The organism is Methanoculleus methanifontis (genome assembly GCF_030464365.1).
GTDB lineage: Archaea > Halobacteriota > Methanomicrobia > Methanomicrobiales > Methanoculleaceae > Methanoculleus > Methanoculleus methanifontis.
In genome coordinates, this window is the sequence record NZ_VCYI01000013.1 from 1 (window position 1) to 91,224 (window position 91,224).

Sequence of the window (91,224 nt, forward strand, 5' to 3'; positions counted from 1 at the left end):
AACTTGGGAGGAATTAGCGGTTACTGAACAAATTTCCGCATTGCCAATGCCAACGTCAGAACCAACCCGCGTCACGGCACGGTCGTGTTGGTTCCCCATCAACAGGAAAACAATGTTTATTTTACAAGTATTTAGACATATGCTTCCTGTATCAGATCCGAGAACGAGTCTCGGATCGTCATATCCTCGAATGCAAGGAACTCCGGCCGGATACAGCCGGAGGGAAACCCCTGCGCAGGAAATAATGTTTGTATGTTATCGCATATAAACATTGGGTTCCCGCTTGAATCCTCCAAGCGAAAATCCCCGAGGAACTTTCGCCGAATCACGGATTTCAGGCGAAATATACTTCGCCCGCGTGAGATACAACGTTGATCCCGAGGACATATAAACATTCCCTCTGACCCTGGGGACCAGCACCCGGATATCCGGGCCGGATAATAGAACATAGAGAGCTCTCTTTTTTTAACTTCACGCGCCAGATGCCCCGGAATGCCAACCGGCCGCCGCAGCCGCGGATTCTGCACATGATATGGCACACACCAGAAATCACCTCTACAAACCCGATCTAGAGGCCGCGCTACCGCCAGGGCGCGCGCGGCCTGCGCCGCCAGGACAGGGCGCTGCTCCCCCGGGCCACAAGCACACACCCCTCGAAGGGTTCCCGGTCGGCCCCTATTATCATGCAAAACCCAAAAGAATCGACTGATAACAAGTGTTTTCCCACGACCGCACAAACAGAGAGCTACAACAGGAAGTCATCCAAAACACCCGAGTTCATCCATGCCACGCTTCAATCTCAGCCCGTCGCTCATCGGCCGGTTCTTCTACCACGACTGCGAACGCTACCTCCGCTACCACGCGACCCCAGAGCAGGAACGCGCCGGAGCAGGCATCCCGGCTGCCGCAATCGATACGAGCCCGGTGACGCGCGCCCTCCTGGATGCCGGCATCCAGTGGGAGGAAGAGGTGATCCGGACGAAACTCGCGGGCAGGGTACGGCTCCCGGACGGTGCGGGGCCCATCTCCGAGCGGTCGTTCTCCATCGAGGAGAGTTTCGACCTTCTCCCCCAGCTCTCCCCGGGCGAGGCGATCTACCAGACGACCATTCCGGTCTCAGTTCACTTCTTGCAGAGTTACGGCCTCGACCCCGAGGTGCACCGGTTCTCCCCCTGCCGCCCCGATCTCATCAGGGCCGATGAAGAAGGACGCCTGCAGATCATCGACATCAAGGCAAGCGAAGACCTCAGCATCAGCCACCGGGTTCAGGCGACACTATACGTCCTGATCCTCGATCACGCCCTTGATCTGCTTGAGATCGACCGCCAGGTCGACCGGAACCGCGCAGGGATCTGGCTCTACGGGGAAGACGAACCGGAACCCTTCGGCCTCTCCCTCAACACTCGGGTGATCGAGGACTTCTTCCGCCACCGCCTCCCGGGCATCCTCACCACCCCTCCGGAGGACGTGCCCTGGCACCTCACGTCACGATGCGAGTCCTGCGAGTTTTACGCCCACTGCCGCGCCGAGGCAGAAGCCACCTCCTCGGTATCGCAGATCCCGGGGCTCTCGCCAACCGGGCGGCGCTACCTGCGGGAAGCACCATGGGTCGGCGGGATCTCGATCAACACGCTCTCCGACCTCATCGGGTTCCTCCGTGACCCGGAGAACGAGGGCTACCTCGACAACTGCGGGTCGCTCGCCGGCCAGGGCGACCGCCTGCGGGCGACCGTCCGGGCGCTCACTACGGGGGAAGTCGTTTCGCTCGACGCGACCTCGCTCGCGCTCCCCGTCTACGAGGATATCGCCGTCACCCTGACACTCCAGAAAGACCCGGTTTCCAGCCGGACATACGCGCTCGGGTTCCGGCGGAGCAGGGGCAAAGCCGTCTACGGGACGTCCTCGCACGAAGAAATCTTCGTCGCGGCGGACCCCGGCGACTGCACCCGGGTGCGCCGGGAGTTTATCCGGGCGCTCGCCGCGGAACTCGCGGCTGTCCATGATTACAACCGGGGCCGCGATTGGGCCGAACAGGAGTCAGTGCAGACCTACGTCTACGACACCTACGAGAAGGAACTCTTCACCCGGCTGCTCGAAGAGGCGCTCGACGATCCCGTAACGGCCGAGGACGCTCTCCGGCTGCGGTTCTACTACCAGGATCCCGGCATCGCTCTCGGGTCAAGCCATCCAAGCGTGTCCGTCCCCTTCCCGATCGTTGTCCTGACAGGAGAGATCCGGCGGCTGCTCGCGCTCCCCGTCCCGTTCACGCTCCGCCTGCCCGAGGTTCTCGCGGCAATCCCCTCCTCCCGGTTCGCGTACCGGCTCGACTCGAGTTCCCTTTTCTGGAGCGAGCACGGCAACGCCATGAAGAGCGACGCCATCATCATGGCGTGGCACGGGAACCGGCCGGAGGCTGCAGACTGGATCAGGCAGGAAGTCTCGCGCCGCCTGCTTGCCACAGGGAGCGTCCTCGACGGGCTCCGCGAACGGACGAAGGAGTGGCTTGTGCGGTGGGCGGAGAAGTTCCGGTTCCCGGGCTCGTGGGACACCGCGACGCCCGAGATCTCGCGCCTCCTCTTCATCGCGGAGTACGAATCAACCATGGGCACGCGCCGGGTGCAGGAACTGCGGAGCGGGCCGCGGCAGGCAAGGGTCCGGGACGCCGTCAGCATCCCCCTCGAGAAGAGCGAGGGGAACTTCTGGAAAATGCTCAGCCCCCTGGATCTTACGCTCTTTGAGCAGTCGCGGGCGTTCAGTTACCTCCTCGTGCCGGACGGCGAGGCGGGCGAGGAGGCGGAGCGGGCGTTCGACGATCTCCGCTACCGGAGCAGCCCGAACCCCGGGAACAGCGGGGTCTGCTTTGCGAGGGTCCGCGACACCATCGTCGACCGGACGGCCGGGGAGGTCAGGGGTCTCGTGCTGGAGGTGGCCTACCCCCGCGATCACGCGCCTTTTGCCGAGGGCGATCTCGCGGTGCTGCACCCCCGGTTCACGGATTTCACCGTCCCGCGCTACGTCGACCGCCTCCTTGCTCTCGACGAACAGCCGGAGAACGACTTCATTCGCCTCCTCCGCGACCCGCGCACGTTCGCCGCGCCGGCCCCTGAGCCCGGAGAGGTCGCCACCGACGCCGAACGGCTCGCCCGCGATGCCGGGTTCACGAGAAGCCAGAACCGGGCGTTCTCCCACGTGACGGAGAACCGCCTGACCCTGGTCTGGGGGCCGCCCGGAACCGGGAAGACGCACTTCCTCGCGACGGCGATCCTCTCGCTCGTCAAAGCCCGGCGGGCACACGGGGAGCGGATCCGGGTGGGGGTCGCGGCGTTCACCCACGCGGCCGTCGAGAACCTGCTCGTCAAGGTACAGGCCTCGGTTGACGAGTTCGGCCTTTCTGCGGGCCTTCCGATCTACAAACTGAGGGATATCCAGACGCCCGGCGGGGAACGGAGCCTCGAAGTGCTGCCTCATGACCGGGCCGAGACCGTCGTCGGCTACCCGGCCCTCCTCCTCGGCGGGACGGTCCACGGGTTCGCGAAACTTGAGAAGTCCCTTCCATCCCTCGATCTCCTGATCGTCGACGAAGCGTCGCAAATGCGGGCGGCTGAACTCGCTATGGTGCTCCCGATGCTGGGAGAGGGCGGACGGCTCGTTCTCGCGGGGGACGACCTCCAGCTCCCGCCGGTCGTCCAGGGAGCGTATCCGGCGCCGGATGACGGCCTCCCCGGACTCGAGGACTCCGTCTTCGCCTACCTCCGGCACCGCGACGACTCCACCCGCCCCGTCTACACCTGCCAGCTCCAGGAGAACTGGCGGATGAACCATACCCTCTCGCGGTTCCCGGCGGAGACGCTCTACGGCACCGGGTACGCCCCCGCAACCGACACGATCAGGGAACAGCAGATCGTCCTTCCCCCCGGTTTGCCGGGGGGGGAGTGGATGGAGTGGATCCTCGATCCGGCATACCCGCTCGTGCTCTGCGTCCTCGAGGGGATCCGGACGACAGTGGAGAACCGGGTCGAGGCGACGCTGGTCGCGCGACTGGCCGGAACGCTCCGGGAGAGGCTCCGCGACCCCCGCTCAGGGAGCCCTTATCCGGCGACGGAGGACGGCGATTACCGGTTCTGGCGGCACGGGCTCTTCATCGTCAGCCCGCACCATGCCCAGATAGGCGCCATCAAAAGCAGTCTCGCCGGGGTGCGGGCCTGGAAGTACCCGCCGTTCGTGGACACCGTCGACAAGATGCAGGGGCAGGAGGCGGAGAGCGCGATCATCAGTTACGGCGTGAGCGATGTCGAGACCGCCCTTCGCGAGGCCGAGTTCATCTACAGCAGAAACCGCCTGAACGTATCGCTGACCCGGAGCCGGGCGAAGTGCGTGGTCTTCTTGCCCCGGCCGCTCCTCGAACCGCCGCTTGAATTGGTGCAGAACGAGAAGGCGGCGGAGGGGCTCCAGCACATGCTCGACCTCCAGGAGTTCTGCCGGGCGCACGGGGAGGAGCGGGCGTTCGACCTCGACGGTGAGACAGGCGTCCGGCTCACGGTGATGCGGGCGCGGGTGGAGTGAAGGGTTCGTCGGATCGCGTTGTGAGAACAAGAGCGTTCTAACGGCTTCCTGCCCGAAAGGATAACTCTTCGCATCGGTAGGCGTTTAAATCCTGAGCTTGATCAATGAAATTGGTGTTGAGTCTGTAGAAAATCCATACACGGCTTTCCACCTGATATCGCCATTGGGGGAGGGGCTGACGGGGAGGGGGGAGCATCCCCCCTCCCCTGTCCCCACCCCCTCACGGCGATATCCCCACGGTCCAGCGTACCGGGACAACTGGGGAATGTCAGGATAACCAGAAAAGATTGCAACCAGGCTGTCATCTTACAGACCATAGGCCCAACCTATTTTCCCCCTACCAGACAGATAACATACCGTGATCGGCAGCCTCGACCCCGACCAGAACGAGCGCGAACACCGGCTCCTCGACGCTATCCGGGCGCAGGGGGCGACGCCGGAGACCATAAGCCTCTTCCGGGACCTCATCCTCTCCTACTTTCGGGGCCACGGCCGTGACCTCCCCTGGCGGCACACCACCGATCCCTACCAGATCCTGGTCTCCGAGATCATGCTCCAGCAGACGCAGGTCGAGCGGGTCGCCGTGAAATACCGTGAGTTCCTCGACCGGTTCCCGGACTTCGAGAGCCTTGCCCGTGCCCCCAGGAGCGAGGTGCTCCTCGCCTGGCAGGGAATGGGCTACAACCGCCGGGCAATCGCGCTCCAGGAGACCGCACGGCGCGTCGTGGAGGAATTCGGCGGCGACCTCCCCGCCGACGCCGAGACGCTCGCGACCTTCCCCGGCATCGGGAACGCGACCGCGTCGGCCATCTGCGCGTACGCGTTCAACATGCCGGTCGTTTATGTCGAGACGAACATCCGACGGATCTTCATCCACTTCTTCTTCCAGGGCCAGGAGGGCGTCCGGGACGACGAGATCCTCCCGCTCGTGGAGAGGACGCTGTACCGCGAGAACCCGCGGGAGTGGTATAGCGCGATGATGGATTACGGTACGGTCTTAAAGAAACGAACAGCGAACCCGAACCGGAGGAGCGCGTCCTACTCCCGGCAGAGCCGGTTCGAGGGATCCGACCGCCAGATCAGGGGACGGATCCTCGCACTCGTCCTTGAGGAGGGGACGGTCACGGAGAAGGAGGTGATCCTCCGGCTCTGCGAAGAGCCCGGACGGGTGAAGCGGATCCTCGGCGACCTCGCACAGGAGGGGTTCGTCGCCGAGAGCGAAGGCACGTATACCTGCAGGTAAGGTTGATGCCTGTACGGGATCACCCGTGAGAGCCATGAAGATCGGCTACCCGTGCATCAACCGGAGCATCGGCTGCTCCTCGGGCCGCACGTTTCGGCTCTCCTCCTACTCCGACGAACGACTGGAGGAGACCGTCCGGGAAAACCTCCGCTGTCTTGATGAGATCCTCCGTTTCAATCTCAAAGAGTGCATCCTCTTCTTCCGGATCGGCTCCGGCCTCGTGCCGTTTGCATCGCACCCGGTCTGCACCGCCCCGTGGGAGGAGACCTTCGCGAAGACGTTGCAGGAGATCGGCCGGTTCGTTCGCGAGCATGAGATGCGGATCTCCATGCACCCCGACCAGTTCGTCGTTATCAACGCAAAAGACCCCGGTATCATCGAGCGAAGCGTCGCGGAACTCCGCTACCACGCCGCCCTTCTCGATGCCATACACCTCGATGAGACCGCGAAGATCCAGATCCACGTCGGCGGGGTCTACGGCGACCCGGAATCCGCCATGAAACGATTCTGCACGGAATATTCCCGGCTCGACGAGAGCATCCTCCGCCGGCTGGTCGTCGAGAACGATGACTCGCGTTACACTCTGGCCGACTGCCTCCGCATCCACGAAGAGATCGGCATCCCGGTGCTCTTCGACGTCTTCCACCACACCGTCAACCCCTCCGGCGCCGGGGTGGCCGAAGCGGTCGAACTGGCCGGCGCGACCTGGCAGCCTCGCGACGGCACCCCGATGATCGACTACAGCACCCCGATGCCCGGCGGGCGGAAGGGGCGGCACGCGGAGAGCCTTGATAATGCCGATTTCGAGCGGTTCCTCACCGAGACCGCACCGTCCGATATGGACATCATGCTTGAGATCAAGGATAAGGAGAAGAGCGCTCTTGCCGCCGTCGGGATCGCCCGTCGGGACGGGCGATTCCTCCTGCCGCGAGAGCGGTAGCCCGGTCAGGGCGTAACGATCTCCAGCGTCGGCGGGACGAGCGCCGCGCTGATGGCGTGGCAGATCCCGTTGGTGCAGAACGCATCGGACTCGACTATGGGAACACTGTTGACGGTTATCCCCCGATCGGACGACCGTATGACGAGATCCGTCCCAAGGCTCGACCTGACGGCGGAGATGCTCCGGAGATCCTCTGAGGTCAACTGCCCCGGCACGACGTGATAACTCGCGATGAGAAGGAGTTTGTCCGCATCCTGCCGGATCTCGTCCATCCTGTCCCTGGGAACCCTTGAAAACGCCTCGTCCGTCGGGACGAAGACCGTGTACGGCCCCCTCTCGCGGAGCATCGGTTCCATGCCGGCAATCCGGATCAGATCGAGAAACACGCTGAGGTTCTCGGAGTCCTCCAGGGTATCGATGATATTCTTCATGCTGCTCTCTCCACGCGCACCACTACACGCACCAGATTATTTATACGTTTGGCTATCCGTGTACGGCGACAGTTCTCTCAACGAGAGGCAGGAGCAATGCGGAGACCGCGTGGCAGATCCCGTTGGTGCACCACGCATCGGACTCCACGACCGCCACGTCGTTGACAAGCACCCCTTCCGCCGCAACCTCCACGGTCAGGTCTTCTCCCTGAAGCGACCGGAGCGTCCGTATGCCGAGCAGATCGATCATGGAGTGTACTCCGGGGACGATGTGGTAGTCAAGGGTATCACCGAGCCGGTCGGCGTTCCGGCGGATCGCTTCGAGTTCTGACCGGGGAACCTTATGGAACGCATCGTCGTCCGGTACAAAGAGGGTGTACGGCCCTTCGGTGCTCAACCGCTCCTCCATTCCGGCCGCCCGTACGAGGTCAAGAAAGACGTCAAACGATCCCGAATCACGCAAAGTCGCGAGGATACTCTTCATGCGAACCAGCTCCCGCCGGGAGATGGAGGGGCGTGAGTATATAATATTACGGGTAATCCCGCCGGTTCTCGCCGCCGGATGTCACCCGGGCCAGAACCTACTTCTTCACTCGCGCCTCGACCGCCCGCGGCAGGAGCACCCTGTCGATGACGTGGTAGATGCCGTTCGTACACTCAACGTCGGGCTGGATAACGGCGGCATCGTTCAGCCGTATCGCGGAAGGGGGCCCTGCGATATCCAGGTGATCCCCCTGTAGCGTCCTGATCGCCTCCATCTGCGCGAGTTCGTGCGCGGTGAGTTTGCCCTGGATCACGTGGTACATGATCATGCCTGTGAGCCGCTCCCGGTCAGTCGTGACGGCGTCCAGCACCTCCCGGGAAAACCCAGAGTACGCCTCGTTCGTTGGGAACAATGCCGTATACTCCCCCCTTCCCCGGAGCGTCTCCGCCATCCCTCCGGCCTGCAGCATCGCAACGGAGGTGCTCAACCGTTCATCTTCCAGGGCCGTCTCAAAAATACTCTTCATGGGTAACCACCGGATCATTTTGCTAGATATATAAAATTACGGACATGATGCCCGGGGCCCAGGGAGAGGGTATCAGGTCAGATGAGCATCGTATCCTGTCACCGTCTCCTGCGGGGCGCGGAGCGCTCGCCATCTCTCTCAGGCGGGGAATCAAAAAAGGGTTTCCGGCCGGACGGGGCGCCACGGGCTCAATCGCTCACTGCCATGTAGGCTTCATAAGCCTCCGAGAGCGTCGTGAAGGGAACGCTGTCGAGGGCATGGATGATGCCGTTCTCCGCCTCGATGTCCCCCTCGACCACGAGGGCCTCGTCTACCTGCGTGCCCCGGTCGGTATTCCTGACCATGATGGTGTTCCCTTCGACGGTCTGCACGACATTCTTTGAGAGGAGCGATTCAAGCGTACATTTATGACTGCCGATCGTGAAGAAGTCGATCAGGTGCGAGAGCATCTGCTTGTCGTTTAAGATCATCGACCGGTTCGGTTCGGGGATCGCGTCCCATGCCGAGTCGACCGGAGCAAAGAACGTCATCGGCCCCTCGCCCTGCAGCATCTCATCCTCGCCGAGGGTCTGGATGATCTCGACGAGCCGGCCGAACCTACCATCGTTCTGCAGCGTATCAACGATTTTCGCCATTACCAGGTACCTCCCTGTGGGGCGGTTCGTGGTATGTCCTGATATATAGCAATTATTATAATGGGCACGTCATGGAAATGCAGCGAAGGGACACGCGCCTCCCGGGAAGTACAGGCAACCCCGTCCCGGCAACCAAGAAATACTCTCACTCGCGGGTCAGGTCGGCGATATACCGCTCAAAGAGTTCGAGCGCCTCCCACTCCCGGGAGCCGCCGCACTTCCGGGCAAGGCCGCTGTGGTGCTTGATAAGCCGCCCAAGCCACGGGTCGCGGTTCCTGACGTATCGGGTGGCATGGACGGTAGCCTCCACGATGCTCGCAAACCCCCGGTTCACCGGGTGGAGACGGAGACCGAGCACCTCCTCTTTCAAGGGAGTGAGCCGCACAACGATCGTCTCGCCACCCGACCGCTCCACGTCGGCGGCAAACGCGGCCCAGGCCTCCACGTCGCGGAGGCGGCAGACGACCATTCCGTTGATCTCTTCGGAGACGAAGGCGTCCTCGGGGAGGTCGTCGAACGCGGTCCGGACGTAGATCACGGGGTCGAAGACGAAGTTCGCGACCACCCAGCGGTCCCGGGCGATGTTCCTCGCCGTATGGCTCCCCCGGAAGAGAACCATGTGCAGGGAGCCGTTCCGGTTGATGATACCCATGGGGGCGGCGTTGTGGTCGGTGGTCGCGATGACCTCGTTGATCCCCTCGGTCAGCAGTCCCACTGCCATCCCTCCCCGAGCGCCACGTATATCCCGGCGATGGTGATGTCGGCAATCGAGCCCGGGTTGATCCCGGCAGAGACACATTCGGCATCGAAGGCGGCAAGGTCGCGCCTTCCGTCGAGCACCTCCGCCGCAGAATGCATTGTCCTCTCCGCCACGGGCTCCCCGTGCTTCTTCGCGATAAAGGTGTCCGGCTCCGTCGCAAGGAGATCGAGGAACGCCGCGGCGACCGACCCCCTGCCGCACCCGTGCGCATGAAGCAGGTCGGCGCACCGGCGGGTCAGGGCAAATCCGTTCGTCCACTCCGCTGCGACCATGTCCCTGGGCGCCGAGTAGGCCATAACGTCGGCAAGCGTCATGCCGCGCTCCCGGATGGCGGCGACCGAGGCCGGGTTGTTCACGTCAAGGTCGTCGTTCTCGGCCATCCGGACGCTCGTGAGGCCGAACGCCGCGTAAAAATCGACTGCGTCCTCGACGTCGGTTGCGGCGACGACCCGCCGTGCCCCGTCGATATCTCCCCCGAGGACGAGGGGGATGAGGAGGATGAACGCCCCGAAGTGGGTATTCCCCCCGGAGTGGCCGTTCGTCGCGAGAACCGCCTCCCGGATGAGGCTCCCGACCTGGCCGCCGATCTTCTCGGCCGCATCAAAGACCGGGCGGGCGAGGATTGTCGAAGCGAGGAAGTGCTCGAGACGGGTATCCGAATAGTCGTGGCACCGATCCACGTTCCCGGGTTTCGGGTAGGCGCAGACCTCGAGCATCATCGCCATCTGCGCACGTTCAGCTCGATTCATCGGCAGATTCTTCTTCATCGAATATTCTGTGCATGATCTTCTCGGAGAGGTGATGCTTGCACCGCATGTACTCGCGCGCAGAGAGGCCCTTCTTCTCAAGCGTCATGTTGCGGAACATGCAGGGAGAACTGATCTTGCAGCACCAGGCGAGGCTCCCGAAACAGGTGCTCTTCCCGTCTTCGAGCGGGGTACCCTTCACCGCCTCCTGCTTGAGGTTCAGGTAATCGTCGCGGGAGAGCCCGACCTTATCGAGGGCAGGGAGGAGCGGGCAGGCCTTCACCGGCATGCAGCAGAAGGCAAGCGCCCTGATATCTCCGCCGCGGCAGAGCTGTTTCGGGGCGTTGTACCAGCCGCCCTCCTCGGCCGACCGCGTGATGGCGGCATCGAGGCCGGCGAGCGTCCAGGTATCGGACTGCCGGGCGAGCGAAACGAGATCCGCCCCGTGGGAGAAGGCGTCCATCGCCTTGTCGAAGGTGGTGATGGAGTTGTTCGCGATCAGCGTCAGGGGAGAGGCATTACGGATCTGGCGGACCTTGTTGTGCCCGAAGTCCATCAAGTCGACGTGGAGGATATCCGCGCCCGCCTTCCAGACGGTGCGGGCGAGGTCAGCGTCGTTCGCCGCGACACCGGCCCGGATCTTCACCGAGACGGTCACGTCCTCGGCCTTCAGCGCCAGGATGATCTCGACGAGTTTCGCCGGGTGCTGGAGGAGATACTCGCCGCAGCCTGCCTCAAGCATCGCCGGCTGCCTGCAGTGGGCATCGATCTCGTAGATCACCACGTCCTCGAACGCCTGGGCGACCCCGGCGTAGGAGGCAGGCGTGCTCCCGCGGAGGTTGATACCCGTGACAACGTCACTCTGTTTCAGGGCGTCGATCTCCCGGCCCAGCGCTTCGAGGGGATCGTCGTACAAAAATTCTTTACGGCCTTCCTCGGCCATCCGCCGGCTCGCTTCAAGAGTGGGAGCGTCGATGGAGTAGCCCCCGATGAAAGCCGCCCCGACGTGATCGGCCCGCTCAATAACATATGCCGCATCCACGATCCCGGCCATGGATGCTATTGCCACCGGTGTTTTTACGATTCGATCGTTTATGAGGAGCTCAAAACGATCATATGCTTCCATCATACTTCTACATCAGTTGGCGGTGAGAGAGGATATTGGTTTGTGTCAAGTCCCGGCAGGTCGTACTCTTCACCGGAGCGGTCGAGGGCACAGCAGAGCCGGAAATCGTCTATCGAGATGCCGGGGACGTTGCCGTAGTAGCCGAGAACTGTATCCCAGGGCATGAGGTATGCCTCCTTTGCTCTCCCCGCACCGAACCGGAACTCGACGGCGAGGAACCCACGGCGACCCGTCCTCTTGATGAAGTCGGCGATCGCATCGACCTGGTGGACGTTGTTCTTGTCGAAATGGAAGTGCTGGGAGAAGTAGAGTTTCTTGCCCGATATCGACTTGCACTCGATGGCCAGGTAGTAGCGTGGGTCGAGAGAGTCCACGAGGACATCGACATACTGGGTATTGAATTTGCTCTGCTTGAGCCGGTAGGCGAACCCGTGGATCTGCCGGTGCGTGAAGAATCGGTTGATGCAGTAGGTGATCTCCCGTTCGAAGTTTGCCATCACATAGATCTTGAACCGGGCCCTTAAAAACAATCGGTAATTATTTTAATAGGGTATCGTATTACCTTGTATTATATGACTGGCAAAGGCATGTTACTGGTTGGGCACGGGAGCAAGCTTCCCTACAACAAGGAACTCACCGAGACCACCGCGAAATTCATCGCTGAAAAGACGGATGAATACATCGTCAAATCCGGATTCATGAGCCTCAACACCCCGACGGTGGAGGAGCAACTCGAGGCGTTCCGGAGCGAGGACATCGATATGCTGGTCGTTGTGCCGCTGTTCCTTGCGAAGGGTGTTCATATCAACAAAGACATACCGGAGATTCTTGGCCTTCCTGAAGGGCAACGGCGCGGCACGTTCCAGCTGAACGGGAAGTCTGTACCGCTCGTCTACGCCAACCCCATCGGTAGCGACCCGCTCCTCGCCGAACTGATGCTGAAGAACGCGTCCGACGCGATTGCCGAACTGAAACCCTGAACGACATGCGAATCCTGGTGCTGGATACCATCCACGGCGGGGCGGAACTCGCCGGGGCACTCCGTGGTGCCGGCCACCAGGTGGACGAGGTGGACGTCTACCGCGGACAGGCCGGTATCCCCATCGAAGAGGCACTCGGCCGGACCTACGACCTCGTCACCGCCCCGGTTCACCTCGATCCCGATCACCCGCTTCTGCGGCGCCACGGCCCTGCAGTCTCGCACCACGAGATGGTGAAACGGATTTTCGACGATGGCCGGCTCCCGCATCCTTTCATCGAGATCACCGGGACACGCGGGAAGACCACGACCGCCCACGCCCTCGCCTCGCTGCTGCCGGGTCCCGGCATCCTGCACACCTCGACCGGAACCTACCGCTACCCGGAGCGGGAGGTGCTCTGGAAGAAGAGCATCACACCCGCTTCCCTGATTGCGGCGGCACGTGAGGCGGAACGGATCGGCGGCTGGCTGGTCGCCGAGGAGTCTCTCGGGGTCACCGCCGCCGGGGACGTGGTGGTGCTGACCTCGCCGGAGGACTACCCGGTCGCGGCTGGGAAGAAGCGCGCGATCGCGGAGAAGTGCCGGCTGCTCGCCCGGGCGCGGACGGTCGTGCTCCCGCCGGGGATCGACCTCCCCGGAGCGGTCGCGGCCGACAGTATGGTATCCTTCGAGGGGCAGACCTGCCGCTACTCCGGGAACGGAATCAGCGGATCGTTTGAGAACCCGCTCTGCACTCTACCAGGCTACTGGACGCCGCTCGCGCTCGCGGCCGCGACCGCCTGCGTGCTCGGGGTCGACCCTTCCCCTCTCAGACGGTTCGCCGCCCTGCCCGGACGGATGGCGGCCCGCCGGGAGGGGGAGATCCTGATCATCGACAACGCGAACAGCGGGACGAACATGATGACCACCGTTGAGGCCGCCCGCTACGCGAGGGAACTCTCCGGCGACGCACCCCTGACCCTCGTCATCGGCGAGGAGGCACAGGCGATCTGCGAGGGGTTCTCCAGGAACGATATCCTGCGGACGGTTTCGACCATCGCTCCTGCGGAGACGATCTACGTCGGGGAGGGGCATCCGGCGGCGACGCTCGAGGAGGGGCTCAAGGCCGCTAAAAAGATCACCCCGGCGGGCGCAATCGTCCTCGCGGTAAAGACGTGGAGATAAGTATGGACTACATTCAACCAAGACCGAGTTCTATCGTCGCGGCGCTGTATACCGCCCGCGACCTGGGGGTGGACGTGGCAATCCTCCACGGCCCGTCGGGCTGCTCGTTCAAGCACGCCCGTCTCCTCGAAGAGGACGGCATGCGGGTCCTGACGACATCGCTTGCCGACAACGAGTTTATCTTCGGCGGGCACGAGCCGCTGATGCGGGTTCTCCGTCACGCGGAGGAGACATTTCGCCCCCATCGGATGGCGGTCGTCGGAACGTGCGTTGCGATGATCATCGGCGAAGACCTCCAGTCTGCGATCCACGACGCCGGGGTAGCGACCCCGGCGATCGCCGTGGACATCCATGCCGGGTTCCGGGAGAACATCGACGGAGTGCTCGCGACGCTTGAGCCCGCGGCCGATGCCGGGTGGATCAGCGCCGACGAACTTGAACGCCAGCGCTACCTCCTCGGGAAGGCAAACGAGGTGGAGCGGCTGCGGGGAGCGGCTTCGCGGACCTACATCGAGCCCTCCCGCGGCGACCTCAAGCACGTCGCGGCAGAGCGGCTCGTCGAACTCGCCGGCTCCGGTGCTACGGGGGTCGCGGTCATGAACGCGAAGAAAGAGACCGCCTACATGTTCGCCGACGAGCTCATCGCGCTTCACGACGCATGTCCGGACGCCGCCGTTACCTACGTCGCGAACCTCGAGGACCGCGGCCTCCCGAAGGTCAGGGAGGACGCTGCCCGTATCCTCGCCGGTATGTGGGAGCGCGGGGTCGACCTCGAACTCCTCGGGGCGCTCGACGAGTACGGGGCGAACGGCCCCGCGGTCGGGGAGCGGATCCGGGAGCTCAACCCCGACTTCGCCCTGATGGTCGGGGTTCCGCACGCCGTCCCGCCGGAGTACACAGACGGTATCGAGGTCTTCTCGGTCACGAACGGCCCCCGGCAGGTGGAGCCGCTCCGGGAGATGGGGCACCGGCACGTCATGGTCGAGATCGACCTGCATCCGAAGACCCTCGGCGTCCGGGATATCGTCGCAAGCGAGTTCGGGGCGGTTCTCCGGAGCATGCGATGAAGTCCTTCCTTGTTGCCGGCGACCGTTCCGGGAGCGGGAAGACGAGCATCACCCTGGCGCTCTCGGCCCTCCTCTCTGCCGACCGGGCCGTCCAGACCTTCAAGGTGGGGATGGACTACATCGACCCTTCCTACCTTGCCGGGGTGACCGGGCGGCCCTGCCGGAACCTGGACGGTTACGTGATGAGCCCGGACGAGGTCCGGGCGGTCTTTGCCCACGGGTGCCGGGGAGCGGACGTGGCGGTCGTCGAGGGAGTGCGTGGGCTCTTTGAGGGCGCGGAGGCGCTCACCGACCTCGGGAGCACGGCCGCGATCGCGAAACAACTCGATCTCCCGGTCATCCTGGTCGTCAACGCCCGGAGCATCACCCGGAGCGCGGCGGCGATCGTGAAGGGCTTTTTGGCCTTCGACCCCGACGTCGATATCCGGGGAGTCATCTTGAACAACGTCACCGGAACCCGCCACCGGGAGAAAGCGGTCCGTGCGATCGAGCACTACTGCGGTATCCCCGTCGTCGGTGTAATCCCCCGCACGGCGGAGATGGAACTCGGCATGCGCCACCTCGGCCTCGTTCCCTACCGGGAGGGGCAGGAGCACGGGGAGTTCCTCGCCCGGATCGAGACGGTGAAGCAGATGATCGCCGACCACATCGACCTGGACGCCCTGCTCTCCCTCGCACGAGAATCCGAGCCGCCGGCGGAGGAGAGTTCCGTCTACGAAGCGGCCGAGCCGGACGTCCGGATCGGCGTCGCGCACGACGAGGCGTTCAACTTCTACTACGCCGATCTCTTCGACGTGCTCTCTTCGTGCGGGGCGGAGGCGATTCCGTTCTCCCCGATTCACGATCGGCTGCCGGAGGCCGACGGCTACGTCCTCGGCGGCGGCTACCCGGAGCTCTTCGGCGCGGAACTCGAGGCGAACACCGCGATGCGGGAGGGGCTCCGGGAGGTCTCCCGGAACGGCACACCGATCTATGCGGAGTGCGGGGGGCTGATCTACCTCACCGACCGGATGGTGCTTGCCCCGGGGTTCGCGGGGTCGGGAGAGAAGGAGACCTACGAACTCGCCGGGGTCTTTAAGGGCGCAACGAGGATGCCAGCCCGCCGGATGCTCGGCTACGTCGTCGGGACGAGCGCGGCGGGAAGCCCCGTGGGCGAGGCGGCGTTCCGCGGCCATGAGTTCCACTACAGCAGCGTCGACCTCGCGCCGGAGACGCGCTTCGCCTACCGGCTGAGCCGGGGAAGCGGGATCCAGGACGGTTTCGACGGCGCGGTCCGGGACCGGACGATCGGGAGTTACATCCACCTCCACCCGGTGGCGAGCAGAGGGATGCTCGCGCACTTCGTGGACTGCTGCCGGGGCTGACGGGGGCGCAGGCGATATTTTTTTGAGACGTCGCGTGGGCGGGCAGTAGAGAATGGGAATAGAGCCTCACGCGAAGAGCGCGAAGCCGCGAAGTGCGACCTCCCCCGCGGGGAGGGAGCATGAGCACCGTCAGGTGCGAAGGGGAGTTGCTCTCAGATAAACCGATCTTCGCGTTCTTCGCGGCTTCGCGTGAACTAACGGGTGCGGATAGCGATGCAGTCGCACACGAAGTGCAACGTTCCATAGGAACAGAGTTCACGGGACATCACGCTTCCGGCCGTCCCGTCCGCCATCGGGCGGCGCACGAAACGCAAAACATACAAGCGAATCGATACCACACTACTGCCATGATAATTTATCTCGACGGCAAATACATCCCCGAAGAGGAGGCGAAGGTCTCGGTCTTCGACCACGGGCTCCTCTACGGCGACGGCGTTTTCGAGGGGATACGGGCCTACAACGGCAGGGTCTTCCGTCTCGACGAGCACATCGCACGGCTCTACGACTCGGCGAAGGCAATCGACCTTGCCGTCCCGATCACGAGGGAGGAGATGGCCGAAGCGATCAAGGAGACCCTGCGGAAGAACAACCTGCGGGACGCCTACATCCGCCCGATCGTGACGAGAGGCATCGGCGACCTCGGCCTCGACCCCCGGAAGTGCGAGAAACCGACCGTCATCGTCATCGCCGTCACCTGGGGCGCGATGTACGGCGACCTCTACGAGAAGGGGCTCCGGGCGGTCTGCGTCTCGGTCCGGCGCACCCCGCCGGAGTCGATGCCGCCGAATGTCAAGAGTTTGAACTACCTGAATAACATCCTCGCGAAGATCGAGGCGAACTACCGCGGCGTCGATGAGGCGATCTTCTTCGACACCAAGGGCTACATCGCCGAGGGGTCGGGAGACAACCTCTTCGTCGTCAAGGACGGCGCCATCATCACCCCGCCGACCTTAAACAACCTGCGCGGCATCACCCGGGCGGTCGTGCTCGAACTCGCGGAGTCGATGGGCATCACCCTCCTCGAGCGCAACCTCGGCTACTTCGACCTCTACACAGCCGACGAGGTATTCGTCACCGGAACCGCAGCGGAGGTCGGCCCGATCCGCGAGATCGACGGCCGCGTCATCGGGAACGGCAAGCCCGGCCCCATCACCCGGCAGCTGATGGCGGCCTTCAAGACCGTCACCCAGAAGGAAGGAAGCCCGATCGACGGGTAAGGAGAACCGGGCCGACCTGGATACTCCAGGCATAACTTTTTTATCCGCACACGCCGAAGTTGTATGGCACTTCGGTGCAAAGATTCGCTGCTATAGTGTAGGGGCCAATCATGTCGGCCTTTCACGCCGACGACTGGGGTTCGAATCCCCATAGCAGCATCCGTTTTAATTGACATCAGTTCTACAATGCATTCCTTCTTCAGACGCCCGTTATGATAGATGGCTAGAGTCCACCGGCCACCTGCTGATAATCCCTTTCCGGCACACCGCCGGTTTCTTCGAGTGATGGACTGCGAGCAGGCACCACTGCTGGGGTTTGTGCGGGAGGCGGCGCGGTTTCTCGACAAGCGCTTCCGTCCCGACGGTTACAGCATCGGCGTGAACGTCGGCGAGGCTGCCGGGCGGGCAGACGCTGGTGCACCTGCACGTGCACGTGATCCCGCAGTATGCCGGGGATATGGCGAGTGACTGTCTATCATCAAAGGAACATCAGGCTATTCTAAAAGCAGTTCTTCCGGACAACGTTTTTTGACTTCTTGTTCATACCGTGCGTTCACTTGAGATAGAAGATCGGCAACTGATCCGTAACCTTTCCGATATACAATATCTTGTGCAATTTGTGCCAGTTTATGGCCGTTAATCAAGAGAATGGGATACTCGTCCTCAATTATTTCTCGTTGCACGGCTACTGAAAAGTAACTCGTCGCTACATAAACTCCTAGCCACCCTCTCTTCAACCTTGCAACGGTCCTCGCAACATCTTTGCCCGATGTCGGCGAAGTAATTGTTTCACATTTCGCCTGCCCAAGAACAATTGTTTTCGCAGTTCCAAACCCTCTTCCAATTTGAAGGACCTTCAGCACCGGGCCGATCGTGCAATCACTCAATTCTGCCCGGTTCATTTCGTGCTTCCTTTACAACGGACTGTATGAATGCCGCCTTTCCCTGTGTATAGGCCTCGCGGTCGAACTGATACTCTTCTTTGAGACGGCGTTTCAGTTTGCTATATTCCTCCGCAACATCAGGATGGAGAATAAGATAATCCCGGAAATACAGCTCATCCCAGTCGCCGCCATAGCGGACGTGGATATGGTAGGTCTGTCCCACAAACCCTTCCGGCGTATACCCCTTCATGAGCATCATGTGAGGCGGCGGATCGCGTGGCTGGGGGTTGTAGAGGTACCCGATGTCCACCAAATTGCGAATCAACTCCTCATTGTCGCAATCATCGCTCACTTCGAGCAGGATATCGATTGTCGGCTTTGCGATTATCCCGGGGATGGAGGTGCTGCCGTAATGCGAGATCCGTTTGATGTGGTCCTTGCCGACAGCGTGTTCGATAAGTTCCTTTTCAGAGGCATATATCGCCGGCCAATCCGGATTATACTCCGACAGGATGATAGGGAAAAGTCGTCCCAGTTCTTCAAGACTCATTTCATTCAGCGGTTTTACCACGTTTATCACCCGAGTATTGCAATCTAACGAGGCATACGCGGTAAGGCACCATGGAATCTGTGCTTACGGTAGTTTTTCCCGACAATGTCGGAAAAACGTTTCGTTAAATCAATCCGGACTGCTTTGCTCGTGGTTGAGAATGAAAGAGAAAACTCAGCGTGTTCTCCAGTGTGCGGCAGGTTCCCCGATGACAGTGAGTCGGGTATATCCTGGATATCGACCGTTTTACAGGCGATGCGGATAGTGTCAAAACAGTATAAATTCAGCCCGCCTTGCACCACCTGAAGTTCGCACACCTTCAGTCCCCGGTTCATGGACTGAGCCTACGCCGGTCCATTCACCGAAAAAGGAGCGAGGAATCTTCACCCCGCACCGGGATCGATCGTCGCATCGATCGACGTCCCGGGGGAACCATGGGGAAGACATCCCCCTCTCACTCGATCCTGAAATGACGAGATATGGGCCGAGAATCCCCCTACGCCCCGGCTTTCATCCGCGCAGGCCCGTAGTCTCCGAACGACTAATGCATTGTGTCATCTTATTTTAGAAACTTTTGTCGCATGTTGGGACGGGCACTCTGGTCTCACGCGGGAGTGCGCGAAGGTCGATATAATCCCCTGAAACGTCCCTTCGCGCTCTTCGCGGCTTCGCGTGAGGGGTAATGGAGAGTAGCGAAGTCTCACGCGAAGCCGCGAAGGTCGCGAAGAGGGATGGGAGATCTTTAAAGTTAAGATAACAACAAGCACTAAGTTCCCTGCCCGTCGTCCTCTCCTTCAGGATACTAACCGGGTGCCAAAGCCGGTACGGACGGCAGCGACCGCCGGGAGCACGCCCTGTTCTGTCACCGGGGTGTCGTGGCATTCCGAAGGTGCCGCCACGACCTTTGACAACCCACCATCCGACCTCTATTAACCTGCAATTTTGAAATTTGCCCCAAAAAAAGACGGCATTATAAAAAAAGGCAAATGGAAAAATTTATAATAAAGATAGGCCTAAGTGTTGTTGGCCTGTTGGTACGGTGTTCGCTGTTAGACTGACTAATGTCCATTAACATTCTCATCGCGATCCTTCAGGCGATCGTTATAAAACTACTAACAATATCAGATTACGTCTCATTCCAACACAGGACTGGTGTCCGATTACCAATTTGGTTTTATCCACATCGTCATTTTTTTTCAGGAGCGAAGGGGATGGAGCAGGATGCCACCGTCTCCAGGACGGGGGATGGCGTGGAAACTTCCAGTGGAAGTTTCCCGACAGGAAGATGCGAAGCATCTTCCGTGTCCTGGAGGCCGGTCATCTACACTCCTCTGTGGTACGGTGCGACAGTTCATACCCCAGTTGCGGAGCCCCAGCGCCAGGACGCCTCACCTCCCGCGATAGAGGGAGAAGCGTCCGCCGGGGTTATGCCGGAACCGGCGCAGCCTCTATCGCCACCGATTCCGCCACCCGTACGAGTTCATCTTTGCCGAGCATACCGCCCGTGAGGTGGTAGGAGTATTCGCCGTCATGCCAGCGGAGCTGATCCCTCCCATCGGCAGAGACATACCCCGCCTCCCGGCCCCCAGAGAGGAGCACCACATCAGGCGTCCCGGGAAGAACCGCTTCCTCCCGGTAGGGGTCGTGCAGCCGTTTCACGACCTCCAGGTCATTGCTGCTATCAGTGAACCGGAGCATCGTATAGCCGCCGGGGAGGTGCACCCCGTCAGCGAAGGCATACCCTTCCGGGAGATAGGACGGCATCTCCACACCATAGCGCCGGGCTTCCTCGATGCTTGAGAGGAAGAGCGGCGTGATCGCGGCCGTCGGCATCGGCCGGACCTCGACGCCTACCGGCGGGTCGAAGGCGAAGATGTCGTCCGGGAGCCCGGTGTTCGCCAAAGGATCGGTGTATTCGGCAGAGAGGATCAGGTTCCCCTCGTTGCCGTACATCTCCACGCCGAGGAGGAGCCAGGTTTCGGCATCGATCCATACCCTGAAGCGGTGAACCGCCTCCCTGTAGCGGGTGGGCGCCTCGAAGGTCTTCGAGTCACCCGTGACTTCAAGGATATAGGCGGTGCGACCGCCTATGGTCTCGCTGCCCAGGTAGGAGGCGTTCTGCTCGGAAAGCGCTCCGGCGACCGTCTCCGCATACCCCCGGACTCCCTCCGCCCAGCCGGGGTAGGGAGGTTCGGAGAAGGCGGCCTGTATATACGGCCCCGCGACCGTCAGCGCCGTCCGGGTCGCCGGGTCGTAGCGCCACTTCCGGGTGCCGTTCGAGACGACGACCGTCCCCGCGAGGTCCGCGGGCTCGAGGAACTCCAGCCGGTAACTTTCAGGGGCTTTCCGGAGCAGCCTGACGGTGACGTTCTCGGAACCGGCCGTTACCGCCACGGTGGCGGTGAAGTCCGTCGCCTGCTCCTCTGCCGCGATGAACCGGGCGGCAATCTCGTCCGCCGGCGGCGGATCCGCAGCGGTGTCGAGGCACCCGGCGGCGCAGGCGAGGAGGAGGAGAGCGAGTGCTAAATGCTTCATTTACAGGCCGCCCCCGTCACGATGAAGAGCAGTCCGACGAGCGGCATGAGGAGAAGAGTATACAGGACCATGGCAATCGCCATGAAACCCGGCACAGGTGTCCCGGGAACAAGGGCGCAGAACGCGTTAGCGGCCAGGATGAGAGACAGGACGCTGACAAGGGCGGAGACGGCGATCGGCATCATTACCCCGTTCCGGCAGTCATCCGGGAAAGAGTAGAAGAACAATGCTGCCGCCGGAGGAAGCAGGAATAGGAATACATGGTTCCCGATATCAGGAACCGTCACGACCCACCTGGTGATTCCCGTCCAGAACGCAAGAGCGGTGCAGACGGCCGCGAACGGGATGCCCCAGAACCACCGGGGCGACTCGTGCCGCATCGCCCGCAGGAACTGAACCGACCCGGCGAGCGAGACGAGCGAGAGCAGGATGATCACACTCCCGGTACCGATGGAGCCATGGGATGCGAGCGTCACCGGCATGACTGCCCAGAGGAAGAAGAAGACCGCGCTCGCGGCGATGAGCGGGGCGAGTTTCATCCCCGCCTCACCCCCCGGCGCAGGAGCGCGATACCGCAGGCGGCCGTCGCCGCGAGCGCCCCGAACCCCGGAGCGCGGGCGGGCGCCGTCCACCCGTTCTCCCCGAACGACCGGGTCGTCCCGGCAAGGACGTAACCGCCGTCGGCCGTCGCAGCGAGGGCCGAGATATCGTCGGTCGCATCGCCGCCGAAGGAACGGGCGGCGGTGACGTCACCCCTATGGTCCACGAGCACCAGCCACCCATCGTGCGGCCCCCCGGCGTAGACCGTGCCGGTGAAGGCATACTCCCCCGGAGACGGTGCGACCGCCGACGTGATCGGGAAGACGCCGGGAATCTCGGGCGTCACGGCCCAGGCGACATCCCCGGTCCCGCCGAGTCTGGTGAGACAGGGGCCGGGGAGATCGCTTCCGGGGCAGAACGCCCCGCCGGCGACGAGGTAACCGACGGCACCTCCGCCGGGCACTTCGAGAAGAACCGCGCCGGTGCCGCCGTCCATCTCATCAAGCGTCTTCGTCCAGAGTACCTCCCCCGTCGGATCGGTCTTGAACAGTCGGATGGGCGCGGCGGTTCCGGAACGTGCCGCTTCCCAGGGGTTCCTCACCGCGGCGAGGTAGCCCCCGTCGACCGGGGTCGATATGACGCTGTCCATAATCCCGGAGTCGTTGCCGCCGATGGTTCGGTTCCACTCCTCGAACCCGTCCCGGTCGACCCTGACCAGCCATGCATCATCGGTCCCGGCATTCCTATTCCCGCCAAGGATGAACCCGCCGTCACCGGTCAGATCGACCGTCGTGAAGAGTCCGTCCCCCGGAAACGTCCGGCTCCAGACCTCCCGGCCGTCCGGCGCGACCTTGAAGAGCCAGGCACTCCGCGTATTCTTCTCCGGCGTCCAGCCGGTGCTCCCGGCGACGACGTAGTTGCCATCACCGGTCGCGACCACGGCACGCACGGTATCCCAGTCCGGCCCGCCGTAGGTCTTCCTCCAGACCTCGTTGCCGTCGGCGTCCGTCCTGAGCAGCAGGGCGTCCCGGAACCCGGTGTTTCCGGCGATCAGGTATCCCCCGTCGTCCGCCTGGAGCACTGACGCGACGTCCGCACTATCCCCGCCGGGGTAGGTCCGGTTCCAGGCCTCGTTCCCCTGCCCGTCCGTCTTGACGAGCCAGATGGAGAGGTCGTACCAGGTTGCCTGCGTGCCCGTGGGCGGGGTGGAAAATGCCTCCGCCATCGCCCGGGAGATATCAGCGAGGACGGCGTTCTCCTCGTCGGTCAGGACCGGGTTCTCCCCCGCCGCCGGGGCGAACGCGATCCGGGTCACCGCACCCTCGGTCTCGTGCACCACCGGATACTTCCGCCAGATCTCACGGAGGGACTCCTTTAATGCCTTCTTCTCTTCGTTGGAGCGGGGAGAGCGGTCGATGTAGCCGAGCAGGTTTTCCTGCTCGTCATCGGTTCCGACGAGCATGACGTAGTGGGGCGACGCCTGCTTCACCGCATCGTCGATCTCAAGCCGATCGACGGGCGCCTCCACCGGGCTCTCGGCCGGGCGGGGGGTTTCGGCAGCCGCCGGGAGGATGAGCAGGCAGAGGATGAGAATAACACGAAGATACTTCATGGGATCAACTCCGGCCTCCCGATTTCGCCAAACATCGGTCCGGCACGTCTGCCGGCAGAACGGAAGGCCTATTAATGAGCGATTGGGGAGGGGGGTTTATATCCTTTCTGTGCCGTTCGTCTCCGCGTATGCAACCCTCTCCGCCAGGGCGATCTCCCGCGGGGCAAAAATGACCAGCGCCCGGGGATCCTCGTCGATGGCGGTCGGCGTCCGGTTTTCGTCCGGCGGGTCAAGAAGGTAGATCTCAATGGTGTTCCAGACCTCCGTGGTGGCAAAGGAGATGAACTTCAGCGGGCGGAGCGTGCCGTTCTCGACGGCGTAGATGTTTCTGTAGGTGTCGTCGTAGGTCCGGTTCTGCTCGTGGTAAAAGATCTTCAGACTCGTTCCCCCTTTGCCGTAGGAGATCTCGTCGAACGGGATGTCGTCGGCAGCGGCGAGGGTTCCGAGCGGGTGGGCATGGGGAGGGCGGTAATCGAGCCGCTGGGACGAGAGGTAGGCGCTCCCGTTCTGAAGGACAAAGGCGGAGTGGACCCAGGGTTCATCCTCCATATCGGCAAAGAAACCGAACTGGATATAGGTGAACGAGCCGTTCGCATCGAAATCCATGACAAGCAGCGACGACTTCGCCGTCCGGTTGTCGAACGGGATCTGCTCTTCCATCGCCTCCCAGATCTCGAGGAGCGGGGGGTTGTGCTGTTCCGCCGGAAGGACGGGGACGGTTTCGTACTTGATCGTCTCGTAGCCGGGCGGGACGTAGAAGGCTCGCCAGAGGACGAAGACCACCACGATAACGATGCCGAGGATAAGCCACCGGTCTCTCATGCGTTCGTGCTCCCGGCGATGAGGTAGCCGCCGTCCGCCGTGCCGCTTGAGACGGCGACGATTCGCCGCCGTCCTGTTACAGACGGTTGCTCCTCCACCATAGTGGGAGTTGGGACGCGAGATTATATACGATTTCTGTGCCGACCGTCTACTCGCGAGCCCCGGTTTCCCTGAAGCCGGGTAGGAAAGGCTGCCGACAAAGCGCAAAGGTCAAGAGCCCGCACCCCTATTCCTGTAGCATGCGACGCCGGACGGCTGCCGTACTCCTGATCATCCTTCTCACCGCTCTCCCCGCCTCTGCGGCCGCAACGGGGTATACGGTCAGCCCTGCCGGGAACTACGTACCCGACGGCCCGCCACAGGATATGACGCCCATCGAGTGGTGGCAGGTCCCGCCCCAGATTCTGATTACCAGCCTGCTCATCGGAACCGCCCCCGAACTCCTGGTCGTCGTCAACATCCTGTTTCTCTTAAACGTCTGGCTCTTCTTCGGCTACCGCCGGATTGCAAAACGCGCCGCACTCGAACACGAGACCCGGACGGCGATCTACGACCACATTTGCGCCCACCCGGGCATCCGGCTCGGCACCCTCGCCGAGGACCTCGGGATAAACCGGGGAACGTTGCGATACCACCTCGGGAAACTGCAGGAGTTCGGGATGATCGCCAGCACCGCCGTCGGAGGACAGACGGGATACTTCGAGAACCGGCAGAAGTACTCCCCCCTCGAAGAGAAGGTGCTCATCCACCTCAAAAACCCGAACACCCGGGAGATCCTCTTCACGCTGCTGGAGAGCCCGGGGGCGTCGCGGCCGGAACTTGCCGAACGGCTCGGGATAACCGCATCGTCGGTCTCGTGGCACCTCCGAAGGCTGAAGGGCGACGGCGTCGTGCTCCGGGAGAAGGAGAGAGGAGACGTCCGGTATACCCTCTCGGGAGAGGCTGCGGCGTTTTTCGGGGAGCGGAAGGGCGCCGGGGCGGCGAAGTCCGGGGATTGCCGGGACACCAGGCATGAGGGAGCGGGTGCCGGGAGCGGTGGATGAAGGACGGAGAGAACTGTTTTCTTCCGCGTATGCTGCCGCCTTATTTTTAATCAAAACACATTCATGGCAGTGACCCCGATGAACCCCCACCGCATCCGCACCGAACGCCTCGACCTGATCCCGGGCACGCTCGAGATCCTCGAGGCCAACCGGGACGACCGTCAAAAACTCGCCCGCCTCCTCTCCGCCGCCGTCCCGGGTTCGTGGCCGCCGCCGCTGCTCGACGACGAGACACTCGGGGAGTTCATCCAGATGATCTCCGGGGAAGACGACCCGCTCTTCGGCGCCTGGTACTGGGTGCTGGACGACCCCGCAGCTGGAGAGCGGACCCTCATCGGCACCGGGGGGACCGCCACGTCGCCCACGGCGGAGGACGCGGTGCTCATCGGCTACTCGGTGCTCGACGAGTTCCAGAGCAGGGGCTACGCAACCGAGGCGATCCGGCACCTCATCCCCGCGCTCTTCTCCCTCCCGGGCATCCGGCAGATCGAGGCGGCGATCTATCCGGATCTTGGCGCACCCATCCGGGTGCTGGAAAAGAACGGATTCACCCGGGCAGGTGAGGGATTCGAGGAAGGAACAGTCAGGTACGTGCTGAAGAAACCCGACGGTTCGGCCTGAGCCGGGGTGCCGGGGACGGCACCGGTAATGCGCACCGCACCGGGTTCGGGCGCACCCTAAAAAACCGCTTTTTACGGCCCTGGAACCCGTAGCGTCACCTGCATGAACCCACCTTTCATGTATCAAGGCTGACCCGGGGGCTGCCGGAACGAACCCGGTCCCCCCCACCGCGCCTTACTCCCCTGTGCAGCGCATCGGCCGGCATAATTCCGGTGCACACCACAGAGCCAAACACAGGGAAAAACCCGTCACTCCGGCAGGGCGGAGCCCCGCACAGGAACCTATATGATGTGCTCGCACCCTGTGAGCCTGCCGATATCGACAAAGGATTGAGGCAGGATGTAGGAATCATGGCATGGAGAAGACCGTCGCGCGAGATCTGGGGCGAATTCGACCAGATGATAGGGGATATGCAGAAACAGTTCTCCGAGGTGATGGAGCGGCTCTCGGGAGCCGCACAGCAGGTGCCCACGCTCGGAGGAACCGGGACGGTGGTCGATGTCCTGGAACATGACACGGACGTCATGGTCGTTGCCGACCTCCCCGGCGTCGATAGAGAGGGGATATCCGTCCGGCTCCTTGATGCGAGGACGCTCAGGATCACCGCCCGGAGGCAGGAGGCGAAGGAGGAACGGCAGGCCGGATACCACATGCGGGAGCGGAGGTTCGGCGCGATCTCCCGGACGGTCTCCCTCCCCACCGACGTCCGCGACGAAGGAGCGACCGCCACGTTCAAGAACGGCGTCCTCGAGGTACGGCTGAAGAAGGTGGCCGAGACCCGTGGAAAAGAGATCTCGGTGAGCGAAGAGGCCGCCGAGCAGCACAGAGAGCAGGTGGAGGAAGGATACCGCGAGGCACGGGAGAGGATGGAGCCGTCCGGGTACCCGCGCTCCCAGGACGTGATGAGAGCGGCGGAGGAGATCGAGCTCGAGGAGCGGGGGAGTCCCGAGGAGCAGGAGACGGCCGCGAGGCTCCGCGAGCAGAAGGAGAAACTCTACGAGGAGGGGAAGAGGAAACTTTCGGGGTAACCCCGTCATCCCACAAGATTCCGGAGGGTCTCGAACCCCGACTCGATCGAGGCCAGGTACCGCCGGTTGCGTCCGCCCGGGTAGGGCAGGCAGAGAAGCCGGCTCTCCTCGAAGATCGCCTCCCGGGAGAGCCCGGTGATCGACCCGGCACCAGAGAGAACGCTCGCGTAGGGTTCGATGTGCCGAAGCCCGGTGAGCGCCGTATTCCCGAGGGCGACGACGTATTCCGGGGCGAGGGCGCCAATATCGGGTGCAAGGGTCTTTTTGGCGCTCATCCAGACAAGATCGGCCGGGATGGCCGGTTTGCGGTTCTTCCGAAAGACGCACCGAACCGTATCAACGAGATAGAGACCCTTCTCGGCGAAGAGGTCGAGGTTCTCCCGGCGCGACACGCCGTCGAGCCCGAGCAGACAAAAGAGGTTCTCCGCGAGCCCGCGGGAGAGGGGCGCGGCGCCGGGACGGCACGGCGCGTCGTAGCGGTCGTTCCAGAAGTAGGGGTAGCCGGGACTCCGGCAGTCGGCCGGTTCCACGACCTCGCGCCGCCCGGCGACCCAGGGCGGGGACTCGGCGACGAAGAGCACCTTCACGCGGTCGGGCCTCCAGGAAGCGGCATCGCAGGCATCGTGTGGCAGGAGCCCGGGCAGGAGAATGCCGTCGAGGTCGGGGCGTTCAAGCGCGTAGCGGTGGTAGGCCTCCCGCATCGCCGGTAAAGAGTCCCGCGGATCCATCACTGCAGGTTCGTCGCCATACCGGATATCTTCATGGGCGGATCCCGGGTGTGAGATGCGACATATAAAGAGGTCTCAGAACCAAGAAGTGGGAGAATGGAGAAAAATATTACCTTCCAGGAACTTAATATCTCGCCAAAGACACTCCGCGCAATAGAAGATATGGGCTTTGAAGAGCCCACGCCCATCCAGGTCAGCACCATACCGGCGCTACTCGACGGACGCGACGTGACCGGCCAGGCACAGACTGGAACGGGGAAGACGGCGGCGTTCGGCGTTCCGGCGATCGAGCGCGTCGATCCCGGCAGCCGGGAGGCACAGGTTCTCGTCCTCTCCCCCACCCGGGAACTCGCCATCCAGACCGCCGAAGAGTTTTCCCGCCTCGCGAAACACCACCGGGGCATCAGCATCCTCCCGATCTACGGCGGCCAGCCGATCGACCGGCAGTTCCGGGCGCTGGAACGCGGGGTCCAGATCGTCGTCGGGACGCCCGGCCGGGTGCTCGACCACCTCGACCGCGGAACGCTCTCGTTTGGCGCGGTAAAGGTCGTCGTCCTCGACGAGGCCGACCAGATGCTTGACATGGGATTCCGGGAAGACATCGAGAAGATCCTCGACGACACCCCGTGTGACCGCCAGACGATCCTCTTCTCGGCCACCCTGCCAAAACCCATCCTCGATATCTCGAGGAAGTTCCAGAAGAACCCCGAGTTCATCTCGGTCGCACGCCGGGAAGTGACCGTCCCGCAGATCGAGCAGCTCTACCTCGAGGTGCGCAACCGCGACAAACTCGAGGTTCTCACCCGGCTGCTCGACATGTACGACCCCGACCTGACCCTGGTCTTCTCGAACACCAAGAGGGGTGTCGACGACCTGACCACGCACCTCCAGGCCCGCGGCTACTTCGCCGAGGGGCTCCACGGGGACATGAAGCAGACCCTGCGTGACCGGGTGATGGCGAAGTTCCGGGCGGGATCGATCGATATCCTGGTCGCGACAGACGTCGCCGCCCGGGGGATCGATGTCGAAGACGTCGACCTGGTCATCAACTACGACGTCCCGCAGGATATCGATTACTACATCCACCGCATCGGCAGAACGGCGCGGGCCGGACGCGCCGGGCGGGCCGTCACGTTCGTGGGCCAGAAAGAATACTTCAAACTGCGGACGATCCAGAACTACACGAAGATCAAGATCGCCCGGATCCCGCTCCCGACGCAGGGGGACGTTGAGGAAAGCCGGACGCGCAAACTCGTCGACCGGGTGCAGCAGATCATCGAGGAAGGCGATCTTGACAAGTACGCGAATCTCGTCGAGCAGATCATCACCGAGGACTACACCTCGCTCGAGGTCGCTGCCGCCCTCCTGAAACTGGAACTCGGCGGGGTCGACCAGGGCCAGCCGCATGAGCTCAGGCCGGCCCAGGGGCTGGCTCTGCTCAGGATCCCGGTCGGAAGGGAACACCAGATCAGGCCGAAGGATATTGTCGGAGCGCTTGCAGGCGAGACCGGGATTCCCGGCAGCGCCATCGGCGCGATCAACATCTACGACACCTACTCCACCGTCGACGTGCCCCTCGATGCCACTGAACAGGTCATCGAAGGGATGAAAGGAAAGACCATCGCACGGGTCAAGCTGCCCCGGCCGATCGAGATCGTCGAGACGGGCGGCAGGCGGTAAGGGCTGGCGGATCCGGCCCCTGAAAAATCCTTTTTTGCGGGCGGTGCAGCACACCGACGTGCTCGAACCGCACTGGAAAGGCTGCAGGGCAGAACGGTCATCGACCCGGAACGGTTTTCCCGGAACGGGAGCACCATCCGGTATGAACCAGCGCGATCACCGCATGGCAACCCGGAGGTGCGGGGGGATTCTCCGGGGTAGCGGCACCGGTCTCATCCAGGGAAACATATATATACGCTGGCGCATATTCTACACCGTCTGGGGGGTGGTGGCGTCAATAGGTTATGGTACAATCTTATCTTCCGGAGTCTCATCGCCATCGAAAAAATCGAGAATTATCTGCCCTAAGACCCGCATATTCGGAATAGTATATTTGCAAGATGGTGTCCTGCAAACTCCTGCCCGGGTTTGACCAGCCATCTCTGCCACCTGCCCTGCATCAGGGGGCGCGACGGGGCAATCCAGCCCGTCGCGCCCTCCTCAAAAAAAACCGGATCCCCGGAGAAACTCCGCACGAATCTGCCGGATGGCGGCGACCATGAAACCGCTTTCACGGCCCCGCCCGCCTGTAGGTGTATCAGGGCTGTACACTTTTTTTGCGTTCTTCTGCCTTCAGGTATTCAGAACGCCGAGCTCCGTGTTCAGCATGTCCAGGTAGTCCGAGAGGAGGCGGGTGATCAGGAAGTTCTGCCGGACGTGCTCCTTGCCGGCCCGGCCGAGCCGCTCCCCGATCTCCGGGTTCTCGAGAACCTGTCGGATCCTCCAGGCGAACCCGTCGATGTCGGTCGGATCGAGGAGGAAACCGGTCTCGCCGTCCTCGATCTGGAGCGATATTCCCCCGACCCGGGACGCGATGACCGGCCTGCCCTTCCAGAGCCCTTCGGTGACGGTCAGCCCAAATCCTTCGCGGAGCGACTTCTGGAGGATGACGCACGAGACCCGCTGCAGGGCGTTGACCAGCAGGTGATCTTCGGCGGTGATCAGAATGACGTCGCCGGCCTCGATGAACTCCCGTGCCTTCTCCTCGACGCGACGGTAGATCGCCCAGCCTTCGGGGTCGTCGGGGGCCATGCTCCCGCAGAGCACCAGTCTGCAGTCGACGTGCTCGCGCACCTGAAGAAAGACGTCGACGACCCCTTCGGGGTCCTTCCACTTGTCGAACCGCGAAATCTGGGTGATCAGCGGCTTGTCAATCGGCACGCCGTACTTCTCAAGAAGGCCTGCGATCTCCGCGTCGGTGAGATCGCGGTTCTTCTCCGAGAGGGGATCGATCGCCGGACGGCAGATCCACTGCTCCATCGACATCCCGCGGCGCCGGTACTCCTCGTGCGAGATGACCATCCGGTCATAGTCCAGGACAAAGTCCTTGAGGAACTCCCAGAGGTCTGTATCAGGGTTCGAGAGATCGACGTGGCACCGCCAGACCCAGGGCTGGGCCTTTTCGTAGAACCGGATCAGGGGAAGAGGCTGCGGGTCGTGGATGACCACCAGGTCGTGGTCGATCTTCATCTGCCCGGAGAAGCATTCGTTCGTCCGGAGATAGAGCCCCATCTCATCGTCCGAGAACGATATCGCCTGCCCCTGCAGCGCGTTGTGGAAGTTCTTGGTGATGGTGAAGAAATCACCCTCGCCATTCAGGATATTCCACTGCGTCCTGACCCCGACATCGTTCATGAGCGGAACGAGCGAGAGGATCATCTCCGCTACGCCGCCGCTCTGGTAGGTTGAGTTCACGTGAAGGACCCGCTTCCCCTGGAGGGCCTCCGCCTTGCGGTAGATCCCGGAGATGACAGCGTCGCCAACGATGGGCCGGTGGTCCTCGAGCGTCCGGCCGTTGTCGCAGATGCAGGTTATTCCGTCCATATAGGCCATCGCAAATTTCCCCCTCAAAGACAGTCTAGAGACTTACTGCACAGAGCATCTATGCCCACGAATTAATAAATATATGCATATAGAAATAATCCATTTAATGCCGGATTTTAATCACAGCACATATTCTATCGACATAATATGGATTTGCACGATGTATAACAGTGACGGCCAGGACAAAAAAGGTTAATATGGTGACAAAATTCGGAGCCCCGGAACGATGCCGATCCGAAGAGCGCGGGAGGTCGGATGGATCGGCGCGCCACCAAAAAGAAGGAGAAATGCCCATATAGGGCGGATTCACAACATAATACGGTGCCATGTATCGAAAGAACGCCGGGAACACGCCCCTCTTCACCACCTCCGACGGTGTAATCTTCAGGAGGATGCCGGCGGGGGCCGACGCCGTCTACGTCGTCGGCGAGTACCGCTTCGATGACATCCGGCCCGACGACGTCGTCCTGGATCTCGGGGCCAACGTAGGTGCCTTCTGCATTCGGGCCGCCCGCAGTTCAAGGCACGTACTGGCCGTCGAACCCATCCTCACCGAGGCGCTCCGGGAGAACGTCGAGAGAAACGGTGGAGGTGTCGACGTGGTGGACGGAGCGCTCGGCACGGGGGAGAGCGTCCGGATCGCCTGGGGCGAGAAGACGCTCACCGTGACGACCCGCACCCTCGGTGAACTCGCCGCCATGGCCGGGGGATGCGACTTCCTGAAGTGCGACTGCGAGGGGGCGGAGTGGTTCATCAGGCCACAACACCTTGATGGGGTGCGCCGGATCGAGATGGAACTCCATATACCCCCGATCGGGGGTCCGGTGAACAGGGCGCTTCTCGACTACATCGGGGAGCACTACAATTTTGAGATAGAGCGAACACCCGGTTACGATGTGAAGGGTGTGATAGGGGTTCTGCACGCCATCCGGAAGAACGGCAGGTGAACTTCCGGCAGCCTTCATGGGACGGGGAGGTTCTGGAAATCCCGGTCGGGATAAAAAAGCCGATGAATTCCCCGAGATCCGGCTAACCGCGACCCACCGGTATGCATAAATAGAGCTCGGCAACAACGCTCCCGGTGGTGATGTAGTATGGCGCAGGCAAAAGAAGGCGACACCGTAAAGGTGCATTACACCGGAAAACTGGAAGACGGAACGGTTTTCGACACATCAGCAGAACGAACGCCTCTCGAGTTCACCATCGGCAGCGGCCAGATCATCCCGGGGTTCGAGCGCGCCGTGGTCGGCATGGAGCCGGGAGAGACGAAGACAATGACGGTCCAGCCGGAAGAGGCATACGGCCCCCATCGCGAGGAGATGACCATTACGGTTGAGCGGGAGCAGTTCCCCGGGGACATCAACCCTGAACCGGGTCAGCAACTCCAGGTGCAGCAGCCGGACGGCAGAGCGGCCATCGTCGTCGTCAGCGACGTCTCAGAGTCGACCGTGACACTGGACGCGAACCACCCGCTGGCCGGACAGCCCCTGACCTTCGATATCGAACTCGTGGATATCGTCGGCGTCAGACAGGAGCAGGCAGCCGGATAATCCTTACAATCGTAAAACCCCTTTTAACTCCGAAAGCGGGCGAGTGTTGACGATATCGCCGGCCGTCAGCCATCCCCGGCGGGCGGTCGCAACACCCATCTCCATGTACCGGAGATTCTCACGGCGATGCGCGTCTGAGGCGATCGAGAACCGGACGCCCGCCCTGCGGGCCGCACGGGCATTGACGTCAGCAAGGTCGAGCCTCCCGGGGAACGCGTTGATCTCCATAACAACACCGAGCGCTGCCGCGGCATCGAAGACCGCGGCGAGGTCGATCCGGTAGGGTTCGCGGGAGAGGAGTATCCGTCCCGTCGGGTGGCCGATGATGTCGACGTGATCGTTGTGCATCGCCGTGAGCACCCGTTCGGTCATCTCTTTCTCGGACTGCTTGAACCCGGAGTGGACGCTCGCCACCACAACGTTGAGGTCGGCGAGGACGCTGTCCGGGAGATCGATCGAGCCGTCCATGCCGATGTTGCACTCGGTGCCGGTAAGAAGGGTGAACTTGCCGTCGCTCTCCCGGTTGATCCGCTCGATCTCCCGCATCTGGTCGGCAAGATGTGCGGGGGAGAGGCCGCGGGCGATACGGAGTCCCTCCGCATGGTCGCAGATGGCGATGTACTCGTAGCCGAGCGCCCGGGCAGTTTTTGCCATCTCCTCGATGGGATGAGCGCCCTCGCTCCAGGTGGTGTGGACATGGAGGTCGCCCTTGATCGCGTCGTAGCCGACGAGGTCGGGCAGGGTTCCGGCCCGGGCGGCCTCGATCTCACCCCGGCCCTCCCGGAGTTCCGGCTCGATCCAGGCGAGACCGAGAGCCCGGTAGATCCCGGCCTCGTCCTCCCCCGCGACCGCCCGGCCGGTTGTAAGATCGACAAGCCCGTACTCGTTCAACCGCCAGTTCCTCGCGATCGCGAGTTTGCGCATGACGATGTTGTGCTCTTTTGAACCCGTGAAGTACTGGAGAGCGGCCCCGAAATGCCCTTCCTCCACCACCCGCAGATCGACCTGGATGCCGGTCGAGAGCACCACCGAGGTCTTGGTCGTTCCCCGGACGAGGACACGCTCGACCCCGGGGAGGGTGGCGAAGACCTCCATCACCTCCTCGGGACGCGTCGAGGTCGCGAGGATGTCGACGTCCCCGATCGTCTCTTTTCTCCGGCGGATCGACCCGGCGAGGCTCACCTGGCGGACAGTCGGGATCGAGGCAAGCCGCCGTTCGATATCCCGGGCGACGGGGAGGATCTTCCCGAGGAGGCGACGCTCCTTTGCCGTCCGGCTCAATTGGATGCTCGCGAGGATGTTCGCTTCGGTTTTCTCCCCAAACCCCGGCAGATCGCGGATCCGGCCGGCTAACGCCGCCGCCTCCAGGTCGTCGACGGTCCGGACGCCGAGTTCCCGAGAGAGGGCGATCGCTTTCTTCGGCCCGATCCCCTCGAGCCGGGTAAAGTACTGCACACCTTCCGGGAGTTCCTCGCGGAGAGAGGAGAGGTATCCAAGACTGCCGGTCTCGATGACCTCGCGGATCTTTTCGGCGATGTTCCTGCCCACCCCGGGGATCTCGTCGAGACCACCTCTCCGTGCGACGTCGGCGACATTCTCCGGCAGGGTCTCGATCGCCAGCGCCGCCCGCCGGTATGCCTGCGGTTTGAACCGGACACCCTTGAGTTCCAGGAGATCGCCGACCTCATAGAGGATTGCCGCGACCTCGACATTCGTCACCCTTGAGTGATTTTCCATGATACTGCACCACCGGGAACCGGAAGACAGAGGAAATACGACCTGCGATTCCAGATTCATTCATCGCCGGCGCCTACTTGATGGTTGTGGTCTTCCGGCGGCGGCCGGTAACTCCATATGATCGGAACGTCTCTCAATCTTCGGGAAGGATCGCATGAACGAACGCAAGAAGGAGTCGGTCGCCGAAGTCCTGGCCTCAAGAGTTATCGGGATCGTCGTCTTCCTGATCGTGCTCGGCATCTTAAACGTCCTCGCGGACGCCTACGTCCAGATACCCATCTTCCTTCAGGTCGTCGAGTTCCTCAACGCCAACCTCGGGCTGCTCATCCTGATATCGGTCATCTTCCTCGTCGGCGACCTCTTCGGGGCCCTTCCACTCCCCCTGAACCTGCCCGGCCCGATCTTCGGCGCATTCGGCGCCGTGCTCCTGGTCATCTTCATCGCCAGGTTCTTTCTGCTCTTCGCCGAGATCACCGGCGTCGGATTCTTCTTCATCTTCGAGAAGGCGCTTTCACTCTCGGTCTACCTGCTCGTCTTCATCATCGCGCTCATCGCGGGGTACATCGGGCTCTTCACGGGCCGGGCATGACCCGAGACTACTCGAACCCCTCCGCCTCCTCAAAGGTGCTCACCGCGTAGTCACGCAGCCTCCCGGTTTCCGGGTCGATATGAACCAACACAAAGAGTTCGTGTTCGCCGTTCTCCCAGAGCGCAAGGGCGGGCCGGTCCTCCTTCGCCCGAAACCCGAGCGCCCCAAGGGCTTCCCGGATCTCGTCGTAGGTGAGGTTTTCGGCAAGCGTCTCCCTGACCCGGGCCTTCATGGCCTCCTGCGCATCCCGGTCGATGGGTACCTGTTCCGGCATACGCCAACCATACCCCATACGCCCGGATAAATCTGACCCGGCAGGGGCGATCGAAAAGTGAACCTGCCGCGGGTCTCGAAGGGAGAGAGCCGTTACCAGGCGTTGAGCCCGGCAGACTCTCCTCGCACCTAACGGTGCTCAAGTTCCTGTCATTCTGGCAGTCGCACTTCGTGGTCTTCCAGGTTATCGTAGGCAGCCACCCGGTAGCCCGCGTACCCGCCCCCGAGATTCATCTGCAGGAGGACGAAGATCCCGAGATCGGGCTGCACCCATACCGCGACGTCGGCATCGTCCTGCTCCGGGATGAAGTTGCGCGAACGGAGCGCCTCCCTGACATCGGCGTAATTGGGTGTCGACTGGATGATCTCCTCGACCTCCACCATCACGGCCCGCCGCTGCAGGGTCTCGATATCTCCAAGCATGCCGCCCCCGATGGCCCCCCTCGTATAAAATATGATCCGGGCCACGGCCGCACACCGGACAGCGTCGATAGGAGCGTGCCGGCACGGTTCATCGGCCGTTGAGGTGCACAACCTTCATCAGAGACCTCGTTAAAACATACAGCAACGGAGCCCCGCACGAGAGCCTATGACTGACGATGACTCAAGGACACTCATCCTCGATGCAGACAACGACGACCTGCAGGAACTCTCCGAATACCTGGACGTGCTGAGCAGCAGCACGCGTTTGAAGATCCTGAAAGCCATCGAACGAAGGCCGAAAGACGTCCGGCAGATATCGTACGAGATCGAGACGAGCTACGAGAATACAAAGAAGCACCTCGATAAATTGATGAGCATCGGGGTTGTCCGCAAAGAGGCCGGTCTCTCGCGTCCAACCGCCAAGGGGATCCATCCGGTCTGGAAATACTCGGTCGTGCCCGGCGGACTCGAAGCGATCACGAGAAGCCTCGGGCTCTTCTCGAACCTGAGACTGACCCTCACGGACGCCGTGCTCGCAAAGAAACTTGCCGGTGTCCGGGGGACGCTCTCGGGAGAGTTCGCGGGGCAACCACCGGCCGTCATCCTCCTCGGCGGGGCGGAGGACGGTAAAGTCTTCCCGCTCGGGCACGACAGCATTGACATAGGGCGGGCGGACCCGGACGCGCCCGGCCGATCCGGGCAGGGGATCACCCTCGGCGAAGACTACGCGGCGGTCACCCGCGTATCGAGACCGCACGCCAGGCTCACCCGCCGCCGGGCGGACGGCACCTGGCTCATCGAGGACTGCGGCAGCACGGGCGGCACCTTCGTGAACGGCACGCTGCTTGAGCCGGGCACGCGGCGGGAACTTCACGACGGGGACCTCATCGAACTCGCGAAAGGCGCGCCGGGGGCAACCTTCGTCTTCGTCGTTCCCGGGGGGGTGCCGGTGCCGGATGCCGCCTGACCGGGTCGGGCGGGCTGCCGTCCTGCTCCTCGTCGCCGCGCTCCTTCTCGCAGCCATCGCCCCTATCGTATCAGGCGCCGGAGGGCCGCCCGAGCACGCAAACGCCTCCCCACAGGGGATCGAATCCGCCGGAAAGAACCCGGACGAGGATAAGGATGGCGGCCCAGGTCAGAACAAGGGCAAGGCTACGCCGGAAGAGACCGCCACGCCCGAAAATACCCCGACGGTGGCGACGCCGGGTGCAACGGCAACCCCGACCGCCGGGGCTGTGCCCGAAGAGAACAACGCGACCGACACCGACCCGTCCCCCTGGGCCATCCTGGTTCTCGCCCTCCTCGCAGGGGCCGTCGTTTTCGGCGCCCGGTACCTGACGGGACCGCCCAGAAAGGAGGCGGAGCCCGCCGCGACCATCCTTGCCGATGCATACCAGACAGTGCTCTCCCGGCCGGCAGGGTTCCCACCCGAACTTGCGGAGCGCTACGACCGGATTGTCTTCGTCGGGAGAGGAGGGCTCGGCCAGGTCTTCTCGGCGGTCAGGCGCGATGACCGTCGAACCGTAGCGGTGAAGATCCCGGCCGCCTACGACGAGGCGACGGGGAAGACCTTCATGAAAGAGATGCGGTTCTGGGAAGATCTGGCTCACCCAAACATCGTGGCGGTGCACTCGGTCAACATCCTCCCGGTACCGTTCGTCGAGATGGAGTTTCTGCCCCGGACGCTGGAAGACCTTGAAAAACCCCTCCCGGTGGAGACCGGCGCCCGCATTGCTGCAGGCATCGCCGCCGGGATCGCTTACGCCCACGAAAAGGGCGTGATTCACCGGGACATCAAGCCGAGGAACATCCTTCTGGACGACGACCTGACACCGAAGATCACCGACTGGGGGATGAGCACGACGGTGGCGGCGAGCCGCGATACCACCATCGCCGGGTTCACCCTCGCCTACGCGGCCCCGGAACAGATCGCTCCGGAACGGTTCGGCAGGGCCGACGGACGGACGGACATCTACCAGCTCGGCGCCGTCTTCTACGAACTGGTGACGGGGAAACCCCCAAATGCCTGTGAAAGCCTCGCCGGGCTGGCCGAAGCAGTCCTCCACGAGCAGCCCGCCCCTCCCTCAGAGATCGACCCAAACCTTGCAGGACTCGACCCGATCATCCTCCGGTGCCTTGCCAAGGACCCCGCCGACCGCTACCAATCCGCCGCCGAACTCCTTGAAGCGATCGAGGCATTGACAGGCGATGCAGGAGCGGGGAGGCCGTGAAGAGCCTCCTTTCCCGGTACCTCGCCCGCGCCAGGGCGATGCAGTTCCACTACCTGCTCGCGTCGCTCGTCCTCCTGCTCGCCGTCTACCCTTACGTGAGCGCAGGGCCGAGCGGGCCAGCCGCCCTGAAAGTGCTCACGTCCTTCATCCTGATCACCGGCGTCTACGCCGTGAGCAACCGGCGACGCCAGGTCGTGATCGCCGCCCTCCTCGCGGTGCCCGCCTTCGGCCTCGGCTGGCTCCACGTCATCACGGCGGATCCTGCTACCGGCGCCGTCGAAAGCGTCTTCACGCTCCTCTTCTACGCCTTCACCGCGCTTGTCGGCCTCTCAAGGGTGCTCGGAACACGCCGGATTACCACCGACACCATCTACGGCGCGGTCTCCGTCTACCTCCTCATGGGCCTCACCTGGGCGACGGCCTACGATCTCGTTGAGGGCATCAGCCCCGGATCGTTCTCGGCCGGGTCGGGAGAGGGTGCTCTCACCTTTCCTGCGTTCGTCTACTTCAGTTTCGTCACCCTTGCGACGCTCGGCTACGGCGACATCACGCCGATCACCGACCAGGCCCGGTCGCTCGCCGTGCTTGAGATGGTAAGCGGGACGCTCTACATTGCCGTCCTGATCGCCCGCCTGGTGGCGGCGGCCGGATGGCGAACCGATGCCGGTGACGGGTGAACCGTACATCAATTCCAGAGAGAAATGACGGGTTTCCCGATCCGTCCAATTTAAACTACGAAAAATCTCGTAACTAAAGCAAGATATTTATTTTGACCGATTCAAGAGATGATTGATACCAATGCGAGGAAAAGCAGCACTTCTGGGGATCGCCCTGATGGTCCTCTGCGCCGCGGTGATCGGCAACGTCACCGCACAGTTGCCGGAGGAATCCAGGGATAAACTGATCCACGTCTCCGGGACGGGCAAAGTCACCACCACGCCCGACCAGGCCGTCGTCGTCTTCGCGGTCGAGACCGAGAACACCGACGTCAAGGCAGCACAGCAGCAAAACGCAGAACGGATGGATGCCGTGGTCAACGCCCTGAAGGGGGCCGGTATTCCGGAGAAGGACATCAGGACCGCCGGCTACAACATCATCCCGGTGACCGAGAACGACAACCGGGGCCTGACAACGTCGAAGGTCAAGTACTACCGGGTCATCAACAGCCTCGAAGTCACGCTGAACGATGTGAACCGCGCCGGCGAGATCGTCGACCTCGCGGTGGAGAACGGTGCAAACAAGGTCAACCGGTTCTCGTTCACCTTAAGCGACGCAAGGCAGCAGGAGTTCCGGTCGCAGGCGCTGACCGCCGCGGTTGCGCAGGCACGGGGCGACGCTGATGCCGTCGCCGCGGCCATCGGCAAGACCATCGTCGACGTCAAAGAGGTCAACGTCGGGAACAACTACATCCCCCTGGTTTACGATACCCGCTACGACAGCATGGAGAAGGCGGCGAGCGGAGCGGCCTCGACACCGCTCGAAGTCGGCGAGATCGACGTGACCGCCACCGTCTCCATCTCCTACATCATCTCCTGACCGCACCTCAACCACCTCTTTTCGTCTGTAGGCCCGGGCTCCGATCTCCGGGCCATTCCCCCATCTCACGGCCTGCCCCATCGGGAAGCATAATCGTTTGCGAGGAGAGACCGGGTCTATCGATGTTCACGATAACCGAAGTCTACAACAACATCCCCTGCCGGGAGGGGCTCACGGCGGACTGGGGGTTCTCCTGCCAGATAGCGGAGGCGGCGCTGCTCTTTGACACCGGAGCGAAAAGAGACGTGCTCGTATCCAATATGAAGGCGCTCGGCATCAACCCCGGAAAACTCCGTTACCTGGTGCTCTCCCACGACCACTGGGACCATATCGGCGGCATCGAAGCGGTTCTTGCCGAAAACCCGTCGGTAGAGGTCTATGTTCACGACGCCTTCTCGGAGAAGACGCTTTCGCTGATCCGGGAGCACACCGAACCGCGGATTGTCCGGGAGTGGACGGAGATCGCGGACGGTATCGCCGTGACCGGCCCGCTCGGGACCGATATCCGGGAGCAGTCACTCGCGGTCGCCGTGTCGGGCGGCTACCTGGTCGTCACCGGGTGCGCACATCCCCACATCGCCCGGATCGTCGCGAGGGTCTCGGAGGTCGGGCCAGTCCTGGGCGTCATCGGCGGGTTCCATAGTGTCTCCGGCGAGGACATCGAAGCACTCGCGGGGGTGGCGTACCTCTCGGCGTCGCACTGCACCGATAAGATAGCGGAACTCAAAGAGTGCTACCCGGGCTCGTTCCAGCCGGGGGGTGTGGGGAAGGTGCACCGGTTCTGAAAAAAGGGCGCGTTGGAACCCCACTGCTTGTTCCAGATGGCCGCACTCCGGGGTACGGCTTTCCACCGGGTTCGCACCTTCGCACCTCCGGTGCTTAAACTCCGTTCCCGAAACCCTTCCGGGTTTCTCCAGCTCCGATTCTGACGAACCGTCGCATCCTGAAGGAACGTCGTTCTTCGGTGCTCTAGCTCAGGTTCTCCGAACCATCGCTTATCGCCATGACTGCCCCCGCCCGCAGGAAGGGGGAGGAGCGCGAAACGCGGGCGGGGTGGGGCCTGAGATATGCGGTTCTTCGCGCGAGACAGGGGAGGGGGAGACCCCCTCGCACCTATTGGTGCTCATGCTCCGTTCCTATCGGAACATCGCACTCCCCGTCAGCCCCTCCCCTGGGGCGATATCCCCTCGGAATCCGCGTCTGGGACGCAATTTAAAGTCACGCGTGCGCACCGCAGGCGAGAATCGCAACGGTTCGTGAGTGCGACTGGCGTCCCGGCAGGAGTTTGTGCACCGAAGAACGACGTTCCGACAGGAACGACGCTCTGCAGGAACGGAGTTCGAGCACTGGAGGTGCGAAGGTGCGAGAACCGGAGCGCGGCCGGGAGAGGCCTCCAACAAGGTTAAAAAAGTTATTCGTTCTTTTCTCCGGATCCGCCCTTCACCTCAAGCCCGTCCGCAAACCAGACGGTGCGCTGCGGGAAGGGCACCTCGATGCCGTTCTCTTCGAGCGCAACCTTGATCTTCCAGAGGAGATCCGTCCGGACCTCCCACCAGTTCCGGGCCGGCGCCCAGATGTAGGCGGTCAGGTTCACGCTGTAGTCTCCCAGGTTATCGACGAAGACCGACGGCGCCGGGTTCTTGAGCGCGAAGGGGTGGGTCTCGATGACCTCCTTTGCGATCCGGATCGCCTCGTTCGCGTCGTCCTGATGCCGGATACGGATCTCGTATGTGAACCTCCGGGCCGCGTTGTGGACGTAGTTCGCGATGTTCGAGGTGAAGACCTTCTCGTTCGGGATCCGGATGTAGATCCCGTCGTAGGTCTTGATGACGGTCGAGAGGACACGGATATCCTCGACACTGCCGGCGACATCGGCGACATTGATGTAGTCGCCGATCCTGATCGGGTGCTCGAACATCAGGAAGAGACCGGAGATCAGGTTGGAAACGACACTCTGGCTCGCGAAACCGATGACGATACCGGCGACACCCCCGGCCACCAGAAGGCCGGAGAGGTCGAATTCGAGCTGCGGGAGAGCGACGACGAACGCCCAGATGATGATGCCGTAGTAGACCAGTTTCGCGAGCAGTTCGCGCTCGTTCACGGGCAGCCGCTCGGCGAGAACCCTCCGGACGTTTATCGACGCAATTCTTGCGATTAGGACGCCGACCGTGATGATGGCGACGAAATACAGGAGGCGCTCGACGGTGATATCGCCGACGCCGATCGGGATCTCCAGAACCTCCGTCACGTTGAACGTCATGAAAAGCCCCACTCCATCAGGTATCCGCGGTCGATAGCCGGGATCTTGCGAGTTGCATACAGCTCGACGGACTTCACCATCCCGGGCCGGAGCGGCGCGTCGACGAAGTCCGTCTCCGCCATAGTCTTGGTGAGAATTTTCATCGTGGCGGTGGCCGCCACGAAGTCGCCGTAGTAGATCTTCATGTCGGTACTCTCAAAGACGACCCGGGAAACCTCCACCCACTCGCGACATATATTCTGGATGGAGAGTTCCATCACCCCCTCGTGGAAGGGCTCGACCGGAGGGATCTCCGGACAGACCGCGCTCTCGTAATACCGGGCGATGATCCCGTTCGTCGGCGAGCCGTAGAGCGTGTACTTCTGGGTGCTGGGAGCAAAGACGTCCAGCACCTCGATGTCTCGCGCAGACTCCACGAAGACGCCGATCTCGACGGGGAACTTCAGGTAGACCGTCCGGGTGGCGCCGGGCTCGATCATCATCGGGGAGAACTCGATCTGCAAGAAATCCGTGATATCTTTTGGGAGGTTGACCGGTTCAACCGGATTGATGATCACCTCACCGGTATTCGAGACCAGGATCCGCTCGAACGTCTGCCTCTCACACCTGCGCCGATAGGTCAGAAGACCGTCGACGCTCTCGGCTTCAACCAGGATATCGCCGCATTCACGGCGAAAATTGCCCCTGTAACGCCCGAACATCATCTATGATCTGCAAATACTCAAATATTAACCTACGCGATAGACGCGATCCGCCGGGGTCGCGTCCCGGCACCTGATCCCGGCAGACAGATCAATACAGGCATTTATGCGACTACTCAAGCAAAATAGAGTATTTGTGGGAAGCCCGCCCTATCCAAATGGAGACAAACTCGGAAGATATAAATACTGAAACTTTCCAGCAGCAGGTGTCACAGACGATAGATGAACACTCTTTTAACCGGCTGCTCCAGACACTTTTCCTGCGCGTTTGCTCCAAACAATAATAACCAGAGGGCGCCATATCGGCCGGCACGGAGGACTCACCCGGAGAACCGGGTAAGAAGACCTTCTCGCGGCATTGCGGGACGAGAACTGTTCCCGGGTGATGCGTTTGAAGACAGAACAGAAAAGAGTCAGAGAATCAATGAATCGCAGCCAAATACCCGTGAGTATCTTCGACCATCTCCAGCAGCCGGCGCTTGTCCTCGACTGCGAAGGGCGGGTGATCGTCTGGAACGACAGCATGGAGCGGTACACCGGCGTTCCGGCAGAAGAGATCGTTGGAAAAGGGGATTACGCTCATGGAAAAGCGTTATTCGGCGAGGTGTGCCCTACACTGGCAAACTGCATCCTGACTCACGGCGAAGCCGGGAGCGGCCACTACTGCCTGCTGCATCACGAAGGCGAAGAGTTGCTTGCCGAGTCGCAGATCCCCGCACGACCCGGGAGAGTGGTCGTCTGTATGGCCGCTCCCCTCTACGACACCGGCGGGCGGCAGATCGGTGCGGTCGAGACCATCCGCGAGGGGCCACAGGATAAGGCGGTCGACGAGTCCCGCGGCGCACCGGAAGAACAGGTGCGGATCCTGGCAAGCACTCTGCCCGACATGATCTTCACGCTCAACAGGGACGGCATCTTCACCCAGTTCTTCTGGACCGGCGGCTGGAACCAGGGCGTGAACCCCGAAGACGTCGTGGGCAGGACACCTCACGCCCTGTTCCCACCGGAGGAGGCCGATTACCTGGCCGGGGCAGCGCACTGGGCTATCGAGACAGGGGAGGCCGTATCGGAGACCCGATCGTTTCCGTGGCGCGGGGAAGTGCGGTCGTTCCAGGTCGCCATCCACCCCCTGCACAACGCTTCCGGGGAGACCGTGGCCGCGACCGGGGTAAGCCGGGAGATCACCCGGGAGATCGCCGGCGAACAGGCCAGCCGGCTCTCCAGCCTCTACCTCGACCTGCTCGGCACCGATATCTACAACACCAACATGGTTGCGGCAACGGTCATCGAGATGCTCCGCGACCGGCTCTCCGGCGAGGAGGCAGAACTCGCCCAGAGGGTCAAGATCTCGATCGAGCAGGGGATCAACGTCATCAAGAACGTCGAACTCATGACCGCGCTCGACAAACACAGCATCCGCCTGGAACCGGTCGACCTCTCCGCCGCCATCCACGATCAGATGCAGCGGTACGCGGGCATCGATATCAGGTATGAAGGCGGAACCTGCATGGTCTGGGCAAATCCGCTTATCGAGCACATCATATCCAACCTGATCAGCAACAGCATCAAGTTCGGCGGCATGAAGGTCCGGATCGAGGTATCCGTCATGGAGACCGCAGACACCGTGGTGCTCTCCATCGCCGATACCGGTATCGGCATACCGGATCACCTAAAGCCGAACATCTTTGATCGCTTCAGTCGGGAGGGGAGCAAAAACCCCTCCGGAGGCAGGGGTCTCGGGCTTCACATCGTCAAGACCCTGGCGAACCGCTACGGCGGACGCGTCTGGGCAGCCGACCGGGTTCCCGGGAAACCGGAGGAAGGAGCGGCAATAAAACTCATCCTGCAGAAGTGCTAGGCTCCCCCTCCCCGACACCCGCGAGGTACTCAGGTATATATCCCGCGAGCGACTATATCATACCGCATCATTCCCATTGGGGACTGCTTCAATGATACGAACCATATGCTTTAAAGAACGAAGATATATCGAAGAGTTGCGAATACTGACCCGGGCGACCGCACTGGACTGCATCATCGACGAGCGTTTCGACCGCATAGTATACCTCATAAGAGAAGGAGACATGGGTCTCGCCATCGGTCGAAAGGGAAGCAATATCCGGAAGATGCAGAGAGTTCTCGGAAAACGCATCGAGATGGTCGAATATTCCCCCCAGATCGAGCAGTTCACGAAGAACGTCTTCAAGCCTGCCAGCGTCGTCGGCGTCGCGAAAGGAGATGACAGGAAACTCTCGGTGTATATCAGCCAAAACGACCTCGGCATCGCCATAGGAAAAGGCGGGTGCACCATCGAGAAGGCACGGCTCCTGCTTGCCCGGTACTTCGATACCGAACTCGGTGAAGTGCTCGCAGGAGGTGACGCCCATGAATGATTGGAACATCCTCGAAGAGGTCTGGCAGGTTATCCAGGACCGCGCGGAGCATCCGTCTGCTGAAAGCTACGTCAGTTCCGTCCTGACCCACCGGAAAGGAATCGACAAATCCCTCGAAAAGGTCGGCGAAGAAGCGGTCGAGTTCATCCTTGCCGCAAAAAACCAGGTTCCAGAGAGAACGGTCTCTGAAGCGGCCGATCTCCTCTTCCACCTGCTGGTGGCGCTCCGGGCGTCGGGCACCGACGTCAGTGACGTGCTCGACGAACTCGCAGCGCGCCGGAAGTAATCAGAGATACTCCTTCAGGTCGACCATCCTCGGGAGATCGTCCTTCTTTACCGCCGCCGTCTCCACGACCGTATCCTCGATCATGATCGGCGCCCGGTAGCGCAGAGCAATGGCTATCCCGTCGCTCGGCCGGCAGTCCATGATCTCGGTTCGCGATCCCTGCCGGAGAAGGAGTTTGGCGTAGAAGACCCCCTCTTCCAGGGAATCGATGTGCAGGGCATCGAGACCGATCTCAAAGTTCCGAAACACCTCGACGATGAGATCGTGGGTGATGGGGCGGGGGAGCATCTCGCTGTTGAGCGCGTTGCTGATCGAGATCGCTTCCCAGAGTCCGACGTAAATGGGTATCGTGCTGTCGCCCCCGGCATCCAGGACAACCGTCGGCGCTGCTCCCATCTCGCTCACCGACATGAACACACCCTGCACCCTGCAACTTTGAGTCGTCATGTGATCACCTGACATCAGTCTTCTGATGTTTAAACCTTGGGGTCAATTATCGCTGTTTTTTGGCACGGGCAAGAAACTCGCGCCGGACAATGACAAGGCTCGAAAGGAGACCGAGAAGGATGTTCAGGTAGTAGAGGATCAGCCGCCAGAGGAGGACGAAGACACCCACAATCGCTGACGGGACGAAGAGGCTGTAGAGCGATGTGGCGCTGATTTCCGCAACGCCCGAACCCCCGGGCGTGAGCGGGATCATCATGATGATGGCGATGACGAGCTGGACGACGAACGACTCGATGAGATACGGGGGCTGCCCGAGACCCACAAGAAGCAGCGACGCGATGACGAACTCCGAAAACCAGAAGAGCATGGTGAAGAACATCCCCCATACGAGACCGCTCTTGCCGTGGTTCACAAACTTGACGAGCCCCTGGTTGAAGTTGTCCACCTCGCGGTCGATCGTCTCCAGCAGGTTTTCGAGCCGTTTTAGGTGCCAGCGCCGGTCAATCCACCGCGAGATCCCTTTGAGCGCCCGTTTGAGGTAATCCGGGTTCTTGACGGAGTAGACGAAGATCAGCACGAAGAGGGTGACGAAGATCCAGGCGACGTACATCGTGACGCTCAGCCCGCTGAACCCCGAGGTGAGACTGCTCCAGTAACTACCGAGGAAGAGCATGGCGAAGGCCCCGAGTGCCCCGAGAACGATACCGTCAAGGATCCGCTCCATGATGACGATGGCAGTGGCGTCCCCGACCGGAACGCCCGCCCGGTAGAGTTCATGCACCCTGACCGGTTCTCCGCCCGCCTGGGACGGGGTTACCGCCGCAACGAGCATATTGGCCAGCACCAGGTTCAGGCAGTGCGTGAGGTGTACCCGGTGCCCGAGCGACGCCGACATCTTCTGGATGCGGAGCGACCAGAACCCGAGCGAGAGGATGTGAACGAGGACGGCGAGAACCAGGAACAATGGGTTTATCCGGCTGAGGTGCTCGATCGTCGACTCGTCGACGGTGAAGTACAGAACGCCCGCCATGACAAGAGCGCTGAAACTGAACGAGACGAACAGCCACTTCCACTGAGACTTCTTCATCCTCCACGCTCCCGGGCACGGGGACGGCACCCGTAACGACCGTCCCCCTCACCCCCTCTTGCGCCCTGCAGCCGTTTGCGAACGCTCGGGCAGCACAGGGGGAAATACCCGAATTTTTATTACTAGAAATATCGTGCGGCTACTATTTAACGATGGTTTATCGAAAAATCGATAGAGCCGGGAATCTGTGGGATAAGAGGCAAAAGGAGCAGGATAACCCGATCCTAGACAGTGAAGAGGTGCCGCTCCCCGGTTATCCGAAACAGCCCCACGCGGATACCGGCATCGAGCCAGGCATAACCGTAGCTGAACCGGGCGAGGGCGGCAGCGCGGTCGCCGGCATCGAGGTATGCTACACCCTGCGCATACCAGGCGCGTGCCGCCGAGTAAAACTCCCCGGCCCCTGCGTGAAGCGGGCTCGCCTCGTCCGCCGCCGTCTCGACCGCTCCGAGAGCCGCATCAAGCATCCACCGGTAGCGGTGCGTCTTCTCCTCGAGGTGCGCATCCTGCGATTCCGGTATGGACGCATCCACCGTCTCCGGGGGATGGGCAATGGAAGGTTCCAGCAGCCCGAGGCGCAAGCCGGCGTCAAGCCAGCCGAGCCCATAGGCAAACGCGGCGAGGGCGTTCACCCGGTCACCCCCCCGGAGAAACGCGAACCCGTCGCTTTGGTAGGCCACAGCCATCTCGAGCACCTCCCCGGCCGCCCGGCAGAGAAGGGTATCCTCCGGGACGGCGATCCCAGCCAGGGAAAGGACCTCTCCATAGAGAGCGCCGTAGTCGTCGAGGTTCATAGGCCGGCGAAGGTCTCCAGGTACTCGCGCTCCATGGGGTGGAGGTCCGCCGGCACCGCGAGGATATGGAGCGGAGGGCCGAAATCCGTCTCCTTGAGTTTCGCACCGGTTCCAGCGGCAACCACCGGGTGTTCCGACCCCGCCCGGGCGATCCCCACGTAGAGCGCGGGCGGTTCGATGCCGCGCTTCTGTGCCATCTCCTCGAGAACGGCGATCGCCTCCGGGACGCTCATGTAACGGTCGTTCTGGATATCCAGGTAGACGAGCGTATGGAGGTTCTGCGCAAGGTTCGCCGCGACCGTCTCGATGGGAGCCGTCGGGAACCAGCCCTTCGCGGGGAACGGCACCGAGCAGGACTTCCCGAACCGGTAGTTCTGCAGGCCCGAGAGGCCCGAGACCGCGCTCGATATGGACGAAGCGTGGATGATGGAGGTCTCAACCCCCGCGGCGGCCGCCCGCATCCGGAGGTCGGCGTGCGTCGTCGAGACCATGGGGTCACCCCCGGTCAGGAACGCTGCCCGGCCGGCGGCGGCGCAATCGAGGATCTCGCGGGGGTTCTGCTCGACGTCCTCCCGGCCGAGCACCCGGATTTCCTTGCCAAAGAACGCTTCCATCGCGGCGACGTCCGTCCCCATCAGCCGCGAGGTATACGCCTCTAAAAAGACGGTATCAGCGTTCCGGACACACTCGAGGCCTTTGACCGATATGTCCCCGAGGTCGTAGAGCCCGAGGCCCACAAACGTCAGCATCGACACCACACCCCTAGAACTGGGGGCGCAACCCAGCCGGGATGCGGCTGCATGGAATCCGTCATCATTCCTCAATCGTCAGTGTTCCATCGTCGTAGAAGTAACGGATCCAGGGGGTCGTCCTCCCGTGGATGCCGATGATGCGGAACTCCCGCTCCACCGGGTCGCTCCCATCATCAGTCCTCACCTCGATGACCGTATTCATCAACTGCTTGATCGTGGCGACGGTTCGCCTGTCGAACGACTGGCTGTTGAGGGTGTAGATCCCGATCCCTTCCAGTTTCTTCACCCGGTTGGTGATCACGTGGAGGAACTTGTAGGTCACCTCCAGCTGCGCATACATAAGAAGCGTCGAGACCGAGTGGAGGGAGAGCCGGATCGGCGGAGGCATCGGGCCCGGAGGCATCGGGCCCGGAGGATCGGCCATCACCCCTTTTTTCCACATATCCTCCACCATCCGGGAGAGCTTGATCCCCATGCTGGTCAGGCCGAGAGGGCTCGTGACGAACTTTGCCCTTGCCGTGTCCCGCAGGGTGGGTACCGAACTCTTCGTGACCGCGTCGATGATCCCAACCCGATTCCTGGCCGCCCCATACCTGCGGAGCGCATCGACAGCGTCGGAGGCGCGCTCGTCGGTCGAGATGGCAACAGTCCATTCCCCGGCACGGGGAGAGGCTACCCGGTACGCCAGGAGCTCCGCGTAGGAGAGAGGGGGCGCCAGCAGGAGAACGTTTGTGGCGGCCCACAGGCCTTAGTACTCCCTGTCAATCATCGGGATGCCGGTTTCGTAGGTGTACATATTGTTATACCAGTTATGACAGGAGAAAGTGGATAAGGCTCCCGATCAGGAGCCCGAGGGCGACCGTGTAGACCGTGATCGCGACCGTGATCCGTGAGCCGACCTCGCGCAGGAGAACCGTGATCGTCGCAAGGCAGGGGACGAAGAGGACGGTCACGACTGCAAAGATGTAGAGCTGGAGCGACGAGAGCACCGCCCCGAGGTCAGCGGTGCCCGCGAGGATCGCAAGGGTCTCGAACGCCATCTCTTTTCGAAGGATCCCGAAGATGAGCGCCGTCGCCGAGTAGCCGGGGAGGCCGAGGAGAGCCATGGTGTACGGCTCCACAAGCCCCTGGAAGAACGCCATAACGCCGAAGAACTCGAGCAGCCCGAGGACGACGCTTCCCACGAGGAGCAGGGGCATCGCGATGAAGAGGAACTCCGAGAGGCGCGACCAGGCCTTCTTCACCACCAGTTTCGGGTTGGGCCAGCGGAGCGGAACCATCTCCATGATCATCCCGAACCGCTCGCCGGGTGTCACCTGGGAGAGGACGAGCCCGGTCGCGAGGATCAGGACAAAGACGATGGCGTATACGCTGAACGCCGCCGCGATGCCGACGAAACTGGCAACGATCCCGGCGATGATGACCGTTCTGGCCGAGCAGGGGACCATCGTGACCAGGAACGAAGCGATGATCCGCTCACGCCGGGAGCGCAGGAGCCGGATGCTCATGATGGCCGGCACGTTGCACCCGAACGCCAGGGTGAGGGGGATGACCGCCCCGCCGTGCATCCCGACCCGGTGCATCGCGTTGTCGGCAAGGAACGCCGCCCGGGTCATGTACCCGGAGTCTTCGAGGATGGAGATGATGATGTAGAAGAGGAAGACGTACGGGAACGCTATCCCGAGACCCGCCTGGAGCGCGAGCAGGATGGATACGCCCAGTTCTTCGGCGAGCGGCGGCAGCCCGAGCGCGACGAACGGTTGCATCGCGTAGACCTCAAAGAACTCCACGATCAGTTCTTCAAGGAACGATCCCGTGACGAAGACGAAGAGGAGCATCCCGATGAGGATGCAGAGGAGGATCGGCATCCCGGGGATGAGCCGCGTCAGAATGCTGTCCGGGTCGGTCTGGGGGAGTTCTGCCTCCTCCTTGATGGTGAGGTCGGCAATCCGGCGGGCGAAGTTGTGCCGGTTTGCCGCGATGATCTGGGCGACCGTCATCCGGTGCCGGGACTCGATCTCGTCGGAGATCGTCCGCGCCGCTTCGAGCAGTTCCGGGTTATCGCCGAACCCGAGAAGCGCACGGACGCTCTCCTTGCGGTCGGCACCGAACATCTTCTCGAGGCTCCGGACGGCCGCCTCGATGTGGTGGTCGTAGGGGATCTCGACCATCGACGGGCTCGAGGCGGCGAGGGCCGCCGGGACGATCAGGTCGATGTTCTTCCCCAGCGACGCCGCCGTCTGAACCACTTCGACGCCAAGAAGGTCGCGGATCGGCGCGGGATCGATCTCGAGCCCCTGTTTTGCGGCTTCGTCGGCCATGTTCAGCACGACGACCATCGGGAGGCCATATTCCGCCACCTGGAGGAGAAGGTAGAGATTGCGCTCGAGACGGGTGACGTTTGTCACCACGATGACAGCATCGACGTCCTGCTGCTCAAGGAACCGGCGAACCAGACCTTCTTCGTCCGAATTTCCTTCCAGCGAGTAGACCCCGGGCAGGTCTACGAGTTCGACAATCTCGCGCTGGAAACAGGTGTTGCCGCGCTGCAGCTCGATGGTGGTTCCGGGGTAGTTGCTCACCTCAACCCCGAGGCCGGTGAGCTGGTTGAAGATCAGGGATTTACCGACGCTGGGGTTGCCGATCAGCGCGAACCTCATGGTGGACACGACTCCACGACGATCGATCTCGCGATCTCGGGGCTGATGGCGATATCGCAGCCTTTCACCCGGACTACGACGGACTCGTTCGGGAGTTTGCGCCGGATCTGCACGATTTCACCGGGGAAGATGCCGAGATCAAGCAGCCTCCGGTGCCGCCGCTGACCGCGCGTCATCGCCACCCGGACGGTATCGCCTTCCTTGCAGTCGAGCAGCGTGCAGTCCTGCCCCCGGCACCGTCCAAACCGTCCCGGCGGAGACTGGGCGCCGTCCATGTAGGAGGAAAGCCGCTCGATGGTATCGTCGGATATCCCGTGCTCGAGGGTGCAGGCCTCCTTGCTCGCAGCATCCTCATCGACGCCGAGCATCTCCGTCAGGAAACACTGGAGAACGCGGTGCTTCCGCGTCACCTTCGCTGCCACCGAGGAACCTTTCCCGGTAAGCCTGACGGCGTCGGCGTCCGCCCGCTCCAGGTATCCTTCCTCGACCAGTGAGGCGACGGTCGTCCCGGCGGTCTCCTTCCCGGTATTGAGGGCCGCCGCTATCTCGTCAAGCGTCGCCGCCCGGCCGCCGTTTTCCGTGAGCGTGAGGATCGCTTCGAGATAATCCTCAAACGTGGAAGGAAGCATGCTACAAATTCTTTTACTTCTACAAGTTTATGGATTTGGGTAGTGCCCCGGGAATCGGGGCACGATACGGGGAGAGGGTGTGCTGTGTCGTGGCAGGGGTTGAGATCTCTGCCGGAGTCGCGATCGACGGGTATCCTGCAGGTGCGCCCGGAGAGCATCAACGGCTATATGGTTTTGAGGAGGAACAGTGATCATGGGATCCCCGAAGGGGCAGGTCACGAACAGGGATGTTGCCGAACGGCTCGCGTTCATGGCCCGCCTGCTCGGGATCGCGGGGGATGACCGGTACCGGATCGCCGCCTACGAACGGGCGGCGCGACAGATCGACCGTCTCTCCTTCCCGGTCGCCGGACTCGATGAGGAAAAACTCACCCATATCCCGGGGATAGGAGACAGGATTGCCGGGCAGGTCCAGGAGATCGCCGCCACCGGAACGTTCGGGGAACTAAAAGACCTGCAGGCGGCCATACCCGGATCGGTCGTTGAACTGCTCGGCGTTACCGGGGTGGGGCCGAAGACGCTCCACATCCTCTATAAGAAGCTCGGGATCCGGACCCTGGACGACCTGGAGCGGGCAGTGAAGGGGCACCGGCTCAGGGCGCTCTCCGGGTTCGGAGCAAAGACGGAGGAGACAATCCGGAGAGGTATCGAACAGTTCCAGAAGAGGTCGAACCGGATGAGCCGCCCGCAGGCCGACGCGGTGCTCGCGGGCGTGGCGGAGGCCCTGCCGGACGGCCGGTACACGGTTGCGGGGAGTTACCGGCGGGGCGCGAGCACTGTAGCCAGACTCGCGATCGTCGTTGCCGGTGACCGGAGCGAAGCCGCAGGCCGCATACCCACCGATGCCGGGGTAGACATCCGGTTCACCGAGCCCGGCCGGTACGGCACGGCGCTCCTCTGCGCCACCGGCTCGGCCGGGTTCCTGGAGAGGCTCGGGCAGTTAGCGACCGAACAGGGCTACCGGCTCGCGCCCGAAGGGCTCGTGGACTCTGCGAGCGGGCGGCTGCAGGAGTTCGCAAGCGAGGAGGAGGTCTTTTCGTTCCTCGGGATGGAGACGATTCCGCCGGAACTCCGGGAGAACCGGGGCGAGATCGAACTCGCTCTCCGGCACGCCCTCCCCGACCTCGTCGATCTCTCCGATGTGCGGGGCGACCTCCACGCCCACACCACATGGAGCGACGGCCGCCAATCGCTCGAAGACGTGGCGGAGGCGGGGGACAGAAGGGGCTACGAGTACATCGTGATCACCGACCATTCCTCAAGGGTGCGGCCCGAAGCCCTTGCAAAACAGCAGGCCGAGATCGAGCGTATCAACCGGCGGCACGACTGCCGGCTTCTCGCCGGGAGCGAAGTGGACATCAAAAGCGACGGCACGCTCGGATACGAGAACAGGGTTCTCGCCGGCCTCGACCTGGTGATCGCCTCCGTCCACTCGGGGTTCTCCCAGGACCAGGACGTCCTGACCCGGCGTATCCTCACCGCAATGGAAAACGAGCACGTCGATATCATCGGCCATCCCACCGGCCGCCTGATCGGCCGCAGACCGGCGTATGCCGTCGACCTCGAACGTGTCATGAAACACGCGACGGCGACGGGGACGGCCCTCGAGATCAACGCGTCGCCCCACAGGCTCGACCTTGAGGATATTTATATCTGGCATGCCAAGAAGGAAGGAGTGAAACTGGCTGCAGGAACGGATGCCCATAGAAACGGCGAGTTTACAAATATGCGATACGGTATAACTCTAGCGCGCCGGGGCTGGTGCACCCCGGACGACGTCTTGAACACCCTCTCTCTATCCGCGCTGCTGGAGTGGACGGCATGATCTACCGGTTCTACGAGAAGATCCTCCTCCGCGATCTCAGGACGCTCCCCGAGCACATCTGCTTCATGATCACCGAGCAGGATATGCTCGATGCGCCCGGCAACCTCTACCTTGCCGCCGGGTGGTGCCGCGACCTCGGGGTCGGAAGCGTCATGTTCCACATCAGCACCGCCGACCCCGCCCGGCTGGAACAGTGCCTCCCGCGGATTCGCGAGGTATCCTCGATCGCGCGCCTGACCCTGCACTACCGCGACGAAACGGAGGTCGGCGGCGAAGGCATGAATGTGACGGTGGCGATCGGCAAGAGCGGCAGGGAGGAGATCGCCGGCTGCGTGAGAAGGATGGCCGAAGACGGGGTGGACCCGGCATCGGTCGACGAAGACCTGCTGGAGTCGTATCTCACCTTCAAGTATGAGCCCGATCTCGTCATCAAGACCGGCGGCGACCACCTGACCGATTTTCTCATCTGGCAGTCGGTCTACTCCGAACTCTTCTTCCTCGATGTCAACTGGGCGCTGCTCAGGAAAGTGGATTTCCTCCGGGCGCTTCGTGACTTCCAGTCCAGAGCCCGGCGGTTCGGGAAGTAAGCCGACAGTAGAGGCCAGTAACAATGTCTCACGCGAAGTGCGACTTCCCCGCAGGAAGTTGCTATACCTACATCCCGGACTTCGCGGCTTCGCGCTCTTCGCGTGAGACTTTGTCATTATCCTTGTATGTTGCCTCACGCGAAGCCGCGAAGGACGCGAAGATCGGTCATCCGAGAGGAGCTCTCCTTCGCACCTAGCGGTGCTCATGCTCCCTCCCCGCGGAGGAGGTCGCACTTCGAAACCCTTCGGGTTTCTCAAACTCCGTTCCTACGGAACATCGCACTTCGCACCTAGCGGTGCTCATGCTCCTGCCCTTCGGCCAGTCGCACTTCGCACCTAGCGGTGCTCATGCTCCTGCCCTTCGGCCAGTCGCACTTCGCACCTAGCGGTGCTCATGCTCCTGCCCTTCGGCCAGTCGCACTTCGCGGCTTCGTGCACTTCGCGTGAAGCCACGCCGGCGTTGAGGTAACCCTCACGCCCGCCCGGCCACGCGCTCTTTCAGGCGCATGCGCTGGTCGTAGACCCGCATCGCCCGCAACAGATCGATCTTCCTGAACGCCGGCCAGAAGGGGGCGCAGAAGTAGACGGCCGACTCGTGACCGTTCGCGAGCCAGGGGAGGAAGTTCGAGGTCCGGCAATCGTTGCCGGTACGGATGATCAGGTCGACGGGAGGGATGGGCGCTCCCCGGTTAAGGTGGCCCTCAACGGTCGCGGGGTCGATGACCGCCGGGTCGATGGCGCCCTCCCTGACCTCGCCGAGGATCGCCTGGGCGGCGTGCACGATCTCGTTCCGGCCGCCGTAGGCGAGCGCGATGTTGATGAAGTAATCACTGTAGTGCCGGGTCGCTTCCTCCGCCGCATCGATGGTCGCGAGGAGGTCGGCGGGGAGGAGAGACCGATCCCCGATCATCCGCACCCGGATGTGGTTTCTGCGCACCCGCTCGTCTTTCAGGATCGCGGTGAATTTCTCCTGGAAGAGGCGAAAGAGCGCCGCAAGCTCGGCGCTATCCCTCCGGAAGTTCTCGGTGGAGAAGGTGTAGAGCGTGATGTGCTGCACGCCGAGTTCGCAAGCCCAGTCGAGAACCTGCTCCGTCGCGTCCGCCCCGAGCCGGTGGCCGACCGCCGTATCGAGCCCCTGCTCCCGGGCATACCGGCGGTTTCCATCCTGGATCACCGCAACGTGCCGGGGAACGTGTTTCACCTGCCACTTCAGGTAACGCTCGTAGAGAGGCTCAATTCCCGATCGCAGCATCAGAGCGGCGTCACCTCGACCACCATGCCGCCGTTCGGGTAACGCTCGACAACGTACTTCCTGCCCGGCAGCCCGGCACCGTGCTCGGCAAGAACCCACCACGCCATCTCGATCCGTCCCTCACAGACTGCATACTCATCGTCATCAAACTCCTCCAGGAAACCGTCGACGGCACTTTCCGGCTCGAACAACCCGTATACGACGGTTCCGTCATCCGTCACCTCCTCGAACGGACGCGCAGTATTGGCAGCGATCCGCTTTAACCGTTCCCGTAACTGGACAGAGTCCTTGAAGACCGATGAGCAGAAGTGGACTTTCGGGTCGCCGACGAGTTTCTCCGCCCACTGGCGGGCACCCTTCACGGCGTTGTGCAGCCCGTCATCGAGCTCGAACCCGCGTTCGCGCATGGCAGCGGCGCAGGTCTCGCCCCACTCCAGCTCGTTGATGTTGAGGAAATCGAGGAGGGGGAGCGCGGCGGCAAGGTCCTCGATCCCCGGGAGCGCCGGCACCTCGATGCCGATGAGGAAGCCCATCTCCCGGGCGAGAGCGGCTGACCCGGCAAAATCGGTCTCGAGGATCTTCGGCCAGACCTCATGAGGCGGGTGCAGCCGGATCTCGTCGACCAGCCCCTGCAGGCGCCGGAGCATGGCTTCGTCCGGCGCGAGCCCGGTGTAGAGATGGATCTGGTGATCCGGGCCGAAGTGCTCCTTGAGAGCCCGGCAGTACTCCACCACCCGGTCGAGTTCAATCAGCGGTTCGCCGCCGGTGACACCGGTCCCGAGAGCGCTCATGCTCTCCGCAACCTCGATTGCTTCAGACGGCGACGAGACCTGCCGTTCGTTTGCAAACACCACGTCCCGGCCTTTTCGCTCACGTGAGAGCGGGCAGTACCAGCAGGTGCGGTGACACCGGCCGGTCACGAAGAGGACCATCTTCGCTCCCTGGTGGCAGAGGACGCACCCCGGCGAGAGAAACTGCCCAACGGGAGGTACTCCCGATTCCTGTGCCATAGCTGTAGCATTAATGGGGCGGCGGACGTGAAAAGGTTTGACGGTACAGAGAGTGAGGCAGGGGAGAGGCAGGCAGGCCGGTAAGTGGCTGTATCGGAGATGGTTTCCGGTTTCCCCATCGATACACGCAGGGTGCCGAACAATAGAGACATATAGGCTCCATACAGAGAATTACCTTGACAATGCCACCCCGCGCGCGCGATGACGGCCTCTCCGAGGTCGTCGGTTTCGTCCTGATTCTCGCTCTGATCATCGTAGCACTCTCGCTCTATCAGGTCTACGGGGTTCCTGCGGCCGGGAGAGAGAACGAGATTGCGCACATGAACCAGGTGAAGGACCGGTTTGTCGATTACAAGAGTGCCCTCGACTCGCTCTGGGTGAACGAACGCAACGGGGTTCTCCTCCGACCCGGTGGGGCCAGGGGTGATACCAGGAATGACAGCGACCCCGACCCCAACGCCTGAGAGTATCGTGACCATCGATCTTCCAGAAGAAATACCAGCGAAAGATGCAGAAATCTTTGCAACGATCACATCGAACCAGACAGAGCATGTCCACATGATCCTCTATAACTATGATGTGTTATCGAATAACGAGGGGATAAAAAATGCCAAATTAGAGGGGCTTGTCATGACACAGACCGATATTGAGAACATCTTCACCTCAGGAGAGTTAAAAATTGGGAATCTCGGAACTCCAGGCGGCACCATTGCAGTGGTGGTTATCGCTTACGATGAAAATAACACTCCCATTGCATCGATAACAAAGATGGGAACCCTGCAGGGGTAATTGAAATGTCCGGCGACACCGCCGTCTCTGACCTCATCGGTGTCATGGCACTCATCGCCGTCTTCGTGACGGCGGCGGCGATCCTCGGGGTGACGCTCCTCTCCAGCCCGCCCGGCGACGCAGCGCCCGCGATGCTCGCCCGCAATGTGACAGTGGACGGGAACCTCTCCATCGCCCACGACGGCGGCGACCCGCTCGTGCGGGGGCATTTCGCGATCCTCATCGACGGCGTCGACCGGACGGATGACTTCAGCCTCGCCGATGCTCCAGGAGACGAACACGACACCTGGACGTCGTGGGAGACCGGGCAGGTCCTCGTCCTCAACGACGATATGCCCGAGAACGCCCACATCCAGATCGTCGCCGAGGGCGTGGGCCGCACCGGCAGCGACTGGCTCCTCCACGATATAGGAGAGGGTATGCCGGCGCCGACGACACCCACGGCGACACAGACAGTAACGCCCACGCCAACACTGACCCCAACGCCTACACCGACACAGACGGCAACACCCACACCAATCCCCCCTGTCGCAAACTTCACCGCCAACGTCACCATCGGTACCGCTCCTCTCGCGGTCCAGTTCACTGACGAGAGTACCGGCAACGTGACCGCCTGGCTCTGGGACTTCGGCGACGGCAGCACGTCAACCGTGCAGAACCCGCCCCACACCTACGTGACCGCCGGCAACTACTCCGTGACGTTGACCGCAAGCAACGCCTACGGGACGAGCACCCTTACGAAACCGGACTACATCCGGGTTACGAAGTCCTTCATCAACTTCATCATCGACGAGAACGTCGTCATCTACGGCAACGCACTCCAGTTCAAAGGAAAAACGGTCAACGGCACCGGCGCAACCATCGTCATCACCGGAGGGCTGGACACAGACGACTTCAACGAAGGTGCCTCTATCGCCGTATCGGACATCTACATCGACGGTGATACCACCCTCGACGAAGGGAGCGCCGGCCTCGGGTCGCCAGAAGTTCCCGGAACCATCTATGTCAGCGGCGATCTTGCGCTCGAAGACGGAAAAAGACACATCTACGGCAATGTATATGTCGCCGGTGATTTCCGCCTGAAGGACGCGAGGATCCACGGTGATGTCTACGTCGATGGAAACCTCACGCTGGACTGGACCCCCTGGATAGCGCCGGATGCACACATCTACTACACCGGGAAGATCACGACCCCCTCCAATTACGACAACAGCGATGCAACCAGCATCCTTGCAAAATGCATCCACCGGGCAACGGTGCCGGGATTCACCATGCCGGACCAGGAGATGCCCCCCACGAAACCCGCTGACTGGTATGCGGCAAGAGAGTATGTCTCAGGCGGAGAACTGACGAGCGGTATGAAGATATTTACTGACAGTTACTCCTCCACCGTCTGGAGGCCCACAGCAACCAATGTCGTCATCATCGCACGCACCGGCGATATAACCATAACAGGAATGGGAGGAAGCTCGGTAACCGGCGTCTTCTTCGCCCCCAACGGGAAGGTGACGTTTAGCGGTAACTCCTTCGAAGGAGTCGTGATCACCCGCGACGGATTCTGCGTCGAGAGCGGCGGGACGACAGTTGTCTTCAGGAACCTTGAGGAGTATATCGCCGATCCTGCGGATTACCCCTTCTGAGGGATGGCGACAGGCCCAATCCCCCCACCCGGGTATCCGTCCGGGAACCGCGTGATCGTACGCAGTCGCGTCGTGGGAGAGATTGTCAGGGCGAGCACCGGTTCAGATTCTTTAGCGGCAACGACCCCAAAAGGGGCGGACATGGACAGAAGAGAAAGATGGGAGCAAGACACTCCGCGGCCGCCTACCTACACCACGTTTTGCGGCTCCCTCACCCTTCCTTCGTCCACCAGTTCCGTGTAGTCGTCAAACCAGTAGGCGTCCGGGTTGCTCTTATAGACCATGAACCGGCCGAGATCCGCCGGGTCGGCCGCCTGGTTGTACTTGAAGTAGGTGTGGTTGTCCGTCTTTCCGAGAACCTCAATCTTCCCCGTCGCGTGGGATATCACGAACCGGGCCCGCTTCGCAAGACCCGAACAGATCGTCCGGGCCTGCTCGAATATCCGGTACGACTCCTCCACCGGCACCGCGAACGTCCGGTTGCCGATTGACGGACGGCACTGGAAGACGTAGTAGGGATTCGCGCCGATGAACGAGAGTTTGTCGAAAAGCGCGGCAAGCACCTCCGGGTCGTCGTTGATGCCGCGGATGAGCGGCGTCTGGTTCATCACGACCGCTCCGGCATCCTGCAGGAGCGCCACCGCCCGGCATGCGGCATCGGTCAGTTCCCTCGGGTGGTTAAACTGCGCCATGATGTAGATACGCTTGTCGTCCATGCTGTAGTCCCGGATCATGTCGAGCAGCGCCGGATCGTTGATGATCCGGAAAGGATTGTACGCGGGCATCTTCGTGCCGATCCGGATGATCCCGACATGATCAATCTCGCGAACCTGCCGGACGATATCAAGCAGCCGACCGGTCTCGAGGATCAGGGGATCGCCCCCGGTGAGCAGGACGTTCGTGATCTCCGGATGGTCGCGGATGTAAGCAAGCCCTGCGGAGATGTCCTTATTCACCTCACGCGCCTCCTCGATAAAGAGGCGCTTACGGAAACAGTAGCGGCAGAGACCGCCACAGAGGTCGCTGACCAGCAGGAGAGCAGTCTCCCGGTACTTGTGCTGCAACCCCGGAACCCGGGTATACCGGTGCTCCGACGACGGGTCGAGATGCCCCCAGGGCTCGAGTTCCTCGACGCTCGGCACGATCAGCCGGCGGATAGGGTCAGCCGGGTCGTCCCAGTCGATCAGCGAGAGGTAGTAGTCATTCGCACGGAACGCGAAGAGGTCGGTCACCTCTGCGAGACGGACACGCTCGGCCGGACTGATACCGGAGACTGAATCGAGCGATGAGACATAAATCGGGTTTTTGGTGCTCCCAATTGTGTTCCTGATATTGTATGTCGTGTTCATGGAGTACCTCCCAGCCGACACTCTCAGTGCAGGATACGATCCGCTATCAGTCGGGGACAGGTGCATGGAAGCAGAGATCGAGAGTCAGGTCTGATCTACGCAAAGGATTCATGAGAGCTTCATGTTCTCATGCAGGAAACCGTCGCTCCGACATGCGTTATCAAGTGTCGGATTACGTGTTGTACCTCAAAAGGGTTTTTAGAATATTTATATTTTCGGTTGGGGAACCAATGCTGCAAAAGCAGCGTTTGCCCCCCTATTTAATGTAATGGATATCGTATCACTTCTTTTTCTTGGCCATGGAGAGGATATCCACAACGTATTTTCCTTCCTTCTCCAGTCCGACGACGACCTCGTCCGACCGGGCCAGCTTCTCGATATTTAATTCGTACGAACCCGGACCAAGGATGCGGATACTCTCGATGCGCTCGAAGACCTCGATCTCATCTTTTTTTGTTCGTTCCTGCTTGACTTCAAGCACTTCCTCGCCCGTCTCCCGGACGATCTCATCGATGGTCTTCTCCTTCAGCACGTCGTCGTGCCGTTCGGCCTCACGGATGTAGAGAAACTTCTTGCCGCCGCAACTCGGGCACCCTTTCAGTATCTTTGTCGAACCGTCTTCGAACTCTCTACCGCATTGCGTACACTTGTGAGGCATAAATCACCATTTGATATCCGTTCATCTCGAAGAAGAAACCCATGCACTGATGAGATCCTTCTCCTTCTTGAGCGTCCTGAGCTGGTTGGCGGGCCCGATCACAGTCAACCGGGTCTCGGAACGTTTCCCGCCGAGGAGTTTCGCCAGAAACCCATTCTGGGCATCCTTGATCGGATAGGTCTCCATCTCGATCCCGGAGAACCCGTCCGGCGCGATCTCCCGCATCGTGATCTCAATGAGTTTGCTCTGCTCGTCCGGTGCGAGCCCCTTCTCCAGGATAACAATGTTTCCTTCCATAACGTCATCGAGGATCAGGCGGATCTTCTCCATTGCGGTGAGCCGGTCCAGGCGTTCCGCAGAAATCAGGTCTATCTGTACACCCTGTATCATCTCCATCACCCGAAATATGACGTCATCTGCTCGTACAACTCTTCCACGTTGTTTCCTTCAAGGCCGGATATGGCAATCACGGGATGCTGGGGAAACGCACTCTTGATCCGCGCGGGAGACGCATCGGGAAGATCGTTTTTGTTTGCAACGATCAGGACCGGGAGTTTCCGGCTCTCGATGATCCCGACAAGCATGATGTTCACCTGCTGAAACGGGTCCAGCGTGGAGTCGAGCATGTAGACGACGCCGTCGATATCCTCGCGGAGCCAGTGCATCGCCTCGGCAACACCCTCCGTCGCCTCCCGGGCCCGCTTGACCGCTTCCTCCTTATCGATACCGTACTCGACAAACTCATTGTAATCAATCTTGGTCGTCACGCCCGGCGTATCGACGATGTCGATGGTGATCGAATTGCCGTTCTGGCCCGTGATGGTGATATCCTCTTTGCGTCGGACGCGGCGGGTTTCGTGAGGCACTTCGCTGACCGGGCCGACCGCATCACCGACCCAATCCCGCACAATCCGGTTCGCAAGCGTCGTCTTGCCGGCATTAGGAGGGCCGTAGATCCCGATGCGGCAGGTTCGCTTCTTAAAGAGCGCCTTCAATAACCCTGAGATCTTTCTTTTCGTACGAACTAAGAACGTCATTAAGCTCCCTCAGATAGACAGATTTGCCTATACGTAAGTGAGTTGTGGCACTCACAAATAAATATAATTATATGTTCTGTCCGGCGCATTCTTCTCATTTTGCAGACAAACAACATTCCCGGGGTGAGAGAATTCTTTTATACTGTTGAAACCTAGATAGACTTGCACCTGGAGAATTGGCCTTAATTGCGGCCAGATTAGGAGAATCCCATGATGAATAATAGCGACACCATCCGCTTCGAGACACGCATACCAGTCAGGGAGGTCATGCAAAGCCATCCGACAACCATCGATGTTGGTGAAACTGTCGCCCGAGCGGCGCAGATCATGTGCCGCGACGAGGTCGGGAGTTGTATTGTGCTGCAGAACAACCTGCCCACCGGGATCGTCACGGAGGAGGATATCAACTGCAAAGTCGTGGCTAAAGATTTGAAACCGGGTGATATTCATGTCAGCGACATCATGAGCACGCCCCTGATCACGATCGGTGCCGACAAGCTGGTCGGGGACGCTGCGGCAATGATGGTGAAAAACCGTGTTCGCAGGCTCCCCGTCGTCGAAGACCAGATGGTCATCGGGATCGTGACGGTCAGGGACATCCTCACCGTCGCGGCTGAAGTGAACGAACTCCTGGCGGATCTCATCGAGATCAACCGCGAAGAGGAGTACGCCATGGGGGTATGCGACCGGTGCGGGAATATCTCCGACGACTTATCAAGAGTCGACAACCTTATGCTCTGCCCCGCCTGTCGGGAGGAGGAGCAGTTGTTATGAAGGTGGCCTCAGACCTGATGGTGAAGATCCCCACCCTGCAGTACGACGATTACGTCACAAAAGCACGGAGCGTTCTTCGGGACGACGTCTTTCGCGAACTCTATATCGTGGACGAGAGGAACCGCCTGAGAGGATATCTCGACATCTCCGATGTTCTGCGAGTCATGGACACGAAATCGAACGTCACGATCAACGGGTTCGTCCGGGAAGCAGCCCGGATCTCACGGGATACCCCTCTTGCGGAGGTAGGCGTCGCTATATTAAATGCCCGTGCTAACAGCGCTGCGGTAGTCAACGGAGACGATGTATACGAGGGAGGGGTGCTCTTCTCCGAACTCTTCCCCGTCCTGATCTCCCGTCGCACGATCCCCGGCAGGATCGAGGATGTCATGTCGCGAGAGCCCGTCACCTGCACGCCGGAAGAACCCATACACCGCATCTACAGCCTGATCGTCGCAAGCGGGTTTACCGCGTTTCCAGTGGTGCAGAAGAGAGAGACTATCGGCATAGTCTCCCGCCGGGATCTCCTGCGCGCCGGGAGTGTCCGCACATCGGTGAAGAACCAGGCGGACACCACCGTCGAGCGGGTGATGACGACACCCGTCATCTCGGTGACGCCGGACGACACGATAGCAACGGCGAGCCGATTGATGGTCGAACACGACATCAGCATGCTCCCGGTCATCGACGAGAGAAAGCATCTCGTCGGCGTTATCGACCGTCATGACGTCCTTAGCGGCCGTTTAGCCTGAGGACGGTTCCGGATACCACAATTCCAGAGGAGTGATAGGATGCAACCCAACTCGAATAACTCGGATAAGAAACCAGCCGACAGACTCCTGAAGATGCCCGGCAGACGCGAACGCGGGCCGGTCGACTTCAAGACAAAGATCGCCGGGCACGAAGGCGAGATCATGGCGATCGCCACGAGAGACGTTATTGTGGCGCAACAGACGACCACAATCATCCAGGCAGTCGAGATCATGACCAGGGAAGGGTTCCGCAGGCTGCCGGTCGTCGATCCCGGAACGCACCATCTCCGGGGGATCGTGACGGTCGGCGATATCATCAACTTCATGGGAGGCGGCGACAAGTTCAATCTCGTTCAGGTGAAGCATGGCGGGAACTTCCTCGCGGGCGTCAACGAGGGGGTCCGCGAGATCATGACGCCGCACCTGGTCACCATGCCGGTGACGGGAGCCATCGCCGACGCGGTCGATATCATCGTCAACAAGAATATCGGCGGAATCCCCATCACCGACGCGGAAGGGGGACTGAAGGGCATCGTGACCGAGCGCGACGTGATGAAGGTGCTCACCACCGAGCACTCGGGCCGCAAGGCGGAGGATATCATGAAATCTTCGGTACGCGTCACCGGCCCCGACACGCCGATCCGTAACGTCTGCCGGGAGATGGTGAAGTGCCGATTCAGGCGCCTCCCGGTCGTTGCCGACGACGTCCTCTGCGGGATCGTCACTGCCACCGATATCATGAGTTATCTCGGGAAAGGTAAAGCATTCGAGCAGCTGACGACCGGGGACTCCGCCGAGGTCATGGGAGCGCCGGTGCGCTCGCTCCTCTCCGGGGAACTGCACACCATCACGCCCGACCGGAACATCCACGAGATCGCCCTCGAGATGGTCCGGCAACGTGTCGGGGCGCTCCCGGTCATAGAAGACTCGCACCTTGTCGGTCTTGTGACGGAATACGACCTTGTGAAAGCGTTTTCTGAGGAGTGATGCGAAGATGCGTGCCATTGATGTGATGGCGTCTCCGGTGTACGTCGTTGCACCGGGGGATAACGTCGCCTATGCGCGAAACCTCATGCTCAAACACCGGGTGTCGAGGCTGCCCGTCATGGAAGAGGACGAACTCCAGGGCATCCTCACCAAGAAGGATATTGCTTACCGGCTCAGGCAGACGGAACCAATGTGGCGACGGCGCCCGATTGACCGGATTCCGGTCAGTCTCCTGATGGCGCCGGAACCGATCACGGTAGCGCCGGAGACCAGCATCCGCGATATCGCGGCTATCATGCTCGATCGGGATATCTCCGGGCTCCCCGTGGTCGACGACGGCAGGGTGGCCGGTATCGTCACCAAACTGGATCTGATGCGTTCGGCCCATGTCCGCGGGCTTACTGCCCGGGCCGACGGGATCATGGAGGATGCGGCCACGGTCAACCGGTATCACTCGCTCGACCACGTCATCGACACGATAAAAGGAAAAAACGATAAACTTATTGTCGTTAACGACAATGGAAGTCTTGCCGGCATAATTACGGAGAGTAACCTCGCATTTTACGAGTATCTGGACGAGCGGATGAACCTGCCCAAAAAGGATGTTACTCACCTCAGAAAAGAGGGGCCGGCAGGGCAGAAACGCTTCAGATACGTCGTCGAGGTATCGGCAGTTGCGGAAGACATCATGAGCCGCCCGGTCATCACCGTGTCCCCCGATGCATCCCTCCAGGATGCCGTCGGGTTGATGCTGGAGCACCAGATCAACAGCCTCGTCGTCGTGGAGAACGGTGATATCCGCGGTATGCTCAAGAGAGATGATATCATCAAGGAAGTGGCAAAATGAGCGACAGATTTCAGGTACTCGTCAAAGACGTGATGGTAAAACCGATCACCATCGCGAAGTCCGCCTTTGTCAGCGAAGCGCTCGATAAGATGCTTGGCGAAGGCGTCGATCCGCTTATCGTGACCAACAACGGCACGGTCATCGGAACGACGTCCCGCGCGGCAATCGCCGAGACGCTCGGGAGCAGGAAGACCCAGGCGCTGAAGGCCACATCCATTCATGTCGCGAACACGGTCAAGGAAGACTTCACCTCCGCGTATCCCGACCAGAGCATCGACATTCTGGTGCCGCTGCTCCAGCACTACAAGCTGGTCGTGGTCTTCGATGCCGAGCACCGCCTGATTGGGCAGGTGACGGCGGGGGACATCTTGAAGGTGCTCCGGCCGGCGGGAGGCATCCTCGACGTCATGGAACCGGCGCACACCATCCAGGGTGAGGAACGCGCCGTCCACCTCCGCCGCAGGATGCTCGATGGCGAGATCGACCGGTTCATCGTCGAGGACGGCGACAAAATCCTCGGCATCGTCACGGAGACCGATGTCGCAAAGGCGCTCCATGCGTTCAAGGATCTCGTGGAGGAGGCCCACCAGGACTACCGGATCAGGAACCTCCTCGTGCGCGACATCATGACCGCGCCCCTGATCTCGATGGACGCGGATGTGGACGTCTCCGACGTCATCGACCTGATGCTCAAGAAAAACATCAGTTCCGTCCCGATCAAGCAGAACGGCAGGATAACGGGCGTCGCGACCCGGAACTCACTCATCCAGGCCCTGTGAAGGGGTCGGATAATACTACCTTTTTTTGCGAATTGGAGCTGCGCTCCGGATTCTGAACGGCTATTGCCGGTGTGCCACGGTACGTTGAAGAGTCACCGGCCTGTCAGGTGTGATTTGCAACGGGCAAGGTTGAGATTCCCACTCAGTCGCACGCCGTGATTTTCCAGATTAGCCTTCCTCAGATTGTATAAACCCGTCGACCGATTTCCATAGGCTATCACCACGCACTGCCCCCGCTCCCAAGGGGGGCGGGGGAGGAGCGCGAAGCGCGGGTGGGGTGGGGGTTACTGGCATTGTTGTATCTGGTAGAGACAGGGGAGGGGGACAAGCCTCCCTTCCCACCTGACGGTGCTCGAGCTCCGGGCATTCCGCCCATCGCACTCCGCACCCTTCAGGTGCTCGAGCTCCGGGCATTCCGCCCATCGCACTCCCCGTCAGCCCCTCCCCAATGGCGATATCTCCACGGTTCACTGCCCGGGGTTTTGTCCTCGCATCTTGAGCATCCCTGTTTCTACAAGGCCAGAGCCACTCCTCGACCCGGCCCCTGGAACAATCACCCCCTCGCATCCCTACCGCGACCCACCCCTTCGGACCCCCATAATGATAACACCAAAGCCTCCATCCGCCTCGCTCGCAGCCTCTCGTTGCTCAAACCTCCACCCCTCAGGGAAGGTCGTCCCCCCGGTGCCAATTATTAATACCCCATAGCCAGAAACGGTATCTCGATATTTCCATGAAACCAACGCAGCCAGTTAAACCGAACAGCAATATAACGGCCCTCCTCGAGTCCATGAGCCAGACCGGCTTTCAGGGGAGAAAACTCGGCGAGTCGCTCGGCATCTGGACCAGGATGGTTGCGGATCCGGACTGCACGATATTCATGGGACTCTCGGGCGCGATGATCCCGGCGGGTATGCAGAACGTGCTCATCGAACTCGTCAAACACCGTTACGTCGACGTCATCGTCTCGACGGGCGCGAACATCTTCCACGACACCTGCGAGCACCTCGGCGTCCGGCACTACCTCGGCCACCACCACGCGAACGATGAAGCACTCTTCGCGGAGGGAATCGACCGGATCTACGACGTCTTCGCATACGAGGAGGAGTTCCGCAGCATCGACGCGGAGATCGCCCGGTTCGCCGACACCATAGCGCCGTTCCGGGGTTCGTCGCGGGAGTTCATCCGGCTCCTCGGGGACTGGCTCCGTGAGCAGAAGCCACAAGGACAGTCGCTCATCGCCACCTGCGCCGAACACGACGTCCCAATCTTCATCCCCGCGCTCTGCGACTCGTCGATCGGGATCGGCCTCGTGATGGCCCGGCGGCGCGGGGTCGCCGTCGATGTCGACCAGCTCGCCGATACCGACGAGATCACCCGTATGGTCGAGGAAGCGAGGAAGACCGGTGTCATCTACGTCGGCGGCGGCGTCCCGAAGAACTTTATCCAGCAGACCCAGGTCATCGCATCGATCCACGACCAGAACCTCGGCGGGCACGCCTACGCCATCCAGTACACCACCGACGCCCCCCACTGGGGCGGCCTCTCCGGATGCACGTTTGAAGAGGCGATCAGCTGGGGCAAAGAGGCGCCTGCGTGCCCGCGCGTCCAGTGCTTCTGCGACGCGACGATCGCGCTCCCCATCGTCGCATCGGGGCTGATCGGGAGCGGGGTCGAGCGCACCCGCCGGTCTCCCTGACAACCACAATCATTATTAATCAACGGAGCCAAAATTAGTAGGCACAAGTCATAGAATGCTGTGTCTGGAGCAGCACCATTGCGTGTTGCGAGTATCGAAAGATGCGAAGTTCTATGTTGAGGTAGCCAAGCCTGGTATGGCGCAGGTTTGCTAAACCTGTGTCCCCCTGGGACTCGAGGGTTCAAATCCCTCCCTCAGCGCTTTCACCGACAATGTCGATGATGAGGCGATCACATGGATGATGAAGAGATAAAGTACTTTGTTCGAATCAGGAACACTGATCTCGACGGCACCAAGGCAGTGCACATCGCACTGACCGGGATCAAGGGTATTGGTCCGCACACGTCGCGCACCATCACCGCCCTTGCCGACGTAGATCCCCGTGCCGTGCTCGGCAAACTCGACGACGAATCGGTCGAGCGGATCGCAAACGCCGTCGACACCTACACCGAACAGGTGCCCGACTGGATGGTCAACCGCCCGAAAGACGTCTACACCGGAGAGCTCCGCCACCTTCTCGGCGCCGACCTCTCCATGATGAACGACGACGACGTCAACCGCATGAGGAAGATGCGGAGTTACCGCGGCATCAGGCACGAGACCGGGCAGAAGGCCCGCGGTCAGCGCACCAAGTCTACCGGCAGAACCGGCACGACCGTCGGCGTCAAGAGGAAGAAAGACTGAACGGTGATTGAATGGGATATCCTGGAAAAAGCTATAAGCAGTACGCGACGCCCAAGCGGCGGTTCGAGAAGACCCGTCTCGAAGACGAAAAGCGGCTCATTATCGATTACGGCCTGCGGAACAAGCGCGAACTCTGGAAGGCCCAGAGTGTGCTGCGGAAGTACCGTGCCGCTGCCCGTGAACTGGTGGCACTCCGGTCAGGAGGCATCAGCACCGAGGACTACCAGAAGAAGAGAGACCAGCTCGTCAACCACCTGTACCGCTACGGTCTCGTCGGTGAGAACGCCGATGTCGGTGACGTCCTCGCGCTCAAAGTCGAGCAGCAGCTCGACCGTCGGCTCCAGACGCTGGTTCTCCGCAGGGGGTTCGCACGATCCCCCAAGCAGGCGCGCCAGTTCATCACCCACGGCCACATCGCGATCAACGGTCGCCGCGTGACCATCCCGGGTTACCGTGTCGAGAGAGCCGAAGAGGCCGAGATCAGTTACTACGGCCCCTCCCCGTTCACGAACGAGGTTCATCCCGAGAGAAGCCGCATCGCCCACGCAGGAGTGAGGTAACACCATGGCAGAAGAGAAATGGGGCATCGCGCACATCTTTGCCTCCTTTAACAACACCATCATCACCGTCACCGACCTCTCCGGAGCGGAGACGGTCACCAAGAGCAGCGGCGGCATGGTCGTGAAACAGGACAGGAACGAGAGCTCGCCGTACGCAGCCATGCAGATGGCGATCCAGGTCGCGCAGAACGCACGGGACAAGGGGATCACCGGCGTCCACGTGAAGGTTCGCGCACCCGGCCGGGGCAAACAGCGGAGCCCGGGGCCCGGCGCCCAGGCAGCGATCCGCGCCCTTGCCCGTGCAGGGATGAGGATCGGTCGCATCGAAGACGTCACTCCTGTGCCCCATGACGGCATCACTGGCAAAGGCGGCCGGAGAGGAAGGAGAGTGTAATGGAGATAGCGTTTTCTCGACTGGACGAGAGAGTCGCCAAATTCACCCTGAGCGGCGTTTCGACGTCGTTCGTCAACATGCTTCGGCGGGCGATGATCAGCGAAGTGCCGACGCTCGCCATCGAAGATGTCCGCATCTACGACAACACAAGCGTTCTCTTCGACGAAATGTTGACGCACCGCCTGGGGCTCATACCACTCCGAACCGACCTGAAACGTTACAAACCGCGCAGCGAGTGCTCCTGTGAAGACGCAGGATGCCCGGTCTGCACTGCGACCTATACGCTCTCCGTCGAGGGGCCCAAGATCGTCTCCTCAAGCGACCTGATACCGCAGGATCCCGACGCCGCACCGGCGGAGGAGAATATCCCCATCATCGAGCTCACGAAAGACCAGAAGGTCGTGCTCGAAGCGCAGGCAATCGTCGGCACCGGAAAAGAACATGCCAAGTGGCAGGCGACAACCGCCTGCGGTTACAAGAACTACCCGGTGATCACCGTCGATGAACGGTGCGACGGGTGCGGCATGTGCATCGACGAATGTCCAAGGAGCGTGCTTGAGGCGGCACAAGGCAAAATCCGGGTCATCGAAGGGCGGCAGGAACTCTGTTCCCTCTGCAGGCTCTGCGAGCGGGCATGCCTTGCCGGTGGAATCGGCACCGAGCCGGCCATCCATATCGGCACCGATGCGGAGAGATTCGTCTTCGTGGTGGAGAGCGACGGCTCGATGCCCGTCCGCGAGATCATCGAGAGAGCGCTACAGTATATCCAGAAATCATCAGACAACCTGGTAGACGTGATGAACGAGATTACGGGAGAGGGGACTGAATGAAGAAAATAACCGAGAACAAATCGAACCCCCGGCTGACCGCCCTCATCGTGACGCTTAAAGACGCGTCACGCGCACATGAGGCGAACATCTGGCGCGAGATTGCAAAGAGGCTGGATGCGCCCCGGAAGAACTACGCCGAGGTGAACCTCAGCAAGATCAACCGGTACGCGAACGAAGGCGAGACGATCCTGGTGCCGGGCAAGGTGCTCGGCAGCGGCGTGCTCAGCCTGCCGGTGAAGATCGCCGCACTGGACTTCTCCGAGGCGGCGGTGAGCAAGATCACCGGCGCAAACGGGACGTGCATGACTATCGAGGACCTCGTTCGGGACAACCCGAAGGGGAGCAGGGTACGGATCCTCAGGTGAGACGAATGGTTACAGTTATCGACGCAGACGGATTACTGCTCGGAAGGATGGCCAGCATCGTCGCGCAGCGTGCGCTTGCCGGCGAAGAGATCGCCATCGTGAATGCGGAAAAAACGATCGTCTCCGGCAACAAGGCACAGGTGCTCGCGAACTACACGACAAAGCGCGAGCGCGGATCCCGCGAGGGCGGCCCGTTCTTCCCGCGCAGGCCCGACCATATCGTCAAGCGCACCATCCGCGGGATGCTCCCCTACAAGCGCGAACGCGGCGTCGCGGCGTTCAAGCGGATCAAGACCTACGTCGGCGTTCCGATGGAGTTCACCGGGATGGAGACGGAGACGCTTGAGGCGGCCCACATCAACCGGCTGAGCAGCACGAGATACGTAACGATCGGGACGATAAGCAACAACCTCGGAGCAAAATACTAAATGAGGTGATGAAGTGGCAAAGATCATCAATTCAAGTGGTAAGAGAAAGACGGCAGTCGCCCGCGCAACCTTAAAGCCCGGTAACGGCCGGGTCCGCATCAACTCCGTACCCCTGGAGATTTACGGGACCGAGTTGATCCGCATGAAGATCGCCGAGCCGTTGCTGCTGGTTCCGAACGCGATCGACGGTGTCGACGCGGCGATCGACGTCTCCGGCGGGGGTACGATGGGCCAGGCCGAAGCAGTTCGGACGGCGCTTGCGCGCGGCATTGTTGAGTGGCACAACGATCCTGCGATCAAGGATGCATTTCTTGCATACGACCGGACGCTGCTCGTAAACGACTCGCGCCAGAAAGAGAGCAAGAAACCGCACGGCCCCGGCGCACGGGCGAAGTTCCAGAAGTCCTACCGGTGAGCAAAAGAGATATAAGGGATGCTGGACCATTATTATGATACCCGTACGATGTTTTACATGCGGTAAGGTCGTCTCTACAGCCTGGAAAGAGTTCAAGGAGCGGCGGGATGCAGGCGAGGATCCAAAACGGATCCTCGACGATCTCGGTCTGGAGCGTTACTGCTGCAGACGGATGCTGCTGACGCACAAGGAAACTGTGGAGGATCTGAATCCGTACCAATGAGGGGTCGTGGGGTAGCCTGGCCATCCTATGGCGTTCGGGATGCTGTGACCTGAGTTCAAATCTCAGCGACCCCATTTTATCATGAATCATTTTGAGGCTGCACGATGGAATCATATACCCGGTATGAACGGGCGCGAATTATAGGGGCTCGTGCTCTCCAGATCTCGATGGGTGCACCTGTTCTGGTCAAAACACCAAACACGGAGCCGCTCGAGATCGCACTTGAAGAGTACGATCAAGACATGATCCCTATAACGGTGAAGAGAAAGTAGTGATCAGATGACGACCATCGAACAGATTGTCCTGAGAACGATCCTGGATAGCCGCGGAAACGAGACCGTCGAGGCTGAAATCTACACGGATTGCGGCTTCGGGCGGGCTGCGGCACCCAGTGGTGCCAGCACCGGGACGTATGAAGCAAAGGTGCGGCCGCCGCGCGAAGCTGTCGAGGACGCGCGGAAAAACCTGATTCCATCGCTTATCGGTGAAGACACCCGTGATCAGATCACGTTCGACGCACTCCTCAGGGAGAACGACGGAACGGCCAACTTCAGCTCGATCGGCGCAAATGTCGCCGTAGCACTCTCACTTGCGTGTGCAAAGGCAGCTGCGTCGTCTCTCGACCTTGAACTCTTCCGCTACCTCGGGGGCACGTTCGCCGCCGAGACGCCCCTGCCGCTCGGCAACGTCATCGGCGGAGGCGCGCATGCCCCCAACGCAACGTCCATCCAGGAATTCCTGGTGGTTCCCACCGGGGCTTGTGGCGCGACGGAAGGCGTCTTCGTGAACGCTGCCGTTCACAGGACAGTGAAGAAGATGCTGCAGGAGCAGGGCAAACTCTCCGGGAAAGGGGATGAAGGCGCCTGGGCACCTGCCATAACCGATATCGAGGCGTTCGATATCATCAGTGACGCGATCAACGTCGTCTCCGATGAGACGAACGTCGAGGTCAGGATGGGAATCGACGTAGCGGCAAGCGAACTCTGGAACGGCGAACAGTACCGCTACAAGGACGCGGCAAGGAGCCGGGAGGACCAGGTCGCCTACATGGCGGATCTCGTCGACCGTTACAACCTCATCTACATCGAAGACCCCCTCTTCGAGGAGGACTTCGAGGCATTCGCCGACCTGACTGAACAGGTCGGAGACCGGTGTCTGATCTGCGGCGACGACCTCTTCGTGACCAACGTCGAGCGGATTACGAAGGGCACCGAGACGGGCGCGGCAAACTGCGTCCTGATCAAACCAAACCAGATCGGAACGCTCACCGATACCTTCGAGGCGATACGCCTCGCGCAGGAGAACGGTATGGAGACCGTCATGAGCCACCGTTCCGGGGAGACGACCGACGCGACGATAGCACACCTTGCAACCGCGTTCGGGTGCATCTTCCTCAAGACCGGCGTGGTCGGCGGTGAACGGATAGCCAAACTGAATGAACTGATTCGCATAGAGGAGCTGATCTAACTTGACAGGAAACGAACTTGAGATTGAACTGAAAGAACCGCTGTTGCCCGTTGAGGAATACCTCGCGGCAGGTGTGCACATCGGCACCCAGCAGAAGAGCAAGGACATGATGAAGTTCATCTACCGCGTGCGTGGAGATGGACTTTATATCCTGGACATCCAGGCCACCGACGAACGGATCAAGACTGCTGCGAAGTTCCTTTCGCAGTACGAGCCTTCGAAGATCCTGGTCGTCACGTCTCGGCAGTACGGCCAGCACCCGGCGAAGAAGTTCGCCGATGCAATCGGCGGCATAGCGGTCATCGGCCGCTTCATCCCCGGGATGCTCACCAACCAGCGCTTACATGGCTTACATAAGTACATCGAGCCAGACGTAGTCGTGGTGACCGACCCCATCGGCGACTCCCAGACGATCGCCGAGGCTGTCCAGGTGGGTATCCCGATCGTCGCTCTCTGTGACACCAACAACATGACGAAGTACGTCGATGTGGTCATCCCGACGAACAACAAGGGGCGGAAGGCGCTCTCGGTGATCTACTACCTCCTGACAAAGGAACTGCTCCGCCTGCGCGGCGTGGTCACATCGCTCACACCCGAAGACTTTGAGACAGAGTTATAAGATCCGAAGCACAAGAGCTCAACCTTGATGGATATGCGCCCATGCAGTGTAGCGGGAATGTTCTATCCTGCCGAGCCCAGGCATCTGGAGCAACTGCTGGAGACCTTTTTCCGGAAAAGGGCCCTGGGGATAACATCCCGGGGGATCGTCTCTCCCCACGCAGGATACGTCTACTCGGGGGAGACCGGAGCCTGTGCATTCTCTACCATACCACCTGATTTTGACGGCACGTTTCTGGTCATCGGTCCGAGTCACCGTGGGTACATGACCTGTGCCTCTGCCGTACCGTGGGAGACGCCGCTCGGGGTCATCGATGTCGATACGGAGTTCATCGACGCGATGGATATCGAGATAGACGAGGCATCGCACCGGAGCGAGCACTCCATCGAGGTGCAGATGCCGTTCATAAAATACCGGTTCCCGAGAGCAAGGGTCGCACCCGTTCTCATGGGAGAGCAGACCTACGAGGCGGCAGAGAGCCTCGCGGAGCACCTGCTCCAGGCAATCGAGCACACGAAACGGGACGTGCGGATCGTCGCTTCGAGCGACTTCTCTCATTACGTCCCGGAAGAGATGGCCCGACAGCAGGACCTCTACGTGATCGACGCGCTCAAAACCCTGGACGTGCCCGAGTTTTACCGGCGGCTCCAGGAGACACGCGCTACGGTCTGCGGCTACGGCCCGATCGCGACGATGTGCCTTGCATGCCGGTCGCTCGGTGCGACGAGAGGGGAACTCTTGCGGTATACAACCAGCGGCGATGTGACGGAGGATTACAATCAGGTAGTGGGGTATGCGGCAATAGCGGTGGTCTGATTGGCAACGTGGAGCGCGCCGGGCAAGGTGTTCCTGTTCGGCGAGCATGCAGTGGTCTACGGAAAACCGGGGGTCGCGATGGCGATCAAACCCCGTGTCTTCGTCACGGTGAGGAAATCGCGCAACCCGACCCGCCCGAAGTCACCCTACATCGACGAATGTTTCAGGATGATGGGGGTCCGGGGCAGCGTCTACGTCCATTCGCAACTGCAGAGTTCATCCGGGCTCGGGTCGTCGGCCGCGGTGACGGTGGCGACGCTCTCTGCGATTAACGATGAGTTCAACCTCGGGCACACCCGCGAGTACATCGCCGAGACGGCGTTCACCATCGAAAAGAAGGTTCAGAAAGGGCGGGCAAGCCCCACCGACACCTACGTCAGCGCAAACGGCGGCATGGTGCTCATCACAGGGAACTCCAAGCGGAGGCTGCCGCCCGAGAACCTGCAGGTCGTCGTGGGGAACACCCTGGTGTCGCACAGCACCGCGAAGATGGTGGAACAGGTCGGGAACCTGCGACGGAAACATCCCGAAGTCGCGAACCCGATCCTGGATGCCATCGGGGCTCTGACGCTTGCCGCCCTCCATAACATCAGTAACCCCAAGGAACTCGGGCAGTATATGGACATGAACCACGCCCTCCTGGAGGCGCTCGGCGTGGGACACCCGGTGAGCAGCAAACTCGTGCTTGCAGCACGGGCAAGCGGCGCCTACGGCGCAAAGATCACGGGAGCCGGCGGTGGCGGGTGCGTCATCGCCCTCTGCCCCCGCCGTGCAAAGAGCCGGGTTGCCGGGGCCATCGAGGCCTGCGAAGGAAAAGCAATCATCACATCGATCGATACGGACGGCGCGAGAAAAGAGAAGCATGACTGAGACCGTGGTACTGAAACTGGGGGGGAGCGTGATCACCGACAAGTCGGGAGAATGCGCCATCGATCACGCCCGCCTGCGCGAGATTGCGAAAGAACTCGCTGCACAGAGAGAGACCGCTCTCGTGCTCGTCCACGGTGCGGGGTCGTGCGGGCATCCCGAGGCCCGGCGTTACCGGATCAACGACGGCCTCATTGACGATAACATTCCCGGCGTCTACGAAACGCATACCGCCGTCTCAAGCCTGAACGCGGCGGTCGTCGACGCCCTGCGGGACGCGGGGGTCGAGGCGATCGGCATCCACCCCCTCGACCTCGGCCTTGCCGAAGACGGACGTCTGGTCTCGTTCGAGACCCGCCACATCGCCGAAATGACGGAACACGGCATTGTGCCCGTGCTGCACGGCGACGTAGTGATGGACCGTCTCCGGGGCTCCTGCATCGTCTCGGGCGACCAGCTGGTGACCCGTCTTGCCGCCGCTCTCGCGAGTCGGCGCGTGGGGCTCGCAACGGATGTGGCCGGGGTGCTGCAGAACGGCGCAGTCGTCCCCCGCATCGACCGCAGCACGGTAGAGTCGCTTGATATCGGCGGGTCGGGAAACACCGACGTGACCGGGGGCATGCGAGGCAAACTCGCGGAACTCCTGGCGCTGGCCGATGCCGGCATCGATTCACACATCTTCCATGTCTCGAAGATCGGCCGGTTCCTGGACGGCACCGACCACAGCGGAACAATGATAACCGCAAAGGAGTAAACCATGAAGAAAGAGACCGCCACATCCTCAAGAAAACGGGATCACCTGCAAATATGCTGCGAACAGCCCATCGAGGCCGGTGATGCCGGATTCGGGGACGTGCGCCTGGTTCATAACGCTCTTCCCGAGTGCGATATGGACGCGATCGAGACAAAGACGCGGTTCCTCGGTAAAGCACTCGGCTCCCCTCTCTTCATTGCAGCGATGACCGGAGGACACCTGGACACCCTCGAGGTGAACCGGCGGCTCGCACGGGCCGCCGAACGGTATAACCTCGGCATGGGTGTCGGTTCTCAGCGAGCGGCACTGGAAAAGCCCGAACTGGAGGGGAGTTTCACCGTCGTGCGGGAGGAAGCGCCACACGCGTTCCTCTGCGCGAACCTGGGAATCATCCAGCTCCGCGACCACGGTATCGAGTGGGCGGAACGGGCAATCGAGATGATCGATGCACAGGCGATCGCCATCCACGTCAATTCGCTCCAGGAAGCGATTCAGCCGGAGGGCGATCACAACGCAGAGGAGTGCATCGAAGCGCTGCGCAACCTCTGCAACGAGTTCTCCTACCCCGTCATCGTGAAGGAGACAGGTTCCGGCATATCGGCCGGAACCGCAAGAATTATCCGGGGTGCTGGAGCAAGCGCCATCGATATCGGCGGCTACGGGGGCACGTCATGGGCGAGAGTTGAACGCCTGCGGGCGAGCAGCCCCGAACTCGCCGAACTCGGAGAGGCATTCCTCTCGTGGGGCATACCGACAGTGGTGAGCCTCTGTGAGGTGCGGACGGCAGGAGGCCCGATCATCGCGACGGGCGGACTGCGTTCGGGCGTCGATATCGCGAAGGCCGTTGCTCTCGGGGCTGACCTCGGGGGCATGGCGCTTCCGCTCTTAAGACCGGCCATGGAGAGCGACGATGCGCTCTTCAGGGCCGTCGAGGCGATGCACCGCGAGCTCCGCATGGCGATGTTCCTGACGGGATCCCGGTCTGTAACGGATCTCCGGCACACCAGGACGTATATAACCGGCCTGACCCGGCAAATGATTGAAACTACCGATTAACAACACAACTCTACAAGGAGGCCTACATGGATATTGAGATCATAGCAGTGGGCGGATATAACGAAGTCGGCAGAAATATGACTGCCGTCCGCTGCGGAAAAGAGATTGTCATCTTTGACATGGGTCTTAGGCTCGACCAGGTGATGATCCACGAGGATGCTGATATCGAGAATATGCATTCCCTGGACCTGATCGAGATGAAGGCCATTCCTGATGACACCATCATGAATGCGGTCGAGGGGAGCGTCAAGGCTATCGTCTGTTCGCACGGACACCTTGACCATATCGGTGCGATCCCGAAACTGGCGCACCGCTACAACGCCCCGATCATCAGCACGCCCTATACTACGGAACTGATCCGGCAGCAGATTGCCGGCGAACAGAAGTTCGGGGTGAACAACAAGCTCTTTGCCCTGAAAGCCGGGCAGCGCTACACCATCTCCCCGCACCTGACGCTCGAGTTCGTGCGTGCCCAGCACTCGATCATCGACACCGTCTTTCCGGTCTTGCACACGCCGCGGGGTGCGGTCGTTTACGCAAACGACTTCAAACTCGACCGAACGCCGGTGCTCGGTGAGCCGCCGGACTTTGCCCGGCTGCGCCAGATCGGGAAGGAGGGCGTCATCGCTCTCATCACGGAGAGCGTCAACATCGCCGACAAGGGCCGCTGCCCGAGCGAGCGGGTCGCGCGGGATCTGGTGCGGGACACCATCACGAGTTACGAGGACGACAAGAGCGCTATATTCGTCTCGACGTTCTCGTCGCACATCTCCCGCGTGAAGACGATCGCCGAATGCGCTCACGAGATCGGCAGAAAACCGGTGCTGCTCGGGCGCTCGATGGAGCGCTACAGCTCGGCGGCCGAACAGCTCAAACTGGTCGGGTTCCCCGAGTCGCTCTCGATGTTCGGCAACCGCCGGACCGTTGACCGGACGCTGCGGCGGATCATGAAGACCGGGAAGGACAAGTTCCTCCCAATCGTCACCGGCCACCAGGGAGAGACGGGCGCCATCCTAACAAGGATCGTGATGGGGGATACTCCCTACAAACTCGAGAAGGGCGACAAGGTCCTCTTCTCGGCGAAGGTGATCCCGAACCCGATGAACTACGGGCAGCGCTACCTGGTCGAGGCCCGTGCGAAGATGGCGGGCGTGCGGATCTTCGATGAACTGCACGTCTCGGGCCACGCGTACAAAGAGGACCACTACGAGTTCCTCCACCTCTTAAACCCGCAACATGTCATCCCGTCGCACGGCGATGTCGGGATGACCGGCGAGTACGCGAAGTTCGCGGAGGAGATCGGGTATACGCTCGGCAACGACCTCCACCTCATGAGGAACGGGAAGAGTATCCTGATTAAGTAGGAGAGAATGTATGACGACGCTTGGAGACTACCTGGAGATAAATGCTGAGCGGATAGACAAGGCGCTTCACCGTTACTTCGGAGACGTCCACGGCGACCTCTTTCGGGCGAGCGCCCACCTGCTGCTTTCGGGCGGCAAACGCCTCCGCCCGGCGGTCGTCATCCTCGCTGCGGATGCGGTGAGGAAGGGCAGTTCCGACGACCTGATCCCGGCGGCCCTTTCGCTCGAACTGACCCACAACTTCACCCTCATCCACGATGATATCATGGATGGCGACGCCGCCCGGCGCGGTGTGGCGACGGTGCATACGGTCTGGGACGAGCCGACGGCGATCCTTGCCGGGGATGTCCTGTACGCGAAGGCGTTCGAGTTCATCTGCTTCTCGGAAGCCGCGGACGCCGCCAAGATCCGGGCGGTGAAGATGCTTGCCCGGACGTGCACCGATATCTGCGACGGGCAGAGCATGGACATGGCGTTCGAGAAGCGCGACGACGTCCTCGAGGTGGAGTACCTGGAGATGGTCAGCAAGAAGACCGGCGTGCTCTACGGGGCATCCGCCGCAATCGGCGGGATCCTCGCCGGAGCGAACCCCGTCCAGGCGGACGCCCTCTACCAGTACGGGGTGAACAGCGGTATCGCGTTCCAGATCCAGGACGATCTCATCGATCTCCTTGTGAGCAGCGAAGCGAGCGGCAAGGACCGGGCGTCGGATATCCGGGAAGGGAAGCAGACCCTGATCGCTATCCGGGCACGTGAGAAGGGGATCGATCTCGCCCCGTACCGGAGGGAACTCTCCGGTGCCGAGATCGACGACCTGATCGCCCGGCTCCGGGAGGCCGGCGTCATCGACGATGTCAGGGCGATTGCCGTCGAGCGGGCCGCCGTCGCGAAGCAGGCGCTCTCGGTTCTCCCGGACTCAGAGGAGAAACATCTTCTTACGGAGATTGCTGATTTCTTCGTCGCCCGGGGCAACTGATACCATGGAGAACGATATCGAGCGCCTGCTCTTTATCTACGCTCTGCAGAACGCGGTGAAGCACAATAGCGCCCCGAAGAGCGGGACGGTCATCGGCACGGTGCTCGGCAAGCACCCCGAGTTCCGGAGCCGGGCACGCGAGATCGGGCCGCTCGCGGGGAAGGCGGTCGCACAGGTGGCGAAGATGAGCGCGGCGGAGAGGAAGAGCCGGCTCGAAGAGATCGCGCCCGAACTCCTTGCGGAACTCACCGAGACGCACGAACACGTCCGGGAACTCCCGGCCCTCGAGGGTGCGGAGAACGGCGTGGTGATGCGGTTTGCGCCGAACCCGAGTGGGCCGCTGCACCTCGGGCATGCCCGCGCCTCCATCTTGAACGACTACTACGTCAAGCGCTACGGCGGGCGATACGTCCTCCGTGTCGAGGATACCGATCCAAAACGGGTCGATCCCGAGGCATACGGGATGGTGCTCGAGGACGTCGAGTGGCTGGGGCTCGGGATCACCGATATCGTCTACCAGAGCGACCGGCTCGAGATCTACTACGATCTCTGCAGGAAACTGATCGAACTCGGCGGCGCCTACGTCTGCGTCTGCGATTCCGAACGGTTCCGCGAACTCAAACTCAAGGGGAAGCCGTGTCCCTGCCGGGAGCTGGAGGTGGAGGAGAACCTGGAACTCTGGCAGCAGATGCTCGACGGGGAGTTCTACGAGGGCGACGTGACCGTCCGGGTGAAGACGGATCTCGCCCACCCCGACCCGGCGATGCGGGACTACTCCGCGATGCGGATCGTGAACGCGCCGCTCCACCCGCGGGTGGACGCCACGGTCTTTCCGCTGATGAACTTCTCGGTCGCGGTGGACGACCACCTGCTCGGGATCACTCACGTCATCCGCGGCAAGGACCATATCGCGAACACGCGACGCCAGCGCTACATCTTCGACTACTTCAACTGGAAGCCGCCGGTTTACCGCCACTACGGCCGGATGGGGATATCGGGCGTCGTCCTCTCGACGTCGGGGATGCGCGAGGGGATCAACAGCGGTCTCTACACCGGCTGGGACGATATCCACCTCGGGACAATGCGGGCGATCGCGCGCCGGGGCATCGAGCCGGAGGCCGTCCGGAACGCCATGATCGATATCGGGATCGGGGAGACAGACATATCGTTCTCGTGGGAAAACCTCTACTCCCGGAACAAGGAACTCGTCGATCCAAGGGCGAACCGCTACTTCTTCGTCCCCGACCCAGTCGAGGTGACGGTGGAGGGCGCCCCCCGCCACGAGGCGCACGCGGCCCTGCACCCGAACGATCCCTCCCGGGGGGTCCGCACCCTTATCGCCGAGGGAGCGATCCTCCTCCCGCGGGCGGATATCGAAGGGCGGAGTATGGTCCGGTTAAAAGACCTCTACAACATCAGGATCGCGTGGGACGGCGATACGCCGCGGGTATCCTACGCGGGCGACTCGCTCGAGGAGGCCCGGAGCGAGAAGGCGCCGATCATCCAGTGGCTGCCGGCGGACGCGAAACTCCCGTGCACGCTTCTGCGGCAGGACGAGAACCTCGAAGGATTCTGCGAACCGCCGGTTGCCGGGGAGACCGGCAACGTCGTCCAGTTCGAGCGGATCGGGTTTGCCCGGGTAGACTCGGTCGAGGGCGGCCGGGTGAGCGCGTATTTCGCGCATAGGTGAAGTGGGTTTGCAGTGGGGCCGGACCCCTTCATCACACTATTTTTAAGGCGTCCGGCCGTTTCAGTGTCCCTGTACTGTATCCCTCCCGCAGAGTTCGAGATCCCGGGAGATCGGAGCATAAGCGCCGTCAGGTGCCGAGAGCTGCGGGGGAATTGTTCTTAAATAAATCAGTCTTCGCGTTCTTCGCGGCTTCGCGTGAACTAATAGGTGTAGATAACGATGCAACCTCACGCGAAGAACGCGAAGCCGCGAAGGGAAGTTACACCCTGACAACCGATCTTCGCGTTCTTCACGAATCGCACCTTTATTGCACAACCCCCGCCTCATACGAGCCTGTGCCTTACGCAAGATAGAGGTCATCCCAAAGGGATCTCCGAGCCTCCGGTATAACCTGATCGGAGCCCTGAATTCTCAGACATCCGCCATCTGAGCCACATCCTGAGTCAGGGGGGGTGAACGGCTTTCCGTTGGATATGCGCCCGGGCGGGGGAGGGTCCGGGAGGGGGACACCCCCTCCCGGCAACAGCGTTTTGGGATGACCTCAATAATAGACGCCAGGGAAGACCGCCCGCGCTCACCCCCGCTGGATCGCCGCCCTCTCCACACGGCGGGCCAGTTCCCGGAGCACCGTTCGCGCGAGATCCACGTTGCGGTAGTCCCGTTCCTCGGCCACGTCGCGGATGCAGGCCGGCACCTCAATGACCCGCTCGGCCTCCCGGATCTCAGACGCGAGCGCCGCGAGATCCCGTCTCTCCCGCATCCGGTCCCGGTGCCAGGCCGCCGACCCCCGTTCCGGGTCGATCGAGAGAACCGCCTCGTAGCATTCTGTCGCCTCGTCGTAACGGCACATCACCCCGAGCACCCAGCCCCGGCTCTGCCAGGCGAGGACATGCTCCGGGTCAAGCCTGAGCGCTTTATCGCAGCAGGCGACCGCACCTTCGTGCTCCCCGAGGTGCGCGAGAGCGTAACCCTTCCGCTGCCAGGCCGTCGCGTCGTCGGGATCTATGGCGAGCGCCTTATCAAAACAGGCGGCTGCCTCGTCGTAGCGGCCGGTCTTGATGAGAGCAAACCCCTTCCGTCTCCAGAGGACGGGATCGTTCGGAGAGAGTTCAAGTGCCTTATCGTAACAGACGACCGCTTTGCTGTAGTCCCTGGTGGTGCAGAGAGCCTGACCTCTGTGATACCATCGCCCGGCAACCTCATCTCTAGTCGCCATCGAACCTGAAAGGGGAGCCAATCCATAAGAAGATAACCCGACCCGGAACGAATAAGACCAGTCGAACGAGAAATAACTGCTTATGGCAGACAGGATTCTTGTTGCCTACGCCACTCGCTACGGCTCGACCGCGGAAGTGGCGGAGGCGATCGGCGATGAACTCCGGAAAGTCGGCGCAGAAGTCGATGTAAGGCCGGTGGACGAAATTCAGGATCTCTCCCCGTACCGGGCCGCCGTCATCGGGAGCCCGATATACATGGGGAAATGGCTTCCGGGACCGCAGGTCTTCATCGAGAAGAACCAGCAGCACCTGCGCACCATTCCGGTCGCCTACTTCGCCGTGGGGCTCACGGTCACGGACAGAAACCCCGAGATCCTCAAGAAGGCGGAAGCATCGATGGACGCGGTCAGGCTGCTCGTCAACCCGGTGGAGGTCGGCATCTTTCCGGGCAGGCTGGAGAGCAGCGGCCTCTCCTTCACTGACCGCACCATCGTCAAGATGATCCGGGCAAAGACCGGAGACTTCCGCAACTGGGGGGCCGTCCGCGCCTGGGCGCAGGCGGTGAACCAGAAGATCGCAGCGGCGTGACCTGCCGCCGTCCCATTTTTGATCGAACGAACGGGCACTTCTTCCCGCGAAACGAGAGCCGTTGCGGCAACCCCCGGAGAACAGACGAGGATGTCGACAACAGAGTATGAATGAAAACGGCATGAAATCTGGTGCCGCTCATGAGATACCATTAAATAGCACTATTTCATATCACTGCACACCATGACCCTGATAAGGGCCTATCCAGGCCCTATATTTAAAAATAGTCACCTAAACCGTTCAAAAACGTCAGGGCGCCGGGAGATCGGGAAGATCCTGGTGTGCCTCATCACGCTCTGCCTCATCACCGGGATGGGGCAGGCGCACAATCTGGACAACGCCACCGGTACGTCGCAGGACGCAGTGCAGGTCGGGACAAAACTCTATCTTCACGCCGGAGACGGGGGAGGAACAACATCAGCGGGCGGATCCGGCGGTGGAGGTTCTTGCAACGCCGTCCTGCTCTGGACCGCTACGCTCCCTGACACCGTAACGGCGGTTGATATGCGGCCCGACGGGGCCGTTGTGGTGGCCGGAACCGCCGACGGGAACGTCACCCTCTTTAACAGCAGCGGCACCACGCTCTGGGCGGTGCCGTCCGGAGGTCCAGTCAGTGCGGTCGGGATCGCCGACGACGGGAACAGCATCGTGGCGGGAACCGGGGACCGGCTCATGATGCTTGATGCGGCCGGCCGCATCGTCTGGACGGTGGACGCCAGGAGCAGGGTGCTGGGAGCCGGGATATCCCCGGACGGAGACCGTTGCGCCGCAGGGACCGTCGCGGGAGACCTCCTCGTCACCGACAACCGGGGAGGAATCCTCCAGGAGATTCCGTTCGGGAGCGCGGTCAACACCGTCGCGGCAGGTTCTGACGGCGCGCTTATTGCGGCCGGAACCGAGAACGGCACGATCCGTCTCCTGGACGCCGAAGGCGACGTGCTCTGGACGCACGATGCAGGAAGCCCCGTACTGAGCGTCTCGATGACCGGCGACGGAATCGTCATCGGTGCCGGAACCGGCGACGGCGCGGTCGTCATGCTGGACGGCGAAGGGCAGGGAGACCCCGTATGGACGGCAGCGAGCGCGGCGAACACGGTTCACCTCGATGCCGACGGCTCCGCGCTCGGCGCCGGGACAGGTGGCGGGTACGCATACCTGATGGACGGCACCGGGATCAAGACCTGGCAGTACGGCAGGATGAAGACCCTTGATGGGGAGAACCGCGCTGTCACCGGGATTGCGCTCTCATCGTCGGCCGACTACCTGGTGATCGGCTCCGATAACCGGAACGTCTACTACTTCGCGTTCACCTCCCGGCTCCCGCCGACCGTGATGAAAGAGACAGAACCGGTCAACCCGTCCTCTGCAGAAGCGGCGCCCGCTGTCACGAGAACGAGTCCCGCGTCCGTCGGTGCCGTCGCCGAGGCCCTGACGCCGCAGGAGGCGCCCGGGTTCTGCGTCGCCGCCTGTCTCGGGGCCGTAGCGATCGCCGCTGCCTCGCGGCGCAAAGGCCGGTAACGCGATCGCAAGCAGATCGCAGAACCTCCCATTCTTCTTTTATCGATCCGGTTCCTGCAGGCCGCACGAAAAAGTGCTTATAGGACGGCCGCGCACCTATAAAAACCATAAGGTGAACCGGGTGAACAAATACTCTTTCGTAGCCAGAATGCCCGACAAACCGGGCGCGCTGCACCGCGCGGCCGAGATCGTCAAGTCGTATACGGGCAACATCATCCGTATCCAGTACGACCGCCGGATCGATCCTGCCACGGTCTTTTTTGAGGTGACCGCCACACCGGAGAGTTACTCCCGGATGAAGGAAGACCTCCATGCAATCGGCTACCTTCAGGAATCCCTGCCCACGCTCGGGTTCCTCAAATTCTCCGTATACCTCCCCCACGAACCCGGCTCCCTCTTCGACCTCCTCACCTACATCACCGGGACGGGGGCAAACATCGCTTACATCGACTTCGATGACCGAAGGTCTGACCCAGGGAGAGTCACCATCAGTTTAAACGTCAACGAGACCGCGATCGTCGAGAGCCTGCTCGACCGGCTGAAATCCCGTTACCGGCTCGAGATCCTGGAATACGACACCACCGGCGAGAAACTCGACGACACCGTCTTCTACGTCCGGTTCGCCCAGGCGGTGCGGGGGCTGATCGGGACGGCGGAGGACGAGTTCCTGCTCTCGCTCCTGCAAGACGTCAACCACATCGTCCAGGAACTCAACAGCCTCGGCCAGGACCCAAAGGAGGTCTTCGAGTGGATTCTGTGCACGGGAAGGACGCTCCGGAATACAACGGGAGAGGGGTTCTACGCGGACGTCCAGCGCATCAGCCTCGCCGACGACGTCGAGGTCTTCTGCTTCCAGATGCCGGGCGGCGGGAACATCTTTCTGCTCCGCGCTCCGGACGAGACCGTGATGATCGATACCGGGTACGGGATATACCACGAGGACGCCGTGCGGATGTTCCAGCACTACGGGCTCGGGGATCCGGGGAAGATCCGGAGGATCTACATCACCCACGCCGATGCCGACCACTGCGGGGCGGGCGGGTTTTTTGAAGCGAAAGCGTATACGCACACCGGGTCGCTCGAGATCATCCGCCGGGCGAACCGGGCATACGGGTCGCGCAGCGAGTCCTCGATCCTCGAAGAGGTCTACACGACCGTCATCAACCTCTTCTCACACTTCACGCCGCCCGAGGACCCTGAAGTCTTCGCGCCGGAGAGGACCGGGATGCGCTCGATCTTTCCCGTCATTGCACGCTTTACCGTCCACGACCTCGAGTTCGAGGTGCTGGAATCTCTCGGCGGGCACATGCACGGCCAGGTCTACCTCTTCTGCCCCACGCACGGGATCATCTTCACCGCCGACACGCTGATCAACTTCGCGAGCCTCGATGAGGCGCGGAAACGCTACAACTCGCTCGCCGACTTCCTGGTGACCTCGGTCAACGTCGACAGCGATTGCGCCAAAAGAGAGAGGAAGGCGCTGCTCGAACTGATCCGGGACATGGACGAAGAACTCACCCCGGCCGGACGGCGATGCCTGGTCGCGTGCGGTCACGGCGCCGTCTCAGTCCTCGAAGATGGGAGACTGGAAGCGATCGGGCCCGTCGAGCGCTACCGGGCAAAAGAGGCAGAAGGTTAGGCGGCGGCCGACCGCCGCTCCCCGACCAGGGCGATCGCCGCACCGACAACGACCACGATCCCGCCGACGAGCAGCACCAGGAGTTCCAGCTGGGCGAGGAGGAGGAACGTCGAGGCGATACCGAGGACCGGGATGACCGGGAGCCTGCCGATGCTGCCCGGTATCCGGAACGGCCGGTCGGCATCCGGCGCACGGTAGCGGAGCAGGATAACGGCTGCATTGATGACGACGAACGTCACGAAGAGCGTGAAGTTCGTGACGTTCGCGACGAAGTCGATCTCGCCGGCGAAGAGGAACGCGACGGAGGCAAGCAGAACGGCAACGATGGCCGTCCAGGGCGTCCGTGTCCGGGGGTGCACCCGGGCGAGAATCGGCGGGAGCGAGAAGGAGGATGCCATCCCGTAGATGATCCGGGACGACGCCATCATCATCAGGAGAGCGGTGTTCGCCGTGGCGAAGAGGGCGATGACTGAGATGAGGGTGAACGCCGCGGGGCCGAGGGCGACGGCGGCGACGTCGGCAAACGGTGCCCGTGAGGCGGCGAGCTGCTCCCACCCGACGACCGAGACGGCGGCGAGGGAGACCAGGATGTAGAGGAGGACGGAGACGGCGAGCGCGATCACCAGGGCGATGGGGATGGTTCGTTCCGGGTTTCTGGTCTCCTCCGAGAGTTTGACCATCTCCTCAAACCCCATGTAGGCGAAGAAGACGAGGGCGGAGGCCTGCAGGAGGCCCGAAACCCCGAGCGGCATCTCGAAATAGTCCACCCGCCCGAGGTGCGGGAGGCCGATCAGGATGACCATGACGATACCGCCTACCTCGATGAGGGTCATGGCGATGGCGGCCCGGGCGGTCTCCTTGATGCCGTAGAAGAGGATCCCGGCAAGGACGAGGAGGATCAGGATGGCGGAGGGGACGCGCGGGAAACCGACGAGATCCGAGAAGTAGCCGGCAAACCCGAGCGAGACGGTTGCGGCCCCGAGGATGCCGGAGAAGATGATCAACCACCCGACGACGAACGCAAGTCTCCTCCCGAAGGCGTTTCGGACGTACTCGAACTCAGCGCTCGCACGGGGGTACATCGACGAGAGTTCGGCGTAACCGAGTGCGCTGAACGCGGCGATGGTGGCGGCGACGGCGAAGGTCAGCCAGACGGCGTTTCCGGCCATGCCGGCCGCTTCCCCGAGCAGGGCGTAGATCCCGGCCCCGAGGATGATCCCGATGCCCGAGAGGGTGACCGCAGGCAGCCCGAGCTCGCGCCGGAGTTTCGTTCCGGGAGCCGGGGCGCCCCGATCCTCGTTCGGCATATACAATCCTATGCACCTGTAGCATTTATGGATATCCGGCAACGATTACCGGGTATCGGCACGATATGCCGTAAAACCGGATGCATTGTTGCCGGGAAGCAAGGAGAGGCAGCGGGACGGGGCTCCACATAACGTATATATACCTGTCTTGCCCCTCATGGCTTTCCTGCAAGAGCAGGGGGAAGTGAATCGATGGCACAGAGCGTTATCGACATCCTGAAACAGGAGCACGAAATGGTGCTCTCGCAACTCTCGGAACTTTCGAGCAAGGGCACGAGCAACCGGGAGCAGAAGTACAACACCTTAAAGGAGAACCTCATACCGCACATGATCGGAGAAGAGCAGGCCGTATACCCGAAACTGATGGAGTCGGGGATGCAGAAGATGGCCCTCGAGTCGATCGAGGAGCATAACGCGGTCAAGACGCTGCTATCCCAGCTCGACAGCGCGTCCACGTCAAAAGAGGATGTCTGGGTGGCGAAGATAACGGTGATCCAGGAGAACGTGGAACACCACATCAGCGAGGAGGAGGAGCATATCTTCCCCGAGATGCAGCAGAAGATGAGCAGCAACGATCTCTCGAGTCTCGGCAGCAGTTACGAAGAGGCAAAGAAGAGCGCGCTCCCTGTTGCGGCACGCTGAGCACTCCGGGCGAGGGCGCTGACACCTCTCTTTTTTTTGCCGGGATCGTCCGGGCGAAATCGTTAAGTTCCTCATCCGCTATTCTCTCCCAGACGGAGAACGTGTATGCCGCAGATTCTTGAACTGATCCGGGAGGATCACGATCTCATCAGGGGGCTCTTCGACGAACTCGAGAGCAACCCCGAGACCCGGGACGTCCGGTGCATCACGCTGCGGCGGGAACTGCCCGGCCACATGTACGCGGAGGAGGCTACCCTCTATACGCATCTCCGGGACAGGGTTCCGGGGGAGATACGGCAGTCGCTCGACGAGCATACCGGGGTCAAGGAGACACTTACGCGGTTCGAGAAGATTCCCTTGAGGGACGACGCCTGGATGCCGGCGCTCGTCGATCTCCGGGAGCGGGTCGAGGCCCACTTCGCCTCGGAAGAGGGCGAGGTCTTCGCCCTGGCGGAGGAGCACCTCGACAGGGGTGATCTGTTCGCGCTCAGCGAGAGGTTTGAGCGGGAGAAGGTGGCGGCGGCACGGTACGTTACGGTGTGATGCACACTGTCCGCATTACCGGGGTACCCGGCACCCCTTTTGTTCCCACAAATGCCGCCCACCACATAAAATAAACCCCCTTGATTTTTACCATCAGTAAACATGAGGACGTAAACATTATCGGTGCGGAAGTCAGACAGACCATTAATGAACGTTCTCATCACGAGCGGGAGGACAATCGCCCAGGGCAGGCAACTCTACTACAAAGACATGCCCGGATATTCCTATGAAACGGCACGCTGTTTCGTCAACTCGTTCGATCTCCTGGAACTCGGGGCCGCGTCAGGCGACTACCTCCTCCTCTCGACCAGCACGGCGGAGGAGGTGTTTGTCGCCACCCCCTGCGACGATCTCGTCTCCGGAACCGTGTTCATCCCCTGCGGGCCGCACGCGAATGCAATCCTGCACGCGACCACGCGGGGAACCGGTGCACCGGACTACAAGTGGCTGAAAGGGACAGTGACGCGAACCGATCTGCCCCCGCGCTCGGGCTGGGATATCCTCGTCGAGGAAGGCGGTGCCGTCTGTCCTTCGGTGCCAGCGCCCTCCGAAGAAGACGGTGGTGAAGTCGTGACCATCTGCGATGTTGCCTGCCCGCTCTGCGGGTGTCTCTGCGACGACCTGGTCGTGAGGGTCGAGGGCGGGTCGATCCGGTCGGTCGATAACGCATGCTCGCTGGGCTCGGAGAAGTTCCTCTCGCAGAGCCGTCTCATGCGCCCGATCGCGAACGATGGAGGGTCCTGGAGAACGGTCGAGTTCGGGGAGGCGATCAGGTATGCCGTAGAGGTGCTCGCCGACGCCGAGCGACCGCTTCTCTTTGGGTGGAGTGGGACATCCGCGGAGGCGCAGTGCACCGGCATCCAGATCGCTGAGACGATCGGGGGTGTGATCGACAACTGCTCGTCGATCTGTCACGGCCCCTCGATCATGGGCATCCAGGAGGCGGGCCACCCGGGGTGCACGCTCGGTGCGGTGAAGAACCGGGCCGACGTCGTGATCTACTGGGGCTCGAACCCTATCGAGTCGCACCCGCGCCACCTCTCCCGGTATACGACGTTCGTCAACGGAAAGTACCGGGACAACGGGCACCATGACCGGACTCTTGTCGTCGTGGATATCCGGGAGACCGATACCGCGAAGATTGCCGACGAGTTCATACGGGTCAGGCCGGGCGGGGATTACGCTGTCTTTTCAGCCCTGCGGGCAATCCTCAAGGGCCACGCGGATGCGCTTCACACAACCGTCGCAGGCATTCCCCGCGAGAGGCTGGTCTGGCTGGCGGATCTCTGTAAGAACGCTCGGTTCGGAGCGCTCTTCACGGGGATAGGCCTGACGCAGTCGCGGGGCAGGTACAAGAACGTCAAAAACGCCATCCAACTCGTCGACGAACTCAACCGGCACACGAAGTTCACCCTGACGCCCATGCGCGGGCACTGGAACGTTAACGGCACCAACCAGACGTTTTCGTTCCTGACGGGCTACCCCTACGGCGTCGATTTCTCACGCGGCACGCCGTATTACAACCCCGGCGAGACGACGGCGATCGACCTGCTCCGCCGGGGCGAGGCTGATGCATGCCTCATCATCGGCGCCGACCCCGGGGCGCATCTGCCGAGGAGGTGTAACGAACACCTCGCGACGATCCCTACGATCGTCATCGATCCGTTTGTCTCGCTCAGCACCTCCTTTGCGGATCTCCACATCCCGGTTGCATGCGTGGGAATCGACTGCGCGGGTACGGGCTACCGAATGGACTCCGTCCCGATCCGGATGAAGAAGGTCATCGACCTGGGTCTCCCGACCGACGAGGAGGTGTTGTCACAGATCCTGGCCCAGGTGCAGAAACGGTGCCGGCATTACGCTGTAACCATCCCCCGAGCACCATACCCGGAGACACCGCCGGCGTCATAATGCGCGTCGCAAGTAAATGCAATAAACTCGACCTAGAACAAAAGTTAAATAAATATCACCGTCAACCCATAAGATGGTGCCACCGCAGTGGCGGCGCATCATTGAGATCCAAATCGATAAAACCTCAATTCCATCAACGTAAACCGCGGAACACCCGCAACTTCAGGGGATGGGGAAGAGCCGACCCGGGCATCGTGCCGGATGGCCCGGGAGGCGCTGTACAGGGATCGTTCCCTCTCTTCTCCATCCTGGTTTTCAGTTTTGTGGATTATTAAGTATGTGCGCTACGCAGAAGAACAGTCAGCGATACATTACTGGCGCTCGCGCAGAAGAAACAGCGTTAGAACTCAAGAAGAACAGTTTCAGAGTAAAGGGAGGTAATAGCAGCGAGTTGGGCTTCCCGAGGGCTCGCGCACCTCAGTACCACACATCACGTGAAAGGGCTTAACTGCTGGGTTCGGAATGGGTCCAGGTGTTTCCCCTCTGCTATGGCCGCTATTACCAGTTACGACCGGATATGATGCGTTTGGATGGAGTCGAAAATCCTTACGGATTTTCTCCCCGCCCAGCCGCTTCGCGCCCGGTCGGAAGCCAAGGCCCGGACTTGAACCGGGGTGTAGTTGATCTGCAGTCAACCGCGTGGCCGCTCCGCCACCTTGGCAAGCTGTGTTACCTCTATAGTTTAGCATTCCTTATTATTTAAGGATTACCCCCTAGAGGTGTTTTACGGTGCGTACTCCGGATTTCGTCTGAGTTCAGCGGACGGCATTGGACGTTAGTATCCGCGGACTGAACACGTCGTTGCCTTCGTGCTTACATCCCGGACCTATCAAACGAGTCTTCTACTCGTGTCCTCAGCGGAGTCTC

95 protein-coding genes, 4 tRNA genes and 2 rRNA genes are annotated in these 91,224 nt (G+C 61.6%); 62 read left to right on the forward strand and 39 right to left on the reverse strand.

The features are described 5' to 3' along the window. The first annotated feature begins 783 nt into the window (after positions 1 to 783). The 3 genes from FGW20_RS09855 (at position 784) to uvsE (ending at position 6,746) form a co-directional block, all read left to right on the forward strand. The gene (locus FGW20_RS09855; RefSeq protein ID WP_301677919.1) at positions 784 to 4,563 is read left to right on the forward strand and encodes a bifunctional RecB family nuclease/DEAD/DEAH box helicase; all 3,780 of its coding nucleotides are present in this window, start codon (positions 784 to 786) and stop codon (positions 4,561 to 4,563) included. Positions 4,564 to 4,921: 358 nt separating this feature from the next. Continuing rightward, a complete protein-coding gene (locus FGW20_RS09860) occupies positions 4,922 to 5,806 on the forward strand; it encodes an HhH-GPD family protein (protein ID WP_301677920.1) in 885 nt (294 codons plus the stop codon). 34 nt (positions 5,807 to 5,840) lie between these two features. After that, on the forward strand, positions 5,841 to 6,746 hold the full coding sequence (uvsE, locus tag FGW20_RS09865) for a UV DNA damage repair endonuclease UvsE (protein WP_301677921.1): 906 nt from the start codon (positions 5,841 to 5,843) through the stop codon (positions 6,744 to 6,746). Between the two features lie 5 nt (positions 6,747 to 6,751). On the opposite strand, the gene FGW20_RS09870 is transcribed toward uvsE, so the two are convergent. The 8 genes from FGW20_RS09870 to FGW20_RS09905 all read right to left on the reverse strand — a co-directional run bounded on the left by FGW20_RS09870 (position 6,752) and on the right by FGW20_RS09905 (position 11,951). Beyond that, entirely contained in the window at positions 6,752 to 7,177 is a 426-nt protein-coding gene (locus tag FGW20_RS09870; RefSeq protein WP_301677922.1) for a fasciclin domain-containing protein, read from the reverse strand. A 52-nt stretch (positions 7,178 to 7,229) separates the two neighbouring features. Continuing rightward, the gene (locus tag FGW20_RS09875) at positions 7,230 to 7,661 is read right to left on the reverse strand and encodes a fasciclin domain-containing protein (protein ID WP_301677923.1); all 432 of its coding nucleotides are present in this window, start codon (positions 7,659 to 7,661) and stop codon (positions 7,230 to 7,232) included. 97 nt (positions 7,662 to 7,758) lie between these two features. Further along, positions 7,759 to 8,187 (reverse strand): fasciclin domain-containing protein, encoded by a 429-nt coding sequence (locus FGW20_RS09880; protein WP_301677924.1) that lies wholly within the window; start codon positions 8,185 to 8,187, stop codon positions 7,759 to 7,761. Between the two features lie 188 nt (positions 8,188 to 8,375). Then, a complete protein-coding gene (locus FGW20_RS09885; RefSeq protein ID WP_301677925.1) occupies positions 8,376 to 8,822 on the reverse strand; it encodes a fasciclin domain-containing protein in 447 nt (148 codons plus the stop codon). A 145-nt stretch (positions 8,823 to 8,967) separates the two neighbouring features. After that, complete coding sequence (locus FGW20_RS09890; protein WP_301677926.1) at positions 8,968 to 9,537, reverse strand: DUF447 domain-containing protein; 570 nt, start codon at positions 9,535 to 9,537, stop codon at positions 8,968 to 8,970. Next, positions 9,525 to 10,349: a triphosphoribosyl-dephospho-CoA synthase gene (locus FGW20_RS09895; protein WP_301677927.1), complete on the reverse strand. Its 825-nt coding sequence runs from the start codon at positions 10,347 to 10,349 to the stop codon at positions 9,525 to 9,527. Before FGW20_RS09895 ends, FGW20_RS09890 begins: the two co-directional genes overlap by 13 nt. After that, positions 10,318 to 11,457, reverse strand: a complete 1,140-nt coding sequence (locus FGW20_RS09900; RefSeq protein ID WP_301677928.1) for a methanogenesis marker 9 domain-containing protein — start codon at positions 11,455 to 11,457, stop codon at positions 10,318 to 10,320. The genes FGW20_RS09895 and FGW20_RS09900 overlap by 32 nt, the downstream gene beginning before the upstream one ends. Beyond that, on the reverse strand, positions 11,454 to 11,951 hold the full coding sequence (locus FGW20_RS09905) for a PDDEXK family nuclease (protein WP_301677929.1): 498 nt from the start codon (positions 11,949 to 11,951) through the stop codon (positions 11,454 to 11,456). Before FGW20_RS09905 ends, FGW20_RS09900 begins: the two co-directional genes overlap by 4 nt. Before the next feature lie 75 nt (positions 11,952 to 12,026). On the opposite strand from FGW20_RS09905, the gene cfbA reads away from it, so the two are divergent. The 7 genes from cfbA to FGW20_RS09940 all read left to right on the forward strand — a co-directional run bounded on the left by cfbA (position 12,027) and on the right by FGW20_RS09940 (position 17,713). Next, positions 12,027 to 12,434 (forward strand): sirohydrochlorin nickelochelatase, encoded by a 408-nt coding sequence (gene cfbA, locus FGW20_RS09910; protein ID WP_301677930.1) that lies wholly within the window; start codon positions 12,027 to 12,029, stop codon positions 12,432 to 12,434. 5 nt (positions 12,435 to 12,439) lie between these two features. Further along, entirely contained in the window at positions 12,440 to 13,597 is a 1,158-nt protein-coding gene (cfbE, locus tag FGW20_RS09915) for a coenzyme F430 synthase (RefSeq protein ID WP_301677931.1), read from the forward strand. 2 nt (positions 13,598 to 13,599) lie between these two features. After that, positions 13,600 to 14,664 carry a Ni-sirohydrochlorin a,c-diamide reductive cyclase catalytic subunit gene (gene cfbD / locus FGW20_RS09920; RefSeq protein WP_301677932.1) on the forward strand — a complete coding sequence of 355 codons (1,065 nt, stop codon included), beginning with the start codon at positions 13,600 to 13,602 and terminating at the stop codon, positions 14,662 to 14,664. Then, positions 14,661 to 16,028 carry a Ni-sirohydrochlorin a,c-diamide synthase gene (cfbB, locus tag FGW20_RS09925; RefSeq protein ID WP_301677933.1) on the forward strand — a complete coding sequence of 456 codons (1,368 nt, stop codon included), beginning with the start codon at positions 14,661 to 14,663 and terminating at the stop codon, positions 16,026 to 16,028. Before cfbD ends, cfbB begins: the two co-directional genes overlap by 4 nt. A 347-nt stretch (positions 16,029 to 16,375) precedes the next feature. Beyond that, on the forward strand, positions 16,376 to 17,245 hold the full coding sequence (gene ilvE, locus FGW20_RS09930; RefSeq protein WP_301677934.1) for a branched-chain-amino-acid transaminase: 870 nt from the start codon (positions 16,376 to 16,378) through the stop codon (positions 17,243 to 17,245). A gap of 86 nt (positions 17,246 to 17,331) precedes the next feature. After that, positions 17,332 to 17,404, forward strand: a tRNA-Glu gene (locus tag FGW20_RS09935). Between the two features lie 126 nt (positions 17,405 to 17,530). Continuing rightward, positions 17,531 to 17,713: an HIT family protein gene (locus tag FGW20_RS09940; RefSeq protein ID WP_301677935.1), complete on the forward strand. Its 183-nt coding sequence runs from the start codon at positions 17,531 to 17,533 to the stop codon at positions 17,711 to 17,713. 26 nt (positions 17,714 to 17,739) lie between these two features. Here FGW20_RS09940 and FGW20_RS09945 read toward each other — a convergent pair whose 3' ends face one another. The 6 genes from FGW20_RS09945 to FGW20_RS09970 form a co-directional block, all read right to left on the reverse strand. Beyond that, positions 17,740 to 18,147, reverse strand: coding sequence for a PDDEXK family nuclease (locus FGW20_RS09945; protein WP_301677936.1), 408 nt, complete (start codon positions 18,145 to 18,147; stop codon positions 17,740 to 17,742). Continuing rightward, positions 18,125 to 18,700, reverse strand: a complete 576-nt coding sequence (locus tag FGW20_RS09950; protein ID WP_301677937.1) for a GrpB family protein — start codon at positions 18,698 to 18,700, stop codon at positions 18,125 to 18,127. Before FGW20_RS09950 ends, FGW20_RS09945 begins: the two co-directional genes overlap by 23 nt. Positions 18,701 to 20,104: 1,404 nt before the next feature. Further along, entirely contained in the window at positions 20,105 to 21,214 is a 1,110-nt protein-coding gene (locus FGW20_RS09955) for an outer membrane lipoprotein-sorting protein (RefSeq protein WP_301677939.1), read from the reverse strand. Next, on the reverse strand, positions 21,211 to 21,753 hold the full coding sequence (locus FGW20_RS09960) for a hypothetical protein (RefSeq protein WP_301677941.1): 543 nt from the start codon (positions 21,751 to 21,753) through the stop codon (positions 21,211 to 21,213). The genes FGW20_RS09955 and FGW20_RS09960 overlap by 4 nt, the downstream gene beginning before the upstream one ends. Next, positions 21,750 to 23,366, reverse strand: coding sequence for a hypothetical protein (locus FGW20_RS09965; protein ID WP_301677942.1), 1,617 nt, complete (start codon positions 23,364 to 23,366; stop codon positions 21,750 to 21,752). Before FGW20_RS09965 ends, FGW20_RS09960 begins: the two co-directional genes overlap by 4 nt. A gap of 96 nt (positions 23,367 to 23,462) precedes the next feature. Further along, positions 23,463 to 24,188 carry a hypothetical protein gene (locus FGW20_RS09970; protein WP_301677943.1) on the reverse strand — a complete coding sequence of 242 codons (726 nt, stop codon included), beginning with the start codon at positions 24,186 to 24,188 and terminating at the stop codon, positions 23,463 to 23,465. A 239-nt stretch (positions 24,189 to 24,427) separates the two neighbouring features. Here FGW20_RS09970 and FGW20_RS09975 point away from each other — a divergent pair, with 239 nt between their 5' ends. From FGW20_RS09975 to FGW20_RS09985, 3 genes are all read left to right on the forward strand, one after another. Continuing rightward, positions 24,428 to 25,231, forward strand: a complete 804-nt coding sequence (locus FGW20_RS09975) for a winged helix-turn-helix transcriptional regulator (protein ID WP_301677944.1) — start codon at positions 24,428 to 24,430, stop codon at positions 25,229 to 25,231. Positions 25,232 to 25,294: 63 nt separating this feature from the next. Next, on the forward strand, positions 25,295 to 25,852 hold the full coding sequence (locus FGW20_RS09980; RefSeq protein WP_301677945.1) for a GNAT family N-acetyltransferase: 558 nt from the start codon (positions 25,295 to 25,297) through the stop codon (positions 25,850 to 25,852). Positions 25,853 to 26,202: 350 nt separating this feature from the next. Next, positions 26,203 to 26,880 carry an Hsp20/alpha crystallin family protein gene (locus FGW20_RS09985; protein WP_301677946.1) on the forward strand — a complete coding sequence of 226 codons (678 nt, stop codon included), beginning with the start codon at positions 26,203 to 26,205 and terminating at the stop codon, positions 26,878 to 26,880. A 5-nt stretch (positions 26,881 to 26,885) separates the two neighbouring features. Here FGW20_RS09985 and FGW20_RS09990 read toward each other — a convergent pair whose 3' ends face one another. Further along, entirely contained in the window at positions 26,886 to 27,608 is a 723-nt protein-coding gene (locus FGW20_RS09990; protein ID WP_301677947.1) for a uracil-DNA glycosylase family protein, read from the reverse strand. Between the two features lie 96 nt (positions 27,609 to 27,704). Here FGW20_RS09990 and FGW20_RS09995 point away from each other — a divergent pair, with 96 nt between their 5' ends. Beyond that, positions 27,705 to 29,288 (forward strand): DEAD/DEAH box helicase, encoded by a 1,584-nt coding sequence (locus FGW20_RS09995; protein ID WP_301677948.1) that lies wholly within the window; start codon positions 27,705 to 27,707, stop codon positions 29,286 to 29,288. A 612-nt stretch (positions 29,289 to 29,900) separates the two neighbouring features. Here the strand turns inward: FGW20_RS09995 and FGW20_RS10000 are convergent. Next, a complete protein-coding gene (locus tag FGW20_RS10000; protein ID WP_301677949.1) occupies positions 29,901 to 31,160 on the reverse strand; it encodes a glycosyltransferase in 1,260 nt (419 codons plus the stop codon). Positions 31,161 to 31,477: 317 nt separating this feature from the next. Between FGW20_RS10000 and FGW20_RS10005 the strand changes: the two genes are divergently transcribed. Further along, positions 31,478 to 32,098 (forward strand): class I SAM-dependent methyltransferase, encoded by a 621-nt coding sequence (locus tag FGW20_RS10005; RefSeq protein WP_301677950.1) that lies wholly within the window; start codon positions 31,478 to 31,480, stop codon positions 32,096 to 32,098. A gap of 147 nt (positions 32,099 to 32,245) precedes the next feature. Then, a complete protein-coding gene (locus tag FGW20_RS10010; protein WP_301677951.1) occupies positions 32,246 to 32,701 on the forward strand; it encodes an FKBP-type peptidyl-prolyl cis-trans isomerase in 456 nt (151 codons plus the stop codon). A gap of 3 nt (positions 32,702 to 32,704) precedes the next feature. Here FGW20_RS10010 and polX read toward each other — a convergent pair whose 3' ends face one another. After that, positions 32,705 to 34,438, reverse strand: coding sequence for a DNA polymerase/3'-5' exonuclease PolX (gene polX / locus FGW20_RS10015; RefSeq protein WP_301677952.1), 1,734 nt, complete (start codon positions 34,436 to 34,438; stop codon positions 32,705 to 32,707). Positions 34,439 to 34,592: 154 nt separating this feature from the next. On the opposite strand from polX, the gene FGW20_RS10020 reads away from it, so the two are divergent. Then, a complete protein-coding gene (locus tag FGW20_RS10020) occupies positions 34,593 to 35,027 on the forward strand; it encodes a hypothetical protein (RefSeq protein WP_301677953.1) in 435 nt (144 codons plus the stop codon). Positions 35,028 to 35,034: 7 nt separating this feature from the next. Here FGW20_RS10020 and FGW20_RS10025 read toward each other — a convergent pair whose 3' ends face one another. Both FGW20_RS10025 and FGW20_RS10030 read right to left on the reverse strand, forming a co-directional pair. After that, complete coding sequence (locus FGW20_RS10025) at positions 35,035 to 35,301, reverse strand: hypothetical protein (RefSeq protein ID WP_301677954.1); 267 nt, start codon at positions 35,299 to 35,301, stop codon at positions 35,035 to 35,037. 149 nt (positions 35,302 to 35,450) lie between these two features. Further along, positions 35,451 to 35,723: a hypothetical protein gene (locus FGW20_RS10030; RefSeq protein WP_301677955.1), complete on the reverse strand. Its 273-nt coding sequence runs from the start codon at positions 35,721 to 35,723 to the stop codon at positions 35,451 to 35,453. Between the two features lie 166 nt (positions 35,724 to 35,889). On the opposite strand from FGW20_RS10030, the gene FGW20_RS10035 reads away from it, so the two are divergent. The 5 genes from FGW20_RS10035 to FGW20_RS10055 all read left to right on the forward strand — a co-directional run bounded on the left by FGW20_RS10035 (position 35,890) and on the right by FGW20_RS10055 (position 40,275). Next, positions 35,890 to 36,690: an FHA domain-containing protein gene (locus FGW20_RS10035; protein ID WP_301677956.1), complete on the forward strand. Its 801-nt coding sequence runs from the start codon at positions 35,890 to 35,892 to the stop codon at positions 36,688 to 36,690. After that, a complete protein-coding gene (locus FGW20_RS10040) occupies positions 36,680 to 37,954 on the forward strand; it encodes a serine/threonine-protein kinase (protein ID WP_301677957.1) in 1,275 nt (424 codons plus the stop codon). Before FGW20_RS10035 ends, FGW20_RS10040 begins: the two co-directional genes overlap by 11 nt. Beyond that, a complete protein-coding gene (locus tag FGW20_RS10045) occupies positions 37,951 to 38,631 on the forward strand; it encodes a potassium channel family protein (protein ID WP_301677958.1) in 681 nt (226 codons plus the stop codon). Before FGW20_RS10040 ends, FGW20_RS10045 begins: the two co-directional genes overlap by 4 nt. A gap of 121 nt (positions 38,632 to 38,752) precedes the next feature. Next, positions 38,753 to 39,490: an SIMPL domain-containing protein gene (locus tag FGW20_RS10050; protein WP_301677959.1), complete on the forward strand. Its 738-nt coding sequence runs from the start codon at positions 38,753 to 38,755 to the stop codon at positions 39,488 to 39,490. A 122-nt stretch (positions 39,491 to 39,612) separates the two neighbouring features. Then, positions 39,613 to 40,275 carry an MBL fold metallo-hydrolase gene (locus tag FGW20_RS10055; RefSeq protein WP_301677960.1) on the forward strand — a complete coding sequence of 221 codons (663 nt, stop codon included), beginning with the start codon at positions 39,613 to 39,615 and terminating at the stop codon, positions 40,273 to 40,275. 626 nt (positions 40,276 to 40,901) lie between these two features. Here the strand turns inward: FGW20_RS10055 and FGW20_RS10060 are convergent. Beyond that, complete coding sequence (locus tag FGW20_RS10060; RefSeq protein ID WP_301677961.1) at positions 40,902 to 41,753, reverse strand: mechanosensitive ion channel family protein; 852 nt, start codon at positions 41,751 to 41,753, stop codon at positions 40,902 to 40,904. Further along, positions 41,750 to 42,454, reverse strand: coding sequence for a DUF432 domain-containing protein (locus FGW20_RS10065; RefSeq protein WP_301677962.1), 705 nt, complete (start codon positions 42,452 to 42,454; stop codon positions 41,750 to 41,752). The genes FGW20_RS10060 and FGW20_RS10065 overlap by 4 nt, the downstream gene beginning before the upstream one ends. A 445-nt stretch (positions 42,455 to 42,899) precedes the next feature. On the opposite strand from FGW20_RS10065, the gene FGW20_RS10070 reads away from it, so the two are divergent. The 3 genes from FGW20_RS10070 (at position 42,900) to hisE (ending at position 45,130) form a co-directional block, all read left to right on the forward strand. Next, positions 42,900 to 44,312, forward strand: coding sequence for a sensor histidine kinase (locus tag FGW20_RS10070; RefSeq protein ID WP_301677963.1), 1,413 nt, complete (start codon positions 42,900 to 42,902; stop codon positions 44,310 to 44,312). A 91-nt stretch (positions 44,313 to 44,403) separates the two neighbouring features. Next, positions 44,404 to 44,844 (forward strand): NusA-like transcription termination signal-binding factor, encoded by a 441-nt coding sequence (locus FGW20_RS10075; protein WP_301677964.1) that lies wholly within the window; start codon positions 44,404 to 44,406, stop codon positions 44,842 to 44,844. After that, a complete protein-coding gene (gene hisE / locus FGW20_RS10080) occupies positions 44,837 to 45,130 on the forward strand; it encodes a phosphoribosyl-ATP diphosphatase (RefSeq protein WP_301677965.1) in 294 nt (97 codons plus the stop codon). The genes FGW20_RS10075 and hisE overlap by 8 nt, the downstream gene beginning before the upstream one ends. Here hisE and FGW20_RS10085 read toward each other — a convergent pair whose 3' ends face one another. The 7 genes from FGW20_RS10085 to FGW20_RS10120 all read right to left on the reverse strand — a co-directional run bounded on the left by FGW20_RS10085 (position 45,131) and on the right by FGW20_RS10120 (position 51,499). Next, positions 45,131 to 45,577, reverse strand: coding sequence for a bifunctional nuclease family protein (locus FGW20_RS10085; RefSeq protein ID WP_301677966.1), 447 nt, complete (start codon positions 45,575 to 45,577; stop codon positions 45,131 to 45,133). 46 nt (positions 45,578 to 45,623) lie between these two features. Beyond that, positions 45,624 to 46,664 carry a lysylphosphatidylglycerol synthase transmembrane domain-containing protein gene (locus FGW20_RS10090; protein WP_301677967.1) on the reverse strand — a complete coding sequence of 347 codons (1,041 nt, stop codon included), beginning with the start codon at positions 46,662 to 46,664 and terminating at the stop codon, positions 45,624 to 45,626. Between the two features lie 224 nt (positions 46,665 to 46,888). Continuing rightward, entirely contained in the window at positions 46,889 to 47,458 is a 570-nt protein-coding gene (locus FGW20_RS10095) for a DUF357 domain-containing protein (RefSeq protein ID WP_301677968.1), read from the reverse strand. Further along, positions 47,455 to 48,207 (reverse strand): diphthine synthase, encoded by a 753-nt coding sequence (dph5, locus tag FGW20_RS10100; RefSeq protein ID WP_301677969.1) that lies wholly within the window; start codon positions 48,205 to 48,207, stop codon positions 47,455 to 47,457. Before dph5 ends, FGW20_RS10095 begins: the two co-directional genes overlap by 4 nt. A 64-nt stretch (positions 48,208 to 48,271) precedes the next feature. Then, a complete protein-coding gene (locus FGW20_RS13405) occupies positions 48,272 to 48,955 on the reverse strand; it encodes a DUF7504 family protein (RefSeq protein ID WP_437178577.1) in 684 nt (227 codons plus the stop codon). Positions 48,956 to 49,019: 64 nt separating this feature from the next. Beyond that, entirely contained in the window at positions 49,020 to 50,870 is a 1,851-nt protein-coding gene (feoB, locus tag FGW20_RS10115) for a ferrous iron transport protein B (RefSeq protein ID WP_301677972.1), read from the reverse strand. Further along, the gene (locus FGW20_RS10120; protein WP_301677973.1) at positions 50,867 to 51,499 is read right to left on the reverse strand and encodes a metal-dependent transcriptional regulator; all 633 of its coding nucleotides are present in this window, start codon (positions 51,497 to 51,499) and stop codon (positions 50,867 to 50,869) included. The genes feoB and FGW20_RS10120 overlap by 4 nt, the downstream gene beginning before the upstream one ends. 193 nt (positions 51,500 to 51,692) lie before the next feature. On the opposite strand from FGW20_RS10120, the gene FGW20_RS10125 reads away from it, so the two are divergent. Both FGW20_RS10125 and FGW20_RS10130 read left to right on the forward strand, forming a co-directional pair. Beyond that, entirely contained in the window at positions 51,693 to 53,324 is a 1,632-nt protein-coding gene (locus FGW20_RS10125) for a DNA polymerase/3'-5' exonuclease PolX (protein WP_301677974.1), read from the forward strand. Then, complete coding sequence (locus FGW20_RS10130; protein ID WP_301677975.1) at positions 53,321 to 53,911, forward strand: undecaprenyl diphosphate synthase family protein; 591 nt, start codon at positions 53,321 to 53,323, stop codon at positions 53,909 to 53,911. The genes FGW20_RS10125 and FGW20_RS10130 overlap by 4 nt, the downstream gene beginning before the upstream one ends. Positions 53,912 to 54,383: 472 nt before the next feature. Here the strand turns inward: FGW20_RS10130 and uppS are convergent, their stop codons facing one another. Beyond that, positions 54,384 to 55,163 (reverse strand): polyprenyl diphosphate synthase, encoded by a 780-nt coding sequence (gene uppS / locus FGW20_RS10135; RefSeq protein ID WP_301677976.1) that lies wholly within the window; start codon positions 55,161 to 55,163, stop codon positions 54,384 to 54,386. Beyond that, complete coding sequence (locus tag FGW20_RS10140; RefSeq protein WP_301677977.1) at positions 55,163 to 56,173, reverse strand: radical SAM protein; 1,011 nt, start codon at positions 56,171 to 56,173, stop codon at positions 55,163 to 55,165. The genes uppS and FGW20_RS10140 overlap by 1 nt, the downstream gene beginning before the upstream one ends. Positions 56,174 to 56,355: 182 nt before the next feature. On the opposite strand from FGW20_RS10140, the gene FGW20_RS10145 reads away from it, so the two are divergent. From FGW20_RS10145 to FGW20_RS10155, 3 genes are read left to right on the forward strand one after another with little or no spacing between them, the layout of a single operon-like run. After that, positions 56,356 to 56,637, forward strand: a complete 282-nt coding sequence (locus FGW20_RS10145; protein WP_301677978.1) for a hypothetical protein — start codon at positions 56,356 to 56,358, stop codon at positions 56,635 to 56,637. A gap of 7 nt (positions 56,638 to 56,644) precedes the next feature. After that, positions 56,645 to 56,962: a hypothetical protein gene (locus FGW20_RS10150; protein WP_301677979.1), complete on the forward strand. Its 318-nt coding sequence runs from the start codon at positions 56,645 to 56,647 to the stop codon at positions 56,960 to 56,962. Positions 56,963 to 56,967: 5 nt separating this feature from the next. After that, a complete protein-coding gene (locus tag FGW20_RS10155) occupies positions 56,968 to 58,602 on the forward strand; it encodes a PKD domain-containing protein (protein ID WP_301677980.1) in 1,635 nt (544 codons plus the stop codon). A 188-nt stretch (positions 58,603 to 58,790) separates the two neighbouring features. Here FGW20_RS10155 and FGW20_RS10160 read toward each other — a convergent pair whose 3' ends face one another. From FGW20_RS10160 to FGW20_RS10175, 4 genes are all read right to left on the reverse strand, one after another. Then, positions 58,791 to 59,951 carry a KamA family radical SAM protein gene (locus FGW20_RS10160; protein ID WP_301677981.1) on the reverse strand — a complete coding sequence of 387 codons (1,161 nt, stop codon included), beginning with the start codon at positions 59,949 to 59,951 and terminating at the stop codon, positions 58,791 to 58,793. A 280-nt stretch (positions 59,952 to 60,231) separates the two neighbouring features. Continuing rightward, positions 60,232 to 60,609, reverse strand: coding sequence for a Zn-ribbon domain-containing protein (locus FGW20_RS10165; protein WP_301677982.1), 378 nt, complete (start codon positions 60,607 to 60,609; stop codon positions 60,232 to 60,234). 21 nt (positions 60,610 to 60,630) lie between these two features. Beyond that, positions 60,631 to 60,999, reverse strand: a complete 369-nt coding sequence (locus tag FGW20_RS10170; RefSeq protein ID WP_301678016.1) for a DUF2073 domain-containing protein — start codon at positions 60,997 to 60,999, stop codon at positions 60,631 to 60,633. A gap of 5 nt (positions 61,000 to 61,004) precedes the next feature. After that, a complete protein-coding gene (locus FGW20_RS10175) occupies positions 61,005 to 61,646 on the reverse strand; it encodes an Era-like GTP-binding protein (RefSeq protein ID WP_301677983.1) in 642 nt (213 codons plus the stop codon). 210 nt (positions 61,647 to 61,856) lie between these two features. On the opposite strand from FGW20_RS10175, the gene FGW20_RS10180 reads away from it, so the two are divergent. The 26 genes from FGW20_RS10180 to FGW20_RS10305 all read left to right on the forward strand — a co-directional run bounded on the left by FGW20_RS10180 (position 61,857) and on the right by FGW20_RS10305 (position 80,992). Then, positions 61,857 to 62,420, forward strand: coding sequence for a CBS domain-containing protein (locus FGW20_RS10180; RefSeq protein WP_301677984.1), 564 nt, complete (start codon positions 61,857 to 61,859; stop codon positions 62,418 to 62,420). Beyond that, positions 62,417 to 63,172: a CBS domain-containing protein gene (locus FGW20_RS10185; protein WP_301677985.1), complete on the forward strand. Its 756-nt coding sequence runs from the start codon at positions 62,417 to 62,419 to the stop codon at positions 63,170 to 63,172. The genes FGW20_RS10180 and FGW20_RS10185 overlap by 4 nt, the downstream gene beginning before the upstream one ends. A gap of 39 nt (positions 63,173 to 63,211) precedes the next feature. Then, complete coding sequence (locus tag FGW20_RS10190; protein WP_301677986.1) at positions 63,212 to 64,159, forward strand: CBS domain-containing protein; 948 nt, start codon at positions 63,212 to 63,214, stop codon at positions 64,157 to 64,159. 7 nt (positions 64,160 to 64,166) lie between these two features. Then, positions 64,167 to 65,006 (forward strand): CBS domain-containing protein, encoded by an 840-nt coding sequence (locus tag FGW20_RS10195; protein WP_301677987.1) that lies wholly within the window; start codon positions 64,167 to 64,169, stop codon positions 65,004 to 65,006. After that, positions 65,003 to 65,785: a CBS domain-containing protein gene (locus FGW20_RS10200; RefSeq protein ID WP_301677988.1), complete on the forward strand. Its 783-nt coding sequence runs from the start codon at positions 65,003 to 65,005 to the stop codon at positions 65,783 to 65,785. Before FGW20_RS10195 ends, FGW20_RS10200 begins: the two co-directional genes overlap by 4 nt. Before the next feature lie 733 nt (positions 65,786 to 66,518). Further along, complete coding sequence (locus FGW20_RS10205; RefSeq protein WP_301677989.1) at positions 66,519 to 67,484, forward strand: deoxyhypusine synthase; 966 nt, start codon at positions 66,519 to 66,521, stop codon at positions 67,482 to 67,484. 115 nt (positions 67,485 to 67,599) lie between these two features. Continuing rightward, positions 67,600 to 67,684 (forward strand) — tRNA-Ser (locus FGW20_RS10210). 34 nt (positions 67,685 to 67,718) lie between these two features. Beyond that, positions 67,719 to 68,168 (forward strand): 30S ribosomal protein S13, encoded by a 450-nt coding sequence (locus tag FGW20_RS10215; RefSeq protein WP_301677990.1) that lies wholly within the window; start codon positions 67,719 to 67,721, stop codon positions 68,166 to 68,168. Between the two features lie 11 nt (positions 68,169 to 68,179). After that, a complete protein-coding gene (locus tag FGW20_RS10220) occupies positions 68,180 to 68,728 on the forward strand; it encodes a 30S ribosomal protein S4 (protein WP_301677991.1) in 549 nt (182 codons plus the stop codon). Positions 68,729 to 68,732: 4 nt separating this feature from the next. Next, positions 68,733 to 69,122, forward strand: a complete 390-nt coding sequence (locus FGW20_RS10225) for a 30S ribosomal protein S11 (RefSeq protein ID WP_301677992.1) — start codon at positions 68,733 to 68,735, stop codon at positions 69,120 to 69,122. Then, the gene (locus FGW20_RS10230; protein ID WP_301677993.1) at positions 69,122 to 69,952 is read left to right on the forward strand and encodes a DNA-directed RNA polymerase subunit D; all 831 of its coding nucleotides are present in this window, start codon (positions 69,122 to 69,124) and stop codon (positions 69,950 to 69,952) included. The genes FGW20_RS10225 and FGW20_RS10230 overlap by 1 nt, the downstream gene beginning before the upstream one ends. Next, a complete protein-coding gene (locus FGW20_RS10235) occupies positions 69,949 to 70,317 on the forward strand; it encodes a 50S ribosomal protein L18e (protein ID WP_301677994.1) in 369 nt (122 codons plus the stop codon). The genes FGW20_RS10230 and FGW20_RS10235 overlap by 4 nt, the downstream gene beginning before the upstream one ends. Before the next feature lie 5 nt (positions 70,318 to 70,322). Further along, positions 70,323 to 70,745 (forward strand): 50S ribosomal protein L13, encoded by a 423-nt coding sequence (locus tag FGW20_RS10240; protein ID WP_301677995.1) that lies wholly within the window; start codon positions 70,323 to 70,325, stop codon positions 70,743 to 70,745. A gap of 13 nt (positions 70,746 to 70,758) precedes the next feature. Beyond that, positions 70,759 to 71,160, forward strand: coding sequence for a 30S ribosomal protein S9 (locus FGW20_RS10245; RefSeq protein ID WP_301677996.1), 402 nt, complete (start codon positions 70,759 to 70,761; stop codon positions 71,158 to 71,160). 34 nt (positions 71,161 to 71,194) lie between these two features. Next, entirely contained in the window at positions 71,195 to 71,383 is a 189-nt protein-coding gene (locus FGW20_RS10250; protein WP_011844642.1) for a DNA-directed RNA polymerase subunit N, read from the forward strand. Beyond that, positions 71,384 to 71,457, forward strand: a tRNA-Pro gene (locus FGW20_RS10255). It abuts the gene before it with no gap. Positions 71,458 to 71,487: 30 nt separating this feature from the next. After that, the gene (locus tag FGW20_RS10260; protein ID WP_301677998.1) at positions 71,488 to 71,655 is read left to right on the forward strand and encodes a DNA-directed RNA polymerase subunit K; all 168 of its coding nucleotides are present in this window, start codon (positions 71,488 to 71,490) and stop codon (positions 71,653 to 71,655) included. Positions 71,656 to 71,662: 7 nt separating this feature from the next. Next, positions 71,663 to 72,850 carry a phosphopyruvate hydratase gene (gene eno / locus FGW20_RS10265; protein ID WP_301677999.1) on the forward strand — a complete coding sequence of 396 codons (1,188 nt, stop codon included), beginning with the start codon at positions 71,663 to 71,665 and terminating at the stop codon, positions 72,848 to 72,850. A 1-nt stretch (position 72,851) separates the two neighbouring features. Continuing rightward, positions 72,852 to 73,469 carry a 30S ribosomal protein S2 gene (gene rpsB / locus FGW20_RS10270; protein ID WP_301678000.1) on the forward strand — a complete coding sequence of 206 codons (618 nt, stop codon included), beginning with the start codon at positions 72,852 to 72,854 and terminating at the stop codon, positions 73,467 to 73,469. 27 nt (positions 73,470 to 73,496) lie between these two features. Continuing rightward, on the forward strand, positions 73,497 to 74,285 hold the full coding sequence (gene amrB / locus FGW20_RS10275; RefSeq protein ID WP_301678001.1) for an AmmeMemoRadiSam system protein B: 789 nt from the start codon (positions 73,497 to 73,499) through the stop codon (positions 74,283 to 74,285). Further along, entirely contained in the window at positions 74,286 to 75,155 is an 870-nt protein-coding gene (gene mvk, locus FGW20_RS10280; RefSeq protein WP_301678003.1) for a mevalonate kinase, read from the forward strand. Next, positions 75,148 to 75,906 carry an isopentenyl phosphate kinase gene (locus FGW20_RS10285; protein WP_301678004.1) on the forward strand — a complete coding sequence of 253 codons (759 nt, stop codon included), beginning with the start codon at positions 75,148 to 75,150 and terminating at the stop codon, positions 75,904 to 75,906. The genes mvk and FGW20_RS10285 overlap by 8 nt, the downstream gene beginning before the upstream one ends. Positions 75,907 to 75,909: 3 nt before the next feature. Then, on the forward strand, positions 75,910 to 76,962 hold the full coding sequence (gene fni, locus FGW20_RS10290) for a type 2 isopentenyl-diphosphate Delta-isomerase (RefSeq protein WP_301678005.1): 1,053 nt from the start codon (positions 75,910 to 75,912) through the stop codon (positions 76,960 to 76,962). 26 nt (positions 76,963 to 76,988) lie between these two features. Further along, positions 76,989 to 78,326 (forward strand): RNase J family beta-CASP ribonuclease, encoded by a 1,338-nt coding sequence (locus FGW20_RS10295; protein ID WP_301678006.1) that lies wholly within the window; start codon positions 76,989 to 76,991, stop codon positions 78,324 to 78,326. Positions 78,327 to 78,336: 10 nt separating this feature from the next. After that, complete coding sequence (locus FGW20_RS10300; RefSeq protein WP_301678007.1) at positions 78,337 to 79,302, forward strand: polyprenyl synthetase family protein; 966 nt, start codon at positions 78,337 to 78,339, stop codon at positions 79,300 to 79,302. A 4-nt stretch (positions 79,303 to 79,306) separates the two neighbouring features. Beyond that, a complete protein-coding gene (locus tag FGW20_RS10305) occupies positions 79,307 to 80,992 on the forward strand; it encodes a glutamate--tRNA ligase (protein ID WP_301678008.1) in 1,686 nt (561 codons plus the stop codon). A gap of 574 nt (positions 80,993 to 81,566) precedes the next feature. Here FGW20_RS10305 and FGW20_RS10310 read toward each other — a convergent pair. Then, positions 81,567 to 82,208, reverse strand: a complete 642-nt coding sequence (locus FGW20_RS10310) for a tetratricopeptide repeat protein (RefSeq protein WP_301678009.1) — start codon at positions 82,206 to 82,208, stop codon at positions 81,567 to 81,569. An 82-nt stretch (positions 82,209 to 82,290) separates the two neighbouring features. Between FGW20_RS10310 and FGW20_RS10315 the strand changes: the two genes are divergently transcribed. The 3 genes from FGW20_RS10315 (at position 82,291) to FGW20_RS10325 (ending at position 85,954) form a co-directional block, all read left to right on the forward strand. Then, a complete protein-coding gene (locus FGW20_RS10315; protein ID WP_301678010.1) occupies positions 82,291 to 82,797 on the forward strand; it encodes a flavodoxin domain-containing protein in 507 nt (168 codons plus the stop codon). A 279-nt stretch (positions 82,798 to 83,076) separates the two neighbouring features. Then, complete coding sequence (locus tag FGW20_RS10320; RefSeq protein ID WP_301678011.1) at positions 83,077 to 84,315, forward strand: WD40 repeat domain-containing protein; 1,239 nt, start codon at positions 83,077 to 83,079, stop codon at positions 84,313 to 84,315. Between the two features lie 121 nt (positions 84,316 to 84,436). Beyond that, positions 84,437 to 85,954 carry an MBL fold metallo-hydrolase gene (locus FGW20_RS10325; protein ID WP_301678012.1) on the forward strand — a complete coding sequence of 506 codons (1,518 nt, stop codon included), beginning with the start codon at positions 84,437 to 84,439 and terminating at the stop codon, positions 85,952 to 85,954. Here the strand turns inward: FGW20_RS10325 and FGW20_RS10330 are convergent. Continuing rightward, positions 85,951 to 87,261: an APC family permease gene (locus FGW20_RS10330; protein WP_301678013.1), complete on the reverse strand. Its 1,311-nt coding sequence runs from the start codon at positions 87,259 to 87,261 to the stop codon at positions 85,951 to 85,953. The genes FGW20_RS10325 and FGW20_RS10330 overlap by 4 nt on opposite strands. Positions 87,262 to 87,453: 192 nt before the next feature. Between FGW20_RS10330 and FGW20_RS10335 the strand changes: the two genes are divergently transcribed. The 3 genes from FGW20_RS10335 to FGW20_RS10345 all read left to right on the forward strand — a co-directional run bounded on the left by FGW20_RS10335 (position 87,454) and on the right by FGW20_RS10345 (position 90,357). After that, positions 87,454 to 87,903 carry a hemerythrin domain-containing protein gene (locus FGW20_RS10335; protein ID WP_301678014.1) on the forward strand — a complete coding sequence of 150 codons (450 nt, stop codon included), beginning with the start codon at positions 87,454 to 87,456 and terminating at the stop codon, positions 87,901 to 87,903. A 105-nt stretch (positions 87,904 to 88,008) separates the two neighbouring features. Then, a complete protein-coding gene (locus tag FGW20_RS10340; protein WP_301678015.1) occupies positions 88,009 to 88,446 on the forward strand; it encodes a hemerythrin domain-containing protein in 438 nt (145 codons plus the stop codon). 147 nt (positions 88,447 to 88,593) lie between these two features. Beyond that, positions 88,594 to 90,357, forward strand: a complete 1,764-nt coding sequence (locus tag FGW20_RS10345; RefSeq protein WP_367617945.1) for a formylmethanofuran dehydrogenase subunit B — start codon at positions 88,594 to 88,596, stop codon at positions 90,355 to 90,357. 378 nt (positions 90,358 to 90,735) lie between these two features. On the opposite strand, the gene rrf is transcribed toward FGW20_RS10345, so the two are convergent. From rrf to FGW20_RS10360, 3 genes are all read right to left on the reverse strand, one after another. Next, positions 90,736 to 90,857, reverse strand: a 5S ribosomal RNA gene (rrf, locus tag FGW20_RS10350). 89 nt (positions 90,858 to 90,946) lie between these two features. Then, positions 90,947 to 91,018, reverse strand: a tRNA-Cys gene (locus FGW20_RS10355). Between the two features lie 95 nt (positions 91,019 to 91,113). Further along, positions 91,114 to 91,224, reverse strand: a 23S ribosomal RNA gene (locus tag FGW20_RS10360); the annotation flags it as partial.

Coding starts and splice junctions, on each gene's coding strand:
- FGW20_RS09855 (WP_301677919.1), top strand. CDS start 784: ATGCCACGCTTCAATCTCAGCCCGTCGCTCATCGGCCGGTTCTTCTAC.
- uvsE (WP_301677921.1), top strand. CDS start 5,841: ATGAAGATCGGCTACCCGTGCATCAACCGGAGCATCGGCTGCTCCTCG.
- FGW20_RS09870 (WP_301677922.1), bottom strand. CDS start 7,177: ATGAAGAATATCATCGATACCCTGGAGGACTCCGAGAACCTCAGCGTG.
- FGW20_RS09875 (WP_301677923.1), bottom strand. CDS start 7,661: ATGAAGAGTATCCTCGCGACTTTGCGTGATTCGGGATCGTTTGACGTC.
- FGW20_RS09880 (WP_301677924.1), bottom strand. CDS start 8,187: ATGAAGAGTATTTTTGAGACGGCCCTGGAAGATGAACGGTTGAGCACC.
- FGW20_RS09885 (WP_301677925.1), bottom strand. CDS start 8,822: ATGGCGAAAATCGTTGATACGCTGCAGAACGATGGTAGGTTCGGCCGG.
- FGW20_RS09895 (WP_301677927.1), bottom strand. CDS start 10,349: ATGAAGAAGAATCTGCCGATGAATCGAGCTGAACGTGCGCAGATGGCG.
- FGW20_RS09900 (WP_301677928.1), bottom strand. CDS start 11,457: ATGATGGAAGCATATGATCGTTTTGAGCTCCTCATAAACGATCGAATC.
- FGW20_RS09905 (WP_301677929.1), bottom strand. CDS start 11,951: ATGGCAAACTTCGAACGGGAGATCACCTACTGCATCAACCGATTCTTC.
- cfbA (WP_301677930.1), top strand. CDS start 12,027: ATGACTGGCAAAGGCATGTTACTGGTTGGGCACGGGAGCAAGCTTCCC.
- cfbE (WP_301677931.1), top strand. CDS start 12,440: ATGCGAATCCTGGTGCTGGATACCATCCACGGCGGGGCGGAACTCGCC.
- cfbD (WP_301677932.1), top strand. CDS start 13,600: ATGGACTACATTCAACCAAGACCGAGTTCTATCGTCGCGGCGCTGTAT.
- cfbB (WP_301677933.1), top strand. CDS start 14,661: ATGAAGTCCTTCCTTGTTGCCGGCGACCGTTCCGGGAGCGGGAAGACG.
- ilvE (WP_301677934.1), top strand. CDS start 16,376: ATGATAATTTATCTCGACGGCAAATACATCCCCGAAGAGGAGGCGAAG.
- FGW20_RS09940 (WP_301677935.1), top strand. CDS start 17,531: ATGGACTGCGAGCAGGCACCACTGCTGGGGTTTGTGCGGGAGGCGGCG.
- FGW20_RS09945 (WP_301677936.1), bottom strand. CDS start 18,147: ATGAACCGGGCAGAATTGAGTGATTGCACGATCGGCCCGGTGCTGAAG.
- FGW20_RS09955 (WP_301677939.1), bottom strand. CDS start 21,214: ATGAAGCATTTAGCACTCGCTCTCCTCCTCCTCGCCTGCGCCGCCGGG.
- FGW20_RS09960 (WP_301677941.1), bottom strand. CDS start 21,753: ATGAAACTCGCCCCGCTCATCGCCGCGAGCGCGGTCTTCTTCTTCCTC.
- FGW20_RS09965 (WP_301677942.1), bottom strand. CDS start 23,366: ATGAAGTATCTTCGTGTTATTCTCATCCTCTGCCTGCTCATCCTCCCG.
- FGW20_RS09970 (WP_301677943.1), bottom strand. CDS start 24,188: ATGAGAGACCGGTGGCTTATCCTCGGCATCGTTATCGTGGTGGTCTTC.
- FGW20_RS09975 (WP_301677944.1), top strand. CDS start 24,428: ATGCGACGCCGGACGGCTGCCGTACTCCTGATCATCCTTCTCACCGCT.
- FGW20_RS09980 (WP_301677945.1), top strand. CDS start 25,295: ATGGCAGTGACCCCGATGAACCCCCACCGCATCCGCACCGAACGCCTC.
- FGW20_RS09985 (WP_301677946.1), top strand. CDS start 26,203: ATGGCATGGAGAAGACCGTCGCGCGAGATCTGGGGCGAATTCGACCAG.
- FGW20_RS09990 (WP_301677947.1), bottom strand. CDS start 27,608: ATGGATCCGCGGGACTCTTTACCGGCGATGCGGGAGGCCTACCACCGC.
- FGW20_RS09995 (WP_301677948.1), top strand. CDS start 27,705: ATGGAGAAAAATATTACCTTCCAGGAACTTAATATCTCGCCAAAGACA.
- FGW20_RS10000 (WP_301677949.1), bottom strand. CDS start 31,160: ATGGCCTATATGGACGGAATAACCTGCATCTGCGACAACGGCCGGACG.
- FGW20_RS10005 (WP_301677950.1), top strand. CDS start 31,478: ATGTATCGAAAGAACGCCGGGAACACGCCCCTCTTCACCACCTCCGAC.
- FGW20_RS10010 (WP_301677951.1), top strand. CDS start 32,246: ATGGCGCAGGCAAAAGAAGGCGACACCGTAAAGGTGCATTACACCGGA.
- polX (WP_301677952.1), bottom strand. CDS start 34,438: ATGGAAAATCACTCAAGGGTGACGAATGTCGAGGTCGCGGCAATCCTC.
- FGW20_RS10020 (WP_301677953.1), top strand. CDS start 34,593: ATGAACGAACGCAAGAAGGAGTCGGTCGCCGAAGTCCTGGCCTCAAGA.
- FGW20_RS10025 (WP_301677954.1), bottom strand. CDS start 35,301: ATGCCGGAACAGGTACCCATCGACCGGGATGCGCAGGAGGCCATGAAG.
- FGW20_RS10030 (WP_301677955.1), bottom strand. CDS start 35,723: ATGCTTGGAGATATCGAGACCCTGCAGCGGCGGGCCGTGATGGTGGAG.
- FGW20_RS10035 (WP_301677956.1), top strand. CDS start 35,890: ATGACTGACGATGACTCAAGGACACTCATCCTCGATGCAGACAACGAC.
- FGW20_RS10040 (WP_301677957.1), top strand. CDS start 36,680: ATGCCGCCTGACCGGGTCGGGCGGGCTGCCGTCCTGCTCCTCGTCGCC.
- FGW20_RS10050 (WP_301677959.1), top strand. CDS start 38,753: ATGCGAGGAAAAGCAGCACTTCTGGGGATCGCCCTGATGGTCCTCTGC.
- FGW20_RS10055 (WP_301677960.1), top strand. CDS start 39,613: ATGTTCACGATAACCGAAGTCTACAACAACATCCCCTGCCGGGAGGGG.
- FGW20_RS10060 (WP_301677961.1), bottom strand. CDS start 41,753: ATGACGTTCAACGTGACGGAGGTTCTGGAGATCCCGATCGGCGTCGGC.
- FGW20_RS10065 (WP_301677962.1), bottom strand. CDS start 42,454: ATGTTCGGGCGTTACAGGGGCAATTTTCGCCGTGAATGCGGCGATATC.
- FGW20_RS10075 (WP_301677964.1), top strand. CDS start 44,404: ATGATACGAACCATATGCTTTAAAGAACGAAGATATATCGAAGAGTTG.
- hisE (WP_301677965.1), top strand. CDS start 44,837: ATGAATGATTGGAACATCCTCGAAGAGGTCTGGCAGGTTATCCAGGAC.
- FGW20_RS10085 (WP_301677966.1), bottom strand. CDS start 45,577: ATGACGACTCAAAGTTGCAGGGTGCAGGGTGTGTTCATGTCGGTGAGC.
- FGW20_RS10090 (WP_301677967.1), bottom strand. CDS start 46,664: ATGAAGAAGTCTCAGTGGAAGTGGCTGTTCGTCTCGTTCAGTTTCAGC.
- FGW20_RS10095 (WP_301677968.1), bottom strand. CDS start 47,458: ATGAACCTCGACGACTACGGCGCTCTCTATGGAGAGGTCCTTTCCCTG.
- dph5 (WP_301677969.1), bottom strand. CDS start 48,207: ATGCTGACGTTTGTGGGCCTCGGGCTCTACGACCTCGGGGACATATCG.
- feoB (WP_301677972.1), bottom strand. CDS start 50,870: ATGAGGTTCGCGCTGATCGGCAACCCCAGCGTCGGTAAATCCCTGATC.
- FGW20_RS10120 (WP_301677973.1), bottom strand. CDS start 51,499: ATGCTTCCTTCCACGTTTGAGGATTATCTCGAAGCGATCCTCACGCTC.
- FGW20_RS10125 (WP_301677974.1), top strand. CDS start 51,693: ATGGGATCCCCGAAGGGGCAGGTCACGAACAGGGATGTTGCCGAACGG.
- FGW20_RS10130 (WP_301677975.1), top strand. CDS start 53,321: ATGATCTACCGGTTCTACGAGAAGATCCTCCTCCGCGATCTCAGGACG.
- uppS (WP_301677976.1), bottom strand. CDS start 55,163: ATGCTGCGATCGGGAATTGAGCCTCTCTACGAGCGTTACCTGAAGTGG.
- FGW20_RS10140 (WP_301677977.1), bottom strand. CDS start 56,173: ATGGCACAGGAATCGGGAGTACCTCCCGTTGGGCAGTTTCTCTCGCCG.
- FGW20_RS10145 (WP_301677978.1), top strand. CDS start 56,356: ATGCCACCCCGCGCGCGCGATGACGGCCTCTCCGAGGTCGTCGGTTTC.
- FGW20_RS10155 (WP_301677980.1), top strand. CDS start 56,968: ATGTCCGGCGACACCGCCGTCTCTGACCTCATCGGTGTCATGGCACTC.
- FGW20_RS10160 (WP_301677981.1), bottom strand. CDS start 59,951: ATGAACACGACATACAATATCAGGAACACAATTGGGAGCACCAAAAAC.
- FGW20_RS10165 (WP_301677982.1), bottom strand. CDS start 60,609: ATGCCTCACAAGTGTACGCAATGCGGTAGAGAGTTCGAAGACGGTTCG.
- FGW20_RS10170 (WP_301678016.1), bottom strand. CDS start 60,999: ATGATACAGGGTGTACAGATAGACCTGATTTCTGCGGAACGCCTGGAC.
- FGW20_RS10175 (WP_301677983.1), bottom strand. CDS start 61,646: ATGACGTTCTTAGTTCGTACGAAAAGAAAGATCTCAGGGTTATTGAAG.
- FGW20_RS10180 (WP_301677984.1), top strand. CDS start 61,857: ATGATGAATAATAGCGACACCATCCGCTTCGAGACACGCATACCAGTC.
- FGW20_RS10185 (WP_301677985.1), top strand. CDS start 62,417: ATGAAGGTGGCCTCAGACCTGATGGTGAAGATCCCCACCCTGCAGTAC.
- FGW20_RS10190 (WP_301677986.1), top strand. CDS start 63,212: ATGCAACCCAACTCGAATAACTCGGATAAGAAACCAGCCGACAGACTC.
- FGW20_RS10195 (WP_301677987.1), top strand. CDS start 64,167: ATGCGTGCCATTGATGTGATGGCGTCTCCGGTGTACGTCGTTGCACCG.
- FGW20_RS10200 (WP_301677988.1), top strand. CDS start 65,003: ATGAGCGACAGATTTCAGGTACTCGTCAAAGACGTGATGGTAAAACCG.
- FGW20_RS10205 (WP_301677989.1), top strand. CDS start 66,519: ATGAAACCAACGCAGCCAGTTAAACCGAACAGCAATATAACGGCCCTC.
- FGW20_RS10215 (WP_301677990.1), top strand. CDS start 67,719: ATGGATGATGAAGAGATAAAGTACTTTGTTCGAATCAGGAACACTGAT.
- FGW20_RS10220 (WP_301677991.1), top strand. CDS start 68,180: ATGGGATATCCTGGAAAAAGCTATAAGCAGTACGCGACGCCCAAGCGG.
- FGW20_RS10225 (WP_301677992.1), top strand. CDS start 68,733: ATGGCAGAAGAGAAATGGGGCATCGCGCACATCTTTGCCTCCTTTAAC.
- FGW20_RS10230 (WP_301677993.1), top strand. CDS start 69,122: ATGGAGATAGCGTTTTCTCGACTGGACGAGAGAGTCGCCAAATTCACC.
- FGW20_RS10235 (WP_301677994.1), top strand. CDS start 69,949: ATGAAGAAAATAACCGAGAACAAATCGAACCCCCGGCTGACCGCCCTC.
- FGW20_RS10240 (WP_301677995.1), top strand. CDS start 70,323: ATGGTTACAGTTATCGACGCAGACGGATTACTGCTCGGAAGGATGGCC.
- FGW20_RS10250 (WP_011844642.1), top strand. CDS start 71,195: ATGATACCCGTACGATGTTTTACATGCGGTAAGGTCGTCTCTACAGCC.
- FGW20_RS10260 (WP_301677998.1), top strand. CDS start 71,488: ATGGAATCATATACCCGGTATGAACGGGCGCGAATTATAGGGGCTCGT.
- eno (WP_301677999.1), top strand. CDS start 71,663: ATGACGACCATCGAACAGATTGTCCTGAGAACGATCCTGGATAGCCGC.
- amrB (WP_301678001.1), top strand. CDS start 73,497: ATGGATATGCGCCCATGCAGTGTAGCGGGAATGTTCTATCCTGCCGAG.
- FGW20_RS10285 (WP_301678004.1), top strand. CDS start 75,148: ATGACTGAGACCGTGGTACTGAAACTGGGGGGGAGCGTGATCACCGAC.
- fni (WP_301678005.1), top strand. CDS start 75,910: ATGAAGAAAGAGACCGCCACATCCTCAAGAAAACGGGATCACCTGCAA.
- FGW20_RS10295 (WP_301678006.1), top strand. CDS start 76,989: ATGGATATTGAGATCATAGCAGTGGGCGGATATAACGAAGTCGGCAGA.
- FGW20_RS10300 (WP_301678007.1), top strand. CDS start 78,337: ATGACGACGCTTGGAGACTACCTGGAGATAAATGCTGAGCGGATAGAC.
- FGW20_RS10305 (WP_301678008.1), top strand. CDS start 79,307: ATGGAGAACGATATCGAGCGCCTGCTCTTTATCTACGCTCTGCAGAAC.
- FGW20_RS10310 (WP_301678009.1), bottom strand. CDS start 82,208: ATGGCGACTAGAGATGAGGTTGCCGGGCGATGGTATCACAGAGGTCAG.
- FGW20_RS10315 (WP_301678010.1), top strand. CDS start 82,291: ATGGCAGACAGGATTCTTGTTGCCTACGCCACTCGCTACGGCTCGACC.
- FGW20_RS10330 (WP_301678013.1), bottom strand. CDS start 87,261: ATGCCGAACGAGGATCGGGGCGCCCCGGCTCCCGGAACGAAACTCCGG.
- FGW20_RS10335 (WP_301678014.1), top strand. CDS start 87,454: ATGGCACAGAGCGTTATCGACATCCTGAAACAGGAGCACGAAATGGTG.
- FGW20_RS10340 (WP_301678015.1), top strand. CDS start 88,009: ATGCCGCAGATTCTTGAACTGATCCGGGAGGATCACGATCTCATCAGG.
- FGW20_RS10345 (WP_367617945.1), top strand. CDS start 88,594: ATGAACGTTCTCATCACGAGCGGGAGGACAATCGCCCAGGGCAGGCAA.